The organism is Rhodococcus sp. 05-2254-5 (assembly GCF_002258575.1).
Taxonomy (GTDB): Bacteria; Actinomycetota; Actinomycetes; order Mycobacteriales; family Mycobacteriaceae; genus Rhodococcoides; species Rhodococcoides fascians.
Genome location: NZ_NOZG01000026.1, coordinates 229,635 through 344,977 on the forward strand (window position 1 = coordinate 229,635; position 115,343 = coordinate 344,977).

At 65.3% G+C, this 115,343-nt stretch carries 111 protein-coding genes and 1 riboswitch (2 of these 112 cut by a window edge); of the genes, 81 read left to right on the forward strand and 30 right to left on the reverse strand.

Features of this window, described 5'->3' with window-relative positions; translation table 11 throughout:
* Positions 1 to 549, forward strand: partial view of a uracil-DNA glycosylase gene (locus CH278_RS16915; RefSeq protein ID WP_032387217.1) — the 3' portion only. The gene continues 144 nt to the left of window position 1, outside the view; 549 of the gene's 693 nt are visible here — the last part of the coding sequence; its start codon lies beyond the left edge, outside the window; it ends in the stop codon at positions 547 to 549.
* Between the two features lie 5 nt (positions 550 to 554).
* Here the strand turns inward: CH278_RS16915 and CH278_RS16920 are convergent, their stop codons facing one another.
* Positions 555 to 1,349, reverse strand: a complete 795-nt coding sequence (locus CH278_RS16920; protein ID WP_032366585.1) for an enoyl-CoA hydratase/isomerase family protein — start codon at positions 1,347 to 1,349, stop codon at positions 555 to 557.
* Positions 1,350 to 1,494: 145 nt separating this feature from the next.
* Positions 1,495 to 1,686, reverse strand: coding sequence for a 50S ribosomal protein L28 (rpmB, locus tag CH278_RS16925; RefSeq protein WP_008717389.1), 192 nt, complete (start codon positions 1,684 to 1,686; stop codon positions 1,495 to 1,497).
* A 283-nt stretch (positions 1,687 to 1,969) separates the two neighbouring features.
* Here rpmB and CH278_RS16930 point away from each other — a divergent pair, with 283 nt between their 5' ends.
* From CH278_RS16930 to smc, 14 genes are all read left to right on the forward strand, one after another.
* A complete protein-coding gene (locus tag CH278_RS16930; RefSeq protein ID WP_094622418.1) occupies positions 1,970 to 3,637 on the forward strand; it encodes a DAK2 domain-containing protein in 1,668 nt (555 codons plus the stop codon).
* 14 nt (positions 3,638 to 3,651) lie between these two features.
* Positions 3,652 to 5,931: an ATP-dependent DNA helicase RecG gene (gene recG / locus CH278_RS16935; protein ID WP_027496667.1), complete on the forward strand. Its 2,280-nt coding sequence runs from the start codon at positions 3,652 to 3,654 to the stop codon at positions 5,929 to 5,931.
* 110 nt (positions 5,932 to 6,041) lie between these two features.
* Positions 6,042 to 9,458 carry a pyruvate carboxylase gene (locus CH278_RS16940; protein ID WP_032383422.1) on the forward strand — a complete coding sequence of 1,139 codons (3,417 nt, stop codon included), beginning with the start codon at positions 6,042 to 6,044 and terminating at the stop codon, positions 9,456 to 9,458.
* Positions 9,455 to 10,027, forward strand: a complete 573-nt coding sequence (gene rsmD, locus CH278_RS16945) for a 16S rRNA (guanine(966)-N(2))-methyltransferase RsmD (protein ID WP_094622419.1) — start codon at positions 9,455 to 9,457, stop codon at positions 10,025 to 10,027. The genes CH278_RS16940 and rsmD overlap by 4 nt, the downstream gene beginning before the upstream one ends.
* A gap of 128 nt (positions 10,028 to 10,155) precedes the next feature.
* Entirely contained in the window at positions 10,156 to 10,644 is a 489-nt protein-coding gene (gene coaD, locus CH278_RS16950; protein WP_027496670.1) for a pantetheine-phosphate adenylyltransferase, read from the forward strand.
* A 199-nt stretch (positions 10,645 to 10,843) separates the two neighbouring features.
* Positions 10,844 to 11,635, forward strand: coding sequence for a DivIVA domain-containing protein (locus CH278_RS16955; RefSeq protein ID WP_045841865.1), 792 nt, complete (start codon positions 10,844 to 10,846; stop codon positions 11,633 to 11,635).
* Positions 11,636 to 11,726: 91 nt separating this feature from the next.
* Positions 11,727 to 12,335 (forward strand): YceD family protein, encoded by a 609-nt coding sequence (locus CH278_RS16960; RefSeq protein WP_027496671.1) that lies wholly within the window; start codon positions 11,727 to 11,729, stop codon positions 12,333 to 12,335.
* On the forward strand, positions 12,336 to 12,518 hold the full coding sequence (rpmF, locus tag CH278_RS16965) for a 50S ribosomal protein L32 (protein WP_032397784.1): 183 nt from the start codon (positions 12,336 to 12,338) through the stop codon (positions 12,516 to 12,518).
* Positions 12,519 to 12,544: 26 nt separating this feature from the next.
* Positions 12,545 to 13,327: a ribonuclease III gene (rnc, locus tag CH278_RS16970; RefSeq protein WP_027496672.1), complete on the forward strand. Its 783-nt coding sequence runs from the start codon at positions 12,545 to 12,547 to the stop codon at positions 13,325 to 13,327.
* Positions 13,327 to 14,193: a bifunctional DNA-formamidopyrimidine glycosylase/DNA-(apurinic or apyrimidinic site) lyase gene (gene mutM, locus CH278_RS16975; protein WP_094622420.1), complete on the forward strand. Its 867-nt coding sequence runs from the start codon at positions 13,327 to 13,329 to the stop codon at positions 14,191 to 14,193. The genes rnc and mutM overlap by 1 nt, the downstream gene beginning before the upstream one ends.
* Positions 14,194 to 14,242: 49 nt before the next feature.
* Entirely contained in the window at positions 14,243 to 14,671 is a 429-nt protein-coding gene (locus tag CH278_RS16980; protein ID WP_027496674.1) for an OsmC family protein, read from the forward strand.
* Positions 14,671 to 15,567, forward strand: coding sequence for an SMP-30/gluconolactonase/LRE family protein (locus CH278_RS16985; protein ID WP_057474107.1), 897 nt, complete (start codon positions 14,671 to 14,673; stop codon positions 15,565 to 15,567). The genes CH278_RS16980 and CH278_RS16985 overlap by 1 nt, the downstream gene beginning before the upstream one ends.
* Positions 15,564 to 15,839: an acylphosphatase gene (locus CH278_RS16990; RefSeq protein WP_027496676.1), complete on the forward strand. Its 276-nt coding sequence runs from the start codon at positions 15,564 to 15,566 to the stop codon at positions 15,837 to 15,839. Before CH278_RS16985 ends, CH278_RS16990 begins: the two co-directional genes overlap by 4 nt.
* Positions 15,840 to 15,898: 59 nt before the next feature.
* Positions 15,899 to 19,573, forward strand: coding sequence for a chromosome segregation protein SMC (gene smc, locus CH278_RS16995; RefSeq protein ID WP_032400564.1), 3,675 nt, complete (start codon positions 15,899 to 15,901; stop codon positions 19,571 to 19,573).
* Between the two features lie 7 nt (positions 19,574 to 19,580).
* Here the strand turns inward: smc and CH278_RS17000 are convergent, their stop codons facing one another.
* Positions 19,581 to 20,213, reverse strand: coding sequence for an MSMEG_1061 family FMN-dependent PPOX-type flavoprotein (locus CH278_RS17000; protein ID WP_032383417.1), 633 nt, complete (start codon positions 20,211 to 20,213; stop codon positions 19,581 to 19,583).
* A 97-nt stretch (positions 20,214 to 20,310) separates the two neighbouring features.
* Between CH278_RS17000 and ftsY the strand changes: the two genes are divergently transcribed.
* From ftsY to trmD, 12 genes are all read left to right on the forward strand, one after another.
* The gene (gene ftsY / locus CH278_RS17005) at positions 20,311 to 21,687 is read left to right on the forward strand and encodes a signal recognition particle-docking protein FtsY (protein ID WP_032400565.1); all 1,377 of its coding nucleotides are present in this window, start codon (positions 20,311 to 20,313) and stop codon (positions 21,685 to 21,687) included.
* A gap of 186 nt (positions 21,688 to 21,873) precedes the next feature.
* Positions 21,874 to 23,178, forward strand: a complete 1,305-nt coding sequence (locus CH278_RS17010; protein ID WP_370878683.1) for an ammonium transporter — start codon at positions 21,874 to 21,876, stop codon at positions 23,176 to 23,178.
* Positions 23,179 to 23,250: 72 nt separating this feature from the next.
* On the forward strand, positions 23,251 to 23,589 hold the full coding sequence (locus tag CH278_RS17015) for a P-II family nitrogen regulator (RefSeq protein ID WP_019664269.1): 339 nt from the start codon (positions 23,251 to 23,253) through the stop codon (positions 23,587 to 23,589).
* Complete coding sequence (locus CH278_RS17020; RefSeq protein WP_094622514.1) at positions 23,579 to 26,110, forward strand: [protein-PII] uridylyltransferase; 2,532 nt, start codon at positions 23,579 to 23,581, stop codon at positions 26,108 to 26,110. The genes CH278_RS17015 and CH278_RS17020 overlap by 11 nt, the downstream gene beginning before the upstream one ends.
* Positions 26,111 to 26,336: 226 nt before the next feature.
* Positions 26,337 to 27,272: a M23 family metallopeptidase gene (locus CH278_RS17025; RefSeq protein ID WP_441344193.1), complete on the forward strand. Its 936-nt coding sequence runs from the start codon at positions 26,337 to 26,339 to the stop codon at positions 27,270 to 27,272.
* Between the two features lie 153 nt (positions 27,273 to 27,425).
* Positions 27,426 to 28,985, forward strand: coding sequence for a signal recognition particle protein (gene ffh, locus CH278_RS17030; RefSeq protein ID WP_032366589.1), 1,560 nt, complete (start codon positions 27,426 to 27,428; stop codon positions 28,983 to 28,985).
* Between the two features lie 11 nt (positions 28,986 to 28,996).
* Positions 28,997 to 30,115 carry an amidohydrolase family protein gene (locus CH278_RS17035; protein WP_094622421.1) on the forward strand — a complete coding sequence of 373 codons (1,119 nt, stop codon included), beginning with the start codon at positions 28,997 to 28,999 and terminating at the stop codon, positions 30,113 to 30,115.
* On the forward strand, positions 30,108 to 30,983 hold the full coding sequence (locus tag CH278_RS17040; RefSeq protein ID WP_080731228.1) for a CPBP family intramembrane glutamic endopeptidase: 876 nt from the start codon (positions 30,108 to 30,110) through the stop codon (positions 30,981 to 30,983). The genes CH278_RS17035 and CH278_RS17040 overlap by 8 nt, the downstream gene beginning before the upstream one ends.
* A 171-nt stretch (positions 30,984 to 31,154) precedes the next feature.
* A complete protein-coding gene (gene rpsP, locus CH278_RS17045) occupies positions 31,155 to 31,634 on the forward strand; it encodes a 30S ribosomal protein S16 (protein WP_027496686.1) in 480 nt (159 codons plus the stop codon).
* On the forward strand, positions 31,631 to 31,873 hold the full coding sequence (locus CH278_RS17050) for an RNA-binding protein (protein ID WP_027496687.1): 243 nt from the start codon (positions 31,631 to 31,633) through the stop codon (positions 31,871 to 31,873). The genes rpsP and CH278_RS17050 overlap by 4 nt, the downstream gene beginning before the upstream one ends.
* A gap of 15 nt (positions 31,874 to 31,888) precedes the next feature.
* Complete coding sequence (gene rimM, locus CH278_RS17055; protein WP_027496688.1) at positions 31,889 to 32,428, forward strand: ribosome maturation factor RimM; 540 nt, start codon at positions 31,889 to 31,891, stop codon at positions 32,426 to 32,428.
* Between the two features lie 3 nt (positions 32,429 to 32,431).
* A complete protein-coding gene (trmD, locus tag CH278_RS17060) occupies positions 32,432 to 33,112 on the forward strand; it encodes a tRNA (guanosine(37)-N1)-methyltransferase TrmD (protein WP_027496689.1) in 681 nt (226 codons plus the stop codon).
* 5 nt (positions 33,113 to 33,117) lie between these two features.
* Here trmD and CH278_RS17065 read toward each other — a convergent pair whose 3' ends face one another.
* Positions 33,118 to 34,074 (reverse strand): serine hydrolase, encoded by a 957-nt coding sequence (locus tag CH278_RS17065; RefSeq protein ID WP_051365124.1) that lies wholly within the window; start codon positions 34,072 to 34,074, stop codon positions 33,118 to 33,120.
* A 68-nt stretch (positions 34,075 to 34,142) separates the two neighbouring features.
* Between CH278_RS17065 and CH278_RS17070 the strand changes: the two genes are divergently transcribed.
* The 13 genes from CH278_RS17070 (at position 34,143) to CH278_RS17130 (ending at position 47,380) form a co-directional block, all read left to right on the forward strand.
* On the forward strand, positions 34,143 to 36,491 hold the full coding sequence (locus CH278_RS17070) for a Tex family protein (RefSeq protein WP_179274442.1): 2,349 nt from the start codon (positions 34,143 to 34,145) through the stop codon (positions 36,489 to 36,491).
* Between the two features lie 107 nt (positions 36,492 to 36,598).
* A complete protein-coding gene (locus CH278_RS17075) occupies positions 36,599 to 37,462 on the forward strand; it encodes a hypothetical protein (RefSeq protein ID WP_370878684.1) in 864 nt (287 codons plus the stop codon).
* Between the two features lie 133 nt (positions 37,463 to 37,595).
* On the forward strand, positions 37,596 to 37,937 hold the full coding sequence (rplS, locus tag CH278_RS17080; RefSeq protein WP_027496692.1) for a 50S ribosomal protein L19: 342 nt from the start codon (positions 37,596 to 37,598) through the stop codon (positions 37,935 to 37,937).
* Between the two features lie 184 nt (positions 37,938 to 38,121).
* Entirely contained in the window at positions 38,122 to 38,913 is a 792-nt protein-coding gene (gene lepB / locus CH278_RS17085) for a signal peptidase I (protein ID WP_027496693.1), read from the forward strand.
* Positions 38,910 to 39,671: a ribonuclease HII gene (locus CH278_RS17090; protein WP_094622422.1), complete on the forward strand. Its 762-nt coding sequence runs from the start codon at positions 38,910 to 38,912 to the stop codon at positions 39,669 to 39,671. The genes lepB and CH278_RS17090 overlap by 4 nt, the downstream gene beginning before the upstream one ends.
* 37 nt (positions 39,672 to 39,708) lie before the next feature.
* Positions 39,709 to 40,014 carry a DUF2469 domain-containing protein gene (locus tag CH278_RS17095; RefSeq protein ID WP_008717288.1) on the forward strand — a complete coding sequence of 102 codons (306 nt, stop codon included), beginning with the start codon at positions 39,709 to 39,711 and terminating at the stop codon, positions 40,012 to 40,014.
* 397 nt (positions 40,015 to 40,411) lie between these two features.
* A complete protein-coding gene (locus tag CH278_RS17100; RefSeq protein ID WP_027496695.1) occupies positions 40,412 to 40,756 on the forward strand; it encodes a histone-like nucleoid-structuring protein Lsr2 in 345 nt (114 codons plus the stop codon).
* A gap of 351 nt (positions 40,757 to 41,107) precedes the next feature.
* Positions 41,108 to 41,464: a YraN family protein gene (locus tag CH278_RS17105; RefSeq protein WP_027496696.1), complete on the forward strand. Its 357-nt coding sequence runs from the start codon at positions 41,108 to 41,110 to the stop codon at positions 41,462 to 41,464.
* Entirely contained in the window at positions 41,464 to 42,969 is a 1,506-nt protein-coding gene (locus tag CH278_RS17110; protein WP_032366404.1) for a YifB family Mg chelatase-like AAA ATPase, read from the forward strand. Before CH278_RS17105 ends, CH278_RS17110 begins: the two co-directional genes overlap by 1 nt.
* Positions 42,966 to 44,087, forward strand: a complete 1,122-nt coding sequence (gene dprA, locus CH278_RS17115) for a DNA-processing protein DprA (RefSeq protein ID WP_027496698.1) — start codon at positions 42,966 to 42,968, stop codon at positions 44,085 to 44,087. Before CH278_RS17110 ends, dprA begins: the two co-directional genes overlap by 4 nt.
* A 98-nt stretch (positions 44,088 to 44,185) precedes the next feature.
* Positions 44,186 to 44,968, forward strand: coding sequence for a siderophore-interacting protein (locus tag CH278_RS17120; RefSeq protein WP_027496699.1), 783 nt, complete (start codon positions 44,186 to 44,188; stop codon positions 44,966 to 44,968).
* 69 nt (positions 44,969 to 45,037) lie between these two features.
* Entirely contained in the window at positions 45,038 to 45,964 is a 927-nt protein-coding gene (locus tag CH278_RS17125; protein ID WP_094622423.1) for a tyrosine recombinase XerC, read from the forward strand.
* A gap of 69 nt (positions 45,965 to 46,033) precedes the next feature.
* Entirely contained in the window at positions 46,034 to 47,380 is a 1,347-nt protein-coding gene (locus tag CH278_RS17130) for a MinD/ParA family ATP-binding protein (RefSeq protein WP_373557335.1), read from the forward strand.
* Positions 47,381 to 47,383: 3 nt separating this feature from the next.
* Here the strand turns inward: CH278_RS17130 and CH278_RS17135 are convergent, their stop codons facing one another.
* Positions 47,384 to 47,836, reverse strand: coding sequence for a M23 family metallopeptidase (locus CH278_RS17135; protein WP_094622516.1), 453 nt, complete (start codon positions 47,834 to 47,836; stop codon positions 47,384 to 47,386).
* A gap of 390 nt (positions 47,837 to 48,226) precedes the next feature.
* Between CH278_RS17135 and rpsB the strand changes: the two genes are divergently transcribed.
* The 6 genes from rpsB to CH278_RS17165 all read left to right on the forward strand — a co-directional run bounded on the left by rpsB (position 48,227) and on the right by CH278_RS17165 (position 53,294).
* Positions 48,227 to 49,117 carry a 30S ribosomal protein S2 gene (rpsB, locus tag CH278_RS17140; RefSeq protein ID WP_032387229.1) on the forward strand — a complete coding sequence of 297 codons (891 nt, stop codon included), beginning with the start codon at positions 48,227 to 48,229 and terminating at the stop codon, positions 49,115 to 49,117.
* Positions 49,118 to 49,276: 159 nt separating this feature from the next.
* Complete coding sequence (gene tsf / locus CH278_RS17145) at positions 49,277 to 50,101, forward strand: translation elongation factor Ts (protein ID WP_027496703.1); 825 nt, start codon at positions 49,277 to 49,279, stop codon at positions 50,099 to 50,101.
* Between the two features lie 164 nt (positions 50,102 to 50,265).
* Entirely contained in the window at positions 50,266 to 50,994 is a 729-nt protein-coding gene (pyrH, locus tag CH278_RS17150; RefSeq protein WP_027496704.1) for a UMP kinase, read from the forward strand.
* 55 nt (positions 50,995 to 51,049) lie between these two features.
* Entirely contained in the window at positions 51,050 to 51,607 is a 558-nt protein-coding gene (frr, locus tag CH278_RS17155) for a ribosome recycling factor (protein ID WP_027496705.1), read from the forward strand.
* A gap of 36 nt (positions 51,608 to 51,643) precedes the next feature.
* Positions 51,644 to 52,558, forward strand: a complete 915-nt coding sequence (locus CH278_RS17160) for a phosphatidate cytidylyltransferase (protein ID WP_027496706.1) — start codon at positions 51,644 to 51,646, stop codon at positions 52,556 to 52,558.
* Positions 52,559 to 52,574: 16 nt separating this feature from the next.
* On the forward strand, positions 52,575 to 53,294 hold the full coding sequence (locus CH278_RS17165) for a class I SAM-dependent methyltransferase (RefSeq protein ID WP_176456708.1): 720 nt from the start codon (positions 52,575 to 52,577) through the stop codon (positions 53,292 to 53,294).
* 21 nt (positions 53,295 to 53,315) lie between these two features.
* Here the strand turns inward: CH278_RS17165 and CH278_RS17170 are convergent, their stop codons facing one another.
* Both CH278_RS17170 and CH278_RS17175 read right to left on the reverse strand, forming a co-directional pair.
* A complete protein-coding gene (locus tag CH278_RS17170) occupies positions 53,316 to 54,158 on the reverse strand; it encodes an HpcH/HpaI aldolase/citrate lyase family protein (protein WP_094622424.1) in 843 nt (280 codons plus the stop codon).
* 90 nt (positions 54,159 to 54,248) lie between these two features.
* The gene (locus tag CH278_RS17175; protein ID WP_080732081.1) at positions 54,249 to 54,689 is read right to left on the reverse strand and encodes a LapA family protein; all 441 of its coding nucleotides are present in this window, start codon (positions 54,687 to 54,689) and stop codon (positions 54,249 to 54,251) included.
* 166 nt (positions 54,690 to 54,855) lie between these two features.
* On the opposite strand from CH278_RS17175, the gene rlmN reads away from it, so the two are divergent.
* A complete protein-coding gene (gene rlmN / locus CH278_RS17180) occupies positions 54,856 to 56,007 on the forward strand; it encodes a 23S rRNA (adenine(2503)-C(2))-methyltransferase RlmN (protein WP_094622425.1) in 1,152 nt (383 codons plus the stop codon).
* A 4-nt stretch (positions 56,008 to 56,011) separates the two neighbouring features.
* Here the strand turns inward: rlmN and CH278_RS17185 are convergent, their stop codons facing one another.
* Positions 56,012 to 56,281, reverse strand: a complete 270-nt coding sequence (locus tag CH278_RS17185; RefSeq protein WP_027496710.1) for a DUF2631 domain-containing protein — start codon at positions 56,279 to 56,281, stop codon at positions 56,012 to 56,014.
* 217 nt (positions 56,282 to 56,498) lie between these two features.
* Between CH278_RS17185 and puuE the strand changes: the two genes are divergently transcribed.
* Positions 56,499 to 57,398: an allantoinase PuuE gene (gene puuE / locus CH278_RS17190; RefSeq protein WP_032366410.1), complete on the forward strand. Its 900-nt coding sequence runs from the start codon at positions 56,499 to 56,501 to the stop codon at positions 57,396 to 57,398.
* Position 57,399: 1 nt separating this feature from the next.
* Here puuE and CH278_RS17195 read toward each other — a convergent pair whose 3' ends face one another.
* Positions 57,400 to 57,921, reverse strand: coding sequence for a DUF1990 family protein (locus CH278_RS17195; RefSeq protein ID WP_032366411.1), 522 nt, complete (start codon positions 57,919 to 57,921; stop codon positions 57,400 to 57,402).
* A 122-nt stretch (positions 57,922 to 58,043) separates the two neighbouring features.
* Here CH278_RS17195 and dxr point away from each other — a divergent pair, with 122 nt between their 5' ends.
* From dxr to CH278_RS17220, 5 genes are all read left to right on the forward strand, one after another.
* Positions 58,044 to 59,183, forward strand: a complete 1,140-nt coding sequence (dxr, locus tag CH278_RS17200) for a 1-deoxy-D-xylulose-5-phosphate reductoisomerase (RefSeq protein ID WP_032407111.1) — start codon at positions 58,044 to 58,046, stop codon at positions 59,181 to 59,183.
* A 3-nt stretch (positions 59,184 to 59,186) separates the two neighbouring features.
* Positions 59,187 to 60,398, forward strand: coding sequence for a M50 family metallopeptidase (locus CH278_RS17205; protein WP_094622426.1), 1,212 nt, complete (start codon positions 59,187 to 59,189; stop codon positions 60,396 to 60,398).
* 61 nt (positions 60,399 to 60,459) lie between these two features.
* On the forward strand, positions 60,460 to 61,599 hold the full coding sequence (gene ispG, locus CH278_RS17210) for a flavodoxin-dependent (E)-4-hydroxy-3-methylbut-2-enyl-diphosphate synthase (RefSeq protein ID WP_032370959.1): 1,140 nt from the start codon (positions 60,460 to 60,462) through the stop codon (positions 61,597 to 61,599).
* Positions 61,600 to 61,715: 116 nt separating this feature from the next.
* Positions 61,716 to 62,552, forward strand: a complete 837-nt coding sequence (locus CH278_RS17215) for a GNAT family N-acetyltransferase (RefSeq protein WP_032370794.1) — start codon at positions 61,716 to 61,718, stop codon at positions 62,550 to 62,552.
* A gap of 104 nt (positions 62,553 to 62,656) precedes the next feature.
* Positions 62,657 to 64,447 (forward strand): penicillin-binding transpeptidase domain-containing protein, encoded by a 1,791-nt coding sequence (locus tag CH278_RS17220; RefSeq protein WP_094622427.1) that lies wholly within the window; start codon positions 62,657 to 62,659, stop codon positions 64,445 to 64,447.
* Positions 64,448 to 64,469: 22 nt separating this feature from the next.
* On the opposite strand, the gene CH278_RS17225 is transcribed toward CH278_RS17220, so the two are convergent.
* A complete protein-coding gene (locus tag CH278_RS17225; RefSeq protein WP_256991865.1) occupies positions 64,470 to 65,339 on the reverse strand; it encodes a helix-turn-helix transcriptional regulator in 870 nt (289 codons plus the stop codon).
* 139 nt (positions 65,340 to 65,478) lie between these two features.
* Between CH278_RS17225 and map the strand changes: the two genes are divergently transcribed.
* Together map and CH278_RS17235 are read left to right on the forward strand one after the other, a co-directional pair.
* Entirely contained in the window at positions 65,479 to 66,354 is an 876-nt protein-coding gene (map, locus tag CH278_RS17230; protein WP_094622429.1) for a type I methionyl aminopeptidase, read from the forward strand.
* A gap of 37 nt (positions 66,355 to 66,391) precedes the next feature.
* Positions 66,392 to 67,921 carry a cobyric acid synthase gene (locus CH278_RS17235; RefSeq protein WP_094622430.1) on the forward strand — a complete coding sequence of 510 codons (1,530 nt, stop codon included), beginning with the start codon at positions 66,392 to 66,394 and terminating at the stop codon, positions 67,919 to 67,921.
* Here the strand turns inward: CH278_RS17235 and CH278_RS17240 are convergent.
* The 3 genes from CH278_RS17240 to CH278_RS17250 are packed head-to-tail and all read right to left on the reverse strand — an operon-like array spanning position 67,905 to position 69,906.
* Positions 67,905 to 68,600, reverse strand: a complete 696-nt coding sequence (locus CH278_RS17240; RefSeq protein WP_094622431.1) for an ABC transporter permease — start codon at positions 68,598 to 68,600, stop codon at positions 67,905 to 67,907. The genes CH278_RS17235 and CH278_RS17240 overlap by 17 nt on opposite strands.
* Positions 68,597 to 69,547, reverse strand: a complete 951-nt coding sequence (locus CH278_RS17245; protein ID WP_094622432.1) for an ABC transporter ATP-binding protein — start codon at positions 69,545 to 69,547, stop codon at positions 68,597 to 68,599. Before CH278_RS17245 ends, CH278_RS17240 begins: the two co-directional genes overlap by 4 nt.
* Entirely contained in the window at positions 69,544 to 69,906 is a 363-nt protein-coding gene (locus tag CH278_RS17250; protein ID WP_027496722.1) for a GntR family transcriptional regulator, read from the reverse strand. The genes CH278_RS17245 and CH278_RS17250 overlap by 4 nt, the downstream gene beginning before the upstream one ends.
* Before the next feature lie 106 nt (positions 69,907 to 70,012).
* Between CH278_RS17250 and CH278_RS17255 the strand changes: the two genes are divergently transcribed.
* Entirely contained in the window at positions 70,013 to 70,579 is a 567-nt protein-coding gene (locus CH278_RS17255) for an alpha/beta fold hydrolase (RefSeq protein WP_094622518.1), read from the forward strand.
* 7 nt (positions 70,580 to 70,586) lie between these two features.
* Here CH278_RS17255 and mtr read toward each other — a convergent pair whose 3' ends face one another.
* Both mtr and CH278_RS17265 read right to left on the reverse strand, forming a co-directional pair.
* Positions 70,587 to 71,972, reverse strand: a complete 1,386-nt coding sequence (gene mtr / locus CH278_RS17260) for a mycothione reductase (protein ID WP_094622434.1) — start codon at positions 71,970 to 71,972, stop codon at positions 70,587 to 70,589.
* Positions 71,969 to 73,009 carry an alpha/beta hydrolase gene (locus tag CH278_RS17265; RefSeq protein ID WP_027496725.1) on the reverse strand — a complete coding sequence of 347 codons (1,041 nt, stop codon included), beginning with the start codon at positions 73,007 to 73,009 and terminating at the stop codon, positions 71,969 to 71,971. Before CH278_RS17265 ends, mtr begins: the two co-directional genes overlap by 4 nt.
* Before the next feature lie 191 nt (positions 73,010 to 73,200).
* On the opposite strand from CH278_RS17265, the gene mqo reads away from it, so the two are divergent.
* The 10 genes from mqo to CH278_RS17315 all read left to right on the forward strand — a co-directional run bounded on the left by mqo (position 73,201) and on the right by CH278_RS17315 (position 85,980).
* The gene (gene mqo, locus CH278_RS17270) at positions 73,201 to 74,721 is read left to right on the forward strand and encodes a malate dehydrogenase (quinone) (RefSeq protein WP_027496726.1); all 1,521 of its coding nucleotides are present in this window, start codon (positions 73,201 to 73,203) and stop codon (positions 74,719 to 74,721) included.
* Positions 74,722 to 74,732: 11 nt separating this feature from the next.
* The gene (locus CH278_RS17275) at positions 74,733 to 75,209 is read left to right on the forward strand and encodes a GNAT family N-acetyltransferase (RefSeq protein WP_027496727.1); all 477 of its coding nucleotides are present in this window, start codon (positions 74,733 to 74,735) and stop codon (positions 75,207 to 75,209) included.
* Positions 75,210 to 75,294: 85 nt separating this feature from the next.
* Positions 75,295 to 75,387: riboswitch (adenosylcobalamin-variant (AdoCbl-variant) riboswitch) on the forward strand.
* A gap of 54 nt (positions 75,388 to 75,441) precedes the next feature.
* Positions 75,442 to 77,379, forward strand: a complete 1,938-nt coding sequence (locus CH278_RS17280; protein WP_027496728.1) for a magnesium chelatase subunit D family protein — start codon at positions 75,442 to 75,444, stop codon at positions 77,377 to 77,379.
* 11 nt (positions 77,380 to 77,390) lie between these two features.
* Positions 77,391 to 78,011, forward strand: a complete 621-nt coding sequence (gene cobO, locus CH278_RS17285; protein WP_027496729.1) for a cob(I)yrinic acid a,c-diamide adenosyltransferase — start codon at positions 77,391 to 77,393, stop codon at positions 78,009 to 78,011.
* Positions 78,005 to 79,399, forward strand: coding sequence for a cobyrinate a,c-diamide synthase (locus CH278_RS17290; RefSeq protein WP_179274444.1), 1,395 nt, complete (start codon positions 78,005 to 78,007; stop codon positions 79,397 to 79,399). The genes cobO and CH278_RS17290 overlap by 7 nt, the downstream gene beginning before the upstream one ends.
* Entirely contained in the window at positions 79,390 to 79,779 is a 390-nt protein-coding gene (locus CH278_RS17295) for a cobalamin biosynthesis protein (RefSeq protein WP_052073793.1), read from the forward strand. The genes CH278_RS17290 and CH278_RS17295 overlap by 10 nt, the downstream gene beginning before the upstream one ends.
* Positions 79,780 to 79,816: 37 nt before the next feature.
* On the forward strand, positions 79,817 to 81,484 hold the full coding sequence (locus CH278_RS17300) for a DUF7800 domain-containing protein (protein ID WP_032366425.1): 1,668 nt from the start codon (positions 79,817 to 79,819) through the stop codon (positions 81,482 to 81,484).
* Between the two features lie 71 nt (positions 81,485 to 81,555).
* Complete coding sequence (locus CH278_RS17305; protein WP_032366426.1) at positions 81,556 to 83,238, forward strand: ATP-binding cassette domain-containing protein; 1,683 nt, start codon at positions 81,556 to 81,558, stop codon at positions 83,236 to 83,238.
* Positions 83,205 to 84,485, forward strand: a complete 1,281-nt coding sequence (cobA, locus tag CH278_RS17310; RefSeq protein WP_048318323.1) for a uroporphyrinogen-III C-methyltransferase — start codon at positions 83,205 to 83,207, stop codon at positions 84,483 to 84,485. The genes CH278_RS17305 and cobA overlap by 34 nt, the downstream gene beginning before the upstream one ends.
* A 7-nt stretch (positions 84,486 to 84,492) precedes the next feature.
* Positions 84,493 to 85,980 (forward strand): MFS transporter, encoded by a 1,488-nt coding sequence (locus tag CH278_RS17315; protein ID WP_032366427.1) that lies wholly within the window; start codon positions 84,493 to 84,495, stop codon positions 85,978 to 85,980.
* 13 nt (positions 85,981 to 85,993) lie between these two features.
* Here the strand turns inward: CH278_RS17315 and mgtE are convergent, their stop codons facing one another.
* From mgtE to yaaA, 4 genes are all read right to left on the reverse strand, one after another.
* Entirely contained in the window at positions 85,994 to 87,340 is a 1,347-nt protein-coding gene (gene mgtE / locus CH278_RS17320) for a magnesium transporter (RefSeq protein ID WP_094622438.1), read from the reverse strand.
* A 44-nt stretch (positions 87,341 to 87,384) separates the two neighbouring features.
* The gene (locus tag CH278_RS17325) at positions 87,385 to 88,284 is read right to left on the reverse strand and encodes a nuclear transport factor 2 family protein (protein ID WP_094622439.1); all 900 of its coding nucleotides are present in this window, start codon (positions 88,282 to 88,284) and stop codon (positions 87,385 to 87,387) included.
* Positions 88,285 to 88,348: 64 nt separating this feature from the next.
* Complete coding sequence (locus CH278_RS17330; protein WP_094622440.1) at positions 88,349 to 89,560, reverse strand: DUF2786 domain-containing protein; 1,212 nt, start codon at positions 89,558 to 89,560, stop codon at positions 88,349 to 88,351.
* Positions 89,557 to 90,300, reverse strand: coding sequence for a peroxide stress protein YaaA (yaaA, locus tag CH278_RS17335; RefSeq protein ID WP_032370807.1), 744 nt, complete (start codon positions 90,298 to 90,300; stop codon positions 89,557 to 89,559). The genes CH278_RS17330 and yaaA overlap by 4 nt, the downstream gene beginning before the upstream one ends.
* 70 nt (positions 90,301 to 90,370) lie before the next feature.
* On the opposite strand from yaaA, the gene CH278_RS17340 reads away from it, so the two are divergent.
* Together CH278_RS17340 and CH278_RS17345 are read left to right on the forward strand one after the other, a co-directional pair.
* Positions 90,371 to 92,122 (forward strand): proline--tRNA ligase, encoded by a 1,752-nt coding sequence (locus CH278_RS17340; protein ID WP_094622441.1) that lies wholly within the window; start codon positions 90,371 to 90,373, stop codon positions 92,120 to 92,122.
* 91 nt (positions 92,123 to 92,213) lie between these two features.
* A complete protein-coding gene (locus CH278_RS17345; RefSeq protein ID WP_094622442.1) occupies positions 92,214 to 93,935 on the forward strand; it encodes an acyl-CoA dehydrogenase family protein in 1,722 nt (573 codons plus the stop codon).
* A 3-nt stretch (positions 93,936 to 93,938) separates the two neighbouring features.
* Here the strand turns inward: CH278_RS17345 and CH278_RS17350 are convergent, their stop codons facing one another.
* Positions 93,939 to 94,553 (reverse strand): TetR/AcrR family transcriptional regulator, encoded by a 615-nt coding sequence (locus CH278_RS17350; protein ID WP_256991866.1) that lies wholly within the window; start codon positions 94,551 to 94,553, stop codon positions 93,939 to 93,941.
* An 83-nt stretch (positions 94,554 to 94,636) separates the two neighbouring features.
* Between CH278_RS17350 and CH278_RS17355 the strand changes: the two genes are divergently transcribed.
* Entirely contained in the window at positions 94,637 to 96,094 is a 1,458-nt protein-coding gene (locus CH278_RS17355; protein WP_094622443.1) for an MFS transporter, read from the forward strand.
* On the opposite strand, the gene CH278_RS17360 is transcribed toward CH278_RS17355, so the two are convergent.
* Together CH278_RS17360 and CH278_RS17365 are read right to left on the reverse strand one after the other, a co-directional pair.
* Entirely contained in the window at positions 96,057 to 96,497 is a 441-nt protein-coding gene (locus CH278_RS17360; RefSeq protein WP_094622444.1) for a ferritin-like domain-containing protein, read from the reverse strand. The two genes, CH278_RS17355 and CH278_RS17360, sit on opposite strands and share 38 nt — an antisense overlap.
* Entirely contained in the window at positions 96,494 to 97,003 is a 510-nt protein-coding gene (locus CH278_RS17365) for a hypothetical protein (protein WP_094622445.1), read from the reverse strand. The genes CH278_RS17360 and CH278_RS17365 overlap by 4 nt, the downstream gene beginning before the upstream one ends.
* A gap of 185 nt (positions 97,004 to 97,188) precedes the next feature.
* On the opposite strand from CH278_RS17365, the gene rimP reads away from it, so the two are divergent.
* From rimP to CH278_RS17405, 8 genes are all read left to right on the forward strand, one after another.
* Positions 97,189 to 97,764 carry a ribosome maturation factor RimP gene (gene rimP, locus CH278_RS17370; protein WP_094622520.1) on the forward strand — a complete coding sequence of 192 codons (576 nt, stop codon included), beginning with the start codon at positions 97,189 to 97,191 and terminating at the stop codon, positions 97,762 to 97,764.
* Positions 97,761 to 98,768, forward strand: a complete 1,008-nt coding sequence (gene nusA, locus CH278_RS17375) for a transcription termination factor NusA (RefSeq protein WP_027496745.1) — start codon at positions 97,761 to 97,763, stop codon at positions 98,766 to 98,768. The genes rimP and nusA overlap by 4 nt, the downstream gene beginning before the upstream one ends.
* 96 nt (positions 98,769 to 98,864) lie before the next feature.
* The gene (locus CH278_RS17380) at positions 98,865 to 99,197 is read left to right on the forward strand and encodes a YlxR family protein (protein ID WP_052053323.1); all 333 of its coding nucleotides are present in this window, start codon (positions 98,865 to 98,867) and stop codon (positions 99,195 to 99,197) included.
* A gap of 97 nt (positions 99,198 to 99,294) precedes the next feature.
* Complete coding sequence (gene infB / locus CH278_RS17385; RefSeq protein ID WP_094622447.1) at positions 99,295 to 102,219, forward strand: translation initiation factor IF-2; 2,925 nt, start codon at positions 99,295 to 99,297, stop codon at positions 102,217 to 102,219.
* Between the two features lie 157 nt (positions 102,220 to 102,376).
* Positions 102,377 to 102,667 (forward strand): DUF503 domain-containing protein, encoded by a 291-nt coding sequence (locus tag CH278_RS17390; RefSeq protein ID WP_027496748.1) that lies wholly within the window; start codon positions 102,377 to 102,379, stop codon positions 102,665 to 102,667.
* Positions 102,668 to 102,767: 100 nt separating this feature from the next.
* A complete protein-coding gene (gene rbfA / locus CH278_RS17395; protein ID WP_094622521.1) occupies positions 102,768 to 103,256 on the forward strand; it encodes a 30S ribosome-binding factor RbfA in 489 nt (162 codons plus the stop codon).
* Position 103,257: 1 nt separating this feature from the next.
* A complete protein-coding gene (locus tag CH278_RS17400; RefSeq protein WP_094622448.1) occupies positions 103,258 to 104,256 on the forward strand; it encodes a DHH family phosphoesterase in 999 nt (332 codons plus the stop codon).
* Positions 104,253 to 105,581 carry an MATE family efflux transporter gene (locus CH278_RS17405; RefSeq protein ID WP_094622449.1) on the forward strand — a complete coding sequence of 443 codons (1,329 nt, stop codon included), beginning with the start codon at positions 104,253 to 104,255 and terminating at the stop codon, positions 105,579 to 105,581. Before CH278_RS17400 ends, CH278_RS17405 begins: the two co-directional genes overlap by 4 nt.
* Positions 105,582 to 105,596: 15 nt before the next feature.
* Here the strand turns inward: CH278_RS17405 and CH278_RS17410 are convergent, their stop codons facing one another.
* Genes CH278_RS17410 through CH278_RS17425 form a run of 4 tightly spaced genes read right to left on the reverse strand, consistent with a single transcriptional unit; the run spans position 105,597 to position 108,690 of the window.
* A complete protein-coding gene (locus CH278_RS17410) occupies positions 105,597 to 106,691 on the reverse strand; it encodes a sulfate/molybdate ABC transporter ATP-binding protein (protein WP_032366437.1) in 1,095 nt (364 codons plus the stop codon).
* A complete protein-coding gene (locus tag CH278_RS17415; RefSeq protein ID WP_032407066.1) occupies positions 106,688 to 107,497 on the reverse strand; it encodes an ABC transporter permease in 810 nt (269 codons plus the stop codon). Before CH278_RS17415 ends, CH278_RS17410 begins: the two co-directional genes overlap by 4 nt.
* A complete protein-coding gene (gene modA / locus CH278_RS17420) occupies positions 107,494 to 108,279 on the reverse strand; it encodes a molybdate ABC transporter substrate-binding protein (RefSeq protein WP_032366439.1) in 786 nt (261 codons plus the stop codon). Before modA ends, CH278_RS17415 begins: the two co-directional genes overlap by 4 nt.
* A 12-nt stretch (positions 108,280 to 108,291) precedes the next feature.
* Entirely contained in the window at positions 108,292 to 108,690 is a 399-nt protein-coding gene (locus tag CH278_RS17425) for a TOBE domain-containing protein (RefSeq protein ID WP_027496755.1), read from the reverse strand.
* 233 nt (positions 108,691 to 108,923) lie between these two features.
* On the opposite strand from CH278_RS17425, the gene CH278_RS17430 reads away from it, so the two are divergent.
* From CH278_RS17430 to truB, 3 genes are read left to right on the forward strand one after another with little or no spacing between them, the layout of a single operon-like run.
* Complete coding sequence (locus tag CH278_RS17430) at positions 108,924 to 109,847, forward strand: metallophosphoesterase family protein (RefSeq protein ID WP_032366440.1); 924 nt, start codon at positions 108,924 to 108,926, stop codon at positions 109,845 to 109,847.
* Positions 109,844 to 110,509, forward strand: coding sequence for a 4'-phosphopantetheinyl transferase Npt (gene npt / locus CH278_RS17435; protein WP_032366441.1), 666 nt, complete (start codon positions 109,844 to 109,846; stop codon positions 110,507 to 110,509). The genes CH278_RS17430 and npt overlap by 4 nt, the downstream gene beginning before the upstream one ends.
* 35 nt (positions 110,510 to 110,544) lie before the next feature.
* Complete coding sequence (truB, locus tag CH278_RS17440; RefSeq protein ID WP_027496758.1) at positions 110,545 to 111,477, forward strand: tRNA pseudouridine(55) synthase TruB; 933 nt, start codon at positions 110,545 to 110,547, stop codon at positions 111,475 to 111,477.
* A gap of 42 nt (positions 111,478 to 111,519) precedes the next feature.
* On the opposite strand, the gene CH278_RS17445 is transcribed toward truB, so the two are convergent.
* The 4 genes from CH278_RS17445 to CH278_RS17460 are packed head-to-tail and all read right to left on the reverse strand — an operon-like array spanning position 111,520 to position 114,906.
* Entirely contained in the window at positions 111,520 to 112,272 is a 753-nt protein-coding gene (locus tag CH278_RS17445; protein WP_370878688.1) for a metal-dependent transcriptional regulator, read from the reverse strand.
* Position 112,273: 1 nt separating this feature from the next.
* Positions 112,274 to 113,101 (reverse strand): metal ABC transporter permease, encoded by an 828-nt coding sequence (locus CH278_RS17450; RefSeq protein WP_052053360.1) that lies wholly within the window; start codon positions 113,099 to 113,101, stop codon positions 112,274 to 112,276.
* A 48-nt stretch (positions 113,102 to 113,149) separates the two neighbouring features.
* Entirely contained in the window at positions 113,150 to 113,947 is a 798-nt protein-coding gene (locus tag CH278_RS17455) for a metal ABC transporter ATP-binding protein (RefSeq protein ID WP_052053322.1), read from the reverse strand.
* Positions 113,944 to 114,906: a metal ABC transporter substrate-binding protein gene (locus tag CH278_RS17460; RefSeq protein WP_373557336.1), complete on the reverse strand. Its 963-nt coding sequence runs from the start codon at positions 114,904 to 114,906 to the stop codon at positions 113,944 to 113,946. The genes CH278_RS17455 and CH278_RS17460 overlap by 4 nt, the downstream gene beginning before the upstream one ends.
* A gap of 103 nt (positions 114,907 to 115,009) precedes the next feature.
* On the opposite strand from CH278_RS17460, the gene CH278_RS17465 reads away from it, so the two are divergent.
* Positions 115,010 to 115,343: the 5' end (the start) of a bifunctional riboflavin kinase/FAD synthetase gene (locus tag CH278_RS17465; protein WP_027496763.1), read on the forward strand. It continues 635 nt past the right edge of the window; only the first 334 of its 969 coding nucleotides appear in the window; it begins with the start codon at positions 115,010 to 115,012; the stop codon falls past the right edge of the window.

A 115,343-nucleotide genomic window follows, 5' to 3' on the forward strand; every position in this document is an offset into this window, starting at 1 on the left:
GTTCTGCGTGCTTTTCGGTACCCGTTCGACCGGGTTCGGGTGCTGATCGTCGGCCAGGACCCGTACCCGACGCCGGGACACGCAGTGGGGCTGAGCTTTTCGGTCGCCCCCGACGTGCGTCCCGTTCCACGCAGTCTGGCCAACATCTTCAAGGAATATTCGGACGATCTCGGTCTGCCGACACCCAGCAACGGTGATCTCACGCCGTGGGCGGAGCAGGGTGTGATGCTGCTCAACCGAGTGCTCACGGTCGAGCCGTCCGCAGCGGCGTCGCATCGCAAGAAGGGCTGGGAGGCGGTGACGGAGCAGGCAATTCGTGCTCTTGTTGCCAGAGCCGAGGATCCCCGGGCTCCTGGCCTGGTGGCGATTCTCTGGGGCCGTGACGCGGCGACGCTCAAACCCATGCTGGGATCGGTGCCGTACATCGAGTCGGCCCATCCGTCACCGCTGTCCGCATCACGGGGATTCTTCGGATCCAAGCCCTTCAGTCGCGCCAACGAATTGTTGGTCGAGGGCGGAGACGAACCGATCGACTGGACGTTGCCGTGACCGGCTCAGGAAAAATCGGGACGACGCTTCTCGACGAATGCGTCGACGCCTTCCACTCCTGCAGGTGAGACTGCGGCCGCCGAGATCGAGGCGGCCTCGGCATCCAATTGCTCTGCCAGAGTAGCGGTGTCGGACGCCGCGAGCAGCTTCTTGATTCCCTGATACGCCGAGGTGGGTCCGACGGCGAGGGTTCGGGCCAGTCGTTCGGCCTCGCTGTCGACGAAGTCGTCGCCCACGAGGCGGCTGAGGATTCCGAGACGCACCGCATCCTCACCGTTGAGAATCGAATCGTTCAGCAGGATGTCCATCGCGTGGCCGGATCCGACGATGCGGGGCAAGGTCCAGGACATGCCACCGTCCGGTGTGAACCCGATGGCGGGGTAGGCCGGTCGAAGCTTGGTCGACGGTCCGCCGATGGCGATATCGGTGAGACACACCAGGCTCATGCCTGCACCGGCCGCCCAGCCGTGTACACCAGCGACGATGGGAACCGTCACTGCTGCCAGTTCGCGAACGAAGGCGTGGAACGCATCGGCAACCGAGCCGACGAAGGCACCGCGATCGTCGGCACCGGCGAAGTCCCGTACGTTGCCGCCGGCGCAGAAGTTCGGCCCGCGGCCGATGAGCAGGACGCTTCCTACAGATGTGGCACCGGTGTTCACCTCGTGCAGTGCCTGCGTTCCCGAGGTGATGCCGTCCAGGTCGAGAGAGGAACCGCCCGCCTCGGTGGCGACGACGATGTGCAGCACTCCGTCTTCGATGCTGACCTTGCTCGAGCTTTCGCTGTCCGAATGAGTCACGTTCGGCACTCTATCGGACGTCCAACTGTTTGCCCGAATGCGCAGGAACATCGACAGACAACTGTGCCCCGCATCCGATTGGATGCGGGGCACAGTTCTCGCACGCGGTCGAGGCCGTGGAGGAAATCGAAGAGCGGGGCCGAAATCAGCCCCGAACCACCTTGCCTGCCTTCAAGCAGGAGGTGCACACGTTCATGCGCTTGGAGTTGCCAGGCGCAACCTGAGCGTGAACGGTCTGAATGTTCGGGTTCCAACGACGGTTGGTCCGTCGGTGCGAGTGCGAGACCGACTTACCGAAGCCGGGCCCCTTGGCGCATACGTCGCAGACGGCAGCCATAGTCGCGAACTCCTTGTTAGATGTTGAGCGTTACATGTGGTCGAAGACATCGAAACGAACTACGAGCAGATGCAAGGATTGCAATGCGTGAAGATCGCCTCGAGGCAACCCTGCAAGAATAGCGGCGTCCCACCCAATCACCAAACCGCCACCGCAGACGAGGTGTACCGGCTCACGCGCGCCGCGCTGACGATTCTGCCCGACTAAGCTTCGGGCACTGTCCGCGGCCGACATCGTCGGGCCCGGGCGCAGGTACGGACGGAACGCAGGGGAGGCGCTCGAGGTGGTCAACGTACTCGAATCCATCGATGCCTCGGACCTGCGCCGGTGGGCCTATCGCTGTGTGGATTCCCTCACTGCTCGGTGCGACGAGATCGACGCACTGAACGTCTTCCCGATTCCGGACTCCGATACCGGCACCAACCTGATGTTCACGTTCCGGGCTGCGGTCGAGTCCATGCGCAGTGCCGGGCCGGCCGCAGGCGCGGGTGCGATCGGACGGGCTCTGGCGGTGGGAGCCGTATCGGGCGCGCGAGGAAATTCCGGGGTCATCGTCTCGCAACTCCTGCGCGCCGTGGGTGAGGCCGCAGCCGACGGTCCGCTGGACACCGTGTCGATCCAGGCCATGTTGCGGCGTGCACGAGTTCTGGTGGCGGGCGCGGTCAGTGTCCCCGCCGAGGGCACCATGCTCACGGTGCTCGAAGCCGCTGCCCACGAGGCCGCTGCCCACGACGCGAACGTCGATCTGGCCACGCTGGTGGTCGATATCGCGGAGGCCACCGCTCGCGCTCTCGATCGCACGACGGACCAACTCGCACCGTTGCGAGAGGCGGGCGTCGTGGATGCGGGGGCGCTGGGGTTGTCGGTGATCTTCGACGCGTTGGTCGAGGTCGTGACCGGCCGCACCCCGCCGAGGCGACGCTATCGCCGTCCTCAGGACCACGAACGGGTGATCGAAGTCGGTGTTTCGAACGCACCCGGAGCCTCCGACGGGGCGGCGGCTCGTTCGCAGTCCCGGCCGCTCGGCTACGAGGTTCTCTACGTCATCCCCGGCATCGACGACACCCGCGCGGCAGCGCTGCGTGCAGCGCTGTCGGACCTCGGCGATTCGGTCGTGGTTGCCGGAGACGGCTCCGGGGCGTACTCCGCTCATGTGCACACCACCGACCCGGGCGGTGCCGTCGAGTGCGGGATCGCGGCGGGAAGTATTCGAGGAGTGCGCATCTCGTGTTTCGGACTGGCCGAGTACGCCGTCGACGCGAACGTCGGTGAGCACGAGCCCGAGGCTATGTCGGTGGGTCGCGATATTTTGGCCCTGGTCGCCGGTGACGGTGCCGCGGCTCTCTACGTACAGGAAGGTGCGACGGTGGTGCGATGCGACGAGCCCATCGATTCGTCGGTGTTGCATCGCGCCATCGTGGGCATGAAGCACCGCGAGGTTCTGGTGCTGCCGAACGGGGCGCTGTCCGCTCAGGAGCTCGTTGCCGTCGGTGCTGCGGCCAGGGCCGACGGTAAGGACGTGTCGATGTTGCCGTGCTCGGCGATGGTGCAGGGGTTGGCTGCGCTTGCAGTGCACGACGCGGCCAGAGCAGCCGTCGACGATGCGTTCGCGATGTCCGATGCTGCAGCGGGGACGAGGTGGGGTTCGTTGCGCATCGCCGAGCAACGCTCGCTGACCTGGGTCGGCATGTGCGAGCCGGGTGACTGTCTCGGTCTGGCCGGGCAGGAAGTGGTGATCGTTGCCGAGCATCCGCTCGATGCCGGATGCAGACTGCTGGACCAGCTGTTGGCCACCGGCGGTGAGATGGTGACGATGTTGCTCGGGGCACTGGCTCCCGTGGATCTCGGAGGTCGGCTCGCCGACTATGTGGCGGGTGCTCATCCCGGCGTCGACGTGGTGGTCTACCCGGGCGGGCAGCCCGGGGATCTCGTGCAATTCGGAGTGGAATAGGGAATTTCGGAACAATGGCAACGCTGGTGGATCGGCTCGACGATGTCCTCGGAGCGGCGGCTGCGGCACCGCTGGCCGAGGTGTTCGGCATCCATACCGTCGAAGACCTGCTGCGGCACTACCCGCATCGCTACATGACGCACGGTTCCGAGCTCGGCGAGAAGGAACCCCCCGAGGGGGAACACATCACCATCGTCGCCACCGTGGAATCGGCCACCTTGCGTTCGATGAAGAACCGCAACGGTCAGTTCCTTGCCGTCACCCTTGCGGCCGACGGGCAGCGGATCGAAGCCACGTTCTTCAGCCCGCACAAGCTCAAACACGTGGTCGTGCCCGGGCGGCGGGGCATGTTCTCGGGCAAGGTCAAGTATTTCGGTCGGCGGTGGAACCTCACCCACCCCAGTTACGTGATCCTCGGGGGCGACGACAACGACGGGGCCATCGTCCCCGCGGGTCGCATCGTCGGCGGTGGCACGCTGGCCGGCCTGGCGCGTGGCTCGGTCGATTCGTCCGGAGCCGTCGACATGTCGGTGTTCGACCGCGCCTTCGTACCTATCTATCCTGCGGCGAAAGATGTCGAGAGCTGGACATTCATGCGCTGCGTTCGGCAGGTACTCGATCAGCTGGACGACGTGGTCGATCCGCTGCCGGAATCGGTGCGCCGCGAGCGTGGCCTCATCGACATCGACGCCGCGCTGCGTTCGGTCCACTTTCCCGATACTGCGGCGGACAAGGACGCCGCCCGGGAACGATTGAAGTTCGACGAGGCATTGGCTGTTCAATTGGTACTCGCGGACCGACGACGCGACGCGTCCGACCGGGTAGCTGCGCGGTGCCCACCGATCACCGACGGCATCGCGGCGGAGTTCGACCGCCGGTTGCCGTTCGAGTTGACGGTCGGTCAGCACCAGGTTGCTGCGGAGATCGCCAACGACCTGTCGGGTCCGCATCCGATGTCGCGTCTGTTGCAGGGCGAGGTCGGCTCGGGTAAGACCATCGTCGCGTTGCGTGCCATGCTGCAGGTGATCGACGCCGGACACCAGTGCGCACTGTTGGCACCGACGGAAGTGCTTGCCTCCCAACATGCGCGATCGATCCGATCGATGCTCGGCACGCTGGCCGCCGGTGGCGAGCTGGGATCGCACGAGCTGGCCACCAAGGTGGCTCTGCTGACGGGGTCGATGTCCACTGCGGCAAAGCGATCGGCCCTGCTCGATGCCGTGACAGGTGATGCCGGGATCGTCATCGGCACCCACGCTCTCATCGAGGATCGGGTCGAGTTTCTCGACCTCGCGATGGTCGTCGTGGACGAGCAGCACAGATTCGGTGTGGAGCAGCGAGATGCCTTGCGCGCGAAGGCTCGTGGAAACACCAGCCCGCATCTCCTCGTGATGACGGCGACACCGATTCCGCGCACGATCGCGATGTCGACACTGGGGGACCTGGAGACGTCGGTACTGACGGAGCTTCCGCGCGGCAGGTCGCCGATCGTCAGCAACGTCGTCCCGGCCAGATCCAAACCCGGATGGGTGGATCGAGCCTGGCAACGGATTCACGAGGAGGTCGCGGCCGGCCGACAGGCCTACGTGGTCTGTTCTCGTATCGGTGACGGCGATGATGCGGACACGGGCAAGAAGAGCGGAGCGGCGAAGAAGGCTGCGCCGAAAGTGGAGGACGGGCCGGAGACGACGGCTGCCGTGGATCTCTACGAGACGCTCTCCGCCGGGCCGATGGCCGATCTGCGTGTGGGGCTGCTGCACGGTCGACTGTCCGGTGACGACAAGGACATCACCATGTCGGAATTCAACGCGGGTGAGATCGACGTGCTCGTCTGCACGACGGTGGTCGAGGTGGGCGTGGATGTACCCAATGCCACGGTCATGGTGATCATGGATGCCGACCGCTTCGGCGTCAGCCAGCTCCACCAGCTGCGTGGGCGAATCGGCCGCGGCGGGCATCAGGGGCTGTGCATCATGATCAGCTGGCTCAGCCCGGGCGGTGGGTCGTTCGCTCGGCTCGAGGCTGTGGCCGCCACCAACGACGGGTTCGAGCTCGCCAAACTGGACCTGGCGACCCGCCGAGAAGGTGACGTGTTGGGAGCCGCGCAGTCGGGCACGGTGACCGGACTTCGGTTGCTCTCGTTCATCGACGACGAGGACATCATTTCCGACGCCCAGGATTGTGCCCGGTCGTTGTTCGCGCGGGACCCGTCTCTGGCCGACAATCCCGGCATCGCGTCGATGATGCGTTCGGCGTGGCGATCCGACAGAATCGACTACCTCGACAAGTCCTGACCCCGTCGCAGTCCGCACTGCACCGTTTCAGTAGCCGAAATTGAACAAAAGTTCCCGCATCGTGGGATCAGTACGCCTCCGGGGCTCTGTCTGCCGGGTAAGTTGAGCCAATGTTCTCCAAAGTTTTGGTTGCCAACCGCGGCGAGATCGCTATCCGCGCCTTCCGTGCGTCCTACGAACTCGGTGCCTCGACGGTGGCGGTGTTCCCGTTCGAGGATCGAAACTCGGTGCACCGAACGAAGGCCGACGAGGCGTATCAGATCGGGGAGAAGGGCCATCCCGTTCGGGCGTATCTCTCGGTCGACGAGATCGTCGCCGCCGCCAAGCGTAGCGGTGCCGATGCTGTGTACCCCGGCTACGGATTCCTTTCCGAGAACCCGGATCTCGCCGCAGCCTGTGTGGAGGCGGGCATCACGTTCGTCGGGCCCTCCGCCGATGTCCTCGAGCTGACCGGTAACAAGGCGCGTGCGATCGCCGCTGCGAAGGCCGCGGGACTACCGGTGTTGGCGTCGTCGGAACCGTCGTCCGATATCGACGAATTGGTCGCGGCATCGGAGTCGATGACTTTCCCGCTGTTCGTCAAGGCCGTGGCAGGTGGCGGTGGTCGCGGAATGCGCCGCGTGGCCGAGCCCGAGCAGCTACGCGAGTCCATCGAAGCTGCTGCGCGCGAAGCGGAGTCGGCGTTCGGCGATGCGACCGTGTTCCTCGAGCAGGCAGTGATCGACCCCCGTCATATCGAGGTACAGATTCTTGCCGACGGCCAAGGAAACGTCGTCCATCTCTTCGAGCGCGATTGCAGTGTGCAGCGTCGACACCAAAAGGTGATCGAGTTGGCACCGGCACCCAACCTTCCTCAGGAACTACGCGAGAAGATCTGCGCCGACGCCGTGGCGTTCGCCAAGCAGATCGGCTATTCCTGCGCCGGTACCGTCGAGTTCCTTCTCGATACCCGCGGCAATCACGTCTTCATCGAGATGAATCCGCGAATTCAGGTGGAGCACACAGTCACCGAAGAAGTGACCGATGTAGACCTGGTGCAGTCGCAGCTGCGTATCGCCTCCGGTGAGACGTTGGCGGACCTGGGATTGCAGCAGGAGAACATCGTGTTGCGCGGTGCAGCGTTGCAATGCCGCATCACCACCGAGGATCCCGCCAACGGATTCCGGCCCGACGTCGGCCGCATCACTGCCTACCGCACCCCGGGCGGTGCCGGCGTGCGCCTCGACGGTGGCACGACGTTGGGTGCCGAGGTCGGTGCCTACTTCGACTCGATGCTCGTCAAGCTCACCTGTCGTGGCCGCGACTTCGACACTGCCGTGGCGCGCGCTCGACGTGCGGTGGCGGAGTTCAGAATTCGCGGTGTCGCGACGAACATCCCGTTCCTGCAGGCGGTTCTGGTCGACCCCGATTTCACCGCAGGACGCGTCACCACCTCCTTCATCGAGGAACGTCCGGAACTGCTGACGTCGCGTTCCTCGGGTGACCGTGGCACCAAGATCCTCACCTACCTGGCCGACGTGACGGTCAACAAGCCGCACGGGGAACGTCCCTCGCCGGTGTACCCGCACGACAAGCTGCCCGAGGTCGACTTCTCGGCTCCCATTCCCGACGGCTCCCGGCAACGGCTGCTGGCGCTCGGGCCGGAGGGGTTCGCCCGCGATCTGCGCAATCAGAAGGCGCTCGGTGTCACCGACACCACGTTCCGTGATGCCCATCAGTCGTTGTTGGCAACGCGTGTGCGCACCAGTGGTCTGCTCGGCGTAGCGCCGTACGTGGCGCGAACGACGCCGCAGTTACTCTCGATCGAGGCCTGGGGAGGGGCGACGTACGACGTGGCGTTGCGCTTCCTGCACGAGGATCCGTGGGAGCGGTTGGCGAGCTTGCGAGAAGCCGTGCCCAACATAGCGATTCAGATGTTGCTGCGCGGCAGGAACACCGTCGGATACACCCCGTACCCGGAGAAGGTCACCCGTAGCTTCGTCGCCGAGGCCACCGACACCGGAATCGACATCTTCCGTATCTTCGATGCGCTCAACAACGTCGATCAGATGCGTCCGGCGATCGATGCAGTGCGCGAAACCGGTACGGCCATCGCAGAAGTGGCACTGAGTTACACCGGCGACCTGTCCAATCCGAACGAGAACCTGTACACGCTCGACTACTACCTGAAGTTGGCCGAGCAGATCGTCGATGCCGGCGCGCACGTGCTGGCCATCAAGGACATGGCGGGTCTGTTGCGTGCCCCCGCGGCCAAGACGCTGGTGACGGCGTTGCGGTCCAACTTCGATCTGCCGGTGCACGTGCACACCCACGACACTCCCGGCGGACAGCTCGCTACCTATCTCGCTGCCTGGGAAGCCGGAGCCGACGCGGTCGACGGTGCCTGTGCTGCGATGGCAGGAACCACCAGTCAGCCCGCGCTGTCGGCGATCGTCGCCGCGGCCGCGCACACCGAGCGCGACACCGGTCTCGACCTGCAGGCCGTCTGCGATCTCGAGCCGTACTGGGAGGCCGTGCGAAAGGTGTACGCGCCCTTCGAGTCCGGGCTGCCGGCACCGACCGGTCGCGTGTACACCCACGAGATTCCGGGCGGCCAGCTGTCGAACCTACGCCAACAGGCTATTTCGCTCGGTCTCGGTGATCGCTTCGAGACGGTCGAAGCCAATTACGCTGCGGCCGACCGCATGTTGGGTCGATTGACCAAGGTGACGCCGAGCTCGAAGGTCGTCGGCGATCTGGCTCTTGCGCTCGTGGGTGCGAATGCGTCCGCCGAGGAATTCGCCGAGGACCCCAGCCGGTACGACATTCCCGATTCCGTTGTCGGGTTCCTACGCGGCGATCTCGGAACACCCGCCGGTGGCTGGCCCGAGCCGCTGCGCACCAAGGCGCTCGAAGGCCGAGGTGCGGGCAAGCCGGTGACGCCGCTGACCGACGAGGACGAAAAGAACCTCGACGGGACGTCGGCGCAACGCCGTACCACTCTGAATCGGTTGCTCTTCCCCGGCCCCACAGCGGAACTCGAAGCTCATCGAGAGAAGTACGGCGACACGACCCGATTGTCGGCCAACCAGTTCTTCTACGGTCTGCGTCAGGGCGAGGAGCATCGAGTCACGCTCGAGAAGGGCGTCGAACTGCTCATCGGACTCGAAGCGATCTCCGACCCGGACGAACGCGGTATGCGCACCGTCATGTGCATCCTCAATGGGCAGCTACGTCCGGTGTCGGTGCGCGATCGGTCCATCGCGAGCGAAGCACCCACCGTCGAGAAGGCAGACCGCTCCAATTCCGGACACATTCCGGCTCCGTTCGCCGGGGTGGTCACCCTGGCAGTCGAGGAGGGCCAGAAGATTTCGGCCGGCGACACCATTGCCACGATCGAGGCGATGAAGATGGAGGCAGCGATCACCGCACCGCGGGGCGGCTCGGTCACTCGTCTGGCGATCTCGGGCGTACAGCAGGTGGAGGGCGGCGATCTGCTCGTCGTCATCGGTGGGGGGTCGACGGGCGAAGAGGCCGGGAGCGAATGACCCGGATCGTCGCGGGCGTTGCCGGGGGTCGTCGATTGGCGGTCCCCGGCCAAGGCACCCGGCCCACGTCGGAGCGGGTTAGAGAGGCACTGTTCAGTGCGCTCGAAAGTCGGATGGAGCTCGACGGGGCCGCGGTGTTGGATCTGTTCGCAGGGTCGGGTGCGCTCGGACTCGAAGCACTCTCACGTGGGGCCGCGTCGGCGGTGCTGGTCGAATCCGACGCACGGGCGGCCGCGGTAGTGCACAAGAACATCGAATCGGTCGGCCTGACCGGAGCTTCGGTCAAATGCGCGCCGGTGGCCTCGGTCCTGGCCGGCACCGCCGACGCGGCCTACGACCTGGTGTTGGCAGATCCGCCGTACGCCGTCACGGATACCGCCGTGGCCGGCCTCCTCGAGCGGCTCGTGAGCGGGGGATGGCTCTCGGTCGACGCGGTGGTCGTGCTCGAACGGTCGTCGCGTTCGCCGGAGACCGTATGGCCGACCGGGCTCGTGCCGGAGAAGTCGAAGAAGTACGGCGAGAGCCGAATCGAGATCGCAATCCGGTCAGGAGTGGAGCCTGCGGAATGACCGGGTTGGGTCAGGAGTGGAGCCGGCGGAATGACCGGGTTGGGTCAGGAGTGGAGCCTGCGGAATGACCGAAGTGGTCAGGAGTGGAGCCGGCGGAATGAGCTGTCTCAGCTGATAGGTTCGCGGGCATGACTGGCGCACTGTGTCCTGGATCCTTCGACCCGGTGACCATCGGTCACCTGGATATCTTCGAGCGCGCGGCGGCCGCCTTCGACGAGGTGGTGGTGACGGTGATGGTGAACAAGAGCAAGAAGGGCATGTTCAGCGTCGAGGAGCGGATCGAGATGCTCGAGGTCGCGACCGAGCATCTGCCTAACGTTCGGGTCGGTTCGTGGTACGGCCTGCTGGTCGATTACGCACGGCAAGAGGGCTTTTCGGCGATCGTGAAGGGTCTTCGGAGTGCTGTCGACTTCGATTACGAGTTGCAGATGGCGCAGATGAACCGGACGCTGACCGGAGTGGACACGGTGTTCCTCCCTGCGAATCCGGCGCACAGTTTTCTGTCGAGCTCGTTGGTCAAGGAGGTGGCCACGTTCGGGGGAGACGTCACCGGTATGTTGCCGCCGTTCGTGCAGGACCGGTTGATGTCGCGTATCGCCGAGCGTGCCGCCCAGTAGTTCGATGGCGCAGTAGTTCGATGGCGCAGTAGTTCGATGGCGCAGTAGTTCGATGGCCCAGTAGTTCGAAAGGGCGACACACCGGGTGGGTATAGCGCAGACCGGCGTATCGGCGGGCAGACTGAGAAGCGAAGAACTGTGGGTGTCGTCTGCGGAGCAGATGCGTTCACGGTGGCAGATTCGACGATTGGGGTAACCGGTGTACCGCGTATTCGAGGCGCTCGACGAGCTCGTCGCCATTGTCGAGGAGGCGCGCGGCGTTCCGATGACTGCCGGGTGCGTCGTCCCTCGCGGCGATGTCCTGGAACTGCTCGACGACGTCCGTGACGCAATCCCCGGCGAGCTCGACGACGCGCAGGACGTGTTGGATCATCGCGACAAGCTGGTGGGTGACGCGCGGGCGACGGCGGAGAAGACCGTCACCAGTGCGAACGCCGAAGCTCAGGACACGGTGGAGAACGCACGCGACTCGGCGGACCGCATTCTCGCCGACGCCAAAGCCCAGGCCGATCGCATGGTGTCCGAAGCGTCGGCGCATGCCGATCAGCTCGTGGCCGATGCCGAAGCCGAGGCCGAGCGAACGGTTCTCGAAGGCCAGCGTGAGTACGAGGCGCTGACCGTTCGCGCTCGCACCGAGGCCGATCGGATGATCGAGTCCGGTACGGCGTCGTACGAGCGGTCGGTCGCAGACGGCACCGCCGAACAGAACCGGCTCGTCTCGGAGACGGAGGTCGTTCAGGCGGCCCACGCCGAGTCGGCTCGGGTGATCGACAGCGCACACGCCGAATCCGATCGGATGCGCAGCGAGTGCGACGTCTACGTCGACACCAAGCTTGCAGAGTTCGAGGAGTTCCTCAGCGGCACCATTCGGTCGGTGGGTCGCGGTCGGCAGCAGCTGCGCACCGGCTCGGGCGTCCCGGACTACGGCAACGAACCGTACGGTGACACCTCCTACGGAAGTGCAGACCAGGGACGTCGTAGTCGGCACTGACCCGTCACGATTTGCTCACGTATGCGCAGATGCGTATCGTTGTGTGGTTGCTTACCGACAGTAGGCACACCGACAGTAAGGAAGATCAGCCGTGCCCCCGCCCAAGAGAACGACGCGTCCCGAACTGGACGCAGGATTCGTTCTGGACATTCTCAACCTCGGTCGTCGACCCGGGTCGACGAAAACCATCGAGCGGACGGTTCCGGCTCCTTCCCGAATCGGCCTCGATGCCATCGCCATCGAAGCCGGTGTACCGGTTTCGCTCGATCTGCAGTTGCAGGCGGTATCCGAGGGCGTTCTCGTCACCGGTTCCGTACGAGCTGCCACGGCCGGTGAGTGCACGCGCTGCCTCGACCCGGTCACTGGCAATGTCGACGTCTACCTCACCGAGCTGTTCGCTTACCCGAACAGCATCACCGAGGAGACGACGGATGCGGACGAAATTCACCGCATCGTCGACGACCTGATAGACCTCGAACCCGTCATCGTCGACGCGGTCGGTCTGGAGCTTCCACTCCACCCCGTCTGCAGTGACGAGTGCGAGGGATTGTGCCCAGAATGCGGCGTTCGCCTGGCGATTGCTGAATCCGGCCACAGTCACGATACAATTGATCCTCGCTGGGCTGGACTTGCAGCCAAATTTGGCGTGGATCCAGAACCGAGCACAGAACTTGTGAACAACGAAGCCGAGGAGAAGTAAGTGGCTGTCCCGAAGCGCAAAATGTCGCGTTCCAACACGAGGTCGCGTCGTGCACAGTGGAAAACCACTGCGCCCACCCTCGTGACGTGCCCCAACCGTGGTTGCGGCGAGAAGACGCTGCCCCACATCGCGTGCCCTTCGTGCGGTACCTACAAGGGCCGCCAGGTCGTCGCAGCGGTCTGATTCCCGCTCAGGTGACAAACGAAGTAGTGGACCGACACAACGGCGGGCCACAGAACAATAGCTCCACTGCCGTCAGCGGCGGGGACGACCGAGAGTCGCTCCTCGCCGCTATCGGTGTTTCTCTATCCGAACCCTTGTTGACGCTTGCTCTGACGCACCGGTCGTTCGCCTACGAGCACGGTGGTCTGCCGACCAACGAACGGCTCGAGTTCTTGGGCGATTCCGTGCTCGGCTTGGCGGTCACCGAGCACCTGTACGCGGTGCACCCCACCAAGTCCGAAGGTCAGCTGGCCAAGATCAGAGCCAGTGTGGTCAACATGCATGCGCTCGCCGAGGTGGCTCGTGATCTCGGTGACGGCGGCCTCGGTCGTCATCTGTTGTTGGGGAAGGGCGAAGAGCAGACCGGCGGGCGCGACAAGCCCAGCATCTTGGCCGACGGTATGGAGTCCTTGCTGGGTGCCATCCACTTGCAACACGGAATCGATGTTGCCCGCACCGTGGTTCTGACACTGTTCGCCGGCTTGCTCGATCGGGCTCCCAAGCTCGGTGCGGGTCTGGATTGGAAGACCAGCCTGCAGGAGTTGACTGCGGAACGTGCACTGGGTGTCCCCGCGTACGAGATCTCGTCCACCGGACCCGACCACGACAAGGAATTCACGGCCACCGTGCTCGTCGGCGGATTCCCGCGCGGCGTCGGGGTGGGCCGGTCGAAGAAGGAAGCCGAGCAGAAGGCTGCCAGCACGGCGTGGAACTCGTTGTCGGACAACGAGACTCCTGTCGTTGCCGACTCCGCATCCGACTCTTCCTGATGCCCGAACTGCCTGAGGTCGAGGTGGTCCGGCTCGGCCTGGAATCTCACGTGGTCGGCAAGACGGTGCGCTCGGTGGAGGTACTGCACCCTCGCGCCGTTCGGCGACACGACCTCGGCGGCCTCGATCTTATCGGCCAGTTGCGTGGCCAGCGCATCGCCTCGGCTCAGCGGCGTGGCAAGTATCTGTGGCTGGTGATGGAACCCGGCGCTTTCGCGACCGTCGTCCACCTGGGTATGAGCGGGCAGATGCTCGTGCAGCCTCCCACTGCCCCGGACGAGAAGCACCTGAGAATTCGAGCTCGCCTGGACGACGGTAGCGACCTCCGCTTCGTCGACCAACGGACCTTCGGCGGTTGGGCACTCGCTCCGATCGTGACGGTGAACGGAACCCAGGTACCCGAACCGGTCGCGCACATCGCCCGCGATCCTATCGACCCACTGTTCGATGCCGAATCGGTGGTGAACGTGTTGCGCGGCAAGCACACCGAGATCAAGCGGGCACTGCTCGACCAGACAGTGCTGTCCGGTGTCGGCAACATATACGCAGACGAAGCGTTGTGGCGCGCGAAGATTCACGGCAATCGAATCGCAGAAACACTGACGCGTCCCGCGCTTCGGCGTCTGCTGACCGGGGTCCACGCGGTGATGGGGGAGGCCCTCGCTCAAGGCGGAACCTCCTTCGATGCGCTGTACGTCAACGTCAACGGGCAGTCCGGCTACTTCGACAGGTCGCTCGATGCCTACGGGCAGGAAGGACTGCCCTGTTCGAGGTGTGGCGCACCGATCCGGCGCGAAAAATTCATGAACCGCTCCTCGTTCAGCTGCCCCACCTGCCAGCCGCGGCCGCGACACCTCCGGACCTGACCTCATTCCGCAGGCTCCACTCCTGAACCGCCCGCCTAGTATTTCGGTCATGGCAGAACAGAGCACGCCGACCAACCTCTGGGTCGAGCGCACAGGCACACGTCGATACACCGGTCGCAGTTCGCGGGGAGCCGAGGTGCTCATCGGGTCCGAATCTGTCGAGGGTGTTTTCACTCCGGGGGAGCTGCTCAAGATCGCCCTCGCGGCGTGCACGGGCATGAGCTCCGACGTCCCGCTCTCTCGTCGACTCGGTGACGACTACTCCGCCACCGTCGAGGTGTCCGGGGCCGCCGACCGCGAGAACGAGCTCTATCCCGAGTTGAACGAGATCCTTCGAGTCGACCTCAGCGCGATGGACCCCGAGGCGCAGCAACGCCTGCTGACCGTCGTCGAGCGTGCCATCGACAAGGTGTGCACGGTCGGGCGGACCTTGAAGGCCGGAACGACGATCAACCTGGACATCGACGTGGACGCCTGATGAAGTCTCGGGCGATCCTCACCGCGGCGTTGCTCTGCGGCGCGTCGATCGCCGCGGCCCCGGCCGCACAGGCGTCGAGTGCGTGTACTCCGTGGTCGGTGAGCACAGTGGCGTCGGGATTCGGGATGCTCGAGAATCTGGAGTTCGACGGCCGCGGCTCGATGATCGTTTCCGAGACGTCGCCGATCGGACCGGGTGCTCTACGTAGCGTCGCGCCGAACGGAGACCGGGGCACTCTGGTGTCGGGCGTCGAGTCACCCGGCGGCTTGGTGCGGGACGGAGACACCCTGTACTTCACCACCGGAAACAGTGCGGCCGCAGGACTTTTCGATTCCTCGACCGGAACGATCGACGCGCTCGATCTCGATACCGGTGGTCGCTCGACGTACGCGTCGGGCCTGGCGATGCCCAACGGACTGGCGAGATCGGAGACGGGTGATCTCTTCACCACCCGTAATCTGGGTGTCGCTGCAGGCCTGAGCCGGATCGCGACCGATCGCACCGTGTCGACGGTACGTACGGATCTGGGGTCTGCCAACGGGATTGCGATTGCGCGCGGAAAGATCTACGTGGGCAACACGTTCGATGTCGAGCCCGTCGTGTACGTCCTCGACGAGCAGGATCCGTCCGGTTCGGTCTCGCGTGTTCGCGTCGACGGATTCGGACCACTCACCATGTCGGACGACCTGACCGTGGGTGTCGACGGAATGATCTATCTCGCACAGAATCTCGCGGGACGAGTTATTCGCATCGACCCGACGTCGGGGTCGTCGTGTGCCGTGGCGACAGGTGTGCCGCTGACATCCGCGGTCGCGTTCGGCGGGGTGGGATTCGACCCGACGTCGTTGTACGCAACGAGTTTCGACGGATCCGTCCGAGAGTTGAGCCCGGCATGAACGACGAGCGTCTGACGGCGTGGGTGCACGGCCTGGTGCAGGGCGTCGGGTTTCGGTGGTGGACTCGATCGCGTGCTCTCGAACTCGGTCTCGTCGGTCATGCGACCAACCACGCCGACGGACGGGTGCTGGTGATCGCCGAGGGACCGCGCGATCGTCTCGACGCGCTTCTCGAACTGCTACGCGGCGGTGGAACCCCCGGCACGGTGACGCTCGTCGTCGAGAGTTGGGGGTCGGCCCGCGGTGATCTGAGCGGTTTCGTCGAGCGCTGACCTGCACTACCGGAGGCTGGGCGCGCGGGTGGGCACCTGGCCGGTAAAGTACGGACGCTATGTATCTGAAGAGTCTGACGCTCAAGGGCTTCAAGTCCTTCGCTTCGGCGACGACTCTTCGATTCGAGCCCGGTATCACCTGCGTGGTCGGACCGAACGGCTCCGGTAAATCGAATGTCGTGGACGCTCTGACCTGGGTGATGGGCGAGCAGGGTGCCAAAGCCCTGCGCGGCGGCAAGATGGAAGACGTCATCTTCGCGGGAACCTCGGGTCGAGCGCCGCTGGGTCGGGCCGAGGTGACGCTGACGATCGACAACTCCGACGGAGCGCTGCCGATCGACTACTCCGAGGTATCGATCACCCGCCGCATGTTTCGCGATGGTGCGGGCGAGTACGAAATCAACGGAAGCTCCTGCCGTTTGATGGACGTCCAGGAGCTGCTGAGCGACTCCGGTATCGGGCGCGAGATGCACGTGATCGTCGGGCAGGGCCGGCTGGCGGCGATTCTCGAATCCCGCCCAGAGGACCGGCGAGCATTCATCGAGGAAGCTGCCGGCGTTCTCAAGCACCGCAAACGCAAGGAAAAGGCGGTCCGCAAACTCGACGCGATGCAGGCCAATCTCGCGCGACTGACCGATCTGACGACCGAACTGCGTCGGCAACTCAAGCCGTTGGGTCGGCAGGCCGAGGTCGCACGTCGAGCGCAGACGGTGCAGGCAGACCTGCGCGACGCCCGCCTCCGGCTGGCGGCAGACGATTTGGTGGCCAGGCGAGAAGAATTCGCCAACCAGACGCAGGACGAGGAAGCGGCTCGCGAGCAGTATGCGATGGTGCAGGACGCCCTCGAGGCGGGGACCGTAGCCCTCGCCGAACACGAGCAAGCCGTGGCTCGCCTGACGCCCAGCGCCGAAGCCGCCGGGCAGACGTGGTTTCGACTTTCCGCGCTGGCCGAACGAGTCAACGCGACTGTTCGCATCGCGCACGAGCGGGCCCGGCACCTCGACTCCGTGCAGAGCGCCGGTCGAGGGCAGGACCCAGACGAGCTGGAGGCACAAGCCGAGCGGGTTGCCGAAGAAGAGATGGAACTCGTCGAAGCCGTGGAGATGGCGCGGGAAACCCTCGAAGCGGCCCGCGAACAGTTGGCCGAACGAGAGTCGGCGGCTGCGGCTGCGGAACGGGCGCACCTGGCGGCCGTGCGTGCGGTGGCCGATCGCAGGGAGGGCTTTGCACGCTTGTCCGGGCGGGTCGATACTTTCCGGACCAAGGTCGAATCGATCGACGCCGAGGTGGCACGCCTGTCGGTGGCCATCGACGAGGCCCGTGAACGGGGCGAGGCGGCCCAGCGCGAGTTCGAGAGCGTGCAGGACCAGGTCGGTACCCTCGACGCCAGCGAACTGAGCTTGGACACCCACTACGAGCGCGCAGTGGCTGCGCTACGTCATGCCGATGCGCGTGTCTCGGAATTGCAGGCAGAGGAACGCACCGCGGGTAAGCGGGTGGCGTCCTTCGAAGCGAGGATCGAGGCGCTGACGATGGGCCTCGAACGAAAAGACGGTGCCGGCTGGTTGGTGGAGAACGAACAGGACGGACTGTCGGGACTGCTGGCCGGGCACCTGACGGTCGAGCCGGGATACGAGATCGCGGTCGCAGTCGCGATGGGACCGGCGGCCGACGCTGCCCATGCAGAGTCCTTCGCCGCTGCCCGCGATGCAGTCCTGGCGCTCCGCGCCGCGGACGGTGGTCGCGCAGCCATAGTGCACAGCAGTTCCGTTGCAGTGCAACCACTCTCACGTCCCGAACTTCCTGATGGCGCGCGGTGGGTGCTCGATCTCATCGACTACCCGGACCGCCTGGCCGGTGCCATGACGGCATTGCTCGACGGCGTGGTTGCCGTCGACTCGCTCGACACCGCGCACCGACTCGTCTCCGACAACGGCCGACTGCGCGCGGTGACCAAGGACGGCGACGTCGTAGAACCCGGGTGGGTGACCGGAGGATCGGACCGACGGCCCAGCACGCTCGAAGTGCAATCCGCCATCGACACCTCGACCGTCGAGCTGGCTGCGGCCGTGCGCCGGGCCGAGGAACTCGATGCTGCGCTCTCCGGTGCACTCGCGGAACAGCGCGACCGACGTGAATCGGCGGAGCAGGCTCTGGCTGCCCTCAACGAATCCGATGCCGCTATGGCAGCTGTGTACGAGCAGCTGGGCAGGCTCGGTCAATTGGCGCGGTCTGCTCATGCCGAGTCGGCACGGTTGACGACGCAGCGTGATTCGGCAGAGACGAGTCGCGAGGAAGCGGTCGCTCGGCTGGCCGAGCTCGAAGACAGCCTGCGATCCGCCGAGGACGAACAATCCGGGTTCGTGGGAGACGGTGAGAGCGGCGACGCGGCCACCACGATGGAGCGTGAAATGGCGGCGGCCGCGCTCACCGAGGTTCGCGCCGTGGAAGTCGAAGCTCGGCTGAACGTGCGCACCGCGGAGGAGCGTGCGCAGTCGGTCCGGGGACGGGCAGATTCGCTACGCCGGGCGGCGCGAGCCGAGCGGGAGGCCAGAGCCAGGGCCGAGAGGGAGAGCGCGGCTCGGCGTCATGCTGCCGCGGTCGCTGCCGCAGTGGCGGAGTCGGGTGAAGAGCTCGCGACTCGTCTCGGGGCGGTCGTCGCTGCTGCCGCACGACGGCGCGACGAGCTCTCGGCCGAACGGACAACGCGCACAGCCGAACTCGACACGGTGAAGGAGCAGGTTCGGGCACTGCAGGGACAGTTGGCCTCGATCACCGACGCGGTGCACCGCGACGAGGTGGCGCGTGCCCAGGCCGCTCTGCGCATCGAGCAACTCGAGACGACCATTCTCGAACAGCACGGGATCGGGCTCGACGATCTGGTGGCGGAATACGGCCCCGACGTCCCGCTGCCTCCGACCGAACTCGAAATGGCCGAGTACGAGGCGGCCAAGGAACGCGGTGAGCAGGTGGTGGCACCCGCCCCGATGCCGTTCGACCGCGCCACTCAGCAGGCGCGTGTCAAACGCGCCGAACGGGATCTGGCCACGCTCGGCAAGGTGAACCCGCTGGCTCTGGAAGAGTTCGCGGCACTGGAAGAGCGATACAACTTTCTGTCCACCCAGCTCGAGGACGTCAAGTCCGCGCGCAAGGACCTGCTCGGGGTCGTCGCCGACGTGGACGACCGCATCCTGCAGGTGTTCACCGAGGCCTGGCTGGACGTCGAGCGTGAATTCACCGGTGTCTTCGCCAAACTGTTCCCCGGGGGCGAGGGACGGCTGATTCTGACCGACCCGTCGGACATGCTCACCACCGGAATCGAAGTGGAAGCACGGCCGCCCGGCAAGAAGGTCAAGCGGCTGTCGCTGCTGTCCGGCGGCGAGAAGTCGCTGACGGCCGTTGCGATGCTCGTGGCGATCTTCCGTGCTCGACCGTCGCCGTTCTACGTGATGGACGAGGTCGAAGCAGCGCTGGACGACACCAACCTGCGGCGACTCATCGGTTTGTTCGAGCAACTCCGCGAGAAGTCGCAACTGATCGTCATCACGCACCAGAAGCCGACGATGGAAGTGGCCGACGCCCTCTACGGCGTCAGTATGCGCGGTGACGGCATCACCACCGTCATCTCGCAGCGGCTCAATCGCGAGCGCGTCGCCGTCGATGCAGTCGAACCTGCCGTCGAGGCCGCCGAACCGGACGTGTCGGTGCCCAGCGACACCGATTCCGCGACGTGAGGCTGCGCTACTTCTCGGGGTAGAGCTGCTCGGCGTAGGAGGGCCCGTAGTACTCGCGGAGTTCTTCCACCGTTTCGGGTGCCTGCGGAATCAACGCTTTCGTCAAGGACGCGACATCGGGAATGGAGTCCGCATCCCACGTGTCCGGCTGCCACAACTTGGACCGCATGAATGCCTTGGCGCAGTGGTGGAACACCTGCTCGATGTCGACGACGAGGCACATGATGGGTCGGTGGCCCTTGACCTGCAGTTCGTCGAAGAACGGTGCGTCGGTCACCAGCGACGCGCGACCGTTGATGCGCAGGGTGTCGCCGCGCCCCGGCACGAAGAAGTTCAGGCCGACGAACGGATTCTCGAGAATGTTGCGGTAGCCGTCCATTCGACGATTACCGGGCCGTTCGGCCAGTGCGATCGTGGCCTCGTCGACGACGTGGACCAGGCTGCCGGGCGGATCACCCTTGGGGGAGACGTCGCACCGCCCGCTCGCGTCCGAGGTTCCCATCAGGCAGAAAGGCGAGGCCGCGAGCCAGTGCACGTCGAGTGGATGCAGGGTCCGGCGATCCTTGTTGGCCGCCCGGAAGCTGGGTTCGCCGAACATGGCGGTCAGTTGGTCGGCGTCGCGCACCGCGGTCCACGTCATGGCGACGATGCTATCGACACGACCCGGACGGCGGACAGTCCATTTCGGCGATGCACCACCGATGCGCTCGGTCGTGACCACCTGAGAGGATGGTCACGTGAGTAATCAAGCGTGGATCATCGTCGCGGCGATCGCTGCCGTCCTGCTCGTCGTCCTCGTCGCCGGGTTCGTTCTGTCCCGTCGCCGGAGAGTGTCCCTCAAGTCGGACGAGGCCGCCCGAATCGAGGACGCGGCCACCAAGGACAGATCCGGTGGCTACACCGCCGGCAGCGGTTTCTCGTTCAGTCAGGGCACTGCGACCGCCGAGCCCGTCCCGCCTGCCCCGAAGCCCGTCCCGCCTGCCCCGAAGCCTGTCGAGACCTTCCCGGTCGAGCCGACGCCGGTGCCACCCACCCACACTCGGGACGAGCCGGAGGTCCTCGACCCCGAGGTTCCGGTCGTCGAGCCTCAGGTGCCGGTTGTCGAGCCCGCCGAGCCGGCCGAGCCCACCGCGCCTGCGGTGCCGGAACCCGCCCCGGACGCCGAGGCACCTGCTCCTCGACTGGACACCATCGATCCGACCGAAGGTCGGTTGGACCGTCTTCGTGGACGTCTGGCTCGTTCCCAGTCCGCGGTGGGCAAGTCCCTGCTCGGATTGCTCGGCGGCGGAGACCTGGACGAGGACTCCTGGGAAGAAGTCGAGGACACGCTGCTGATCGCCGACATCGGCTCGGCCACGACGACGGAGATCATGCGCACGCTGCGCGAGCAGATGGCAGCTCGCAGTATTCGTACCGAAGCCGATGCGCGAGCCCTGCTGCGGGAAATTCTGGTGGCGCAACTGCATCCGGAGTTCGATCGTTCGATTCGCGCGCTTCCGCACGACGGCGCGCCTGCGGTGTTGTTGGTCGTCGGAGTCAACGGCACCGGCAAGACCACGACCACCGGCAAGCTCGCCCGTGTCCTGGTCGCGGACGGCCGGCGAGTGCTCCTCGGTGCGGCCGACACGTTCCGCGCTGCTGCCGCGGATCAGCTGCAGACCTGGGCCGAGCGAGTCGGTGCCGAAGTGGTGCGCGGTAAGGAAGCCGCCGACCCGGCCGCCGTTGCCTTCGACGCGGTGAGCAAGGGAATCGAGAACGGAGTCGACGTGGTGCTGGTCGACACCGCAGGTCGCCTGCATACGAAGTCCGGTCTGATGGACGAGCTGAGCAAGGTCAAGCGCGTCATCGAGAAGCGGGCCCACGTCGACGACGTGCTGCTCGTTCTGGATGCGACGGTCGGCCAGAACGGACTGACTCAGGCGCGCGTCTTCGCCGAGATCGTGGACATCACCGGTGTCGTGCTGACCAAGCTCGACGGAACCGCGAAGGGCGGCATCGTTTTTCAGGTACAGCGGGAACTCGGGGTACCCGTCAAGCTCGTCGGTCTCGGCGAAGGTGCCGACGATCTGGCTCCGTTCGAGCCAGGGGCGTTCGTCGACGCACTGCTCGGTTGATCGACCTCGCCGGGCTCCGGCGAACCGGGTAAAAAGCACAAACGCCAGCACGAAACCTTTTAGCAACAGAATTCGGTCATGCGTTCACATGCCCGAAACACCCGAGTGTCACGGATGAAACTTCGTGAAACCACTCTTCTTGCGTAACGGCGCGCCAACCGGTGTGCAGGAGAATGGAGGGTGTACGTGAGTCCCGAGGATATGTTGGCCAACTCCGGCAACGCCGCGTGGATGCTGATGGCAGCATCGCTGGTACTGCTGATGACGCCGGGCTTGGCGTTCTTCTACGGCGGTATGTCGCAGTCGAAGTCCGTGTTGAACATGATGATGATGTCGTTCGGAGCTATGGCCGTCGTCTCGATCATCTACTTCCTGTGGGGATGGTCGATGTCCTACGGCACCCAGGACATCGGCGGTGTCTTCGCCAACCCGTTCGAGTTCTTCGGACTCAAGGATTCGATCACCGACGCGGACGGCAACTACATCGCCGGCGCATGGGGTTACGCCAACGTCATCGACGTAGCGTTCCAGGTCACGTTCGCCATCATCACGGTCGCCCTGATCAGCGGCTCGATCGCCGGTCGAGTCAAGTACGGCACCTGGCTCGCCTTCGCAGGAATCTGGGTCACCCTCGCGTACTTCCCGCTGGCACACATGGTCTGGGGCGGTGGACTGCTGTCGGGCTCCGAGAAGGGCTTGGCTGCAAAGATTTTCGGAACGATGGTCAACGACGACGGTGACACCGTCGCCAACGTCGCACCGATCGACTTCGCCGGTGGAACCGTCGTGCACATCAACGCCGGTATCGCAGGCCTGATCCTGGCGATCATCATCGGCAAGCGAGCCGGATTCGGCAAGGTCGCCTACCGTCCGCACAACCTCCCGTTCGTCATGCTCGGCGCAGCGCTGCTGTGGTTCGGCTGGTTCGGATTCAACGCCGGTTCGGCATTCGCCGCCGACGGCATCGCAGGCGTGGCCTGGGTCAACACCACCGCGGCCACCGCAGCGGCCATCGCAGGCTGGCTCATCACCGAGCGCATCCGCGACGGACACGCAACCAGCCTCGGTGCCGCATCGGGCATCGTCGCAGGTCTGGTCGCCATCACCCCGGCCGCCGGTGCGCTCACCCCGGTCGGAGCCATGATCCTCGGCGTCATCGCCGGCGTGCTGTCGGCTCTCGCCGTCGGACTGAAGTTCAAGTTCGGTTACGACGACTCGCTCGACGTCGTCGGCGTCCACCTGGTCGCAGGCCTGTGGGGCACCATCGGAATCGGCTTCCTCGGATCCGAGACCGGCCTGTTCTACGGTGGTGACTACAAGCAGCTCGTCGTGCAGATCGTCATCGCGTTGTTCGCATTGGTCTTCACCGCAATCGTGACCGCGGTCATCGCCTTCGCTCTGAAGCCGCTGGGCTGGCGCGTGACGGACGAGGAAGAGGCGAACGGCATCGACGAGGCCGAGCACGCCGAGACTGCATATGATTTCGCCTGACAAGGTAGAGATAGAGATGAACGCTGCACCGTACGACAACGGGCACTCGAGGTCTTGTGAAGGGAAGCAAAAATGAAGCTGATCACGGCAATCGTCAAACCGTTCACCCTGGAGGACGTCAAGACGGGGCTGGAACAGGCCGGCGTGCTCGGAATGACCGTCAGTGAGGTTCAGGGCTACGGCCGCCAGAAGGGCCACACCGAGGTCTACCGAGGTGCGGAGTACTCGGTCGATTTCGTTCCGAAGGTGCGTGTCGAGGTAGTCGTCGACGACGCCGCAGTGGAGAAGGTCGTCGAGGTCATCGTCGAAGCAGCCCGCACCGGCAAGATCGGTGACGGCAAAGTGTGGGTTTCCCCGGTGGATTCGGTCATCCGAGTCCGTACCGGAGAACGTGGCGCCGATGCGCTCTGACCCCACAGGGTCTCGGTCCGGGGGCCCCGGTTCTGGCGCACGCGCGCCAGAACCGGGGCCTTCGGTCTCTACGGGCTCCGCATCGAAGGGCACGAGCGATGCAGCTGCGGATCTCGCTCGGGCCAGAAAGCAACTGCTCGACGGCGGCACCCGCAACCGCCGCCTCGATGCGCCCTCGCTCAGGCAGGCGCTCGTCGATCTTCACGAGTTCTGGCTGACCACCAAGGGCGCAGAACTGGGCGTGAAGCCGGATTCCGGTTTCGCGATAGTCGCAGTAGGAGGTCTGGCGCGTCGCGAACTGCTGCCGTACTCCGACCTGGACTTGATTCTGTTGCACGACGATCTCGACCCCCGCATCGTGGCCGACGTCGCCGACAAGCTCTGGTATCCGTTGTGGGACGCCCACATCAAGCTCGATCACAGTGTGCGTACCGTGCCGCAGGCCCTGCAGGTTGCCGCGGCGGACATGACCGCAGCACTCGGCATGCTCGAAGCACGCCACATCGCCGGTGACGTGGAATTGAGCAACCTGTTGATCGGTGGCATACGTCGGCAGTGGCGCACCGGAATTCGCGGTCGTTTCGACGAGCTGATCGGCCAGACTCAGGGGCGCTGGGCACGGAGCGGCGAGATCGCACACCGTGCCGAACCCGACCTCAAGAGCGGCCGCGGCGGGCTGCGCGACGTGCAACTGCTCGACGCCCTCTCGATTGCTCAGTTGACCGATGGCATGCCCGGGTTGGGACCCGAATCACCCGGCGGCGGTTTGGCATTCGCGCACGGGCGACTTCTCGACGTGCGAACCGAACTGCACCGGGTGGCCGGTCGTGCGCGAGATCAGCTACGTGCGCAGGACGCCGACGAGATCGGTGCTGCGCTTCGCATCGGCGATCGGTTCGATCTCGCTCGTGTGCTCAGCGATTCGGCACGCACCATCAGCTACTCCGTCGATGTGGGTTTGCGTACCGCCGGCAATTCGCTTCCACGACGCGGTCTTTCGCGTCTACGTCGCGTACCCGTTCGCCGTCCGCTGGACGAGGGAGTCGTCGAGCACGCGGGTGAGGTGGTGCTGGCACGCGACGCACGACCGAACAAGGATCCGGGTCTGATCATGCGGGTTGCGGCAGCGTCGGCTCAGACCGGCATGCCGATGTCTGCCTCCACGCTCAACCGCCTGTCCGACAGCGCCCCCGAACTCCGTGAGCCGTGGCCCAAGGAAGCACTCAACGATCTGTTGGTGCTGCTGGGATCCGGCCGCAAGGCCATCGCGGCCATCGAGGCGCTCGATCGAACCGGATTGTGGGGCAGGCTGATTCCGGAATGGGGTGCGGTTCGAGATCTGCCGCCTCGAGATGCGGTGCACACCTGGACGGTGGATCGACACCTGGTCGAAACTGCCGCGTACGCAAGTGCATTGACCACACGTGTCGCTCGTCCCGATCTGCTGGTGCTCGGCGCGCTCGTCCACGACATCGGAAAGGGACGCGGCGGCGACCACAGCGTCGTCGGTGCCGATCTCGCCGTTCAGATCGGTAACCGGCTCGGCTTGTGGCCCTCCGACGTGGCCCTGCTGACGGCAATGGTCCGCTATCACCTCCTGCTGCCGGAGACTGCCACCCGGCGCGATCTGGACGACCCGGCAACCGTGCAGACCGTCGTGGATGCGCTCGGTGCGGACACCGTTCTGCTGGAGCTTCTGCATGCGCTCGCCGAGGCGGACTCTCTCGCGACCGGACCCGGCGTGTGGGGGGACTGGAAGGCGTCGCTGATCCGTGAACTCGTTCGTCGTTGTCGGCTGGTGATGGCGGGAGAGACTCTGCCGTCGCCGGATCCGCTCGACCCGGCGCACATCGAGTTGGCCTCGCGCGGGGGAGTGCACGTCGACATCACGCCCACCGACGGTCTGCACACCTTCGTCATGACCGTGGTTGCACCCGACACTCCAGGACTGCTCTCCGACGCGGCCGGAGTGCTGGCACTGCATTCCTTGCGGGTGCTGTCGGCCTCGCTCGGCAGTCACGACGGTTCGGCGATCAACTCGTTCGATGTCGCACCGTTGTTCGGTGCCCCGCCGCAGGCGGGGTTGATCCGGCAGGAGATCATCCGTGCGCAGGCGGGCGAGCTCGACCTGGTCGCCGTACTCGACGCGAAGGAACGAGACGCCCGCGTCGAGACCTCGGACGAGGACGGCGAGGATTCGGCTGTGCCGGTCCTGTACGCCCAGGCTCCGCCTCGGGTGCTGTGGTTCGACGACAACGAACCGGGTCAGGTCGTGCTCGAACTGCGAGCCGAGGACCGCCTCGGCCTGCTGTGTCGATTGGCGAGCGCAATCGAGCAGCAGGGATTCGATATTCGCTGGGCGCGGGTATCGACGCTGGGTAGTTCTGTGGTCGATTCCTTCTGCATCGACTTGGCCGCCGCGGACAGTCGGGCTGTGCGCGAGGATCTCGAACGCGCGCTCCTCGCCGTCGTGCCATCGCCGGAACCGCCCAAACCCCCGGAAAAGCCCGAGGGCACTTGACCGTTGGTCGGAAGTTCGTCGGAAACCGACATGCCGTGGTGACATTTCACGAACTTCCGGCCGATGGGTTTACCCCCGAGACCGATTTGTTATGTTCGTCACCTGACGCAGCAGGCCCTTCGGGCCGAACTGCCGGCTCCGCTGCTCGAACGTCTCGTCGTTCCTGCAGGCTCCAATTCTGACATTTCGAGAGGCGCGCACTGTGGGATCACACCGACGGTCGAACATCTACGTACCGGCCGAGACGGCATCGGGTACGCCCGGTGGCAAGCATCGCGCCGCGGAGGAAGTTCAGGACACCGGCAGGCGTGCGGCCACCATCGTCGCCGCAACCGGCGCCATCGTCGTCGGCGCGACCACCATGGGCGCGGGCACCGCAGGCGCGGCACCCGTCCCGGAACCGCCCGCGGCCGGATTCCCCTTCGCCGTCCCGGAGGGTTTGCTGCCTGCCGGATTCGAGCTGCCCCAGTTCGTGCCACCGCAGTTCGTGCCACCACAGTTCGAGTTGCCGCAATTCGCGCCGCCTTTCGGTGCGCCGCCGCAGGCCGCACCGGACTTGGCTCCGGCCCCACAGACCGATCCTTCGGCAGTCCCGTCGGACGCCTCGACACAGGCACCGACTCCGGGACCGCTCGCCGCTCTCGGCCCCGAGGTGGACGCCGCGGCCCAGCAGTGGCTCGACGACGTCGGACTCGGTGGAACGGGTGCCGGGCCGGCGTCGCCGCTCGAGAGTTTGCGTTCGTTGAAGAAGGCGACGGTCCAGCCCGTCGCCGGAGTGTTGACGTCGAACTTCGGTTCGCGGTGGGGCACTCAGCACAGCGGGCTGGACATCGCCGCCCCGATCGGCACGCCCATCTACGCTGCAGCCGACGGCACGGTGTCCGATGCGGGACCGGCGTCCGGTTTCGGGCTCTGGGTCAAGGTTCTGCACGACGACGGCACCGAGACCATCTACGGACACGTCAACGACTTCTCGGTGCAGCCCGGTCAGCGGGTCACAGCCGGAGAACAGATCGCAACTGTGGGCAATCGCGGTCAGTCGACCGGCCCGCACCTGCATTTCGAGGTGCACGATCCCGCCGGCGTCAAAGTCGATCCCGCACAGTGGCTCTCCACCCGCGGCGTCGCTGTGACGTGGAGCGATTCGGCAAGCAAGGCCTGACCGGTCGCACCGCACCGAACGGACTCACTGCCCGACGCCCTGAGCGAGGATAAGGTGGGCTGGCGTTAGTCTGGTGACAACGCCGGACTCGGTCTGGTGACAGTGCCGGACTCGGCTCGTTTTCGGTGATCGGCTAGCTCAGGAGTGCAATCGGTGTTCGAATCCCTTTCCGACAGGTTGACCGGGACTCTCAAGGACCTGCGTGGCAAAGGTCGACTGTCCGGTGCGGATATCGACGCCACAGCCCGCGAGATCCGACTGGCCCTGCTCGAGGCGGACGTGGCGTTGCCCGTCGTGCGGGAGTTCATCAACCGCATCAAGGTCCGCGCCAAGGGTGCCGAAGTATCGGGCGCACTCAACCCGGCTCAGCAGGTCGTCAAGATCGTCAACGAGGAACTGGTCGGCATCCTCGGCGGCGAAACACGCAGACTGGTGTTCGCCAAGAACCCGCCCACCGTCATCATGCTGGCCGGCCTGCAGGGTTCCGGTAAGACGACCTTGGCGGGCAAGCTCGCCAAGTGGCTGAAGGGTCAGGGTCACACCCCGCTTCTCGTCGCCTGTGACCTGCAACGTCCCGGTGCCGTCAGCCAGCTCCAGATCGTCGGCGAACGGGCAGGCGCGGCAGTCTTCGCCCCGCACCCGGGCACGTCCATCGGCGGTGGCGAGAACGCGCTCGGCGTGTCGGCCGCGGACCCGGTCGAGGTGGCCCGCGCCGGAGTGGCCGAGGCTCGCAGCAAGCAGTACGACGTGGTCATCGTCGACACCGCAGGCCGTCTCGGTATCGACACCGAGCTGATGAGCCAGGCCGCCGGGATTCGCGACGCGGTCGAGCCGGACGAAACCTTGTTCGTTCTCGACGCCATGGTCGGCCAGGACGCCGTCAGCACCGCCGAGGCGTTCCGCGACGGAGTCGGCTTCACCGGTGTCGTGCTGACCAAGCTCGACGGCGATGCCCGCGGCGGCGCAGCACTGAGCGTGCGCGAGGTGACCGGGCAGCCCATCATGTTCGCGTCGACCGGCGAGAAGCTCGAAGATTTCGACGTCTTCCACCCCGACCGCATGGCCAGTCGCATCCTCGGCATGGGCGACGTGCTCAGCCTCATCGAGCAGGCCGAGCAGCACTTCGACGCCGAGCAGGCCGAGGCCACCGCCAACAAGATCGGCTCCGGCCAGCTCACGCTCGACGACTTCCTCGAGCAGATGATGGCCGTCCGCAAGATGGGGCCCATCGGAAATCTGTTGGGAATGTTGCCCGGCGCGGGCCAGATGAAAGAACTGGCCAATGTCGACGAGAAGCAGCTCGACCGGGTGCAGGCGATCATTCGCGGCATGACGCCGCAGGAGCGCACCGACCCGAAGATCATCAATGCCTCCCGACGACTGCGGATCGCGAACGGCTCGGGCGTGAAGGTCTCCGACGTCAACCAATTGGTCGATCGGTTCTTCGAGGCACGCAAGATGATGTCGGCGATGGCCGGTCGGATGGGCATGCCGGGTGCGCGAAAGCAGGTGCGCAACAACAAGAAGGGCAAGAAAGGCAAGAAGGGTGCTCGCGGGCCCACACAGCCGAAGATCCGCGGCGGGTTCCCCGGAATGCCGGGTGGAATGCCTGCCGGAATGCCCGACCTGTCGTCGATGCCCAAGGGCCTCGATCAATTGCCGCCGGGACTCGAGGGAATCGATCTCTCGCAGCTGAAGCTGCCGAAGAAGTAAGCGGGCCTGCGGTGTCGGCATTGCGGGTGCGGGGACGCGGGCTGCCGGACGAGTCCCCGATCGACCTGTGGATCGACGGCGGCGTCCTGTCCACGGAGCCCATCGCCGATGCCGACTTCATCCACGACGGCGGGTGGATACTGCCCGGGCTCGTCGACGCGCACTGTCATGTCGGCATCGAGTACGGCGGAGGACACACCGACCTGGCCGGGTCGATCGCGCAGGCCGAGACCGAACGAGGCGTCGGGGCTCTGCTGCTGCGTGACGCGGGATCTCCGGTCGACACGCGGGCGTTGGACGACCACGACGATCTGCCACGCATCATCAGGGCGGGGCGGCACATCGCCTCCCCGAAGCGATACATCCCTGGCCTGGCGATCGACATCGAGGACGAATCACAACTTCCCGAGGCGGTGGCGCAACAAGCGCGATTCGGCGACGGGTGGGTCAAGCTCGTCGGTGACTGGATCGACCGCTCGGTGGGAGACCTCCGGCCCCTCTGGAACGACGCGATCCTCGTCGACGCCATTGCCGCGGCCCATGCGGAAGGGGCACGCGTCACCGCGCACGTCTTCGGGGAAGACGCGCTCCCCGGACTGATCGCGGCAGGCATCGACTGCATCGAACACGGCACCGGCCTGACCGACGAGACCATCGAGATGATGGTCGAGCACGGGACAGCGTTGGTGCCGACGTTGGTCAACATCGAGACCTTTCCCGGCATCGCGGACTCGGCCACCCGCTACCCGGTCTACGCCCGGCACATGCGCGCGTTGCATGCGCGAGTCGGCGATACCGTCGGCCGTGCCCACGACGCAGGTATCCCGATCTTCGCCGGAACCGACGCCGGCGGATCCATCGCGCACGGCCGCATCGCCGACGAGGTGGACGCTCTGGGACGCGTCGGATTGTCACCGACCGACGCGCTCGGTGCTGCTTGCTGGGACGCCCGGTCGTGGCTGGGGCGAGGCGGGCTCGAGCACGGTGCGCCCGCCGATCTCGTCGTGTACTCCGACGACCCGCGCGGGGGAGCGGACGTGTTGTCCAACCCCGAGCTGGTGATTCTGCGCGGCCGCGTGACCGATCGTCGTGGACGCGCCGCGAGTGGATCGGGATACGTCGATGGTTGATCCGCGGCAAGGCCCGGACCGATTCGATGCCGACCAGTTCGGCCGCACACCAGGAGGCGCGGGGGAATTCGACGTGAACCGGCCCAGCTGGGCGGGAATGGCACCGATGAATCACGTGCAACAGCAGGGCTCGGGACTGTCCGAGACCTACTGGCGTGCCGAAGCAGCGGCCGAGGAGCGCAGACCCGGCCAACGGTGGGGACTGCCGGCGGCCGCCCTCGTGCTCGGCCTCAATCTTGCCGGGTTCCTGCTCCTCGGCCTGGTCGTGTCCTCGGAGTCCTCGCCGCTGTTCGTCGTGGGGATCATGATCCCGAGCCTGCTCGCCGCAGGACTGGCGGTTGCGGTCACGATGTCGAGGGGCAACGGCCCCGTCGTCGACTTCGGGCTACCGAGATCCGTTCACGAACTCGTCGGTCATATCCGATCGGGTCTGGCCTGGGGCGGAGTCGCCCTCGTCGGTGGAGTGCTGCTCGCACTCGTGCTGCTCTCGCGTATCGATTTTCAGGATCAGGCACCGCTGGGCGGTATGGCAGACATCGCCGTGGGGTGGAAAGTCGTTTTCGCCGTGTGGATTTGGATCGGCGCACCGATCTGCGAAGAAACGATGTTCCGCGGCATGTTGTGGGGAGCTCTCGAAAAGCGCACTCGACCCATGCCGATGGCGTGGCTGGGCAACCGCTGGGTGGTCCTGGTGATCACGGCGGTGATGTTCGCGATCTGGCACCGAGAATGGTGGCGCTTCGTCGTCCTGCTGTGGGGAGGACTCGCCATCGGCATCGCGAGAATGAGAAGTGGCTCGATCGTCGCGTCGACCACGGCTCACTCCGTCAACAACACCTTTCCGGCTTTGGTGATTCTGCTGGCCTGACCGGGCGATTGAGGGTATCGGGTGGTCGTCTGGCAGAATGGACCGCTGTTCGCCCGTCTCCGGTTACGTACCGCGCGGCGGTCACGACAACTCCAACGCAAAACCGGGTTCGCATGCCGTGCGAACCGCTGAATTGCGCAGTGACCACTCCTCGAAAGGCTTCACCAGAACATGGCCGTCAAGATCAAGCTCATGCGTATCGGCAAGATCCGCACCCCGCATTACCGCGTCGTCATTTCCGACGCCCGCACCCGCCGTAACGGCCGTGCAATCGAGACCATCGGGACGTACGAGCCCAAGCAGGACCCCAGCGTCATCGAGATCAACTCCGAGCGTGCGCAGTACTGGCTGGGCGTCGGCGCGCAGCCGACCGAGCCCGTCGAGGCACTGCTGAAGATCACCGGCGACTGGCAGAAGTTCAAGGGCCTACCCGGCACCGAGGGCACCCTCCGCGTCGCCGAGCCCAAGCCGTCCAAGCTCGACCTCTTCAACGCTGCGCTGGCGCAGGCGGATTCCGAGCCCCAGGGCGAGGCCACCACCGCCAAGAAGAAGAAGGCACCGAAGTCGGACGATTCCGCTGCCGCGGACACCACCGACGCTGCAGCAACCGAGACGGCAGACGCGCCGGCCGCCGAGGCTGCTGAGAAGTGAGTGCCGTTGTCGCCGATGCCGTCGAACATCTCGTTCGCGGCATCGTCGCCAATCCCGATGACGTTCGCGTCGAGATGATCACCGGCCGTCGTGGACGCACCGTGGAAGTTCACGTGCACCCCGACGACCTGGGCAAGGTCATCGGACGCGGTGGTCGCACCGCTACGGCGCTGCGCACTCTCGTCTCCGGAATCGGTGGTCGCGGCATCCGAGTCGACGTCGTCGACACGGACCAATAGGTCACGTAACCCATCATGGAGCTGGTCATCGGTCGTGTCGCCAAGTCGCACGGCATCAAAGGTGAAGTGGTTGTCGAGGTTCGCACCGACGACCCCGACGACAGATTCGCCGTCGGCACTGTTCTGCGTGGCCGCAAGCCACGATCGAATGCACAGCCCGTGACACACACGGTGGACGCCGTCCGGGAACACTCCGGGCGGCTTCTGCTGCGTCTGAACGGCATCGACGACAAGACCGCAGCGGACGAACTGCGCGGGATTCTCTTCGTCGTCGAATCCACCGATCTCCCGCCGTCCGACGATCCGGACGAGTTCTACGATCACGAACTCGAAGGCCTCACCGTGGTACTCACCGACGGTTCGGTCGTCGGTACCGTCCGCGAGGTCCTGCACTCGGCAGCAGGCGAACTGCTGTCCATCACGCCGAGTGCTGACGAGGAATCCGGTCGTTCCGAGATACTCGTACCCTTCGTCTCGGCCATCGTGACCTCTGTGTCGTTGGCAGACAAGACAATCGAGATCGATCCGCCCGAGGGCTTGCTGGATCCGGAGTAGTTCGTGCGCCTCGACGTCGTCACCATCTTCCCGGAATACCTCACCCCACTGCGTACTGCTCTGCTCGGTAAGGCGATCGATCGCGGGCTGGTATCGGTGGACGTTCACGACCTGCGCTCCTGGACCCACGACGTGCACAAGGCCGTCGACGATTCCCCGTACGGCGGCGGGCCGGGAATGGTCATGAAGCCGACCGTCTGGGGTGACGCACTCGACCACGTGCTGACCGACGAGTCGCTCCTCGTCGTCCCCACTCCCGCAGGGGTGCCGTTCACGCAACGTACGGCCGAAAGATGGTCCACCGAACAGCATCTCGTGTTCGCGTGCGGTCGCTACGAAGGCATCGATCAACGCGTGTTCGACGACGCTGCACGCCGCGTTCGGGTCGAGGAAGTCAGCATCGGAGACTACGTTCTCATCGGCGGCGAGGCGGCAGTACTGGTCATGGCCGAGGCCGTCGTCAGATTGATGCCGGGCGTACTCGGAAATCAGCAGTCGCACCAAGAGGATTCGTTCTCCGATGGGCTGCTGGAAGGTCCGAGTTACACCCGGCCGGCCCGATGGCGAGAACTCGACGTCCCCGAGATTCTGTTGTCCGGCGACCACGCGAAGATCGCCGCCTGGCGTCGAGAACAATCTCTGCGCAGAACAGCGGACCGACGCCCGGATCTACTGGCGGACTGACGTTTTCAGCTGATTCTGCCGTCGGGGAACAACATCGACACGAAGCCGGTGAGAGTGTCTCGCGCGTGCAGTGCGCTGGCGTCGTCGCTCACGTCGACGACGGCCGTGTCCGGGTAACTTTCCATGTCGTCGGCGTAGAAGATGTCTTCACGGGACGACAGGGCCAGTACGTAGCGATTGTCCGCGCCGATGGTTCCCGTCGACAGATGGACCCACCGATCGGACACGCAGCACATCCAGCCCTGCTTGACTGCATGCACGGTCTCGCCAGGTAAGCCGTCGACGATCCCGAAGTGTTGCTTGTAGCCGTCGGCAGCTACGGGGGCCGAGCGTCGCAGCATTCCGATGATGATGTCGGTCGACGCGGTGGTCAGACCGCCGCTGCCGTTCAGCAGCCCGGCGTAGTAGCCGACCAGGTCGCTGGGAGTCGTTTCCGTGTTGTACCACTGGTCGTCGCCGGGAGCGTCGGTGTTTCTCAGGGCATATCGCGCCGCGACTGCGCGGACGATCTCGGACGAACCGTATCGATACCAGAGCGTGTATGCGGCATTGTCGTCGGAGAACTCGAGCATGCTGGTCATCGTGGCCAGCTCGTCGGCGGAGACGGGGCGGTTCTGCGACTGCGCCTCGAACATCACCTCGTCGGCAATGAAGAGCTTGGAGACCGACGCCGTTTCGATCGGCTCGTCGGCATCGCTGCTGTAGTAGGAGCCGGTCTCTCGATCCAGCAACGCGAAATTCACATCGGCACCGCGGGCTCGCGCCGATTCCACCGCCATCGGAATACGCGCTTCCAAGGCCACGCCGTCGACCTTCTGGATATCAGGGAACGGTGATGCCGATGTCTCGGCCGAATCCCTGCCACCGGGATCGCCGGCTTGATCATCGGGCGGTACGGAGCACGCGCTCAGGACCAACAGTGCGGCGCAGGTGGCGGTCAGTAACCGAGCCCCCCTGACCATCTACAGAACTCTCCCGCACATAGAACCGCTGACCGACCTGTCCCACACTAGCGGTAGGGTCCATCGCCGTGACCACTGCTCTGAAATCTGTGAACAAGCGCATAGCCGAAGAACTCGATGTTCGCGAAGAACAGGTTCGTGCCGCTGTAGAACTCCTCGACGGCGGGTCCACGGTCCCGTTCATCGCGCGCTACCGCAAGGAGGTCACCGGCACACTCGACGACGCGCAATTGCGCCAACTCGACGAGCGACTTCGATACCTTCGAGAACTCGACGAGCGGCGAGATGCCGTCATCGAATCGATTCGTTCGCAGGGCAAACTCGACGACGCGCTCGAACAGTCGCTGATGCTGGCCGAGACCAAGGCCCGCGTCGAAGACATCTACCTGCCGTTCAAGCCCAAGCGTCGGACGAAGGCACAGATTGCGCGCGAGGCCGGCCACGAACCCGTCGCAGACGCGCTGTTCACCGATCCGTCCACCGACCCGGCGCAGTTCGATCAGGAGCAGCTCGACGGGGCACGAGCGATTCTCGTCGAGCGTTTCGCCGAGGATGCCGACCTGGTGGGTGAGCTGCGTGAACTGATGTGGACCTCCGGCAAGCTGGTCGCCACCGTGCGCAAGGGAAAAGAGGAGGAAGGCGCGAAATTCTCGGACTACTTCGAGTTCTCCGAACCGTTCACGAGCCTGCCCTCGCATCGCATCCTCGCGACGCTACGCGGTGAGAAGGAAGAGATTCTGTCCCTCGGGTTCGAACCCGAGCGGGACGAGCCGACTCCCGGTGTGCCCAGTGTCTACGAGGGGCGTATCGCAACCAAGTTCGGAATCGCAGATCGCGGTCGCCCGGCCGACAAGTGGCTGCTCGATACCGTTCGCTGGGCATGGCGCACCAAAATGCTGGTCACAGTCTCACTCGATACGCGCATGAGACTGCGCCAGTCGGCCGAGAAGGACGCCGTGGACGTGTTCGCGAGCAACCTCAAAGACCTCTTGTTGGCCGCACCCGCCGGAAACCGCACCACGATGGGACTCGACCCGGGCTTTCGTACCGGAACCAAGGTGGCGATCGTCGACGACACCGGCAAGGTCGTCGACTACGACACGATCTATCCCCACAAGCCGCAGGGCAAGTGGGACCAGGCCGTGGCCACACTCGCCGGGCTCGCGGCCAAGCACAAGGTGGAGCTCATCGCCATCGGAAACGGTACGGCGTCTCGCGAAACCGATTCTTTGGCAGCAGAATTGATAGCAAAATTCCCGGCGGCGAATTTGACCAAGGTGGTGGTGTCCGAGGCGGGTGCCTCGGTCTACTCGGCGTCGGCGTACGCCTCGAGTGAGCTGCCCGAACTCGACGTCTCCATCCGCGGCGCGGTCTCGATCGCTCGCAGGCTGCAGGATCCGTTGGCCGAGCTGGTCAAGATCGACCCCAAGTCCATCGGTGTCGGCCAGTACCAGCACGACATCTCCGAAACTCTGCTCGCCCGTTCTCTCGGGGCCGTGGTCGAGGATGCGGTGAACGCGGTGGGTGTCGACGTCAACACAGCGTCGGTGCCCTTGCTGTCGAGGGTCTCCGGTATCGCCGGTTCGCTCGCCGAGAGCATCGTGGCGTACCGCGACCAGAACGGTCCGTTCTCCAGCCGTAGCACCCTCAAGGACGTACCGCGCTTGGGTCCCAAGGCTTTCGAGCAGTGCGCCGGGTTCCTGCGCATCTCCGGGGGAGAGGATCCACTCGACCGCTCCAGCGTGCACCCGGAGGCCTATCCCGTCGTGCGCCGCATCGTCGGCAAGGCGGGCGTGGGCGTGCGCGAGGTGGTGGGCAACACCGCACTCCTGCGCCGCCTCGACCCCGCGGAATTCGTCGACGAACGATTCGGGCTGCCCACTGTCACCGACATCATCTCCGAGCTGGAGAAGCCTGGACGCGATCCGCGTCCGGAGTTCAAGACCGCTACTTTCGCAGCCGGTATCGAGAAGGTCGCCGACCTGAAGCCGGGGATGACGCTCGAAGGTGTCGTGACCAACGTGGCGGCGTTCGGTGCTTTCGTCGACGTCGGCGTGCATCAGGACGGACTCGTTCACGTCTCTGCGATGTCGCACAACTTCGTCAAGGACCCGCGTGAGGTCGTCAAATCCGGCGATGTGGTGCGGGTCAAGGTGATGGAGGTCGACATCCCACGTCAGCGCATCGGCCTGAGTCTGCGGTTGGACGACGAGCCCGGTGCGAGCGGTGGCAAGGACGCACCTCGTGGGCAGCAGGGTGACCGCTCCCGCGGTACGTCCTCGAGCAAGGGCAACGGCCGTCAGAGCAATGGCGGCCAGGGCAACCGCCCGCAACGCGACCGACGCGGCGGCCAAGCAGCAACGCCTGCGGCAGGTTCCATGGCCGACGCGTTGCGCAAAGCGGGCTTCGGGAAGTAGCGCTCGGACTTTCCCGGTCGATGCCGACCCCGGCGGCGAAGAACGAGAATAGGCTGATTCGGCGATAGCCGTTGTTTCGGGCGTGCGGCGGGAAGGACGTGGAGCGCGTGAGGTGGTTGGAGCACGGTGTCGTCGAGCACGGCCGCCTTCCGTTGCTCTGCTTCCTGCTCGGCCTACTCGTGGGATTTCTGCTGATTCGCCTGAGCGTCAGAATGATTCGCGCGGATGTGAAGTGGTGGCCTGGCAACATCACCCCTGGCGGCCAGCACATTCACCATGTCGTGTTCGGAATCGTGCTGATGCTGTTGGCGGGGATCGGGCTCATCGCGGTGTACGTGGACGGGTCGCAGACCATCGGTGCCGTGCTGGCGGCGATCTTCGGCAGCGGTGCTGCCCTCGTGCTCGACGAATTTGCACTCATCTTCTATCTCCGCGACGTCTACTGGTCCGAGCAGGGCCGAACATCCGTCGATGCGGTATTCGCAGCCGTCGCCTTCACCGGGTTCCTGCTACTGGGACTTCACCCGTTGGAGCTGCTCAGCCCCGCCGATTTCCGGGCCGATCCCGATCCCTGGGTTCGCGGAACACTCGGTGTGCTGGCACTGCTCAACCTGAGTCTGTGCGTCGTCGTGCTGCTCAAGGGCAAGATCTGGACCGGGCTGATCGGGCTGTTCGTTCTGCCCATCCTCATTCTGGCCGCGGTCCGACTCAGCAGGCCGAGTGCACCCTGGGCGAGGTGGCGCTACACGAGCAGACCGAAGAAGATGGAGCGTGCGCTGCGGCGAGAGAAGAAGTGGCGCAGGCCGTTGATACGGGCCAAGATCTACCTGCAGGATGCGATCGCGGGCAAGCCCAGCATTGTTCACGCGGTCGAGGCCACCGAGGACGAGCTCGCGCGGACCGTCGTGCCTGCACCCCAGGCCGGAACCGTGGCCCAGTCCTCGGTCGGGGCGATTTCCTCGAACGCCTGACGGTCTGGCACAATAGGCGGGTTGCCTCTCGCGAGGCACACACCTCACTCGGAGTACGAACCAGTTGTGCCGCCCCGGTGGCGAGCCGCTCGGTTCCTCTGCTCAAGCGCAGAACGCAAGGATGGCACAACCGATGAACACCCTGGACTTTCTCGACAATCAGTCGCTGCGTAGCGACATCCCCGATTTCCGCCCCGGCGACACGCTGAACGTGCACGTCAAGGTTATCGAAGGCTCGAAAGAGCGTATTCAGATCTTCAAGGGCGTCGTGATTCGACGTCAGGGCGGTGGCGTCCGCGAGACGTTCACCGTTCGTAAGGTGTCGTTCGGCGTCGGCGTGGAGCGCACTTTCCCGGTGCACAGCCCCAACATCGCGCAGTTCGAGGTCCTCACTCGCGGCGACGTTCGTCGCGCGAAGCTGTACTACCTCCGCGATCTGCGTGGCAAGGCCGCCAAGATCAAAGAAAAGCGCTGACCCGGTCGTATCGACCGCTTCGAGCAGCAACCATGCCGCGTCACCGAACATCGGTGACGCGGCATGGTGCGTTGGAGCCACCGCCCTGACATTTCGGACGTACCGGTACGAGCGATGCTCGGTGAAAACGCCGCAGGCGCGGACCGACCGGCCCGCGGGCGACGGTTCCGGCTAACCTGTCCAGGTGACGCAGTCCCCACAGGATCCGACCCCACAGGGTTCGACGAACGAGCCCGACGACGAGTCTCCCCGGAACAAGCGTGCGGATCGCAAGCAGCGGTCCTTCTGGCGTGAACTTCCCATCCTCATTCTGGTAGCTCTCGTGCTGAGTTTTCTGCTTCAGACGTTCGTCGCCCGGGTCTATCTCATCCCATCCGAATCGATGGAACCGACACTGCACGGCTGCGCCGGCTGCACCGGGGACCGCATCGTCGTGGAGAAGATCGGCTATCGATTCGGCGATCCGAAGCCCGGCGATATCGTCGTGTTCCGCGGCCCCGATTCCTGGAACGACGAATTCGTCTCGCAGCGCTCCGACAATTCGGTCATCCGCGGGGCCCAGGAAGTGGGCTCTTTGATCGGAGTCGTCGCTCCGGACGAGAACGATCTGGTCAAACGCGTCATTGCCACCGGCGGTCAGACGGTCGAGTGCTGTGACGCTCAGGGACGGGTGCTCGTGGACGGAAAGCCGTTGGACGAGCCGTACATACAGATGGATTTCCCGTTCGTTCCGGACACGATGACGTGCGAGACCGAATTGAAGTCGGGCCGGTGCTTCGACCCTGTAACGGTGCCCGAGGGCAACATCTGGGTCATGGGCGACAATCGCAGCAATTCGCGAGACTCGCGGTATCACGTCACCGACGAGTTCACCGGCACCGTTCCGCTGGACAACGTGATAGGTAAGGCCGTGGCCACCGCGTTGCCGCCATCGCGAACCGGCCTCCTGGACTCGCCGGACATTCAGGGTCGATGACGGCCCGTCCTCGTCCCGCGCCTCGTGCGCGCGCATCTCTGAGCCGCTCGTCGTGGCCGCCTCGTCCCATCATCAGGAGGGCGGCGGGGCTGCGGACCATGGAATCGGCACTCGAACGCAACGGGCTCGGTCCGGTTGCGGGTGTCGACGAAGCAGGCAGGGGAGCCTGCGCGGGGCCGTTGACGGTCGCGGCGTGCATCCTGGGCTCTCGGTCGCACACTGCCCTCGCGGACCTCGACGATTCCAAGAAGCTGACCGAGCGTCGCCGGGAGGAGCTCTTTCCCCGGATCAAGAAATTGGCACTTGCGTGGAGTGTGGTGTTCGTCGACGCGGCCGAGGTCGACCGCATCGGGGTACACGTGGCGAACATCGAGGGAATGCGCCGCGCGGTGGCGGGCCTGAGCCTCACTCCCGGGTATGTCCTCACCGACGGCTTTCGGGTTCCCGGACTTCCGGTGCCGTCTCTACCCGTCATCGGAGGGGACGCCACAGCTGCCTGCATCGCTGCGGCCAGTGTCCTGGCCAAGGTGTCCAGAGACCGGTTGATGGTGCAGATGGACACCGACATTCCCGGTTACGGATTCGCCGTGCACAAGGGGTACAGCACACGTGCGCATTCGACCGCGATGACCACGCTCGGCCCGAGCCGAGAGCATCGAATGTCCTATGCCAACGTGGCTGCCGCGGCAGCCGGTCGCTCGCGTAGCGAGGTCGACGCACTGGGGCGAATGGACTGCACCGACGACGGTGCGCAATGATTGAATTTCACGCCCGACTGGAGGATGAAAGAGACCGATGAGTGCCGAAGATCTCGAAAAGTACGAAACCGAGATGGAGCTCTCGCTGTACCGCGAGTATCGGGACATCGTCGGACAGTTCAACTATGTCGTCGAAACCGAGCGTCGTTTCTATCTCGCGAACTCCGTCGAACTCATTCCGCACAATGCCGACGGTGAGATCTACTTCGAATTGCGGATGTCCGACTCGTGGGTATGGGACATGTACAGACCGGCTCGTTTCGTCAAGCACGTGCGGGTGATCACGTTCAAGGACGTCAACATCGAAGAGCTGGACAAACCGGATCTGCGTCTCCCCGAATAGTCCTACCCGGGTCGGATCGGCAGGTGTGCCCGGTGCCTGACGGGCGCACCTGGACGGATCCGCTCGGCAGATTTCCCGTGTGGAGTGTTCCGAAGCGCACCGATCAGCGAAAAGCTGGACAACCGACCGAATAATTCCGCGTGTTCTGTTTCGAGCAGAGGCCCGTTGCCGGGTTACGTCGAGCGCGGGAGAATCGTCGAAATGTGAACGCCGAATTCTGTTGTCTCACATAGTATTTCGATTTAATGATGCAAATAGCTTCCGGTATTCACACGTTTTCGTACCGAATGTTTTCGACCCTACGCCGATGTGAACATCGTTGGGTCTTTGCCTCGGTCCGATAATCGGTGGTAGAACTTGAATTACCACATTCTCCCAGACGCGTAAGAGGTACGAGATGGCACGCAAGACGCTTGTCCAGATGATCGACGATGTCGACGGCTCGGTAATCAAAGAAGGCCAGGGGGAGTCGATCGAATTCGGTATCGGTGGAAACCAGTACCGCATCGACTTGAATCTCAAGCATGCGAACGAACTGCACGAGCAGCTGGCTTTCTGGATCGAGCACGCCGAGAAGATTTCCGGTCGCCGCCCCCGCAAGACCGGTGCCGCGCCTGCACCGGCTCGAGGAAAGGTCGATCTGCAGGACATCAGAGCGTGGGCTCGCGAAAACGGCCACGAGGTCAGCGCCCGAGGTCGAATCAGCCAGGAAGTTCAGGCCGCCTACGAGGCTGCGCACTGACCGCCTCCCAGCCTTGATATGCCCGCTGTCTTCGGTCAGCGGTAGTTCGGTCATCGAATTCGATTACCGATTCCGTGCTTCAGCTCCGTCCGTGCAGTAATCCGGACGGAGCTTTTGCATGTTCGAACCATTTGTCGGGCGATCGACAGGGCATGAACGCCGGTAAGCACACAGGTACGACAAAACAGGTGTGTCGGCCCTGCGATTCGACGGTTCTCTCCACAGGATTGCGCGTGTCCACAGGGCAATGCGGCACCTGCACTTTCTCGGAATCACCTCCTTTCGGTCGTGTCACCGTCATGGCGACCGGATCCGGCCGTGCTGTGCGGCCGCAGAGTGGAGGAATTCGACATGCCGACCAATCAAGAACTCGGGGCCCGCGGTGAGGACCTTGCTGCACGCCATCTCGAGCACATCGGCCTGGAGGTGATCGAGCGGAATTGGCGGCATCGTTCGGGGGAGCTCGACATCATTGCGCGCGAGGGCGAGACGATGGTGTTCGTCGAAGTCAAAACGCGTTCGGGAATCGGTTACGGAACGCCGGCGGAAGCGGTGACGTACACCAAGCAGACTCGGATCAGAGGATTGGCGTTGCAGTGGCTTTCGCTTCGCGGAGGGCCGTGGGTCCACATCCGATTCGACGTGATCGCCATCGTGATCGGTCGCGGTGACGACCCTGTTCTCACTCACGTCAGGGCGGCGTTCTGATGCCCCTGGGACGAGCCCATTCGGTGGCGGTCAACGGCGTCGACGGAGTGTTGGTGGAGATCGAAGCCGATATCGGTCAGGGTCTTCCGGGGACCCATCTGGTGGGACTGCCCGATACCGCGCTGAACGAATCGCGTGATCGGGTCAAGGCCGCGGTGAAGAATTCGGGTGGTACCTGGCCGGACAGTCGAGTGATTCTCGCGTTGTCTCCGGCGACGTTGCCCAAGGGTGGCTCGGTGTACGACCTCGCGCTGGCATTGTCGGTCCTCGACGCCGCCAAGGCCATTCCGCGGGGAAGCCTGTCGGAGACGGTGTTTCTGGGGGAGTTGGCTCTGGACGGCAGGTTGCGAGCGGTCCGCGGGGTACTGCCCGGAGTGCTCGCGGTGAAGGCGGCGGGGTGGCAGCGGGTGGTGGTGCCGAGTCGGTGTCTGCCCGAAGCGGGTCTGGTGGACGGTATCGAGGTGTTGGGTGCCGATTGCCTGGCAGATGTCGTTGCGTGGCTTCGTGGTGAGCAGGCGCTGGAATCGCCCACCCCCACCGACTGGCATCAGGAGAGTTACCCGGATCTCAGTGACGTTGCCGGTCAGGCAGATGCCCGATGGGCGTTGGAGGTCGCTGCGGCCGGTGCGCATCACATCATGTTGACCGGGCCACCGGGCATCGGGAAAACAATGCTCGCGCAACGTCTTCCGGGAATACTCCCGCCGCTCACCGAGTCCGAGGCGCTGGAGGTGACCGCGATCCATTCGGTGGCGGGGCTGCTGACGAGCGCGCGACCGCTGATCACGTCACCGCCGTTCATCGCGCCACACCATTCGACGTCGGTGAGCGCGTTGGTCGGCGGAGGTACCGGTATGGCCAAGCCCGGCGCAGTCAGTCGCGCGCATCGCGGAGTTCTGTTCCTCGACGAATGCGCCGAGATGAGCATCCGGGTACTCGAAGCGTTGCGAACCCCACTCGAAGACGGTGAAATTCGGATTGCGCGTCGCGACGGGGTGGCCCGGTACCCGGCGAGGTTCCAACTCGTCCTGGCGGCCAATCCGTGTCCGTGCGCACCGGCGCGGCAGGCCGACTGCGTGTGCGCGCCCACTGCTCGCCGCAAGTACTTGGGAAAACTGTCCGGACCGCTCCTCGACCGGGTCGATCTCCGAATTCAGATGATGGGAGTCGCGACCGGGGCGCTGGTCGACGACATCGGAGAAGGAACGGCCGATATTCGCGCCCGCGTGACGGGAGCGAGGGATGCTGCCGCTCATCGTTGGTCGGAGTTCGGGTGGAGGACCAATGCGGAAGTGCCCGGACCCGCACTGCGTCAACGGTTTCGGCTCGCTCGGTCGACGCTGGCACCGATCGAGCGGGCATTGCGCAATGGATCGCTGACCGCGCGCGGCGCGGATCGTGCGATTCGGGTGGCGTGGACTCTGAACGATCTCGCCGGCGGCACCGTGCCCGGTGCAGACGAGGTCGGTGCCGCACTGGATTTTCGAGACAGGGGAGTGGCATGACCTATGACGCACGTCGGCTGGCGTGGGCGTATCTGTCCCGGGTGGCACAGGGTCCGCATCGCACGGTGACGGACCACGCCGCTGCCCACGGCCCCGAGGTCACCGCCGCAGCCGTACGCGCCGGACACTTGGGTGAGCGACTGGCAGCACGGGCTCATGTCGACACTGCAGCAGCAGATCTGGACCACATGGCCGCTCTCGGTGGACGGCTGATCACCCCTGACGACGACGAGTGGCCTGCGTGGCGTTTTCTCGGCTTCGATGGGTCCGGCCTCACCGCGGGTGTCGACACATCGCCGCCGATCGCACTGTGGGCGTTGGGAAACCGGTCTGTCGGAGCAGACACCGAACGATCGGTGTCGATAGTCGGAACCCGAGCGTCGAGTCCGTACGGCGACCACGTCACTGCCGAGATCTCCGCCGATCTGGCGCTGGACGGCTGGACCGTCGTGTCGGGTGCTGCCTTCGGTATCGATGCGGCAGCGCATCGCGCGGCACTCGGAGTCGAGGGGACGACGATGGCGGTGCTCGCCTGCGGCGTCGACCGGGCATACCCGGCGGGCCACTCCCGCCTGTTGCGTCAGATCGCCTCGAGCGGTGTCGTTCTCAGTGAATACGCGCCCGGAACCACTCCGGCCAAGCACCGGTTCCTGGCGCGCAACCGACTGGTGGCGGCTCTCGGTTCGGCGGTGGTGGTCGTCGAGGCGGGATGGCGGAGCGGGGCGCGCAACACCGCGGCGTGGGCGGCGAAACTGGGGCGCCCCGTTCTTGCGGTGCCGGGGCCGGTCACTTCTCCGACGTCGAAGGGATGCCATCGCATGATTCGTGAGGGTGAGGCCGTTCTGGTGTCGAGCTCGCACGATGTGGTGGCCGAGGCCGGGGCGCTCGGCTCGCCGGAGGAACCCCGTCCCGATCTGTTCCGGGAAATCGATGCGCTGTCCGAGACCGCACTGTTGATCTACGACGCGCTGCCGGCCACGGGAGCGTTGTCCACCCGTGAACTGTCGGAGAGTTCCGGAGTTCCGTTGTCGAAGGTCCGCGCCGCGCTACCGGTGATGGAGATGGACGGCTTCGTGAGCAACGACGAGACCGGGTGGGCCCGGGTGGTGCGCGGCTGAGGTGACGGCCCTACCGAGGCCCGGTGAAGGTAGGGTGTTAGGTAATGCTTAGTCGGTGCAGTGAGCATCGGCGTCGTTCGCTCGAAGAGGGGTCTGTAGTGCCGCGTAAGAAAACCACGTTGACCGTAGTGCGCACGGAAGCGCTGACCCCGCACATGCACCGGGTGTATCTGGGTGGTCCAGGCTTCGAGGAGTTCGACGCCATCGATAAGACCGATGCGTACGTCAAGCTGTTCTTCGGAACCGAGGACGAACCGATCATGCGGACCTACACCGTTCGATCCGTCGACACCGACGCGCGGGAAATCGCCATCGACTTCGTGGTGCACGGCGACGAGGGCGTCGCCGGACCGTGGGCCACACGCGCGAAGCCGGGCGACGAGATGTCGTTCTTCGGGCCGTCGGGGGCATACGCGCCTCGCCCCGACGCCGATTGGCACCTGTTCGCAGGCGACGAATCGGCTATCCCGGCCATCTCGGCTGCGGTCGAGGCCCTCCCGGAAGACGCCATCGCCAAGGTGTTCATCGAGGTCGGCGATCGTCACGACGAGATCTACATGGAGACTCTCGCAGTCGTCGACGTCACCTGGGTGCACCGGGGCGCGTCGTCGAACGAGATCGGCGACGACCGGGCCGGAGACAACGCACCGCTGATCGAGGCCGTCAAGAACACCGAATGGTTACCCGGGCAAGCGCAGGTGTTCGTCCACGGTGAGGCGCAGGCCGTCATGCACAACCTCCGTCCGTACATTCGCAAGGAACGTGGGGTCGGGGCCGAGTGGGCGTCGATCTCGGGTTACTGGCGTCGGGGGCGGACCGAGGAAACCTTCCGAGCCTGGAAGCGTGAGCTGGCACAGGCGGAGGCGGGAGTCGACGCCTGATCGCGCACCGACGTCCACCCGACGGCGTGTCCGGTTGTCGAGCGAGACGTCAGCGCCCAAGCTGAGCCGATGACCGATTCGCTGCCGCCGCACCTGGAGGTGCACGTCGAGGAGTTCGCCGAACACCTGCGCCTCGGACGGGAACGGTCGGAGCACACCATCCGGGCCTACGTTGCCGACGCGCGTTCGTTACTGGCGCACCTGGCCGCGTCCTCACCGGGCGCGACGATCGCCGATCTGGATCTGCGTGTCGTGCGCTCGTGGTTGGCGGGGTACTCGGCGGCCGGCGCGGCCCGGACATCGATGGCCAGGCGCACCTCGTCGGTGCGAACGTTCGGGGCGTGGCTCGAACGGGTCGGGGCTGTGAAGGTCGGTCCCGCGCAGCGTCTCGCGTCCCCGTCGGGTCACCGCACCCTGCCCGGAGTGCTGCGTCACGATCAAGCGACGCGAGCGCTGGACGCTGCCGAGTCGGGTGCCTCCGAACTCGATCCCATAGCGCTGCGCGATCGACTCGTCGTCGAACTGTTGTATGCGACCGGGGTCCGCGTGGGGGAGCTGTGCGGTCTCGATGTCGACGACGTGGACACCGATCGACGAGTCGTTCGGGTGGTGGGCAAGGGCAACAAGGAACGGTCGGCACCGTACGGTCTGCCGGCCGCGCAGGCACTCGACGCCTGGCTCACCGACGGCAGGCCTGCCCTGGCCGTCGATCGATCCGGACCGGCCCTGTTGCTCGGGCGTCGGGGTGGACGACTCGACCAGCGACAGGCCAGGTCGGCGGTGCATGCTGTGCTGGAGACAGTCCCCGGCGGCCCCAGCCTGGGACCGCACGGCCTGCGCCATACAGCAGCCACGCATCTGCTGGAAGGAGGTGCCGATCTCCGGGTGGTGCAAGAACTGCTCGGACATGCATCTCTTGCCACGACGCAGATCTACACTCACGTATCCGTCGAACGGTTGCGGGCGGTGCACGATCAGGCGCATCCCAGAGCATGAGCGTCGAGCTGGGCGGCGCATCGTTTGGTAGCGTCTGCCCAGGATCGACTACACCGAATACGGGGGACCGTGGACCGCGACCGACCGCAAGGTAAATCGGAGCCGTGGTTGACGCATGGCCACAGTGCGCCGGTGAACGGGGCACGACCCGGCAGTGCAGTCGACGGCAGTGCAGTCGACGGCCGGGGTGACGATGCCGCCGGATCCGCACCGTCGGAACCGATGTCCACTCCGCGCTCTACGCCCCGGCAGCCCCCGCCGTGGCAGACGCCCGATTCTGCGCAGCGACCTCCCGTGCCCCCGCGGTACAACCCGCCCGTGCCGCTTCGACCGGGCCCGCCGGCCGCCTATCCCGAGGCACAGATGCCGCCCGTTCCGCCCGTCGGGGACGATCGGTCGCAGGCCCAGCCGGCCCAGCAGGCACCCTGGTCCGCGCAGCCGTGGGCAGGTGCCCCGAATCCGTATCGTCCGAGCAGTCAGGACCTGGGTGCCGAATCGCTGCTGAAACGACCCAAGCGCACCTCGTCGTCGGGGTGGCGTCGCGGTGTGCACCGGTTGACCGGTGGCGTCATCAACCCCGGCGAGTCGACGGCCGAGGAGCGCTACCGCAACCAGGTCGATCGCATACGCCAGCCGGTGCTGGGGGACTACCGCATCGCGTTCCTGTCGCTCAAGGGCGGGGTCGGCAAGACGACGACCACTCTGGGTCTGGGGTCGACGTTCGCGTCGCTGCGCGGAGATTGCGTCATCGCCGTCGACGCGAACCCGGATTTCGGGACACTCGGAGAGCGGGTACCGCGTCAGACCGCGTCGACTGTTCGCGACTTGTTGGCCGCAGCCCCGAACATTCGCCGGTATTCCGACATTCGCGCTCATACCTCGCAGGCACCGAGCCGACTGGAAGTGTTGGCCGGTGAGCGGGATCCCTCGGCGTCGGAGATGTTCGGCGAAGAGGACTATCGCGCGGTCATCGACATGCTGCAGGTCTATTACAACCTGATCCTCACCGACTGCGGAACCGGCATCATGCACTCGGCGATGAACGGGGTGCTGCAGCTGGCCAATGCGCTGGTTCTGGTCAGTTCGCCGGCCGTCGACGGGGCACGCAGTGCAGCCGCGACTCTGGACTGGCTGGAACTGCACGGATACGGCCATCTGGTCGAGCGCACGGTCGTGGTGATCAGTTCGGTCCGACCTGGTTCGTCCGCGGTCGACATGAACTTGTTGCAGCAGCACTTCCTGGAACGCTGCCGCGCGGTGCTGGTGGTTCCGTTCGACGAGCACCTCGCCGAGGGGGCCGTGGTCGATCTCGAGAAGCTGCGTCCCCAGACCAGGAGCGCTTTCGTCGAGCTTGCCGCCATGGTCGCGGACGACTTTCCTGCCGCGTCCGGTCGTCACTCCGGCCCTGCGCGCTGACCGTCACCGAACCGGCTCCGGCACGGGTTTCAATCTGATCGGACGGGCACGCACCAGGGCAGTCGGATCGAGGTATTCGCGGCCCCGCTTGATGCCCCAATGCAGGCATGTCGCCGTGCAGCCGTCGTGTCCCGACGTCAGCGAACCCAGGACTTGGCCGCGTCGTACTCGTGCTCCGGCCCCGACCGCCGCCGTCACGGGTTCGTACGTCGATCGAAGTCCGCCCGGATGGTCCACCGACACCACCGGCTTACCGGCCACGACGCCCGCGAACACGACCGTGCCGTCGGCGACGGCCAGAACCGAGGTGCCGTCCGCCGCGGCGAGGTCGACCCCGCGATGGCCGGGGAGCCAATCGTGTTCCGGGCGGTCGAACGGTGTCACGACGCGAGGGTGCGGCCGAATCGGCCACGCGAACGAGTCCGATTCGGCTGCCGCGGCCGGCGTGGTCAGCATGATCGCGGCAAGAACGCAGGCGATGCAGCCGGTACGAAGAGTGTTCACTCGTCGACGATGGCCTGTGAATGTGCTGGAAAACGAGGCCCGGCACGAATTGTGGACAACCGAAAGATTCGTCCACAGGCACCGGAATCTCTTGACAGTCGGGCCTGGTTATGACGGGGGCCGCCGCAGGTCTACACTCCTTGTTGCGGCCTGTGCGTGCACGGGTCGACTTCGCGCGTCCGCGTCATCGTATCGACTGCCTCGGCAGAGTTCACGATACGAGAACCGGTTGTCGGCGGTCCTGATCCCCCTGTGGTTCAGGTCCGACAACTTCGGCGGTCGCCAGGGCAGAGGTCACCGACACTCTGCGTCAACCGAACCATGAAAGAGAGTTATTCAGCCATGGCTGTAGTAACAATGAAGCAGCTGCTCGACAGCGGCACACACTTCGGACACCAGACCCGTCGCTGGAACCCGAAGATGAAGCGATTCATCTTCACCGACCGCAACGGCATCTACATCATCGACTTGCAGCAGACTCTGACCTTCATCGACAAGGCCTACGAGTTCGTCAAGGAGACGGTCGCCCACGGCGGCACCGTTCTGTTCGTCGGCACCAAGAAGCAGGCACAGGAGTCCATCGCCGCTGAGGCAACTCGCGTGGGCATGCCCTACGTGAACCAGCGCTGGCTCGGTGGCATGCTCACCAACTTCCAGACCGTGCACAAGCGCCTGGTCCGCCTCAAGGAGCTCGAGGCAATGGAGCAGACCGGTGGCTTCGAGGGACGCACCAAGAAGGAAATCCTCATGCTCACGCGTGAGATGACCAAGCTCGATCGCACCCTCGGCGGCATCCGCGACATGGCCAAGGTTCCGTCGGCCATCTGGATCGTCGACACCAACAAGGAGCACATCGCCGTCGGCGAAGCGCGCAAGCTGAAGATCCCGGTCATCGCGATCCTGGACACCAACTGCGATCCCGACGTGGTCGACTACCCGATCCCGGGTAATGACGACGCGATCCGTTCCGCTGCGCTGCTGACCAAGGTCGTCGCATCCGCAGTGGCCGAAGGTGTGCAGGCCCGTGCAGGCCAGAACACCGCAACCGACGCCAAGCCCGAGGTCGGCGCAGGCGAGCCGCTCGCAGAGTGGGAGCTCGAGCAGCTCGCACAGACGTCCCCGGCCGCTGACGCTCCGGCAGCAGAGGCTCCCGCTGCCGATGCGCCGGTCGCCGACGCCCCGGCAGCAGAAGAAGCACCGGCAGCAGAAGAAGCACCGGCCGCTCAGGCTTGATCGAATTCGGTCCCGGTTCACCCTCAAGGGTGGGCCGGGGCCGCTTCGGTATGTCAGGGTTGTGATCGGTCCGGCTCCACAGCGAGCCCGTCGATCACGCTTCGAGAACAGCACTTTCGTCAACGCCCGTATTCAGACTTTTGAGGAGGCTCGCCCACGATGGCGAACTACACTGCCGCCGACGTCAAGCGGCTCCGCGAGCTCACCGGCTCCGGAATGATGGACTGCAAGAACGCACTCGCCGAGAACGACGGCGACTACGACAAGGCCGTCGAGTACCTGCGTATCAAGGGTGCCAAGGACGTCGGCAAGCGCGCCGAGCGCAACACCGCCGAAGGCCTCGTCGTCGCCGAGGGTGGAGTGCTCGTGGAGATCAACTCCGAGACCGACTTCGTGGCCAAGAACGACGAGTTCCAGACGTTCGCCGCGTCCGTCGCGGCGACGGCTGCAGCAGGCGAGCCTGCTGATGTCGACGCTCTCAAGGCACTCGACCTGAACGGCAAGACCGTCGAGACGGCTCTGAACGAGTTGTCGGCCAAGATCGGCGAGAAGCTCGAAATTCGCCGCGTCGTGTCCTACGACGGCAACACCGCGACCTACCTGCACAAGCGCAGCGCGGACCTGCCGCCTGCCGTCGGCGTGCTGGTCGAGTACACCGGTGACGGCGACGCCGCCGGCGATGCTGCGCGCGCTGCCGCGATGCAGATCGCAGCGCTCAAGGCCAAGTACGTCACCCGTGACGAGGTTCCCGAGGATCTGGTCGCCGCCGAGCGTCGGATCGCAGAAGAAACCGCGCGCGAAGAGGGCAAGCCGGAGCAGGCTCTGCCGAAGATCGTCGAAGGTCGCGTCAACGGATTCTTCAAGGACGTCGTTCTCACCGAGCAGAAGTCGGTTCAGGACGGCAACAAGACCGTCAAGGCCATCCTCGACGAGGCCGGCGTGACCATCACCCGTTTCTCCCGATTCGAGGTCGGCGCCAGCTAGTCTGCGCTCGATCCGATCGAGGCGATGCCGTTCATTCGATTTCATCGAGTGGACGGCATCGTTCGTGCGCGAGGCAGGTCGGAGCCGTGTCCACCGATCGGGTGCCGATAGGGCAGGATGATCGGTGAGTAAACCGTAGTGTTCGACGAGTACCGAGGAGAGCTATGACCGATCCGGCCCCTGACCGTCCCGGGTTCCGACGCGTGATGCTCAAACTGGGTGGGGAGATGTTCGGTGGTGGCCAGGTGGGGCTCGATCCGGATGTCGTGAACAACGTTGCCGAGCAGATCGCCGAGGTGGTGGCCACCGGAGTTCAGGTTGCCGTGGTGATCGGTGGCGGAAACTTCTTCCGCGGTGCCGAATTGCAGCAGCGGGGGATGGACCGATCTCGCTCGGACTACATGGGCATGCTCGGCACGGTCATGAATTGTCTTGCGCTGCAGGATTTTCTGGAAAAGCAGGGTGTTGCCACCAGAGTCCAGACCGCTATCACGATGGGCCAGGTGGCCGAGCCGTACCTCCCGCTGCGCGCGCGACGGCATCTCGAGAAGGGGCGTGTCGTCATCTTCGGCGCAGGTATGGGCATGCCGTACTTCTCGACGGACACCACGGCGGCGCAGCGGGCGCTCGAGATCGGTGCCGAGGTGCTGTTGATGGCCAAGGCCGTCGACGGTGTCTACTCGGCCGATCCACGGCTCGATCCCGACGCGACGATGTTCGACACGATCACCCACCGAGAAGCCCTCGAGCGAGGCCTCAAAGTTGCCGACGCGACTGCCTTCAGCCTCTGCATGGACAATCAGATGCCGATGTTGGTGTTCAATTTGCTGATTCAGGGAAACATTGCTCGCGCCGTGTCGGGCGAGAACATCGGCACGCTGGTCACGTCGTGAATGCCGCCGACGCGACCGCGAACGAACCGAGAACGAAGACGATGGAGGACAGATCGTGATTGACGAAGCTCTCTTCGACGCCGAAGAGAAGATGGAAAAGGCCGTATCGGTTGCCCGTGACGATCTGTCCTCGATCCGCACCGGGCGGGCCAACCCGGGAATGTTCTCGCGCATCGTCATCGAGTACTACGGTGCCCCGACGCCGATCACCCAGCTGGCCAGCATCAGCGTGCCGGAGGCGCGATTGGTGGTGATCAAGCCGTACGAGTCGAATCAGCTCGGGCCGATCGAAACCGCTATCCGCAATTCCGATCTCGGCGTCAACCCCACCAACGACGGCAACCTGATTCGTATCGGCGTGCCGCAGCTGACCGAGGAACGACGCCGTGAGTTCGTCAAGCAGGCCAAGGGCAAGGGCGAGGACGCCAAGGTGTCCATTCGCAACGTGCGCCGCAAGACGATGGAAGAGCTCAAGCGCATCCAGAAGGACGGCGAGGCGGGCGAGGACGACGTCGTACGTGCCGAGAACGAGCTCGACAAGACCACCGCGAAGTACACCGCCTCGGTCGACGAACTGGTCAAGCGCAAAGAGGGTGAATTGATGGAGGTCTGACCTCCTTCGATAGTTGCGCAACACGGTGGAACGACGATGAATATCGAGGAGTTGACGACAGTGGTGGGACCGGATCGGCAGGAGGGCAGCGGCACGCCCGCTGGCTCGTCCGGGGTCGCCGCCACGAAGTCCGCCGGCAAGGCGGGTCGAAATCTGCCTGCCGCGATCGGCGTCGGCGGCAGTTTGGGTATCGGGTTGATCCTCGTGCTCGTGTTCGTGCCGCTGGTATGGATCGGTGTCGTAGCCGTGGCGTTGGCCGTCGCGACGTACGAGGTGTCCAAGCGGCTCCGCGAGGGCGGTGTTCTCGTTCCGCGCATCCCGCTGATCCTCGGTGGTCAGGCCATGATCTGGCTGGGCTGGCCGTTCGGTGCCGTCGGAGTGCTCAGTGCGGCTGTGGGCACCGTCGTGGTCTGCATGGTGTGGCTTTTGCTGAGACAAGGCTTCGGTACTGCTCCCAAGAACTATCTCGAAGAACTCTCCGTCACCGTTCTGGTGGCGTGTTGGCTACCGCTGTTGGCCTCGTTCGCCGTTCTGATGGTCCTGCAGGACAACGGTGCCGGTCGCATCCTGGTCTTCGTCATCGGCGTCGTGTGCTCGGATGTCGGTGGTTACATCGCCGGTGTGCTGTTCGGCAAACACCCGATGGCGCCGGCCATCAGCCCGAAGAAGTCCTGGGAAGGGCTGGTCGGATCGCTCATCTTCTGCGTCATCGGTTGCCTGCTGACGGTGACCCTGATTCTCGAGGCCAACTCGATGATCGGTGTCCTGCTGGGAGTCGTGCTTGTCGTGACGGGAACTCTGGGCGACCTCATCGAATCGCAGGTCAAGCGCGACCTTCGAATCAAGGACATGGGCTCGTTGTTGCCCGGCCACGGCGGCATCATGGACAGACTCGACTCGTTGCTGCCCTCTGCATTCGTTGCGTGGCTCGTCTTCACCGTGTTGCTCTGACCGACTCCGCCGGACGATGAGCGGTGATCGCGGCGGGGTGATTCCCAGTCCCAACATCTGGCACTGGCCGCATCTGTACGAGGCGGAGAACAGGGCTCAGGACGTCGACGGCGCTGTGTTCGCGACCATTCGATCGACCGTCGATTGGACGGCCGAGAACGTCGTGGACGTGGGCTGCGGCAGCGGTTTCCATCTTCCGATGTTCGCTGCGGACGCCCGGTACGTCATCGGTGTGGAACCGCACGCCCCATTGGTGGCCGCAGCCCGCACGCGCGTCGAGTCACTTGCGAACGTCGACGTGCGTGCGGGTAGAGCGGACGCGCTGCCCGTCGACACAGGTTCGGTCGATCTCGTCCACGCGCGAACCGCGTATTTCTTCGGCCCCGGCTGCGGCCCGGGTATCAGCGAAGCGATGCGAGTTCTGCGGCCCGGAGGGGCGTTGGTGGTCGTGGACCTCGACGCGACGGCGTCTCCGTACGGGGACTGGATGCGTGCGGATCTCCCGCACTACGATCCGGCGGCCGTCGAGGCGTTCTTCGATGCCCAGGGATTCGAGATGCGACGCGTCGACACGAGGTGGGCGTTTCCCGACCGCCGGGTTTTGCGGGATGTGCTGGGAATCGAGTTCTCACCGCGGGTAGCGCGCGCTGCGGCACGGCAGGTCGACGGCCTCACCCTGAATGTGCGCTATCGCATCCACGTTCGATACAAGCCGACCGGCGTCGAGTCGATCTGAGCCTGGCTCGGCAGCGAGCGATCAGGACGCGGCAGAGATTCCGAAGATTCGAGCCAGTTCGTTGATCTTGAGAGCCTTTGCCAGACGCGGCAGATCGCTGCCGTCCTTGACGTGAGCACCGTCGGCACCGAGAGCGTCGATGACATCGTGAGCCCAGGACACGTCGGTCGGGGAGGGGGCCAGTTCGCGGTTGACGATGGCCACCTGATCGGTGTGCATACAGAGTTTGCCTGCCATGCCCATCGAGAGCGTCAGGGCTGCATCGCGCCCGAGGATGCTGTCGTTCGCGGTCAGTGTCGGACCGTCGATGGGTCCGGGCAGTCGTGCGACGCGCGAGGAGACGACCAGTCGCGAGCGCGGGTAGGCCATGGCGAGCGGGTCGTCGCTCATGCCCGTGTCGCGTCGGAAGTCGCCGCTGCCGAAGGCGAGACGGAATGTCGAGTCCGCGCGCGCGATTTCGGTGGCGGCCTCGAGTCCTGCTGCTGATTCGACCAGCGCGAGGATCGGGGTGCCGTCGGCGAGGCGGGCGGCTGTCGCCTCGACCTGACCGCCGCCCTCGGTCTTCGCGAGCATGACCCCCACCAGGCCGGGCAGCCCGGACAACGCGGCGAGATCGTCGGCCCAGTACGGGGTCGTCGCGTCGTTGACGCGCACCCAGGCCGAGTTGCCCTCGCTGAGCCAGCGCACGACGGTCTCGCGAGCGGCAGGCTTCTTCGCTGGAGCGACTGCGTCCTCGATGTCGAGGATGACGGCGTCGACACCGGACGCGACAGCAGCGTCGAAGGTATCGGGCTTGGTGGCCGGAACCAACAGCCACGATCGTGCGCGGTCGGGTGCAACGCCGGATGCCACCGGTGTCTCCATGAAAGTAGTCACGTCATGCTCCTCGAGTGAAGTCGGGCACCGCCAACCTTATCGATTCAGAGCATCGGTGCCAGCTTCTGTACATAGTGTTCACGAACCGTGACGCTGGTTCTTCTTCGCTGCGCGCCGGACCTGCAGGATTCGGGCGCCGCCGGCCATGGCCATCACCAGCGCACCCGCGATCGCGGCCAGCAGCATGCTGATTCCGAGGGGTAGGTCGAGCTGCCAGGCGAAGATCTGCACGGTGACCGAGTCGAGGTTCTGCACGATGAACACCAGGAGGATTACGAGGACGACGGCCCCGACCACCAATCCGGTCCAGAGAGCGGCCGTGCGAGTGTGGGCTACGTCTTTGGGCGTGTGCTGCGGTTCCGGAACGTACTCCGGGTCCGGTGCGGAATGGCCGTCCGAATCCGGGGTCGTGATCGGGGCGAGTTCGCCCGACGGGGCCACCGATTCGTCGAACCCCGGCTTGGTCGACGCCGATGTGTCGAACGGTGCCTCGTTGTTGTCGTCTGCTCTGGTGGCCATGTCGATGATCCTTTCGCACGCGTGGTCCGAATGCACGCGCAATCGGTCCCGGCGTCGATACCCGTCAGGGCACCGTCGAAAACCGTCGCGAATAGGACTGTGAGCAGAACGGGTGGACAATGGTGGGTATGGAGTTGAGCCAGCAGGAACGACGCGGGGGTCGAGCATGAGTGATTCCGCAGCCGCAACGGACAGCACGACCGAGCAGAAGAGACCGAATCTTCCGCTGGTCTTCACAGCTCCGCGTCGGGGAATGCCGTCGCGTCACCTCGCCGACCTGGACAAAGAGGGCCTGCGTGAGGCAGTGAAGGCACTCGGTCTACCGGCATTCCGGGCCGACCAACTTGCGCGGCACTACTACGCGCGGCTCGAGGCCGACACCACCAAGATGACCGATCTTCCGGCCGAGGCTCGGGAGAAGGTCGGTGCCGATCTCTTTCCCACCTTGCTGACGCCGATCAAGCACTTGGCGTGTGACGACGGTGACACTCGAAAGACGCTGTGGAAGGCCAACGACGGGACTCTTCTCGAGAGTGTTCTGATGCGGTATCCGGATCGCGCGACGCTGTGCATCTCGAGTCAGGCCGGTTGCGGAATGGCATGTCCGTTCTGCGCGACCGGTCAGGCCGGCCTGACGCGGAACCTGTCGACGGCGGAGATCGTCGATCAGGTCCGTTCGGCGGCCGCAGACATGCGCGACGGCGTCGTCCCCGGCGGTCAGGGTCGTCTGTCGAACGTCGTGTTCATGGGCATGGGCGAGCCGCTGGCCAACTACAAGCGCGTCGTCGCGGCAGTGCGCAAGATCGTCTCACCAGCCCCCGACGGGCTGGGACTGTCACAGCGTTCGGTCACCGTGTCGACGGTCGGCCTTGCTCCGGCCATTCGAAAGCTGGCCGACGAGGGTCTGTCGGTGACCTTGGCCGTGTCTCTGCACACGCCGGACGATGAGCTCCGAGACACGTTGGTCCCGGTCAACAATCGTTGGTCGGTGGCGGAGGTTCTCTCCGCAGCCCGGTACTACGCCGATCAGACCGGCCGACGCGTCTCGATCGAGTACGCGATGATCCGGGACGTCAACGATCAGCCGTGGCGAGCGGACATGCTGGGCAAGAAGCTCCACAAGGCGCTCGGATCCCGGGTACACGTCAACCTGATTCCCCTCAACCCGACTCCGGGTAGCGAGTGGGATGCCAGCCCGAAGCCGGTGGAGCGGGAATTCGTTCGCCGGGTCATCGCGCAGGGCGTCTCGTGCACCGTCCGCGATACCCGAGGGCAGGAGATCGCGGCGGCGTGCGGTCAGCTCGCCGCCGAGAACTGAACCGCTAGCGGGGCTTGCGGCGGACGATGACGTCGCGCACGACGAGTCCGACCAGCGCCACGGCGAAGCCGACCAACCACAGGTCCTCGACCTTGCCGGTGTGATTTCCGATGATCATGAACAGCAGGAACGCGGCAACGACGATGGCTGCGACGCGCATCGCCTTGTTCGACTCGCCGCTCCAACCCCATGCGGCGGACGGCACCTCGGGCACCTCGTTGCGGGTATCGACGACCGGGTCGTACGAAGCGGATTCCAGTTCGGTATTTGCCACCGGTCGATCCTCTCGGGTGATGCGTTCACGTGGGTCCCGGCACGAACGGTGCCAGACGCGTTGTCGGAACAATATTGGCATACGACCGCCCGTCGTAGTGATCAGGGTTGCATCGCTCACCCAGCGCGTGTGTGGGCTCGAATGAGAGACTGCGGCAGTGACCTCCGAGCGCCTTCCCCATCGTCCGAGTCGGTCCCCGCTGAGCTATCCCCGCGACATGGTCGGTTACGGCCGCACGCCGCCGCTCGCCCAGTGGCCGGATGAGGCGAACATCGCCGTCCAGTTCGTCCTCAATTACGAGGAGGGTGCCGAGAACAACGTGCTCGACGGCGACACGAAGTCCGAGACGTTTCTGTCGGAAATGATCGGCGCACAGGCGTTTCCGAATCGACACATGAGCATGGAATCGCTGTACGAGTACGGATCCAGAGCCGGAGTGTGGCGCGTGCTGCGCGCATTCGAGAAGCGTGGGTTACCGCTGACCGTGTTCGCGGTCGCCAAGGCCATGGAGCGGAACCCGGAAGTGGTTGCGGCACTGCTGGAGTTGGACCACGAGATCGCATGTCACGGCTTGCGGTGGTTGTCGTATCAGCAGATCGACGCGAACGTCGAGCGCGAGCACATGGCGGAGGCCGTGACCATCCTGCGCGAGCTGACGGGGTCTGCGCCACTGGGGTGGTACACCGGGCGCGACTCTCCGAACACCCGATCGCTCGTGGTGGAGCACGGCGGATTCGTGTACGACTCCGACTCCTATGCAGACGATCTGCCGTACTGGGAGAAGGTGCCCCGAGACGGCGGGGTCGTCGATCACCTGGTGGTGCCGTACACCCTGGACACCAACGACATGCGTTTCGCATCGCCGGGAGGATTCTCGACGGGCGACGAGTTCTACGCGCATCTACGTGACGCCTTCGACGTTCTCTATGCCGAGGGCGCGAGTGGGAGTCCCAAGATGCTCTCGGTCGGACTTCACTGCCGGCTGGTGGGCAGGCCGGCCCGCATGGCTGCACTGGAACGTTTCCTCGATCACGTGCAGTCGCACGACAAGGTCTGGGTCGCGAAGAGAATCGACATCGCCGAACACTGGCGAGCTGTGCACCCGCCAGAGGCCTGAGTCAGTCGGCCTGTCGGCACGCGGATGCCAGCGCGCTCAGATAGCGGTCGGTGAATGCTGCCTGGACGCGTCTGCCCACCGGGCCGCCGAGCTTGGTGTACCAGCGACCGGGACGCGAGAACGCCGATATGTGGGCGGTGACGGCACCGTCCGCGGGGGAGTAGTCGACGTAGAAGAGTTCTTCGCCGGACTCGGGATGCCCGTCGAGTGTTCCGTAGGCGAAACCCTGACGGTTCGCCTCGTCGATGACGTAGACCACACGACACGGAATGCGCACCGGTCCGAGTGTGAGAACGACCACCGAGTCGGGCACAGCGGTCTCGGCCTCGGAACGGACCTTCAGTCCTGCTCCTCGGTGCATGTCCCATCGCATCAACGCATCGGCCGCCGCCACGAAGTCGTCCAGCCCCGATCCCACGACCCTCGACATCGTGACGTGGTGGTATCCGGTGGGCAGTGGGCCGGCGGTGGCCCCCGCATCGTCGTAATTGAACGGTGCCGAGCGGTACTTCGAGAAGTCCATGCACCCCAGCGTGCCAGCCTGCGTCGGCACATAGGGGTTTCTCAGCCTCGGTAGGCAACAATGGACCGGTGCCAGACCATCGTGAGCGAACGACCAACTCGGATCGCCCCGAGCCGATACGTGTGCTGTTGCTGGGAAGTACCGGGTCGATCGGAACCCAAGCGCTCGACGTCATCGCCGCCAACCCGGACCGCTTCGTCGTGGTCGGGCTGGCTGCGGGCGGTGGAAACATCGAACTGCTCCGTCGCCAGATTGCGGAGACCGGTGTCCGACGGGTAGCCGTCGCCCAGCCCGAGGCCGCCGCCGAGCTCGACTTCCCCGGAGTGCTGAGTGGTCCGCGAGCAGTGACCGAGCTGGTCGAGTCGACCCCGGCGGACGTCGTGCTCAATGCCCTCGTGGGTTCTCTCGGCCTCGAACCGACCCTGGCCGCGCTGAACAGCGGTGCGCGCCTGGCGTTGGCCAACAAGGAATCCCTGGTCGCCGGAGGCGAGCTGGTTCTCGCCGCCGCAGCCCCCGGTCAGATCGTGCCAGTCGACTCCGAGCACTCCGCGCTTGCCCAGTGCCTGCGCAGCGGTTCGCGCGGCGAAGTGGATCGACTGGTTCTCACTGCATCGGGAGGTCCGTTTCGAGGGTGGAGCGAGACCGAACTGAAGTCGGTCACGCCGGAGCAGGCCGCCGCACATCCCACCTGGTCGATGGGACCGATGAACACGCTGAACTCGGCGACACTGGTCAACAAGGGTCTGGAACTGATCGAGGCGCACCTGCTGTTCGGTGTGCCCTACGAGAAGATCGACGTCACCGTGCACCGGCAGTCCATCGTGCACTCGATGGTGACGTTCGTCGACGGTTCGACCATCGCTCAGGCCAGTCCACCGGACATGAAGTTGCCGATCGGGCTGGCCCTCGGCTGGCCCGATCGAGTGCCGGACGTCGCCCGTGCACTCGACTTCACGACCGCATTCTCCTGGGACTTCGAGCCACTCGACGACCGAGTGTTTCCGGCGGTGCAGCTGGCGCGTGAGGCCGGGATCATGGGTGGGTGCATGACTGCGGTGTACAACGCGTCCAACGAAATCGCTGCAGAAGCGTTCCTGAATGACAGGATCGAATTTCCGCAGATCGTCGAGACGGTGCGCGCGGTACTGGGCGACGGCGGGCAGGACTGGTCGACGGCTCCCAGGGACGTCGACGACGTACTCGCGGCGGACTCCTGGGCCCGGGCCCACGCCCGTGAACTACTGAAACCGAAAGGCCTCTGACACATGGTGTTCGCTCTGGGTGTCGTGCTGTTCGCCGTCGGAATCGGGGTGTCGATCGCGCTGCACGAAGCGGGACACATGTGGACCGCGAAAGCGCTCGGCATGAAGGTTCGCCGCTACTACATCGGGTTCGGCCCGAAGATCTTCTCCTTCCGACGCGGCGAGACCGAATACGGCCTCAAAGCCATTCCGGCAGGCGGGTTCTGCGACATCGCCGGCATGACCGCCATCGACGAACTCGCGCCCGACGAGGTCGAGCGTGCGATGTACCGCCAGAAGACATGGAAGCGCATCGTCGTCATGGTCGGCGGCATCGCGATGAACTTCGTGCTGGGAATCGTTCTGATCTACACCCTGGTTCTCGGGTGGGGAACGCCCGACAGAGACACCCCTACGACGACTGTTCAAGGGGTCGTGTGTGTCGCGCCGACGCAGACCGAGGGTGGCGACCTGGCCGAATGTGCTGGTAGTGGGCCCGCCGCCGCCGCAGGTTTGCAACGAGGCGATGTGATCACCGCGGTGAACGGTTCGCCTGCGGAAGTCTGGTCCGACGTAGTTCTCGCTGTCCAGGCCGCAACCGGTCCCGTGGACTTGACCGTGGATCGAGACGGCATCACGCAGACGATCACGGTTCCCGTGGAGCAAGTTCAGCGTTTCGTGGTCGATCCCGAAACCGGCACGAAGACATCGACCACGGTCGGGGCAATCGGCGTCACCGGTGGCCCTCCGCCGAACATTCGGTACAACCCGATCGAAGCGGTGCCCGAGACCTTTGTTTTCACCGGGGACATCTTCGTACAGACCGGGAAAGCGTTGGTGCAGTTGCCGAGCAAGGTGGAGGCGCTGTGGGATTCGATCTTCGGTGGTGAACGAGGGCTGGACACGCCGATGAGTGTCGTCGGAGCCAGTGTCATCGGTGGCCAGGCGATCGAGAACGACAACTGGGCCACGTTCATCGGCTTGCTGGCGTCGCTCAACTTCTTCCTCGGTGTGTTCAACATCGTGCCGCTGTTGCCGCTCGATGGCGGCCATATCGCCGTGACGATCTACGAGCGCATCCGCAACATTTTCCGCAATCGTCGCGGCCTGCCCGACGGCGCGCCGGTGGACTACATGAAACTGATGCCTGTCACCTATGTGGTCATCATCGTTTTCATCGGGTTCTCTCTCTTGACGCTCACGGCGGACATCGTCAACCCGATTCAATTGTTCTAAGTAGACTCGACAGTCGTAGCTAGGAAAGAAGGCCACTGTGTCCGTGTCAGTCGGATTGGGAATGCCCGCACCGCCGGTGCCCGTACTCGCGCCACGTCGAAAGACCAGGCAGCTCCAGGTCGGGTCGGTGGGTGTCGGAAGCGAGAGCCCCATCTCGGTGCAATCGATGTGCACCACCAAGACCCACGACATCAACGCCACCCTGCAGCAGATTGCAGAGCTGACTGCGTCGGGTTGTGACATCGTTCGTGTTGCGTGCCCCACACAGGACGACGCCGACGCGTTGTCGATCATCGCCAAGAAGAGCCAGATTCCGGTGATCGCCGACATCCACTTCCAACCGAAGTACATCTTCGCGGCCATCGACGCCGGGTGTGCAGCGGTGCGCGTCAACCCGGGCAACATCAAGGAGTTCGACGGCCGCGTCAAGGAGGTCGCCAAGGCGGCCGGTGACGCGAACATCCCCATCCGTATCGGTGTCAACGCCGGCTCTCTCGACCCGCGTCTGATGAAGAAGTACGGCAAGGCGACACCCGAGGCGCTCGTCGAATCCGCGCTGTGGGAAGCAGGCCTGTTCGAGGAGCACGGTTTCGGCAACATCAAGATCTCGGTCAAGCACAACGACCCCGTCATCATGGTCGCTGCGTACGAGCAGTTGGCGGCACAGTGCGACTACCCACTGCACCTCGGTGTCACCGAAGCGGGACCGGCTTTCCAGGGGACCATCAAGTCCGCTGTTGCCTTCGGGGCCCTGCTGTCCAAGGGCATCGGCGACACCATCCGAGTTTCCCTGTCGGCACCGCCGGCGGAGGAGATCAAGGTGGGCAACCAGATCTTGCAGTCCTTCAATCTGCGCCCGCGCAAACTCGAGATCGTGTCCTGCCCCTCGTGTGGGCGCGCACAGGTCGACGTCTACACCCTCGCCGACGAGGTGACTGCGGGACTCGAAGGCATGGAGATCCCGCTACGCGTCGCGGTCATGGGCTGCGTCGTGAACGGGCCGGGCGAGGCCCGCGACGCTGACCTCGGTGTCGCGTCGGGCAACGGAAAGGGCCAGATCTTCGTCAAGGGCAAGGTCATCAAGACGGTCCCCGAAGCGCAGATCGTGGAGACGTTGATCGAGGAAGCGATGCGCATCGCCGAGGAGTTCGAGAAGGACGAGATCGCCAGCGGTGGCGCGCCGGTGGTCACCGTCAGCTGAGCGGGTACACCTGTTCGGCGTCCGGTTTGCCGCTCTGCCACCGGAGGAACACATTGTCTGGAATGATTCGCTTCAGAATCGGTGCGTACGCGGTAGGTGGGTCAGGAGGTCGGTAGGTGCTCAAGCTCCTCGGCGCGAAGCCTCTCGGTAATCGGGACGTCGCGCACGTGCTCCGGGTGCTCGACGCCGACCCCGTTGCAACCTGCATGGTTGCCGCGCGCGTGCAGGAATCGGGCCTCGATCCGAGGTCGTTCCACGGCGAGATGTGGAGCAGAGGCGGTCCGGACGAGTCGCTGTGCTTCTACGGTGCGAATCTGGTTCCGTTGCTCGGTTCCAGCGACGATCTTCGTTCTTTCGCGGACCGCGCGTGCCGCGGGCCGCGTCTGTGCTCGTCGTTGGTCGGCAGAGCGGAGTTGACGCTTCCGTTGTGGGAAATGCTCGAGACGGATTGGGGTCCGGCGCGAGAGGTACGCGGTGAGCAACCGTTGTTGGCCACGTCGGTACCGTCGTCCATCTCTCCTGATCCTCTCGTTCGGCTTGTCCGACCCGACGAGTTGGACGTCTATCTGACCGCGGCCGTTGCCATGTTCATCGAAGAGGTCGGCGTCGACCCGCGACTGAACGACGGCGGTAGGGGATACCGGCGTCGGATCGCCAGTCTCATTGCAGCGCAACGTGCCTGGGCCAGATTCGAGGACGGCCGCGTGGTGTTCAAAGCCGAGATCGGCTCGCAGTCCGGGACGGTCGGGCAAATCCAGGGAGTATGGGTGCACCCGGACCGACGCGGGCACGGCCTGGGTGCAGCCGGAACGGCGACCGTGGTGAACTCGGTCGTCCGCCAGGGGCGAACTGCGAGCCTGTACGTCAACAGCTTCAACTACGTCGCGCGCCGGGCCTACGCGAAGATCGGTCTGACGCAGGTGGCGACGTTCACCACGGTGCTGCTGGACTGAGAACGGTCGCTCGATCAGCTTGTCCCGAAACGCGATTCGTTGCCGTGGTCGACGCACCGGCCGTATTACGATGGGGCGCAATGAGATCACGTGACGCGACCTGGATGCGCGGACGGCTGGGCGTGGTGACCGTGATCGGTGCCGTCGTCGGTGCCTGCCTCACCGGGTGTACACCCAAGCCCGACGGTCCGGAGCCCGCAGCTCAGGCATTCCTCGCGGCCTTCGAGGCCAACGACATCCCCGCGGCCGCCGCCGACACCGACAAGCCGGACGCCGCGGCCACTGGGCTGAGCGAGGCGTGGACCAATCTGCAAGCGGAGGCCCTCGACGCCGAGACGACGTCGGTTCGAGTCGACGGCGACACCGCCACGGTCGGCTACACCTACCGTTGGCAGCTGCCCAAGGATCGGGTGTGGACGTACGACGGCCAACTGAACATGGGTCGGAGTGCGGGAGAGTGGGTGGTGCGGTGGACCGCCTCGGACATCCACCCGAAGCTCGGCGACACGCAGACCATGGCCTTGCGCTCGACGGCTGCACCACGCGCTCGCGTCAACGAGCGCTCCGGCACCGACGTCCTGGTGCCCGGGGTCGTACATCGAATCAAGTTCGACGCCTCGGCCGCGAACAACGTCGTGGCCTCGGCGACGGCGTTGTCGACACTGCTGACACCGTTCGACGCGTCGATCACGGCCCAATCGATCGTCGAGTCGGCGACTTCGATCGACGGCGACTACCCGGTGGCGCTGCTGAGGGACAGCGACTTCGAACCCATCTCGGCGGCGCTCACCGAGATCCCAGGAGTCACGGCGTCCGACGAATCGGATCTCGTATCCACCGACCCCACCTTCGCGCCGGACCTGGTGGGCCAGGTCAAGAAGGCCGTCATCGACGACGTCGACGGTAAGGCCGGCTGGAGCGTGGTGACCAGCAACCGCAACGGCGTCGACATCGACGTCCTCACCGACACCCCGCCCGAGCCTGCACCGTCCTTCTCGATCAGCCTCGATCGAAATATTCAGGTCGCGGCCCAACGAGCAGTGAACGCCAGGGCCGAGCAGGCCATGACGGTGGTCATTCAGCCGTCCACCGGGGCCATCCTCGCTGTGGCGCAGAATCCGGCCGCCGATCGGGACGGACCGGTCGCGTCGGCTGGCCTCTACCCACCGGGTTCGACGTTCAAGATCATCACCGCCGGGGCGGCGATCTCCAGCGGACTCGCGACCCCGGGGAGCACCGTTCCGTGCCCCGGTCGTATCGAGATCGGCGAACGAAGCGTCCCCAACTACAACGAGTTCGCCCTCGGTGACGTGACCATGAGCACCGCGTTCACCCGATCGTGCAACACCTCCTTCGCGAAGCTGGCGAGCGAGATGTCGCCCGACGCGTTGACCGTGGCCGCGTCCCAGTTCGGCGTCGGTCCGGACTACGACGTCGTGGGATTGCCGACGGACTCGGGTTCGGTCCCACCCGCCGACGAACTCGTCCAGCGCACCGAGGACGGATTCGGCCAGGGCAAGGTGGTCGTCTCGACCTTCGGGATGGCACTGGCCGCCGCCACGGTTGCCCACGGCTCCACACCGGTTCCCAATCTTCTGGTCGGACGGGAAACCGCCATCACCGGCGATCATCCACCGATAGAACCTGCCATGGTCGACGGGTTACGCGGCATGATGCGCTCGGTGGTCACCAGCGGAACTGCAGAACGGATCGCCGACCAGGGCGAGGTGTACGGCAAGACCGGGGAAGCCGAGGTCGAGGGCGGATCTCACTCGTGGTTCGTCGGGTACCGAGGCGACATCGCCTTCGCGACCCTGGTGGTACGCGGCGGCAGCTCGGACAATGCAGTCGCCGTCACCCGGGAGATGTTCGAGCAGCTTCCGCCGGGGTACTGAGCGCTACGCCGAAGGGACGGGTTCAGCCCGGCAGCAGCCCGAGTCGACGACACGCGAGTACCGCTTCGTATCGAGTATGCGAGTCGGTCTTCCGCATGACGCTGCGGAGATAGGACTTGACCGTCTCGGCGCCGATCGACAGCCGTGCTGCGACTTCGACGTTGGTGCAACCGAGCGCGACCTGCGAGATGACGTCGATCTCGCGTGGCGTCAGTGCCTGCGAGTTGCCTGTGTCGCTGTCCTGGTGCGCCGTCCGACCGAGCGTTGCTGCCAGTCGGGAGGTCACCGCGTCCAGTCTGTGCTTGACCGCCGCGTCTCCGATCGACCGAGCGAGCTCGGCCAGCTCCTCGTGCACACTGCGCAACTCTGCCGTGCGCGAGAGGTGCCCGTCCGAATTCGCCCGCGCACTGTCCATGAGGCGCACTCGGCGATCGACCTCGTCGCGGATGGCGATCTCTTGACCGAGGCGCCGGGCTGCGGCGGTCATGATGTCGCCGACTCGATCGCCGAGGGGACCGCGTTCTCGCACCGCCGCGTACATCACCATGCGCGCTGCTCCGGCGACGACAACCGGCACCGCCAGGATCGACTTGAGGCCCTCGCCGAGGACCGGCCGGTCGAAGTGATGGGTGATCGACATCGACGCGCCGTAATCACTGACGGCCGCGGGCCGACGTTGCTCCATGACCCGGCCACCGAGACCGGACCGGGGCGGGATGGCGAGCCCGTCCAGACCACGCGTGCGGGTGCCGTGAAATTCGCTAAGGTGCAGCGTCTCCGAGGACACTTCCCCGCCGAACACGACGGGCACGGCGGACATCGCGACGACCTGGCGTAGTTCGGCGCGAAGGGCGTCGCCGTCCCGGGGGCGCAACAGGCTGGAATGGACCACGACGCTTCCTTCCTCGGTTCGGGTACGTCGACGGCAATCGTGACCCAGATCATATCCGGTCGCGCGGGCGCAGATTCGGTGGCCTCGACCAGCAGCGCTGGTTCTTCTGGACAAGATTGCGGCGACTAGTCTGGACGGCATGTCTGTCACCGCCGAGAGCAAGCCCCGTCAGCCACTCGTGCCAGGCGTCGTCTCGCCCGTCCTCTCCGTGCCGAAGTCGATCGAGCGACCCGAATACGCGTGGAAGTCGACCGTGAACGAAGGCAGCGAGCCGTGGGTGCAGACCCCCGAGGTCATCGAGAAGATGCGCGTGGCGTCGAAGATCGCGGCTCGCGCTCTGCAGGAAGCGGGCCGGGCCGTGGCACCGGGAGTGACCACCGATGAGCTCGACCGTATTGCACACGAGTACATGGTCGACCACGGCGCGTACCCGTCCACGTTGGGCTACAAGGGTTTTCCGAAATCGTGCTGCACCTCGCTGAACGAGGTCATCTGCCACGGCATCCCCGATTCGACGGTGATCGAGGACGGTGACATCGTCAACATCGACGTCACCGCATACATCGACGGTGTGCACGGCGACACCAACGCGACGTTCCTGGCGGGTGACGTGTCCGAGGAGGCGCGCCTGCTCGTCGAGCGGACACACGAAGCGACGATGCGTGCCATCAAAGCGGTCAAGCCGGGGCGCGCCCTGAACGTGATCGGGCGAGTGATCGAGTCCTATGCGCACCGGTTCGGCTACGGCGTGGTGGAGGACTTCACCGGCCACGGCATCGGCACGACGTTCCACAACGGCCTCGTCGTGCTGCATTACGACCAGCCGTCGGTGGAGACCATCATCGAGCCGGGCATGACGTTCACCATCGAACCGATGATCAACCTGGGCACGATCAACGCCGAGATGTGGGACGACGGCTGGACGGTGGTCACGCACGACAAGAAGTGGACCGCGCAGTTCGAGCACACGCTCGTGGTGACCGAGACGGGCAGCGAGATCTTGACACTGCCGTGAGCGGAGCCTGCGGAGTGAACAAGAATCCGATACTGCCGTGAAAGGCGCTCTGCTGGTTGCCGGGACGACGTCGGATGCAGGCAAGAGTGTGTTGGTCGCCGGCCTGTGCCGGATGTTGGCAAGACGGGGCGTGCGGGTGGCTCCGTTCAAGGCGCAGAACATGTCCAACAATTCGGTGGTCACGCTCGACGGCGGTGAGATCGGCCGAGCGCAGGCGATGCAGGCATCGGCCTGCGGTCTCGAGCCGAGTGTCCGCTTCAATCCGGTATTGCTCAAACCTGGAAGCGACCGGACCTCGCAGTTGGTGGTGCGCGGGCGGGCGGTAGCGCAGGTGAGTGCGAGCAACTACATCGAGCATCGGCAGTCGTTGCGCGCCGTGGTGGCAGACGAATTGGCCTCTCTGCGTGAGGAATTCGATGTGGTGATCTGCGAGGGGGCGGGCTCGCCCGCCGAGATCAATTTGCGCGCCACGGACTTGGCCAACATGGGGTTGGCGACGGCGGCGTCTCTTCCGGTGATCGTGGTGGGGGATATCGATCGAGGGGGAGTGCTGGCTCACTTGTTCGGCACCGTGGCGGTGCTGTCTCCGGAGGATCAGGCGCTCGTCGCCGGGTTCGTGATCAACAAGTTCCGCGGTGATCCTGCTCTGCTGGCACCCGGTCTCGATCAGTTGCGCGCGTTGACGGGACGCCCGACGTACGGTGTCGTTCCGTTCGCCGACGGATTGTGGATGGACGCCGAGGATTCACTCGGAACCGTTCCCGATGCTCCGGTGGGGAGGCCGCGTGCACCGCACGGCTCGCAGTGGTTGCGCGTCGCGGCCGTGCGTTTGCCGAGAATCTCCAACACCACCGACGTCGAGGCGTTGGCTTGCGAGCCCGGGGTGTCGGTTCACTGGGTCACCGAGCCGTCCCGGCTCGAGGATGTGGATCTGGTGGTCGTTCCGGGCAGTAAGTCCACCGTGTCGGATCTGGAGTGGTTGCGGCGCACCGGACTTGCCGATGCGATCGCGGCACGCGGGGCTGCGGGACTTCCGGTTCTGGGGATCTGCGGTGGCTATCAGATGTTGGGCCGAACGATCCACGACACCGTCGAATCCGGAGCCGGCGCAGTCAGTGGTCTCGGTCTGCTCGATCTGTCGGTCGAGTTCGCGGCCGACAAAGTGCTTGCGCAGGTGGCGGGGCTGTCGCTGCAGTTCGGCCCGAATTCCGTGTCGGGCTACGAGATTCACCACGGCCGGGTCGCACGGAACGGCGACGACGCCTTGTTGGCCTCCGCGTCGGGTAGTTCCGAAGGCAGCCTACGCGGCAGCGTTCTGGGTACCCATTGGCATGGACTGCTCGAGTCCGATGATTTTCGTCGATCCTTTCTCGCCTGGGTGGCGGAGAAGGCGGGGCGCGCAGGATTCGAAGTTGCGTCCGACACGTCGGTCGCGGCCCTACGAGAACAGCAGTTGGATCTGCTGGCCGATCTGGTGGAAAGCAACATCGACGTCGACGCCGTTCTCGATCTGATGGAGAACGGCGTCGACGTCTCGACCAAGAAGATCGTCACGCAGATGCTTTGAGCAAGCCCATCCAACTCACGGTCGAGAAGATCCCGGTGATCACGAGCGGAACGACCACCAGCAGAAGCACGCGTGGCGTGTCGGTAAAGAACGTCCCGACGTCGGGCCACCAATTCTGCCACGTGATCACGATCGCGCCGCCTCCGAAGACGACGAGGCCGGCGAGTCCGAGCGTGAACAGACCGTTCGTGCGGAAGCGTCGATAGACGACTCCGACGAACGCCCCGACGGATCCGATCAGTAGTAGTCCGATCACCAGAGTCAGCCACTGCAGGAGCGGATTGTCGGTGGCGTAGCGGGCCAGACCGAACATGCGGATCTTCAGGCCGAAGCCGCCGGTCGCGGCTTCGACGACCGACAACAGGTAGACGATCGTGCCGAGGGCGACCGATTGTGCTACCCCCACCAATGCTGTCGCAGTGAGAAATTCGCGACGTGTGATGCTCAGGCTCAGCGCGTACGGGAAGCACTGGGTGATAGCCGTGACGTAGAAGGCAATAGCGAAGCCATAGACCGAGAACACTCCGCCGCTGAAGCTGAAATCCGAATCGCTATCCGGAACGACCGAGAAGATGCCGTAGGTGATCACGAAGACTGCGACGAGGATTCCCAGGGGCCACGCGAATGTGGTTGCCCAAGAGGTGTTGTGGACCCGAGCTACGTTCAATATGCGCTTCATGACAAGGCCTCCTCGGCGGTGGTCGACTCGTGGGTAGAGCCGGAGTGGGCAGTGGTTCGATCGATGATCAACTGCTGCAACGGAATCGGTTCGATACTGAGACCGGACGCCACGCCGAGGGATTGCTGGTGATCGTTCAGTCGTCCGTCGATCGTCGCTCGGACTGTCGAGCCGAGAGCAGTTCTGTGCAGAACTCGATGCTCTGCAGCGAACCGGTCGACAGCCTCGGTCGGGCCGGTGATCTCGAATGCTCTCTCCCGCAGATCGTCCGACTCGGCGTCGAGCAGAATTCTTCCCTTGTCGATGAGAATCACGTGCTCGATCAGATTGCTGACCTCGTCGATGAGGTGCGTCGACAGAACGACCGTTCGGGGGCTCTCCGCGTAGTCGGCCAGCAGTCGGTCGTAGAACATGTGTCGTGATACTGCGTCCAGCCCCAGATAGGGCTCGTCGAAGAACGTCAGTGGCGCTCGGGACGCGAGACCGATGACGATTCCGAGTGCCGACGTCATTCCGCGAGAGAGCTTCTTGATCTTGCGACCCAACGGGAGGTCGAAATCGCGCAGCAATTCGGCGGCGAAGTCGTTGTCCCAGTGCGGAAGAATGTGGGACGCCTGCGCGATGGCGTTCTTGACTTTCAGATCGTCGGGATACTTCTGGCTTTCCTTGACGAAGCACACGTGACTCAGAGCGCGTGGGTTTTCCCACGGGCGCTCGCCGAACACCGAGATCTCACCATCACTTTCGCGCATCTGGGCGGTCATCATCTGCATGACGGTGGTCTTGCCTGCTCCGTTGCGGCCGAGGAAGCCGTAGATCTTGTTGCGTTCGATCTCGAAACTCACGTCGTCGACTGCAGTGAACGAGCCGAACTTCTTGGTCAGGTGTGTGGCCGACGCAACGATGCGACGGGGTTCGTCGGTCGTACGGACATCGTGAATGCTCATCGCGCTGCCTCCCAGTTGTCGAGCATGGTCTTGAGTTCGTCGACGGTCATTCCGAGCTTGCGTGCCTCGGTGACGAGCGGGTCGATGTACTGACGGGCGAACAGATCGCGTCGACGGAACCGAAGTGCGTCCCGTGCGCCTGTGGTGACGAACATCCCGATTCCTCGTTTCTTGTAGACGACGCCGTCGGCGACGAGCTTGGCCAGGCCTTTGCCCGCTGTGGCCGGATTGATGCGGTGGAACGCGGCGAGCTCGTTGGTGGAGGGAACCTGTTCCTCCTCGGCGAGCGAGCCGTCGATGATCGAGTTCTCGACGAGCTCGGCGATCTGCAGGAAGATCGGCCTGCCCTCGTCCATCAGAGCCACCACCGTTGCGGTGAGGTCCGATGCCTCACTGGTTCATTACTCATGTAACTAACCATAGAACCGATGCGTGGTTCTGGCAACAGGCAGTACCGTCGTCCCCATGGAGTTCACGCATGTGAGTGCTGCGGGCGGGTCTGTTTCGATACGAGTAGCAGGACCGGACAGTCGGCACGCCGTGCTCCTGTTGCCCGGGATCGGCGATTCGGTCGATGTCTACGACTCGGTCAGCGAGCGGTTGCACAACTCGGATCTCAAAACCGTTGCGGTGGAAGACATCGATGGAGTGGGGGACGACGCTGTTCTCGCCCTACTGGACGAGCTGAAGCTGTCGTGGGTCCACCTCGTCGGGAGCGGGGCCGGTGCAGAAACGGCCTGGAGGCTCGCGGCCAAGACCTTCGGGAGGTTTGCCAGCCTCATCGCCGTGGATCGTTGCCATCCGGCAATCGCCGACGATCGGGGAGTCGTGCGCGACGCCGAATGCCCGGCAGTCGAGTTGCCGACGACGCTTGTCATCGGCAACTCCGCGATGCGTCCGGCCGCCGACAACAGCGGCCGCTTCGTCTACTCGGACTTCCGGGTCGTAGCGCTCGACGGTGTCGAACATGTCGCGGCCGACGCCCCGGCTGCGCTGGCCACGGAGATAGTGCTCCGCACCAGCCCCTGGTGACCGAAAACTACAGTTCGAGGCCCAGGAGCGCGTTCTCGACCACCTCGGGCAGTCCCGGATGAATCCAGTACTGACCGCGGGCCATGTCCTGGGCGGATAACCCGAAGCTCATCGCCTGGATGAGCGGCTGGATAAGCGTGGGGGCCTGAGCTCCGATGATGTGGGCCCCGAGTATCTTGCCGGTGCCCTTCTCGGCGATGATCTTGCACAGCCCCTCGCTGTCCTCCATCGCCCAGCCGAAGGCGACGTCGCCGTAGTTCTGGACCTTCACCGTGATGTCGAGCCCTGCGTCTCGGGCCTGTTCCTCGGTCATCCCCACCTCCGCGATCTGCGGGTCGGTGAACACGGCAGCGGGAACGAATCGGTGATCGTAGGTACGCAACGCCGACGTGTCGCCGTGCCAGGCGTCCTGCAACAGGTTGTACTGGACCACGCGCGCTTCCTGATTCGCCACATGCTTGAGCTGATACGGCGAGGAGACGTCGCCCAGTGCGAACACGCCCTCGGCGGTGGTGCGGCCGAACTCGTCGACCGTGATGCGGCCCTCGTCGTCCAGCTCGATCCCAGCAGCACCGAGATTCAGTCGGTCGCCGTTGGGCTGCCGGCCGACGGCCACGAGGAACGCGTCTCCGAGGACCTTGGTGCCGTCCGCAAGTTCGACGCCGTGCAGTCCGCCCTCGGAAATCCCGCGCGTGTCACCGGAATCGAGGTGAACGTCCCACTTGGCCCGGGCGAGCTCGGTGAATCGTTTCGCGATATCGGCATCCAACGCGCGCAGCAGTGAATCCTTACGGGCGACGATCGATACCCTCGATCCGAGTGCGGAGAACACGTGCGCGAATTCGGCTGCGATGTAACCGGATCCGAGGATCACGAGGTGTTCGGGCAGTGCCGGTAGGCGCATGACGTCGTTGTTGGTGTGGTAGGTGACACCGGAATCTTCGATCGATTGCGGCACGGTGGGACGTGAGCCGGCCGCGATGACGATCTGGTCCGCCGTGATGGTCGTACCGGTTCCGGTGTCGATGGTGCGCGGGGCGACGAAGCGTGCGTGACCCTCGAACAGCGTGACGTTGGGGCTGCCCTCGGCGCGGTATCGCTTGCCGCCCTCGGAGATGGGGTCGATACGTCCGAAGACCCGCTCGACGATGTCCGGCCAGCGGACCGTGTCGACGTGCGCATCGATGCCGTACTTGGAGGAATCTCGCACCGTACGAGCCACCTCGGCCGCGTACACGTACATCTTGGTGGGGATGCAGCCGACGTTGAGGCACGTACCGCCGAACGTCGCATTCTCCTCGATCAGGGCGACCTTCTTGTCGTCGAACCTCTGATCGACGATCGAGTTTCCCGAGCCCGAGCCGATGATGACGACGTCGAAATGTTCTGTCATGAAATGTGTCCGATCTCGGTGTGGTCCTTGCCCGACGCGTGGTCGGTCTTCTCTCCCCGGTGCAACCACTCGAGCCATTCGTCCATTTCCTCGAAGGCCCGTGAGCGAGGGCCCTCGGTGGACAGGAAGACGTCGTGGCGTGCGCCCTCGATGGGGACGATCGAGGTTCGATCACCCAGGCAGCCGGCCCAACGGGCGATTTGCCGGACATCGAGAACGGCATCGGCCGCGTCGACGGCCGAGCTGTAGCGGCGGGAGAAATGCGTCACCTTCGAGCGAAGGATCAACGACGGAATTCCGATATCGAGGCCGCGGTGCAGCTCGGCATGCCCGTGCCGGACCGCACGGATCCAGCCGAAGGTGATGGGGAAGCCGGCGAGGGGTTTCCAGTCCAGGTCGTAATCCCACTCGCCCTGCTCCGATGCCGCGAGGGAAAGGCCGTAGGTATCCAAGCCGCCCCCGGGGACCGGCGTCTTTGCCCGAAATCTGCCGATCACGTCGATCGCCGCGGTACCGACGCTACGTATCGCCGGCGGGCCCTGCAGGTCGAACCAGGGGCTGTTGAGGACGACGCCTGCCAGGCCCAACCCGGACGAGCCGCCCTCCTGACGGTTGAGACGGTTGAGCCACAGCGGCAACACGAGGCCACCGGTGGAGTGCGCCATCAGCAGCACCGGCGCGTCCGCGCGCTCGGCGCGGACCAGGCTCAGCGCCTCGTTCAGCTCGGCGTCGTACATCGCCAGATCGGTCACAAAGTGTGCGGTCTGGCCCTCACGGCGCGATCGTCCGCACTTGCGCAGGTCGAGCGCGTAGAACGCGTATCCCTTCTCGGCGAAATGCTCGGCGATGTGTCGCTGGAAGAAGTAGTCGGTGAATCCGTGGACATAGATCACCGCGCGGTCGAAGTTGGCGACACCCGGCGGTTGATACCGCACCAGAGTGGCCTCGACCTGGCCCTCGCCGTCCGGATCGTCTCCGAGTGGGATGGTCGTCTGTTCGTAGCCGTCGCCGAGGACATCGGGAACCCAGGTAGTCACAGATCACAACTGTAGTGGGCGCCGCCGACAGCGTCCGAGGAGCACAATCGAGAGCAGGTTGACGTGGTGTCCGATGGGGTAGGCCCAGCTAGTAACCTGACCGCATCGGGTGAGTAACCCTCTACAGAAGAGTTCTCGGACCGATACCGCCACCGGCCGAGACCTTTACAGACAAGGAAGTCGATTCTCCAGTGTCCACAGATGAGCAGGGTAAGCGGATCAAGACCGACGTCGTTCTGGTCGGTGCCGGAATCATGAGCGCCACCCTCGGTGCGCTGCTCCGTCAGCTCGAGCCGAACTGGTCGATCGACGTCTACGAACGTCTCGACGCCGCAGCGGCCGAGAGCAGCGACGCGTGGAACAACGCGGGCACCGGGCATTCGGCGCTCTGCGAGCTCAATTACACGCCGCAGAACAAGGACGGCAGCGTCGATATCGCCAAGGCGCTCAACGTCAACGAGCAGTTCCAGGTCTCGCGGCAGTTCTGGGCCCACGGCATCGAAACCGGCGTCCTCTCCGACGCCAAGAACTTCATCAACCCGATCCCGCACGTGAGCTTCGTGCACGGCGAGGACAACGTGAAGTACCTGCGGGCGCGCTACGAGGCGCTCGTCGGCAACCCCCTGTTCGCCGGCATGGAGTACATCGATTCCAAGGACGAGTTCACCGCGCGACTGCCGCTGATGGCTCGTGGCCGTGACTTCTCCGATCCGGTTGCGCTCAACTGGAGTCAGGAAGGCACCGACGTCGACTTCGGTGCACTCACCAAGCAGCTGCTTAACTACCTGTCCGCGGCGGGTGGCACCGTGCACTTCGGGCACGATGTGCGCAACATCACCAAGCAGTCCGACGGCACGTGGGACGTCAAGGTGGCGAACCAGCGCACCGGTGCCAAGAAGACCGTCAACGCCAAGTTTGTGTTCGTCGGGGCGGGCGGCGGCGCGCTGCACCTGCTGCAGAAGTCGGGCATCGCCGAGATCAAGGGCTTCGGCGGGTTCCCCGTCAGCGGCGAATGGCTGCGGTGCACCAACCCCGAGCTGATCGAGCAACACTCGGCCAAGGTGTACGGAAAGGCCTCGGTGGGAGCACCGCCGATGTCGGTGCCGCACCTCGACACGCGCGTCATCAACGGCCAGCAGGGATTGTTGTTCGGACCGTACGCGGGATGGTCACCGAAGTTCCTCAAGCAGGGCAAGATCACCGATCTGCCCGGCTCGGTCAAGCCGGGCAACCTGATGTCGATGCTCGGCGTCGGCGTCACCGAGCTCGGGCTCGTGAAGTACCTGGTGAGCGAGTTGGCTCAGTCGCAGGCCGATCGGGTCGAGACTCTGCGGGAGTTCGCGCCGACCGTCGTCGCCAAGGACTGGGAGCTGGTCACGGCCGGTCAGCGTGTGCAGGTGATCCGGAAGAAGGGACGCGGTGGCGTTCTCGAGTTCGGCACCGCTGTGGTCAACGCTGCCGACGGCAGCATTGCGGGCCTGCTCGGTGCCTCTCCCGGCGCATCGACAGCCGTACCGGCCATGCTGGACGTGCTGCAGCGGTGCTTCGGAGACAAGTACGACGCGTGGCAGCCCAAGCTCAAGGAAATGGTCCCGTCCCTGGGGGTCAAACTGGCTCAGAACAGCTCGCTGTTCGACGAGGTCTGGGCCTGGACCTCGAAGACGCTGGAGCTGGAAAGTTCGCGTGAGCTCGCACAGCACACGGGTGTGTGATAGCAAAAGGTATGAATACGCAAGCAGCAGCTCTCAAACGATCGTGGGCACTAGACCTGTCCAACAGCACGTTGTACGACCTGTTGAAGCTGCGTGTCGAGGTGTTCGTGGTCGAGCAGGCATGCGCCTATCCGGAGTTGGACGGACGCGACCTGCTGACCGAGACGCGGCACTTCTGGCTCGAACGAGATGGTGAAGTGGTGTGCACTCTGCGTCTGCTCGAAGAGCACGACGACGGCGAGAAGGCGTTCCGTATCGGCCGCCTGTGCACCCAGCGTTCGGCCAGGGGACAGGGACACACCACACGAATTCTGCGGGCCGCCCTGGCCGAGGTCGGTTCGGCACCGTGCCGGATCAACGCGCAGAGCTACCTCGTCGACATGTACGCCAAGCACGGCTTCCTGCCCGACGGCGAGGAAGTACTCGAGGACGGTATTCCGCACACTCCGATGCGTCGCGGTGGCGGCACCGCCTGGAGCGAGGCGTAACAGCCCGTTCGGATCCGAAGCTACGAATGCCACACACGTCCAGGCGTGTGTGGCATTCGTTCGTTCGGCGGTAGTGTTCCGTTCGAAGTCGAGTGCGGAGAAGTCCTGTGAGAATCAGGCGCGGTCCCGCCACTGTGATCAGGAGTGTTCTCCTGTCAGCCAGATCGCCGCCCGGCTTCGTGTAGTCCACCGAACGCTCGGCGCGGAACTCCGAGCACGAAGGGAATTGGTTGTGCAGCGAGAGAGCAGTGTCCCCGAACCGGGGTATCCGTTCAGTGCGATCGTCGGTCAGGATCAGCTGCGGTTGTCGTTGATCCTGTGCGCGGTGCACCCCGGTATCGGCGGTGTGCTGGTGCGCGGCGAGAAGGGGACCGCGAAATCGACGGTGGTTCGGGCGCTCGCAACTCTGCTGCCTGCCGTCGAGGACGAGGACGGTGCCCGCCCGGCCAAGCTGGTCGAGCTTCCGGTGGGAGCGACCGAGGACCGCGTGGTGGGGTCCATCGACCTCGAGAAGGTACTGCGCGACGGGGAACGAGCATTCCAACCCGGCCTGCTCGCAGCGGCACACCGCGGCGTGCTCTACGTCGACGAAGTGAACCTGTTGCACGACCATCTCGTGGACGTCCTGCTCGACGCGGCGGCGATGGGTCGCGTACACGTCGAACGAGACGGCGTATCGCATTCTCACCCAGCACAATTCGTCCTCGTGGGCACGATGAATCCCGAGGAGGGTGAGCTCCGGCCACAGTTGCTCGACCGATTCGGTCTGGCGGTCGAGGTCACCGCGTCGCGTGATGTGGACGTGCGCATGAATGTCGTGCGCAGGCGTATGAACTACGAGCGTGATCCCCACGCGTTCGCGGCAGCGTACGTCGACGAGGACGCCGCCGTTGCAGCGCAGATCGTGGCTGCACGCACGATCCTCGATGATGTGGTGTTGAGCGACAAGGAACTTCGGCGCATCGCCGCGCTGTGCGCATCGTTCGACGTCGACGGTATGCGCGCAGACCTGGTGGTCGCGCGTACGGCCTCGGCCCACGCCGCGTGGCGAGGCGCGAGCGAGGTGACCGAGGAGGACGTGCGCGTCGCGGCCGAATTGGCGCTACCGCACAGGCGTCGACGCGACCCCTTCGACGAGCCGGGTATAGACGACAAGCAGCTCGACGACGCCATGCGCGACGCCGCCGAACAGGCCGAGCAGCAACCCGATCCCGAGCCGGAGCCGGATCCCGACGGTGATGGAGGAGCACCGAAGCCCGACGCGGCCGAAACTCCCGACGCGCCGTCGAGTACGGAATCCGACACGCCGCAGGAACCGGCCGACAGCCAGGAAAAGGCCCCGACCGGTGCGGGCAGCGATCGGCAGGCGGGAACACCGGGCGCGCAGTTCAAGGCGCGGCTCATCGAGCTTCCCGGGGTCGGTGAAGGTGCTCCGGGTAGGCGCTCGCGGTCGAGGTCCTCGTACGGACGGTCGGTTCGTCCCACCGTCGAACCGGGCCGGGGTCTGCATCTGATCGGTACGTTGTTCGCGGCAGCCGAGCAGCAGGTGGTGCGTGGGCGCACGTCCGGGCGGCTGCGACTGGCGCCCGAGGACCTGCGCGGAGCCGTCAAGGAGGGGCGCGAGGGCAACCTCATCGTCTTCGTCGTCGACGCGTCGGGATCCATGGCTGCGCGAGACCGACTGTCGGCGGTGACGGGTGCGGTGCTCTCACTGCTCCGTGACGCCTATCAACGGCGCGACAAGGTCGCGGTCATCACCGTGCGCGGCACCGAGGCCGAGACAGTACTGCCGCCGACGTCCTCGGTCGATGTCGCTGTGACGCGGCTGCGAAAGATGAAGACCGGGGGCAAGTCTCCGTTGGCGCAGGGATTCCTGACCGCGCGAGAGTTGGTGCTGCGCGAGAAGGTTCGAGACCCGCTGCGGCGCGCGTTGGTGGTCGCTCTGACGGATGGGCGTGCCACGGGCGGCACCGATCCCGTCGGTCGGGCGCGAATCGCCGCCGGCCGCATCGCGGCGGACAAGATCGCGTCGGTCGTCGTCGACTGCGAGTCGGGCATGGTGCGCCTGGGATTGGCCGCGGACTTCGCCGGCTGTCTCGGAGGCGGATACGTGGCGCTCGCGGACCTGTCGGCCGAGCAGGTCACCGCCGTCGTTCGCGCAGCGGCGTAGGGGGACACGCGATGCCACAGGGAGTACCTGCTCCGGGAACCGTTCCGGAGGACGGCCTCACGACTCGTCAGCGCCGCAATCTGCCGGTGCTCGCCGTCCACACCGGTCCCGGTAAAGGGAAATCGACCGCTGCGTTCGGAATGGCGTTGCGGGCCTGGAACCAGGGTTTCGACGTCGGCGTGTTCCAGTTCGTCAAGAGTGCGAAGTGGAAGGTGGGCGAGGAAGCGGCGTTTCGTGCTCTGGGCGACGCGCACGAGAGCACCGGAATCGGAGGCGCTGTCGAATGGCACAAGATGGGGGAGGGGTGGTCGTGGACTCGCAAGAAGGGCAGCGAGGTCGACCACGCCGACGCCGCGGCCGAAGGCTGGCGTGAGATCGCACGGCGCATCGAGCAGCAATCCCATCGCTTCTACGTGTTGGACGAATTCACCTATCCACTCAAGTGGGGCTGGGTCGACGTCGCGGAGGTGGTCGAGGTGCTGACACATCGGCCGGGCAACCAACATGTCGTCATCACCGGCCGCGACGCTCCGCCGGAGTTGATCGCGGCCGCCGACCTCGTCACCGAGATGACCAAGGTCAAGCACCCGATGGATGCGGGTCGCAAAGGGCAGCGGGGCATCGAATGGTGAACCGGTCGTGTCCGGCCGTGGTGATCGCGGCACCCGCGTCGGGCAGCGGAAAGACGACGGTCGCCACCGGACTGATGGGTGCCCTGCGCGGTGCCGGCCGTCGGGTCGCTCCGTTCAAGGTCGGCCCGGACTACATCGATCCCGGTTACCACTCGCTCGCCGCGGGCCTGCCCGGTCGAAATCTCGACGCGGTCATGGTCGGTGCCGACCGCATCGGCCCACTGTTTCTGCACGGCAGCAGCGGCTGCGACATCGCGGTGGTCGAAGGCGTCATGGGCCTGTTCGACGGCAAGATCGACATGACCGGTCCGGGGGAGGCGTCCGCCGAGGGCTCGACCGCGCGAGTGGCGGCCATGCTCGGCGCGCCGGTGGTGCTCGTGGTCGACGCACGCGGGCACAGTCAATCCCTCGCCGCCGTGCTGCACGGATTCTCCACCTACGACTCGAGTGTGCGGATCGGCGGTGTGATTCTCAACCGCGTCGGCAGTGATCGGCACGAACAGGTGCTCCGTCAGGCCTGCGAACGAGTGGGTGTTCCGGTTCTGGGCTCCCTGCCGAGGATGAGTGAATTGGTCGTTCCGTCACGGCATCTGGGGCTGATCACCGCGGTGGAGCACGGCGGTGCCGCTACCGATGCGGTCGACGCGATGAGTGCATTGGTCGCACAGTTCGTGGACATCGAGGCGGTCGAGGCTCTGGCGCGTTCGTCGGTGACCGTCCCGGCCTGGAACCCTGCGCTCGAGGTCAGACCGTCCGGCGGCGCACCGGTGATCGCTGTCGCCGGCGGCCCGGCGTTCACCTTCGGCTACACCGAGCACGTCGAACTGCTTCGGGCCGCCGGCGCAGATGTTGCGGTCTTCGATCCGCTGCGCGACGGATTACCCTCGGGCACAGCAGGAGTGGTACTTCCCGGCGGGTTCCCGGAAGAACATGCCGCCGCCCTCGCGGCGAACGAAGTGCTGCTCGCCGATATCAAGACAGCGGCGGCCCGCGGATTGCCGATACATGCCGAATGCGCCGGGTTGCTCTATCTCGCACGGAGATTGGACGGCCACGCCATGGCCGGGGTAGTCGACGTCGACGCGGAATTCGGGAACACGCTCACCCTCGGATACCGCGATGCCGTCGCCCTCGAATCGTCGACGCTGTTCGACGCGGGTAGTCGCGTCACCGGCCACGAATTCCACCGAACGAAACTGGTGGACGTCCGAGAGAGCGCACCGGCGGCGTGGGGTTGGCACAAGCACGGGGTCGACGGCAGAACCGCCGCACGCGAGGGTTTCGTGCAGGGTGGTGTCCACGCGTCGTATCTGCACACGCACGCGGCGGGAAACCCCGAGTCGATCACTCGATTCGTCTCTGCCGCACACGATTACGCGTGCGTGTGAGGCGCGGCGTCGTCATCGGAATCGGCACCAGAGCAGGGGTCGGACCCGACGAGGTACTGCAGGCGATCACCGAGGTGATCGAGGAGAACTGGTCGGTGGTGAGCATCGCATCGATCGACCGAAAAGCAGAACTGGTGGCAGCGATCGCGTCCAGAATGGGTGTTCGAGGATCGACGTTCTCGGCGTCGGACCTGTCCGCAGTCGTCACCGAATCCGGGTCGGACCGGGTGCGAGACGCAGTCGGTACTGCCAGCGTCGCGGAAGCGTCGGCTCTGTTGGCCGGCTCGTCGCGGCGGCTGCTGGTTCCGAAGGCAGTCGGTGCCACCGTGGTCGTCGCGGTGGCCGCGACGGACGAAGAACCGGCGGATCTGCCGCACTGACTGGCGAAAGCGAGCCGACGAGGGCACTGTGGGTCGAATGAGTTCCGACAGTCTGGTTCTACTCGGCCCGATCGTTCGTTATGTCGGCACCGAGACCGCGACCTTGTGGTTCGAGATGGCGCACCCGTGCACCGTCACCGTCGTCACCGAAGTCGGCGTCCGAGCATCGGAACGAACGTGGGGAGTGCACGGCCACCACTTCGCGCTCGTTCCACTCGAGGGCCTGCCCGCCAACGCGCCGGTGAGCTACGAGGTGTTCGTCGACGAGCACAGGGTGTGGCCGGAGGACGGCAAGCGAGCCAGCATCCACACCGTGGACGCAGCGGGGCCGGTCACGCTCGCGTTCGGGTCGTGTCGGCGCGGTGACGATTACAGCGCGAAGTCTCTGAAGACGATCGGTGCCGATGCACTCGCCGGTCTCGGATCTGCCCTCATCGAGCAGGATCCGGGCCAGTGGCCCCAGGCCCTCTTGCTTCTGGGTGACCAGGTGTACGCCGACGACCCGTCGCCCGAGATAGTCGAACGACTGCAGGCGCGGCGGGAGTCGGGAGAGGGACCGACCAGTGCCATCGGCACCGACGCGGAGAACGAGATCTGCGACTTCGAGGAGTACTCGTGGCTCTATCGGGAATCGTGGGGACTCGAGCCGGTGCGGACGCTGTTGGCGAGCATCCCGTCGTGCATGATTCTCGACGATCACGATCTGCGCGACGACTGGAATTCGTCGGCCTCCTGGCGTCGTGACATCGAGACCCGGCCGTGGTGGAACGACCGCGTGATCGGGGCGTACTCGTCGTACTGGGTGTATCAACATCTGGGCAATCTCTCGCCGAAAGAACTGGCGGGGGACGAGATGTACGCCGCCGTTCGCTCCGCCGAGACCGACGCGGATCGCGAGAAACTGTTGGCCGACTTCGCGTTACGTGTCGATCGAGCCCCCGAGACCGGCCGGTGGAGCTTCTATCGAGATTTCGGCGACACCCGTCTGATCATGATCGACTCACGCTGCTCACGAAATCTCGACCCCGACAACCGCGAAATGGTCGACGAGAAGGAATGGGCGTGGGTCCGCGAGCGCGCACTCGAGACGACGCCCCGACACCTGCTGTTCGGATCGTCACTGCCGTACCTGATGCTGCCGGCACTGCACCATCTCGAACAGTGGAACGAGGCTGTGGCACAGGGGAGTTGGGGGACGAGGTCGGCCAAGGTGGCCGAAAAGATGCGGATCGGACTCGACCTCGAGCACTGGGCCGCATTCACCAACTCGTTCAACGACATGGCAGCCCTGACGCGTGAGCTCTCGCGCGGTGACGACAAGCCCGCGTCGATCATGTGGCTCTCGGGAGACGTGCACTGCTCGTACGTCGCGAACGCCGACTTCGGTGTCGGCGGGCGCGACGTGCCTGCGACGTATCAGCTGACGATGTCTCCGTTCCGCAATCCGCTGAATCTCCCGATCCGCGCGGTTAACAAACTTGCCGTCAAACGCCCGGCGGCGAGGATCCTGTCGAAGCTCGCGCGGGCCGCCCACGTGGGCCCGTCGGGTGTCGAGTGGCAAGCCGAGGCGGGCCCGTGGTTCGACAACGGGGTCATGCTGCTGACCCTGCACGGCGACTCGGCGCGACTGCAGGTCCACCATGCCCACGTCGACGACGCCGGGAAGCAGGTTCTGACACGAACGTCCAGCCTGGCGCTCGCCTAGAGCAGGCACCCCGCCATGCTCGGGTGAAAACGATTGGCCATCGAGGGGCTTATGGGGTTGGCTGGTTCGTTGTGGCCCATCTCGAACTCAACGACATCGTGTACTTCCTGCCCGACGGACGGCAGCTGCTCAACGGCGTCGGCTTCCGGGTGGGCGACGGTGCCAAGACCGCACTGATCGGGCCCAACGGAACCGGTAAGACGACGTTGACGCGCATCGTTGCGGGCGACGAGGCTCCCGACGAGGGCGCGGTGTCGAGCTCCGGTTCGCTCGGGGTGATGCGGCAGTTCGTCGGGCAACTGCGAGACGACTCGACCGTGCGTGATCTGTTGCTGTCGGTCGCGTCCCCAGCCGTGCGGTCCGCAGCTGCTGCGCTCGACGCCGCCGAGAACACGATGATCGAGGTCGACGACGAGAAGACCCAGATGAAGTACGCGCAGGCCCTGTCCGATTGGGGCGATGTGGGCGGCTACGACCTGGAACCGTTCTGGGACAAGGTGACCACGGCTGCACTCGGTATGCCGTTCGATCGGGCGAAGTGGCGCGCGGCTTCGACGCTCAGTGGCGGTGAGCAGAAGCGGCTCGTGCTCGAGTCGTTGTTCGCCGGCACCGACGATCTGCTGCTGCTCGACGAGCCGGACAACTACCTCGACGTGCCCGGCAAACGTTGGCTCGAAGCGACCATTCGCGACTCCGACAAATCCGTCCTGTTCATCAGCCACGACCGGGAGCTCATCGCCAACGCTGCCAACCGGATCGTGACCCTGGAGCCGGGGGTGAGCGGGGCCACCGCGTGGGTGCACGGCGGTGGGTTCGCGACGTATCACGCAGCGCGGGAAGACCGGAACGCGCGACTCGACGAACTGCGCAGGCGGTGGGACGAGGAATTGGTCAAACTGCGCGCGCTGGTGTTGCGTCTGCGCGAGAAGGCGAAGTTCAACGACGGCGTCGCCGCCCGCTACCACGCATCGCAGACGCGACTGGCCAAATTCGAGGAGGCCGGACCGCCCGAGGCCGTACCGCTCAAGCAGCACGTCACCGTCCGGTTGCGCGGTGGTCGAACGGCCAAGCGTGCGCTCGTGTGCACGGCCCTGGAACTGACCGGCCTGATGAAACCGTTCGACACCGAGATCTGGTACGGCGATCGCGTGGCGGTATTGGGTTCCAACGGCTCGGGCAAATCGCACTTCCTGCGTCTGCTCGCCAACGGCGGCACCGATCCCGAGAAGGAGCACGAGCCAGTCCAGGAACTCGCACTCGCGCCCGTTCCGCACACCGGGACAGCGGTACTCGGGGCCCGGGTACGGCCCGGTCTGTTCGCGCAGACGCACACGCGTCCGGATCTTGCCGGCAACACGCTGCTCGAGATCCTTCACATGGGCAACGAGCACCGGGACGGCATGGGCCGTGAGGCCGCCGGCCGAGCGTTGGACCGATACGGTCTGGCCCGCGCGGCCGAACAGTCCTACGACAATCTGTCGGGCGGGCAGCAGGCACGTGTGCAAATTCTTCTGCTCGAGCTCTCCGGTGCCACGCTGCTGCTGCTCGACGAGCCGACCGACAACCTCGACCTGATGTCGGCCGATGCGCTCGAAGACGCCATCGCGGCATTCGAGGGCACCGTGATCGCGGTGACACACGACCGGTGGTTCGCCCGCAGTTTCGATCGATTCCTGGTGTTCGGTGCCACCGGGCAGGTTTACGAAGCAGCCGAGCCCGTATGGGACGAGAAGCGAGTCCAGCGCGCGCGGTAGCGTTTCCTCTCGTGAACGCGACTGACTCTCCCTATCTGGTCGGCCTGAATCTCGAAGGGCGGCGCGTCGTCGTGGTCGGTGGCGGCACCGTCGCACAGCGTCGACTACCGCTGTTGATCTCGTCCGGAGCAGTGGTCCACGTGGTCACCCGCGAGGCCACTCCGGCCGTGGAGGCAATGGCGACAGCAGGGCAGGTGACGCTCGAACTGCGCGATTACCGCCACGGCGATCTGGCCGACGCCTGGTACGCCATCGCCTGCACCGACGAGGCCGAGACCAATATCGCCATTGTCGCGGAAGCGACCGCGTCCAAGATTTTCTGTGTCCGTGCCGACATCGCCAAGGACGGCACAGCCGTCACTCCGGCGTCGGCCGAATGGGACGGCCTCACGCTGGGAGTGTTGGCAGGCGGCGAACATCGCCGATCGGCCGCCGTGCGCAATGCCGTCGTCGAAGCGCTGCAGTCCGGCGTCGTGGCCGACTCGGCGCACGCGCCGCTGACCGGTGTCGCGCTCGTGGGCGGCGGTCCGGGCGACCCGGACCTGATCACCGTCCGGGGCCGCAGACTGCTGGCATACGCGGACGTCGTGGTGGCCGATCGGCTGGCTCCACCCGAGTTGCTCGCCGAACTCGGACCACACGTCGAGGTCATCGACGCCTCGAAGATCCCGTACGGCCGGGCTATGGCGCAGGAAGCCATCAACCAGGCGCTGATCGACGGTGCCAAGGCCGGCAAGTTCGTGGTTCGGCTCAAGGGCGGTGACCCGTACGTCTTCGGTCGCGGTTACGAGGAGCTCGAAGCGCTGGCCGCCGAGGGCATTCCGGTCACGGTGGTACCGGGCATCACCAGCGCGATCTCGGTTCCGTCCTCGGCCGGAATCCCGGTGACGCATCGCGCCGTCACCCACGAATTCGTCGTCGTGAGCGGTCACGTGGCCCCCGATCACCCCGATTCTCTGGTCGACTGGGACGCGTTGGCCAAGCTCAAGGGCACAATCGTGTTGCTGATGGCCGTCGAGCGCATCGGGCTGTTCGCCGATGTACTCGTGGCGGGCGGCCGCCCGTCGGACACCCCCGTCATCGTCGTTCAGGAGGGCACCATGCGCACCCAACGTGAAGTTCGGGCCACGTTGAGCACCGTCGCCGACGCGGTCCGCGAGGCCGAGATCAGGCCGCCGGCGATCGTCGTCATCGGCACTGTGGCCGGGTTCTCTGTACACGCCGGTAACGTGAACGCTCGTGCCTGAGTCATCGATGTCCAACACCTCCGCCACCGAGATCAAGTACCCGGTGACGACTCGAGCGTTCGGGATGGCGATCATCGTCCTGAGCGGGCTGCAACTGATGGTGGTTCTCGACGGCACCGTCGCCAACCTCGCCTTGGCTCCGCTGCAGGCCGATCTGGGTCTGTCCGACGCCGGGCGCAACTGGGTGTTGACCTCCTACGCGTTGGCCTTCGGTGGGTTGATGTTGCTCGGCGGCAGGCTCGGCGACGCCTTCGGGCGAAAGAAGATGTTCCTCGCCGGCGTCGTCCTGTTCACGATCGCCTCGTTGCTGTGCGGACTGGCAGTCAACGAAGCCACGCTCGTTGCGGCGAGGGCACTGCAGGGGGTCGGTGCCGCGGTGGCGTCGCCCACGGCATTCGCGCTGGTGGCCACGACATTCGCTCCGGGCCCGGTGCGTAATCAGGCCATCGCCATCTACGCCGCCATGACCGGTGTCGGGTCCATTGCCGGGCTCATCATCGGCGGCGCTCTGACCGAGGTGTCGTGGCGTTGGATCTTCCTGATCAACGTACCGATCGGCATCGTCATCGTCGTGCTCGCCGTCGTGTCGCTGCAGGAGACCGTCGGGGCGAAGCTCGCCCTGGACGTGCCGGGTGCGATCCTGGCGACCCTGGGCTGCACGGGTGTGGTCCTCGCGCTGAGCGAGGGTACCGAGCTGGGCTGGTCTAGCCCGATCGTCATCGTGTCGTTGATCGCCGGACTGCTGTTCCTCGGATTGTTCCTGTTGGTCGAGCGACGGGCCGAGAACCCGCTGCTGCCGTTCTCGTTGTTCGTCAGTCGCGATCGAGTGGCGACTTTCGTCGCAATCTTCTTCGCCGGCGGGGTCATGTTCTGTCTCGCGGCATATGTGGCGTTGTTCGTGCAGGACATTCTGGGCTACAGCCCGCTGCATGCCGGCCTGGCGTTCGTGCCGTTCGCCTTCGGTCTCGGTGCCGCGGCGTTCCTCGCGTCGCAACTGGTGACTCGGATCGCTCCGCGCTGGCTCATTCTCTGTGGTGCGGTCATCATGGTCGGCTGGCTGCTGGTGTCCGTGACGACGATGGACGCGGATTCGGCGTACTTCCCAGGGTTGTTCTTCCCGGTGATCGGGATCGGCTTCGGCGTCGGTCTGACGGTCGTTCCGCTGCCTCTGTGCGCCATCGCGGGCGTGAGCCCCACCGAAATCGGTCCGCTGACGGCAATCTCGCTGGTCGCCCAGACCCTCGGCGGTCCTCTGGCGCTGGCCGTCATCGGGGCACTGGTCACGTCGCGAACACTGTCCCTCGGCGGCATATCCGGGCCGGCGACTCTGATGAACGACAGTCAGCTCGACGCACTGAGCTCCGGGTACATGTTCGCGCTGTTCTGTTGCGCGGTCTGCGCCGTGATCGCCGGCATCGCCGCACTGTTCATCCGATTCACCCCGCAGCAGGTGGCCCAGGCGCAGGCCGCGCAGGAAGACGCCCAGAAGGGCTGACGAGCGGGGCCGATCAGACTCCCAGTACGGCCTTGGCGATGAGGAAGTAGACGATCAGGCCGGTCGCATCGCAGAAGGTCGAGATGAAGGGCGTCGAGAACACCGCGGGGTCGACGCCGATCTTCTTGGCGATCAGCGGCATCGCACCGCCGACCGTCGCGGCGAGCGTGCATATCGACAGCAGCGTCGTGCCGATGACCAGGCCCAGGTGCCAGTCGTAGACGAGTCCGGCGATGATGAACCCCAACGTTCCGAGCATCGCTCCCATCGTCGCGCCGACGCGGACCTCGCGAAACAGCACAGCGGCAATGTCGCGCGGGCGGACGTCACCCAGGGCGAGCGCGCGGGTCACCGTGGTCGCGGCCTGCGAACCGGTGTTCCCGCCCGTGCCGGTGAGCAGGGGAATGAACAGCGCGAGGGTCACCACCGCGGCCAGTGCATGCTCAAAGATCTCGAGCACCTGCACGGTGAGGATGGCCGACAACGCCAACACGAGCAGCCAGACCACGCGCGAACGAACGATGGACAGGACCGGCGTCGACAGGTACGGCCGACGCAGCGGTTCTGCACCGCCCGCCCTGGCGGCGTCCTCGTCCTCGGCCTCCTCGAGGATGCGAGAGGACTGCTCGAGGGTGAGGATTCCGATCAGGCGCTGTTCGGAATCGACCACCACCACCGCCGGACTGCGATGCTCGAAACACAGACGTGCCGCGACCTCCGCCGACGAGTCCGCCCGCACCACCGGATGCGACGAATGGAGCTCTCCGACCGGCGTGGTCGATTCCGCAGTCGCGAGATCGGCGAGCGTCACCACACCGAGCAACGTGCGACGGTCGTCGGTGATGGGCAGCAGGTACACCGATTCTGCGTCGGGACCGGTCCGTCGCACCGCGTCGAGAGCCTCGGCTGCCGTGGTGTCGTTGCGTAGGCGCACGTACTCCGGACTCATTCGACGGCCTACCGAACCCCGGTCGTAGCCCAGCATCGGTGCAGTGAGCGCCCGTTGGGCCGGCGACAGGCCGAGCATCATGCGATGCGCGATGTTGGAGGGCAGCTCGTCGAGCAGTTCCACTCGGTCGTCGGGGTCGAGGTTCTCGAACAGGGCGATGACGTCGTCGCTACGCAAACTCTCGAACAGCTCGCTGCGAATGGTCGCGTCGAAGCGCTCGAACACGACGACGGCCTCGTCCTTGGGTAACAGCCGAAACAGAACCGCCCGCTGCGCCGAGTCGACCCGTTCGAGCATTCTGACCGCGTTCGTCGTGGACAGACCCGCCATCAGGGTCGACAACGCGGCCACGTCGCGCTCGGCCAGTAGTTCCGATGTCCTGGTCACGATGTCGTCGAGAGTCTCGGGCACCGGTCCATTTTGCCTTGCCGGCGGTCATCGACCGACAGCGGTCGCTACTCCGGAACGACGTCCCAGTGCTCGACGATGGCGCCGTCGAACCGGAAGATGTCTCCCGCGACGAAGGGGTCGGATTCTGCTGCGTTCGGCGCTTTCGCGAACGTCCACACCAGATCGCCGTCGGCCAGCGAGACGACCGATTCCGAGGCAGGGAACTGCGCGCCGCCGGCGAAGAACTGTTGCAGTGCCGCGGTGCCGTTGCCCGCAATCGGATTGTGTTGCAGGTAGGACGGGGCGAAGTCGGTCCCGAGCACGGACGCGTCGTGTTCGCGGAAGAGCGCGTCGTAGGTAGCCGTCACCGACATGCGTCGGCGCTCTTCCTCGTCCTCGGTCGGCTCGGTGGGCGCGGTCGGGTAGCGGTAGAGGTCACTGAACATGGTGTTGCCGCTCATCGACGTGGCCGGCACGGATTGCGTCATGGCCCAGTGCTCGGTGACCTTGCCGCCGTCGAAGGCGAAGAGGTCGATGTTCGCCTCACCGGTGGTCTCGGATGCCGGATCAGCGGTGGCCTGCCAGTGCACTGCCACCCATCTGCCATCGGCCGCGACATGCTTGACGACGGCTCGTGCACCGGGAATCCGTGTCCGGGTGGCCTCGAATCGGGCGACGATCGCGTCGGGCCCCACCGCTGGTCCAGGTCGATCGACGGCGTTCTCCGCCACGACCGACGCAGCGGCGGCAGGTTCTTCGGCCGTGAACGCAGATTCGAAGAGCGTCAGCGCTGCTTCTTCGTTGCGTGATTCGGTGATGCTGTCGGAGCGGTCGTCGGGCGACTGCGCGGCGACGGAGACGTCGTTCGGCTCCGGGGTGGAGGGCGACGTACCGCACGCCGTGATGGCGGACAGTGCGACCAGAACGGGCACGGTGAGTCGAGCAGCTGCGCGTGTTCGGTTCATGTCTGCTCAACTGACTTGAAGCTACAACAGTTCCCGAATCGGACGACGAACCTCGTGGAATGTTTCAGCGGGACAGATCGGCTCGGTCGGCCGCGGCTCGTCCCGAGTCCCATCCTTCGGCATCGAGGCGCGGGCCTCGCATCGGCTTGGCGGTGGGAAAGAGGCGGTCGAACTCCGCTTCCACGGCAACGGTCTGTGCCGCGAGAATCGGCAGCAGGTCGCCCGATTCCTGTCTCGCCTCGTCGAGGGCATGCGCGTCGGCATCGGTGAGACGATCTCCGATGCGGATGGCGTAGGCGTAGAGGAACGCCTTGCCGAATGCGGCCGAGCCGGCCTTCTTTCGCTTCTTGGCTTCCGGGGAGTGGCCGAGAGCTCGGGTTGCCTGCACCAGCAACGAGGTGAAGACGAGCTCGGCCTGTTCCACGTCTACCGGCGCGCCCACCAGCGTCGCAACGGCGTACTCCGCGTCCCAGATCGTCTTGACCCGGTTGGCAGTACCGGCGACGTGCAAGAGCTGGGCTTTGGCGGGTGCGTGCGGACCGTCGATGTGCACCCGTCGACCGCGAACGTCGAGATGACCCTCGGCCAACAGCAGCGTGTCGATCGAGTATCGCGTCATCAACTCCTGCGCCTTGGCGGTCAGCGTCTCGGCTTCCTCCGCGAAATCGGTGGCATCGGCCTTGGCCAGCAGACCGCGAATCTTGGCCAGCATCTTGCTGTTCGGTGAATCCGAGCCGGTGGTCGTCGGCACCGACGAGCGTGTGCGGGGCCACTGCGAAGGCTTGGCACCCAGTTGCGGCCAACGGGGGAGGGTTTGCCACTGGCCGAGCAGCGTGAGCACGTCGAGCCACTGATCGCTGGCGGCGATGTAGTCGGACTTGCCGGACGCCACGAGGTACGCCGTGAGGAAGTCGGGAGTGGCGTCCACTCGGGCTGCGACCGTCGGGAACTGTTCGCAGATCGCCGACATCTGATCGACCCAATCGTGCGGGGCGCGGGAGTCCGCTTCGATGAGATCGGCATGGTGCAGCAGCGCCGCAGCAGCGAGATTCGTCACGGCCACCGTGTGCTGACGCCGGACCACATGCATCAGATCCAGTGGTTGCCAACCGTTCTCGTACAGCGTGCCGATCATGTTGGTCAGTGCCAGCGTGCCGAGTTCGTTCGCGTGCATCGAGACCAGACGGTCGGCGATGTCGTCGGCGATGCGTTGACTCTTGTTCTTGCCGACGGATGCGTCGGCTCCTTGTCGCAGCAGTTCCGGAACGGCGCTCATTCGGTGAGCACGATCAGTTCGGTGTCCGACGCCACTTCGACTCGAAGACCCGCCTTCGACGCCACGCGCGCAACAGCTTTCACATCTTTGGGCTCGGCCGTGGTCAGGGTCAGCGCGCGGGCGAGCAATCCCTTGTGATGCTTGTTGAAGTGGCTCACCACCGACCGACTGCCGTCGGGCTTCTCGGTGAGCACCGTTGCCGTGATCGCCCCGGGGATGGGCCCGAGCTGTTGATAGGTGCCGGACCGGAGGTCGACGACGATTCCCTCGGCCTCGGTGAGAAGGGCCTCGGACAGTCGAGGCTTCCAGTGCGCTCGCAACGTCCCGAAGTTCGGAATGGACGACCCGCCGGAGAGTCGATAGGACGGAATCGGGTCGGACGCGCGAACGGCCCCGAACAGTGCCGACCCGATCCACAGCCTGGCATCCGCACGCGCGCGTCCGGCACGGGTGAAGGTCGACGCCCCGAGAGCGTCGTACAGCACTCCTGTGTACCGGCGCAGGGCGGGAGTGGTGGGCGAGGCGAACAGGCGGACGTTTCGTTCGATCTCGTCCACCTGGGTCGGACCGAGACCGAGAGCGGTGATGGACGCGTCGACGTCGCCGGAGAGCCGGACCAGGGCGTCGGCAAGCGTTCGTCGGAGCGGAAGCAGGGACGGCAACGACAACCGGTCCAGATCGAGAGGTGCTCCGGAACCGCCGTCGGACTTCGTCTCGGAGGGAGGCAGCAGAATCAGCACGGGGGTCAAGGCTACTCACTTCGCGGCCGCCTATCCGCAGGCGCTGCACCACCGACTAGTCTGACAACCCGTGATCACCCGTCTTTCGCAGCTGTTCCTTCGTACCCTTCGCGACGACCCGGCCGACGCCGAGGTCGACAGTCACAAGCTGTTGGTTCGCGCCGGCTACGTTCGTCGTATCGCGCCGGGCGTCTATTCGTGGCTGCCGCTGGGTCTCCGGGTGCTGCGACAGGTCGAACGCGTCGTCCGCGAGGAAATGAACGCCATCGGGGCGCAGGAAATTTCGCTGCCCGCCCTGCTGCCGCGTGAGCCGTACGAGACGACGAACCGGTGGACCGAATACGGGGACGCACTGTTCCGGTTGCAGGATCGCAAGGGCAACGACATGCTTCTCGGTCCGACCCACGAAGAGCTGTTCGCGTTGACGGTCAAGGCCGAATACAACTCCTACAAGGACCTGCCGGTCACGCTGTACCAAATTCAGACCAAGTATCGCGACGAAGAGCGTCCTCGCGCCGGCATTCTGCGCGGACGCGAATTCGTCATGAAGGATTCCTACTCCTTCGACATGGACGAGGACGGACTGAAGCGGTCCTACGCCGCACACCGCGACGCTTACCAGCGCATCTTCGCCAGGCTCGGGGTCAGCTACGTCATCGTCGCCGCGACGTCCGGCGCGATGGGCGGAAGTGCGTCCGAGGAATTCCTGGCCGAGAGCGACATCGGCGAGGACACCTACGTTCGGTGCATCGAATCGGGATACGCGGCCAACGTCGAGGCCGTCACGACCCCGGCACCGGACCCCATCGCCATCGAGGGGCAGCCTGCCGCGGTCGCCTACGAGACGGGCAACACTCCCACCATCGCGACGCTGGTCGAGTGGGCGAACGGCGCAGATCTGGGTCGTACCGTCACCGGTGCCGACACGCTCAAGAACATCCTGCTCAAGGTGCGGTCCGCCGGTGGCGAGTGGGAGCTGCTGGCCATCGGCCTGCCCGGTGACCGTGAGGTGGACGAGAAGCGCCTCGAAGCATCGCTAGAGCCTGCCGAATTCGCATTGCTGACCGACGCGGACTTTGCTGCTCACCCGTTTCTGATCAAGGGATACATCGGGCCGCGTGCGCTGCAGGCCAACGGAGTTCGCTACCTCGTCGACCCCCGGGTGGTGAACGGAACATCGTGGATCACCGGTGCCGATGTGCAGGGCAAGCACGTGGTGAACCTCGTGGCCGGCCGTGACTTCGTTCCCGACGGCACCATCGAGGCCGCCGAGGTGCGTGACGGGGACATGTCACCCGACGGACAGGGGCCGCTGGTCAGCGCTCGCGGAATCGAGATCGGGCACATCTTCCAGTTGGGCTACAAGTACACCGATGCATTCTCGGTCGACGTACTCGGCGAGACCGGCAAGCCCGTGCGACTCGTACAGGGTTCCTACGGCGTCGGTGTCTCCCGTCTGGTGGCCGTCATCGCCGAGCAGATGCACGACGACAAGGGCCTTCGGTGGCCGTCGGAGGTAGCACCCGCCGACGTACATCTGGTGATCGCGAACAAGGACGAGGCCGCGCGCGCCGGCGCAGAATCCATTGCGACGCAACTCGATTCGCAGGGTATCGAGGTTCTCTTCGACGACCGCAAGGCCTCGCCCGGCGTGAAGTTCAAGGACTCCGAACTGATCGGTGTTCCGCTCGTCGTCGTCCTCGGCCGCGGTTGGGCCGATGGCAAGGTCGAAATCCGGGATCGATTCTCGGGTGAGAGCCGTGAACTCGACATCGATTCCGCGGTCGACGAGATCGTCGCCGCGGTGCGCGCCACCACGTAACAGCCCGTCCCGATTTCTCCACGCTCGATCTCCCCACGCACCGGTCTACTCGCTGGTAGCTTCGGGTCACACGACTAGGAGAGGTCACACCGTGGCTCAGTTTGCGCTGTTCGATCCGACAACGTTCGATCCCGCCGAGCTCGACGAGGAGTCTCGTCGTCAGCTCCGCGCGCTGATCGATTGGTTCGAGGATCGCGGTAAAGCCAGGCTGCTCGCCGACGATCTCGAGGGAGTCTGGCCCGCCGACTTCCTCGAGTTCGTCGCAGCCCAGAAACTGTTCGCCACGTTCTCGACGCCGGCCGAGTATGCGAACGGGTTGCCCAACGCTCGTTGGGACGCTGCCCGCAACGCTGCTCTGAGCGAAATTCTCGGGTTCTACGGCTTGGCCTACTGGTACACCTGGCAGGTCACGGTGCTCGGCCTCGGCCCGATCTGGATGAGCGACAACGACGACGCCAAGCGCCGCGCAGCGCGTGAGCTCGACCGCGGCGGCGTCATGGCATTCGGATTGTCCGAGCGCGCACACGGTGCCGACGTCTACTCCACCGACATGCTGTTGACGTCCGCCGTCGACGACGACCTCGAGTTCACCGCGTCGGGGGAGAAGTACTACATCGGTAACGGCAACGTGGCGGGCATGGTGTCGGTGTTCGGTAGACGCACCGACATCGACGGGCCGGAGTCGTACGTCTTCTTCGTCGCCGACAGCTCGCATCCCGCGTATCGGTTGCGCGAGAGCGTCGTTCACGGCCAGATGTACGTCAGTACCTTCTCGCTCGAGAATTATCCCGTTCGCCGCGAGGACATTCTGCATACCGGACCCGACGCGTTCTCGGCTGCACTGAACACCGTCAACGTCGGCAAGTTCAACCTCTGCACCGGCTCGATCGGCATCTGCGAGCACGCGTTCTACGAGGCGATCACACACGCCAACAATCGGATTCTGTACGGCAACCGTGTCACCGAATTCCCCCACGTGCGCAGTGCGTTTGTCGATGCCTACTCGCGGCTGACCGCCATGAAGCTGTTCAGCGCGCGTGCTCTGGACTACTTCCGCGCTGCGGGTCCCGGCGACCGCCGCTACCTGTTGTTCAACCCCATGACCAAGGCCAAGGTGACGTCCGAGGGCGAGTCGGTGGTTCGCTTGCTGCACGACGTCATCGCCGCCAAGGGGTACGAGAAGAACACCTACTTCCGTGAAGCCGCGCAACTCATCGGTACATTGCCGAAACTCGAGGGAACGGTGCATGTCAACGTCGCCCTGATGCTCAAGTTCATGCCGGCATACATGTTCTCGCCCACCGATCAGGCGGAGGTGGCCACGTTCACCGACGCCGTCGACGACGGATTCTTCTTCGCCCAAGGCCCCGCTCGCGGCGCGAGTTCGGTTCGGTTCCACGATTGGAACCCGGTGTATCGCAAGCATTCCGGTGTTCCCAACGTGGGTCGTTTCTACGAGCAGGCCCAGGCGTTCGCGTCGTTCCTCGCCGAGTGTGCCCCCGACGAGTCGCAGCAACAGGACCTCGACTTCCTGCTCGTGGTGGGGCATCTGTTCTCACTCGTCGTCTACGGCCACCTGATCCTCGAACAGGCCGACGAGATCTCCACCGACATGCTGGATCAGATCTTCGACTTCCAGATCAGGGACTTCTCCGGCTACGCCGTCGCGCTGTACGGAAAGCCGTCGTCGACCGATGCGCAGCAGAAATGGGCGCTGGACGCCGTACGCAAGCCGGTGGTGGACGCAGCAAGATTCGAGACGGTCTGGAACGACGTCGTCACGTACGACGGTCGGTACGAGATGCGCCCCTAGGCGTCACAGCTGTCCGGAATCGGCTGGGACGAGCTTGGTTCCGAACGCGCACATCGTCATCTCGTGCAGTCCCTCGCTGTCCTCCGGATGCTCCGGTGCCTGCATCGACAACAAGACGTTGAGCAGCATTCCGTGTGCGATGAACTGCCGAGCCTGATCTTCCGAACACCCGGTACCGCTGCGGATCTGGTTGTAGATCGCGCCCATTCCTTCTCGTGCCTGGCGGCTGATCTCGGGTACCGACCCTGCACCGAACCCGTGCATCATGACCATCAAAAGGTCGCGATCGGCCACCAGATCGGCGTAGGCACCGCCCAGGTCGGCCCAGGTCTCGTCGTCCGTCGGGTCCAGAGGCCCCGAAGCCAGCACTGCGTCGAATGCCGTCATGATGCCGTCGATGGAGCGTTGGAAGACCAGCCGAAACAATTCGACTTTGGTTCCGAACATCCGAACCACATACGGCTGCGAGACGCCCGCTTCCTTGGCCACCGCATCGGTGCTCGTCCCGGCGAAGCCCCCGCGTGCGAACGCTCGTGTCGCGGCGTCGAGGACGAGTTCTCGACGGTCGGCCGCGTCCATTCGGGTTGCTCGGGGCTTGGGCGTGGGAGTGTCGGACATATTGACAGGTTATCAGTCGATAACTTACGGTCGCATCATAAGTAATCATTCGATGCTTACATACTCGAGACGGGACGTTCGCCATGACCGCTACAGCCGCTCCGCCTGCAGTGCACCCCGCCGCTCGGTCGATTCCCGTGTGGCTGGGAATCGTCGCCGCATCCCTGCCCATGTTCATGGCAACCCTCGACAATCTGGTGATGACCAGCGCGCTGCCGGTGGTTCAGCAGGATCTGAATGCGTCGGTCGGACAGCTGCAGTGGTTCCTCAACGCCTACACGCTGAGCTTCGCGACATTCATGCTCACTGCAGCGACCTTGGGCGATCGCTGGGGCAGGCGCGCGGTCTTCCTCGGCGGGATAGCGCTGTTCACCGCGGCCTCCGTGGCCAGCGCGCTCGCCACGAGTCCGGCAATGCTCATCGCCGCACGGGCGATACAGGGCCTCGGTGCCGCGGCGATCATGCCGCTGTCACTGACTCTGCTCGCAGCTGTCGTTCCGATTGCCAAGCGCGCCATGGCAATCGGAATCTGGGGCGGTGTCTCGGGCCTCGGTGTCGCACTCGGGCCTGTCGTCGGTGGTGCGGTCGTCGACGGTATTTCCTGGCAAGCGATCTTCTGGATCAACGTCCCGGTGGCGCTCGTCGCGGTACCGCTGGCGTACATCGCCCTGACCGAGTCGACCGGGCGCAGGCAACCTCTCGATCTGCTGGGTGTGGTGCTCGCGGGAGGCGGGGTGTTCTTGCTCGTGTGGGCGGTGGTCCACGGCAACGACGACGGATGGGCATCGACCACCGTGCTCGCGAGCTTCGTCGGCTCTGCGGTGCTTCTCCTCGCGTTCGTCTCCCGAGCATGGCGAACCCCGTTCTCGGTACTGCCGTTGACGCTCTTCCGATCACGCAGTTTCACGCTGGCGAACATCATCGGAATCACGTTCTCGCTCGGCATGTTCGGGGCCGTGTTCCTGCTTGCTCAGTACCTGCAGATAGTGATGCACTACAGCCCGTTCGAGGCGGGCCTGCGCACATTGCCCTGGACCGCCGCGCCTATGGTGGTCGCACCCATTGCGGGTCTCGTGGCCGATCGAGTCGGCCTGCGCGGCTTGTTGGTGTCCGGACTGGCGTTGCAGTCGCTGTCACTGGTGTGGATGGCACTGATCCTCGGACCCGACACCGCCTACCTGTCGATGGTGCCCGCGCTGCTGATGGCCGGAGTCGGCATGGGGTTGACCTTCGCGCCCTCGGCGACCGCAGTGTTGCGAGACATGGACGACGACGATCACGCCACGGCGAGTAGTGCGAACTCCACTGTGCGGGAAGTGGGAATTGCGCTCGGAATCGCCGTCCTGACGGCGGTGTTCATCGGAAACGGAGGATCACTCACCCCCGCTGGATACACCGACGCGTTGGCACCCGCTCTACTCGTAGGCGCAGGGGCGGTGGCGATCGGATTGGTTGCGGCACTGTTCATGCCGGGTCGTTCCGCCGGTCCGGCGGACGACGTGGTCACGGCTGACCGGGAAAAGCCGTCGACGACGGGATGACACCCAGGATCTGCTGCCATCTGGCCAGTCTGATCGCGGCCTCGGTCAGTGCCTGGACGCCCATCTCGCGAGTGCCGCCGGATCGACTGCGCTCGACGGCCGAGCGCCACGCCACACTCGTGTCGATCTCTGCCTGAACAGCGAGCTGCACAGCCGAGATCGCATTGGTCACCGGAAACGGCGACGCGTATGCCGGATCGGGCAGGGGCGCTGTGACGCTGGCCGCGCGGAGTGCGTCGATGGTCGAGTCTCGACGCGCTCGGTGTGCCGCGGTGCACGCGGCCACCATGTCTGCTCGGGTCGGGTTGGAGAACGCCGCGACGATCCCGTACGCGAAGACGGCTGCGTACTCGGCGACGAGTGCATCGACGAGCCCCTGTTGTTCGGGTCCGAGATCGCTCATGCGAGTACCACCTGAGCGAACACCGTGCACGAGGCACTGATCGACCCGAGAAGGCCGGCGCGATAACCGCTTTCGTCGCGGGCGGCGGTCGCCGCACTGCGTGCCGAGGCGGTCAGCGCATCGCGCACCGCGGCGAGATCGGGTGGCGGCGCGGACTGGGCCGCGGTCGTGGTCGTCGTGGCAGTCGTCGACGAGGTGTCGGTGGTCGCTCCGGTAGCCCGGGCGATCTCGGTCTCGAGTGCATCCGCATGTTCGGTCCGCTGGGCCGCGACCACGCCGAGAGCTCCTGCGTAATCGGGAGCGACCGCTGCCGCCGAAGACGCAGCCGCGGCGTCGGAGCGAGCGGAGCGCAACTGTGCCGTCAGAGAATCGAGTGCGGGACCGGAAATTTCCTCCGCGCCGCAAGCCGTGACGGTCGACGCCGTGGCCGCAGTGAGTACGGCGGCACCGGCGAGCCGGAACAACCCACGTCTGTTCAACGAGAGAGGGGCGGTCGGCGTGGGCACCCCGATATCGTGCCAGACCCTCGACCGTGTCGGACCCTCGAGGCGACACGCGCCGTGCCCGTGTGTCGCCTCGGCCGTGCGTGGTCGCGAGCACCACCTGCGGGGCGGTAGTCTGTTGGTTCACCAAACGCGGTCCGGCGCACCTGTGCCGCATTGCCGACAACTACACACGAGGAGTTCGCGACATGCCTGTTCCGTCCCAGGAAAGGGTTGTCGAACTGCTCGGCGACCTGGTTCGAGATCGGGGCTACGACCTCGAGGACGTGAACGTGGTCGCTGCCGGTAAGCACAGTGCCGTGCGCATCATGGTCGACCGTGAAGACGGCGTCGACCTCGACGCGCTGCCGGAGTTGAGCCGGGTGATCTCCGATGTGTTCGACGGCGTGACCGATTTCGGCGAAGCGCCGTACACCCTCGAGGTCACCACTCCCGGAATCGATCGCCCGTTGACACAACCACGGCATTGGCGTCGCGCGCGTGGTCGCAAGGTGCGGATCGAACTCGCCGACGGCAAGGTCGAGGGCCGCGTCGGACTTCTCGACGGTGACTCGGTTGCCCTCGTGATCAAGGACAAGGGAGTTCTCTCGACACGATCGATCGCGCTGGTCGATGTTGTGAAAGCTGTTGTGCAGGTAGAATTTTCGCGGCCGACCGCAGAAGAGATGGATCTTGCGGGCGGCGTGGTGGGCGGTAGGCCGTCACCCGCGAACACCGACGAAATCGTGAATGTGGAAGCACCGGAAGAAGGGTCGGACAAGTGAATATCGATATTGCAGCTCTGCGCGCCATCGAGGCGGACAAGGGCGTTCCGATCGAGATGGTGATCTCGACGATCCAGACCGCGCTGTTGACCGCCTACCGGCACACCGAGGGGCACCAGTCCAACGCGCGAATCGACGTCGATCGCAAGACCGGTTCCGTCCGGGTGATGGCCAAGGAGTTCGACGCCGAGGGCAATCTGATCTCCGAGTGGGACGACACTCCGGAAGGCTTCGGCCGGATCGCTGCCACCACCGCTCGTCAGGTGATTCTGCAGCGTTTGCGCGATGCGGAGCACGAGCGCTCCTTCGGGGAGTACTCGACCCACGAGGGTGAGATCGTCAACGGCGTCATCCAGCGCGATACGCGCGCCAACGCCAAGGGCACCGTCATCGTCCGGATCGGCAGCGAGGCGAATGGGGCCGACGGCCTGCTTCCGCCCGCCGAGCAGGTTCCGGGGGAGACGTACGAGCACGGTGAGCGCATCAAGTGCTACGTCGTCGGAGTCGCGCGGGGCAACCGCGGCCCGCAGATCACGCTCTCGCGCACACACCCCAATCTGGTGCGCAAGTTGTTCGCGCTCGAGGTGCCCGAGATCGCCGACGGTTCGGTCGACATCGTGGCGGTAGCGCGTGAATCAGGGCACCGCTCGAAGATCGCGGTCGCGTCGACGGTCTCGGGCCTGAACGCCAAGGGTGCATGTATCGGGCCGATGGGGCAGCGCGTGCGGAATGTGATGAGCGAACTGGCCGGCGAGAAGATCGACATCATCGACTTCGACGAGGACCCGGCGACGTTCGTCGGGAATGCACTGTCGCCGTCGAAGGTTGTGTCTGTGACCGTGGTGGACGCAGCCGCTCGCGCGGCGCGAGTGGTGGTCCCGGAGTACCAGTTGTCGCTGGCGATCGGCAAGGAAGGGCAGAACGCTCGACTTGCCGCTCGATTGACCGGTTGGCGTATCGACATCCGCAGTGACGCGGCGGCACCCGAGACGACCAGCGCCTAGGGCCGGAATGCGGAGATCGAGGCAATACAGCGGTAGAGTGGTCGATGGTTCGGTAACGACCTCTCCGCTCGGAGACGTGAACGCGAGAATCCGGTTGTGACAAGCCGGCCGATTCGTACATGTGTCGGGTGCAGGGAGCGAGTGCCGGCCGCCGATCTGTTGAGGATCGTGGTTCGAGAAGCTGGTTCGTACGAATTCGCTCTCGTCCCCGACATCCGGCATTCGATGTCCGGTCGTGGTGCTTGGTTGCACTACAACCGAGAATGCCTGCACAATGCGGAACGTCGCCGAGTCTTCGGCCGCGCGTTTCGGATATCGGGAAATGTGGAATCGTCCGCAGTATCGGACGTGCTCGACGAGCACGAACGGCTGCACGGCGAGAACACGACAAGAGCAACACCCGTCGACAAGAACAGGCAACAGCACTGATGAGCACACCGTGAAGCACCAACGATGAACGTCCATCGGAGATAACCCGAGGTCGTGCGGGCACCAAGCCTCGCTCGGCCTCTCAGTGAGGAGAGCAGTGGCAGGCAAGGCCCGCGTGCACGAGTTGGCAAAAGAACTCGGTGTCACCAGTAAGGAACTACTCGCACGGCTCAAAGAGCAAGGCGAGTTCGTCAAGTCCGCATCATCCACAGTCGAAGCCCCCGTGGCTCGTCGACTTCGTGAATCCTTCCCGTCCGCAAACGCGGACGCGCCGGCGTCCGGTGCAGCAGCACCCAACGGTCGCGCAGCAGCAGATCGTGCGTCGGATTCCGCCGCGAAGCCCGGCGCAGCAAAGCCGAGTGGACCTCGTCCCGGACCCAAGCCGGCATCCCGCCCGGCCGAGCCCGAGGCCCCCGCTGCACAGGCACCCGCAGCGCAAGCTCCGGCAGCACAGTCGCCCGTTGAGGTAGCTCCCGCTGCCCCGTCGGCACCGGCCGCTGCGCCCACGCCGGCACCGGCTGCGCCCACCCCTCGTCCGGCAGCACCCGCTGCTCCGGTCGAGCAGGCACCTGCCGCGTCGGCCGAGGCAACAGCGTCGGCTCCGGCCGCCCCCAAGCCCGCTGGTCCTGGCCCCAAGCCCGGCCCGAAGGCCCCGCGCGTCGGAAACAATCCGTACTCGTCGGCTCCGGTGGAACGACCGGCTCCGCGACCCGCTCCCGGTGCCGGTGCTCCCCGCCCCGGCGGCGGACGACCGGCTCCCGGACAGGGTGGACCCCGTCCGGCCGCACCGGCAGGCGGCGCTCGTCCGGCTCCCGGACAGGGCGGCCCCCGTCCCGCACCGGGTCAGGCCGGACCTCGGCCCAGCCCGGGCTCCATGCCTCCTCGCCCCAATCCGGGTGCGATGCCGACTCGTTCGGCACGTCCCGGCCCCGCAGCAGGACGTCCCGGTCGCCCCGGCGGCGCACCGGGTGGACGTCCGGGCGGCGGCGGTGGCGGTGGCTACCGCGGCGGTGGCGCGCCCGGTGGTGCACCGGCAGGCGGCGCTCCCGCAGGTGGCTTCCGTGGCCGTCCCGGCGGCGGTGGCCGTCCCGGTCAGCGTGGCGCAGCCGCAGGTGCGTTCGGTCGGCCCGGCGGAGCAGTCCGCCGCGGTCGCAAGTCGAAGCGGGCGAAACGCGCCGAGTACGAGAGCATGCAGGCTCCCGCGGTCGGCGGCGTCAGGCTGCCCCGCGGCAACGGCGAGACCATTCGTCTCGCCCGCGGAGCATCGCTGTCGGACTTCGCAGACAAGATCGACGCCAACCCCGCTGCACTCGTGCAGGCACTGTTCAACCTCGGTGAGATGGTCACCGCGACGCAGTCGGTCAACGACGAGACGCTGGAGCTTCTCGGCGGCGAGATGAACTACGTCGTGCAGGTCGTCAGTCCCGAGGACGAGGATCGCGAACTGCTCGATTCGTTCGACCTCACCTACGGCGAAGATGCCGGCGGCGAGGAAGATCTCGAGCAGCGTCCCCCGGTGGTCACCGTCATGGGCCACGTCGATCACGGTAAGACTCGACTGCTCGACTCGATTCGTAACACCACGGTGCGCGAAGGCGAGGCCGGCGGCATCACGCAGCACATCGGTGCGTACCAGGTGTTGACCGAGCTCGAAGGCAACGAGCGTCTCGTGACCTTCATCGACACCCCCGGTCACGAGGCCTTCACGGCCATGCGTGCTCGTGGTGCCAAGGCCACCGACCTTGCGATCCTCGTGGTCGCGGCCGACGACGGTGTCATGCCGCAGACGGTCGAAGCCATCAACCACGCCCAGGCGGCCGACGTGCCGATCGTGGTCGCGGTCAACAAGATCGACAAGGAAGGCGCGAACCCGGACAAGATCCGGCAGCAGCTGACCGAATACGGTCTGGTCGCCGAGGAATACGGCGGCGAGACGATGTTCGTCGACATCTCCGCCAAGCAGGGCACCAACATCGATGCCCTCCTCGAAGCGGTGCTGCTGACGGCCGATGCGTCACTCGATCTGCGTGCCAACCCGGACATGGATGCCCAGGGTGTCGCCATCGAGGCACACCTCGACCGCGGTCGCGGTCCGGTGGCCACCGTGCTCATCGCCCGCGGAACGCTGCGCGTCGGTGACTCGATCGTCGCCGGCGATGCCTACGGCCGCGTGCGTCGCATGGTCGACGAGCACGGCGAGGACGTCACCGAAGCGATGCCGTCCCGGCCCGTTCAGGTCATCGGCTTCACGTCGGTGCCCGGTGCAGGCGACAACCTTCTGGTCGTCGACGAGGACCGGATCGCCCGTCAGATCGCCGATCGCCGTAATGCCCGTAAGCGCAATGCTCTGGCGGCCAAGAGTCGCAAGCGCATCAGCCTCGACGATCTCGATGCAGCTCTGAAGGAGACTTCGCAGCTCAACCTGATCCTCAAGGGTGACAACTCGGGAACCGTCGAGGCGCTCGAAGAGGCCTTGCTCGGTATCCAGATCGACGACGAAGTCGAGTTGCGCGTCATCGACCGCGGTGTCGGTGGCGTCACGGAGACCAACGTCAACCTGGCGTCGGCATCCAACGCGATCATCATCGGCTTCAACGTGCGGGCCGAGGGCAAGGCAACCGAACTCGCCAACCGCGAGGGCGTCGACATTCGGTACTACTCGGTGATCTACCAGGCAATCGACGAGATCGAGAAGGCCCTCAAGGGCATGCTCAAGCCGATCTACGAAGAGGTCGCTCTGGGCCAGGCCGAGATCCGCGCGCTGTTCCGTTCCTCGAAGGTCGGAAACATCGCCGGTTGCCTCGTCACCTCCGGTACGATCCGTCGCAACGCCAAGGCGCGCCTGCTCCGTGACAATGCGGTCGTGGCCGAGACCGTGACGATCTCCTCGCTTCGCCGCGAGAAGGACGACGCAGTCGAGGTTCGTGAGGGATACGAGTGTGGTTTGACGGTGACGTACTCCGACATCAAGGTGGGCGATGTCATCGAGGCGTACGAGCTCCGTGAAAAGCCGCGCGACTAGAACAGGTCCGGAGCTGAACAGCTCCGTTCCCGGTCGCGTCGGCTCGGTGGTGAAGCCAGGGGAGTGACACTGCACTCCGGGGACGAGCCGGTGGTGGTACGACATATGTACCGCCACCGGCTTTGTCGTCGGAGCTGATCGAAGGGGCGACGTCAGCGTGTATCTGGGTGCTTTGGAGTTGGACGTGTTGTTGGGGGACGTGCGTTCGCTCGCTGAGAAACGGTCGATGGTGGAACCGGTTCTCGGCGATCTGCAGAGGCTGGGAGTGTCTGCCGCCGAAACCGGTGAGCGAGAACGTATTCGGCGTTCGATGTTGGGCGTGGCAGCGGCGGGCACGAACGTCGACCTGTTGCACGACAAGCTCGACGAGTGCGAGCGGCACGTCGCCGAGCGTCAGGATCTGGAACTGTTGGCAGTACGCCGAAGAATTTTCGGCCCCGAGGATTAGATCGGGGAGTTCGTCGAACGTGTTCGGCGAATGTTGGAGCGTAATCGCCGAGACGTCGCACTGCAGTGACGTCCGGCCATGAAAGAGGAGTGTGATTGTCGTGGTGGATCAGGCCAGGGCTCGTAAGTTGTCCAAGCGAATCGCCGCTATCGTTGCGACGGCGATCGACCACGAGATCAAAGATCCACGGTTGGCGTTCGTGACCATCACCGACACGAAGGTGACGGCTGACCTGCACGACGCCACGGTGTACTACACCGTGATGGGCGAGGATCTCGATACCCCGCCCGATCTGCAGGGAGCTGCGGCGGGTCTGGAGAAGGCCAAGGGCGTTCTCCGCTCGAAGGTCGGAGCCGGTACCGGTGTGCGGTTCACTCCGACGCTGACGTTCATGACGGATACCGTCCCCGACACCGCCCGGCACATGGAAGAGCTGCTCGAACGCGCTCGCGCAGCCGACGAGGAGCTGGCTCGCGCCCGGGCGAACGCGAAGCCTGCCGGAGACCCGGACCCGTACAAGGCTCCCCGCGAGGAGTCCCCCGCGGATCGCGGCGATGCAGAAGCCGTCGAGCCAGCCGAAGCCGACTGAGATGTCCGATGGTTCTGGTTCGGAGTTCCAGCTGGACGAGGATCTGGCGCGTGCGATCGAGATGCTCGAGCGCGCTTCCTCGGTGACCGTGCTCTGCCATGTCCAGCCGGATGCCGACACGATCGGCAGCGGATTGGCAATCGGTTCGGTACTCGAACGTCGCGGCGCGCAGGTGCAGGTGGCGTTCGCCGCGCCCGCGTTTCTGCCTCAATCGATGGAAGAGCTACCGAACCGGCATCTGCTGGTGGAGCCGGAGAAGGTGGCCGAATCGGTCGATCTGGTGGTCACCGTGGACGCCGGAAGCCGAGGTCGACTCGGTTCGCTCGGCGAGCGGCTCGACTCCGCATCGGAGTCCCTGGTCATCGACCATCACCGGAGCAACACGCGGTTCGGAACACTGAACGTCGTCCACGCGTCCGCCGAGTCCACCACGGCCGTGATCGTCCGCCTGCTGGATCGGTGGGGTGTCGACATCGATGCGGACCTGGCGCATCTGCTGTTCGCGGGTCTGGTCACCGATACCGGGTCGTTCCGGTGGGTGCGGCCGGGTTCGCATCTGCTCGCCGAGAGATTGCTCGCGACCGGCATCGACGGTGCACGTATCGCCCGTCGCCTCCTCGATACGCACCCCTTCGACTGGCTGCCGATGCTTGGGGCGGTACTGGGTTCGGCCGAGCTGCTGCCCGACGCGGCGGGCGGACGGGGGCTCGTGTACGCCGTCATCCGGAGCGAGGATTCGGCCGGTCTGAGGTCGGAGGAGATCGAGAGTGTCATCGACATCGTGCGGACCACCTCCGAGGCGGAGGTGGCCGCGGTGTTGAAGCAGCAGGATTTCGGGTCGGTCTGGGTGGTGTCGCTCAGATCCAAGACGCAGGTGGACGTATCTGCAGTGGCGACCGGGCTCGGCGGCGGTGGACATCACAACGCCGCGGGCTACACCGCGACCGGTGAGCTCCCCGACGTGATCGATGCGCTCCGTGAGGCCTTGTCGGCGTCGTGAGTTCCACCCCTGTCACGGCTCGCAGAATTCTCGGGCTGTCGCTTCCATCGCTCGGAGTTCTGGCCGCCGAACCCCTCTACCTCCTCTTCGACGCGGCGGTCGTCGGCCGGCTCGGCGCGTTGGCTCTGGCCGGCCTGGCGATCGGGGGGCTCGTCCTCGCTCAGGTCAGCACGCAGCTGACCTTCCTGTCCTACGGAACCACTGCGCGTGCGGCGCGCATGCACGGTGCCGGTCGTGAGCGCGACGCCGTCGGGGAAGGGGTGCAGGCGACGTGGCTGGCGGTGGCGATCGGTCTCGCGATCGTCCTCGTGGTCCAGTTGTTCGCCGCCCCCGTCGTGTCGCTACTGGCCGGTGGCGGTGACATTGCCGCGGAGGCACTGCTGTGGCTGCGCGTGGCGCTGGTGGGGGTGCCGTTCATTCTGATATCGCTGGCCGGGAACGGCTGGATGCGCGGCGTGCAGAACACGACGACACCATTGCGGTTCGTCGTGCTCGGTTTCGGCGTGTCGGCGGTGCTGTGTCCACTCCTCGTCCACGGCCTGCTCGGATTTCCCCGGCTCGAATTGGTGGGCTCGGCCGTTGCGAACGTCATCGGCCAAGGCGTCGCAGGCGCTCTGTTCGTCGGTGCCCTCGGGCGGTCGGGTGTGCCGTTGCGCCCGCGCTGGTCGGTCATGCGGGCGCAGCTGGTACTCGGCCGCGATCTGATCGTGCGCAGTCTCGCGTTCCAGGCGTGCTTCCTGTCTGCCGCAGCGGTCGCGTCGCGATTCGGTGCCGCGTCGGTGGCGGCAAATCAGGTGGTGCTGCATCTGTGGAACCTGGTGTCGTTGATGCTCGACTCGTTGGCCATCGCCGCGCAGACACTCGTGGGAGCGGCTCTGGGCGCGGGCAGGACCGAGGACGCGCGTGCGCTCGCTCGCCGGTTGACGGCATGGTCGACGGTCTTCGCGGTGGTCCTGGCGGCGGTGTTCGCCGCCGGGCAGCCGGTCGTCCCGGGATTGTTCACCACCGACGTCTCGGTGATCGATCAGATGCAGGCGATCTGGTGGATCTTCGTGGCGATCATTCCGGTCGCCGGTGTGGTGTTCGCGTTGGACGGGGTGCTGTTGGGCAGCGGCGATGCCGCGTTCTTGCGTAACGCCACGATGGCGTGTGCGGTCGTCGGGTTCCTGCCGTTCATTTGGTCTGCCCTGGTGTTCGACTGGGGTGTCGTGGGCATCTGGCTGGGTCTGGGTGTTTTCGTCTGCCTGCGCATGGTCGCGGTCGCCGGTCGAGTGCTATCGGGTAAATGGCTCGTGACCGGTAGCGATCGGCAAGTGCGAGACTGATCGCGTTCGCATGCATCACCGCCGTGACACCAGGGCCGGATGCAGCACCACCTCGCGGCTCTTGACGACGAAGAACACCCGTCGGCCGGGTTCGAGGCCCAGCTCCGATACTGCGGCGGCGGTGATGTCAGCCGCGATACCCGGTGTGCCGTCGGGGTGCGGACGAGCTCGGACGCGGATGCCCGAGCCCTGCACTTCCATCTCCTCTATGACTACTTCGAAGACGTTGCGCGGGCTGGCGTGCGGCGCGGTGAGGTGTACCGAAACCGCAGCGGGGGAGAAGACTGCGACCACCGGCGTCCCGGAACCGTGTTGCCCCGAGCCGTGCACGACGGTGTCCCACGGCGTGCGCAGCGCGGTGGTGTCGCCGACGGTGAGTGCGTGGCCCGAGATCAGATTGACCCCGGCCATGCGAGCACCGAACTCGCTTCGCGGGGCGGTGAGAACGTCGGCGACCGAACCGCGTTCGACGACGCGTCCACCGTCGACGACGGCAACGGTGTCTGCGAGTGCGACGACGTCGAGCAGATCGTGGGTGACGATCAGTGCCGTACGACCGTTCTCTCGGAGTACGGTGCGCAGCAGTCTTCGGATGGCCGGGGCCGTGTCGACGTCGAGCGCGGCGAGCGGTTCGTCGAGCAGGAGGAGTCGGGGATCGGCGGCGAGTGCGCGGGCGATGGCAACCCGCTGAGCTTGGCCCCCGGACAGCTGTGCCGGGCGGCGCTCGGCCAGGTGAGAGGCTCCGACTGCGTCGAGCCATCGATCGGCCACTGCCCCGGCCGTCCTCCGGTCGGCGCCGGAACTACGTGGTGCGAATGCGACGTTCGTCCGTGCGGTCATGTGGGGAAACAGCAGTGTCTCCTGTGCCAGAGTCGCGATGCCGCGGGCGTGCACCGGAACGGCCGTCCTTGCGGTCGTGTCGGTCAGAACGTCCTCGCCCAGGCGGACGATGCCGTCGTCGGGTGGCACCAGGCCCGCGACGAGCTGCAGCAGTGTGGATTTACCTGCGCCGTTCGGTCCCAGGATCGCCGTTGTTTCACCCTCGGCGACATCCAGCTCGAGATCGACGCCCCGGGCCGCGACGGTGGCGCGCAGGTGTAGCGAACTCATGGTGTTCCCGTCGTTCGAGTACCGCGAGCGGCCAGGACCACCACTGCCGCGACGACGACGAGGACGAGCGACAGGGCTATCGCTGCGTCGGGGTCGGACTCGCGTTGCAGATAGATTTCGAGGGGCAGGGTTCTGGTCACTCCCTCGAGAGAACCGGCGAACGTCAGGGTCGCGCCGAACTCTCCCAGTGCGCGCGCGAACGCGAGAACGATTCCGGACGTCAACCCGGGCAGGATCAAGGGGAGGGTGACGCGGCGCAGGACCGTCGTAGGGGGAGCGCCCAAGGTTGCGGCCACCACTTCGTATCGGTCACCGGCAGTGCGCAGCGCGCCCTCGACGCTGACCACCAGGAAGGGCAACGACACGAAGGCCTGGGCGAGCACCACGGCCGTCGAGGTGAACGCGATCCGGATTCCGAAGGCATCGAGATGTTCGCCCAGTAGCCCCTGGCGACCGAACGTGTAGAGCAAGGCGATACCGCCGACCACCGGGGGGAGCACCAGTGGGAGGACGACGAGGGAACGCATCGTCGACAGACCGCGAAACGAACTGCGGGCGAGGACCGTTGCCATCGGCACACCCAGGAGCACACACAACACCGTGCTCGCCGAGGCCGTCTTCAGACTCAACAGCAGTGCGGCTACTGCGGACTCGGACGTGATGAGCCCGAAGAAGTTCGTCCAGTCGATTCGGGTGAACATCGCGGCCAACGGCGCGACGACGAGAAGCGCTCCGGCAGCGGCAGGGACGAATATCCATCCGGGTACACCGACGGTCGGACCTGTGCCCGCGGCGTGCCCGGTCACGGTGCCGCGAAACCGGCCTGCGTCAGCACTTCACGGCCGACCGGTCCGGCGACGAAGTCGGTGAAGGCGCGGGCCGTGTCCACGTTGTCGGATCCGCTCAATGCTGCGATCGGATAGGTGTTGACCGCCCCGCTCGATTCCGGGAAAGGCACGGCGGTGACGGCGTCTGCGGCCCCCGTTGCATCGGTGACGTACACCAGTCCGGCGTCGGCCTGACCGGAGGTGACCTTGCCCAGAACGTCGGTGACGGACGACTCCTCGCTGACGGCCGGGATGTCGGTTCCGGTGGCGTTCTCGACGGCTGCCGTGGCCGCGCCGCACGGCACCTGCGGCGCGCAGATCACCGTCAGCACATCGGGTTTCGCCAGATCGGCGAACGACCGGACGGCCTTGGGGTTACCCGGGGCAGTGACGATGGTGAGGGTGTTGGAGGCGAAATCGACCGGGTCGCCGGCGACGAGGCCGGCATCGACGATCGTGCTCATGTTCTTGGTATCGGCAGAGGCGAACACGTCGGCAGGTGCACCGTTGACCAGTTGCGCGGCCAGATCGGAGGAGCCCGCAAAGCTGAAATCGACGGTGGTACCGGGATGTTCCTGCTCGAAGCGGGTGCCGAGCGGGGTGAACGTCGAGCGCAGTGATGCCGCCGCGAACACGGTCAGCGTGCTCGAACCCCCGTCCTGCGGAGCGTCCTCGGCAGCGGGGTCGGCCGCGCACCCTGCAAGCATCAGGGCGACCGCGACCAGAGCACCGTGAACCGCTCGAATGTTCTTCACTGACATCGTCCTTCGGTCCTAGGGGGTTTCGACAATGACGGTCGTGGCCTTGACGACCGCGACGGTGATGGAGCCCGGTTCGAGCCCCAATTCCTGGACCGACCGGGTACTCATCAGGGACACGATGGTGAACGGCCCACACTGCATGCGGACCTCGCTCATGACCGCGTCGGAGACCACCTCGGTCACCAGCCCCACGAGTCGGTTCCGGGCCGAGCTACCGCCCGATGCCACCTCGGGCGGGGGAGCGGCGTGCTCGCGGGCGTACTGCGCGAGAGCGCGCGCGTCGACGACCTTGCGGCCCGTCTCGTCGTCGCGGGAGGGCAGGGTCCCGCTGTCCATCCACCGGCGGACGGTGTCGTCGCTGACTCCGAGCAGTGCGGCGGCGTCGCGTACCCGTATCGGCGGTGCCGTCATCGCACGATGCCGTTTCCTGCAGCTATCCGCAAAAGCGTCATGAAAGGCACCATATACCCGAATCTGTGGTCGTTGCTGCGTGGACCCTCCTTTCGGAGCCGTCGGACGAACCGCAGCGGTTCACCCCCGCGTGCACCGCTGCGGAATCTCCGGGGAGTATTGGAGGTTGGTACGTTCTCGGGCGGTTGTGGCGATTCGACGTCGGCGGCCGAGTGCATCGGAAGGGATCATCAGTGGCAGCCAAGTTATGGGCAGTGAGCGACATTCATGTCGGACATCGAGGCAATCGACCTGTCACCGAGGACATTCATCCCGAGTCACCCGAGGATTGGCTGATCGTCGCCGGAGACGTCTCGGAGAAGACCGACGACATCAAATGGGCGCTCGAGCTGCTGCGCAGCCGCTTCGCGAAAGTGATCTGGGTTCCTGGCAATCACGAGTTGTGGACGACGGTGAAGGACCCCGTTCAGATCCACGGAGCGGCTCGGTACGAGTACCTGGTCAATCTCTGCCGCGAGATCGACGTCGTCACTCCCGAGGATCCCTACCTGCTCTGGGAAGGCGAAGGTGGACCCGCGACGATAGTGCCGATGTTCCTGCTCTACGACTACACGTTTCTCCCGCAGGGTGCGCGGGACAAGGAGCACGGGCTGGCGATCGCGCGCGAGAAGAACGTCGTCGCCACCGACGAGTTCCTGCTGTCCTCTCAGCCGTATGCGACGCGCGATGCCTGGTGCCATGCCCGCATCGACGCCACCCGCGAGCGCCTCGACGCGCTGGACACCACGGTTCCCACCGTGCTCATCAACCACTTTCCGATGGTGCGTCAGCCGACCGAGGTGTTGTTCTACCCGGAGTTCGCCCTGTGGTGCGGTTCGACGCTGACGGCGGACTGGCACATCAGGTACAACGCGATCTGCTCGGTGTACGGTCACCTGCACATCCCGCGGACCACCTACTACGACGGCGTCCGCTTCGAGGAGGTCTCGGTGGGTTACCCGCGCGAATGGCAGCGCCGTGGACTGCCGAACAACGTTCTGCGCCAAATTCTTCCGGTTCCCGAGTATCCGCCGGGCACGTTGAACAAATGGGGCGGGCACTTCACCGTGACGCCCGAGATGGAGGCAGAGGTCGAGAAGATGAGGGCAGGCCAGTGATCGAATCGCTTCTCCCCAATGGTGTTGTCTCGGCCGAATTGTTCACCGATCCACCGGGTTTGATGCCGCACCCACTCGAAGCGCCGTTGGTCGCCAAGGCGGTGGACAAGCGCAAGCGTGAGTTCACCTCGGCTCGACACTGCGCGCGTGTGGCGATGCAGAAGCTCGGTGTGGAGCCCGCGCCGATCATGCGCGGCACCTCCGGCGCACCGCAGTGGCCGAAGGGAGTGGTGGGATCGTTGACGCATTGCGACGGCTACCGCGGTGCCGTTCTGGGCTACGCCATGCAGGTTCGCTCGGTGGGAATCGATGCCGAGCCACACGGACCTCTTCCCGACGGTGTGCTCGATGCGGTCAGCCTCGAAGCCGAGCGCGAGTGGCTCTCGACCGCGGGCCGAGAAGACGTCCACTGGGATCGAGTGTTGTTCTGCGCCAAGGAGGCGACGTACAAGGCCTGGGAGCCGCTGACCGGTCGCTGGCTGGGGTTCGAGGACGCGCACATCACGTTCGAGCGCACCGGCACCGGTGACGACATCTCGGGAACGTTTCGATCCGAACTGCTGGTCCCCGGCGACACCGTGTCCGGACCTCCGCTGACGGCTTTCGACGGTCGATGGATGGTGTCCGACGGTTTGGTGATGACGGCGATCTCGGTGATGTGACGACCGGCTCGTCGCGCCTGGCACAATGCACTCTCGTGAGTGCTCGCGGAAAGATCTCGTCCGGTCTCGTCGGTGCCGGTGTGTTGGTGGTCGACAAGGGGCCGGGCGTCACCAGTCACGATGTCGTCGCGTCGTGCCGAAAGTTGTTGCAGACCAGAAAGGTCGGTCATGCGGGGACGTTGGACCCCATGGCGACCGGGGTGCTGGTTCTGGGCGTCGAGCGGGCGACCAAGATGCTCGGATTGCTGACGCTGACGACCAAGTCGTACACCGCCACCGTGCGACTGGGGCGCAGTACGACGACCGATGACGCCGAGGGTGAGGTGCTCGCCGACGTCCCGGCCACGAATGTCTCGGATTCGGATATCGCGGCCGGGGTTGCCGCACTCACCGGTGACATCGAGCAGGTTCCGGCCAGTGTCAGTGCCATCAAGGTCGACGGTCAGCGGGCACACAAGCTCTCGCGCGCCGGTGAGGAGTTCACCCTCGCCGCTCGCAAGGTCACTGTCACTCGCTTCGACGTGACGGCTCGCCGCGATGTCGTCGATTCCGATGGCCGGTTCGTCGACCTCGATGTCGAGGTGGACTGCACGTCGGGGACGTACGTGCGCGCGCTCGCACGGGATCTCGGCGCAGCACTGGGCGTCGGCGGCCACCTGACGGTTCTGCGCAGAACCAGGGTCGGGCCGTTCACGCTCGACCACGCCGTGACGCTCGAAGAATTGGCCGAGAATCCCGCTGTGGGCCTCGATATAGACGAGGCCGCGCGCACCGCATTTCCGCACCGACAGATCGATGCCGCCGAAGCGGAGTCGCTCAGCCAGGGACGCTGGCTCGATCCCGTCGGAATCGAGGGGGTCTACGCGGCTGTCGATCCCACCGGGCACACCATCGCGTTGCTCCAGGAAAAGGGCAAGCGGGCGAGCTCGGTGATGGTGGTGCGGCCGGCAACACTGCGCGGGTACTGATTCCCGTTCGGATCGGCCCTGCGACCGAGGGGACTGCACCGCTCAGGTGGCCGGAACCATCCAGATCGCTTCGGCGGCGCGGTGACCGAGATCGATGGACTCCGTGCTGCCGCGTCGGGCGAGTTCGATCGCCACCGTGCCGGCGTAGTCGCGTCGTTCGACCACGGTGATCGGTAGATCGAGCTCGATGCCGACCGAATCGAAGTACCGGAGCATTGCGGGGTCCGAATCGGAGATACGAGCCACTCGTCCCGACTGACCGTCGAGGTACTCGCTCAGTCTGGTTGCGGACGGCGTGTCGATCGATCCGTTGGCCGACGGAATCGGGTCCCCGTGTGGATCTCGTTCGGGGTGGCCGAGTTTGGCGTCTATCCGATCCATCATCAGATCGGATACCGCATGTTCGAGGATTTCTGCCTCGTCGTGGACCTCGTCCCAGCCGTACCCGAGTTCGCGAACGAGGTACGTCTCGATGAGACGGTGTCGACGGACCATGCCGATGGCCGCCAGTCGGCCCTTCTCGGTGAGTGAGATGGCACCGTACCGGGCGTGGTCCACCATGCCCTGATCGGCGAGTTTGCGAATCGCCTCGGACACCGTGGATGCGGACACGCCGATTCGTTCGGAGAGCATCTTGGTGCTGACGGAGTCTTCACTCCATTCGCTGGCCGTCCAGATGACCTTGAGGTAGTCCTGCGCAACTGCGGACAGCTGGACGCCTTCGTCGGCCGGAGCTGGATCGTCTTTTCGTTGCGCCACGTCGCCGAGCTTAGGCAATCCAATGGAAAAAGACATCTCACCCGGCCGGAGCCACCGTCACCTGTCCTCGGCGGCGTAGAGCGCGCGTGACGATGCCCTGCGCCGGGCTGAACAGGTACGCCAGCACGAACACCAGGCCTTGGGCCAGCACCACGCTGCCACCCGAGGAGACGTCGAGATAGAAACTGGCGTAGATACCGACCAGGGCGCAGCCCACCGAGATGGCGGGGGCAATCACCAGCATGCGGCCGAAGCTGTGGGTGAGTAGGTATGCGGTTGCGCCGGGTGTGATCAGCATGGCGACGACCAGGATGACGCCGACGGCCTGTAGCGCCACGACGGTCGTCAGCGCGAGCAGCGTCAACATCGCGGCCGAGATCACGCTCGGATTGATGCCGACAGCGCGAGCCTGCGTGCGGTCGAAGGCGAACAGAGTGAAATCGCGACGCTTGATCACCATCACGGCCAACGCCAGCCCGCCGAGCACGAACACCTGGATCATGTCCGACTGCGACACCCCGAGCAGGTTTCCGAACAAGATGTGGTTGAGGTCGATCTGGCTCGGAAACTTGGAGATCAGGACGACGCCGAGGGCGAACAACGTGGTGAACACGACGCCGATCGCGGCGTCCTCCTTGACGATGGTGGTGTTGCGAACCACCCCGATGGCACCGACCGCGATGAGTGCGAACAGCAGGGCACCGATGGCGAACGGCGCACCCAGCAGATAGGACAGGGCGACGCCGGGGAGTACCGCGTGCGATACGGCGTCCCCCATCAGTGACCAGCCGATGAGTACGAGCCAGCAGCTCAACACTGCGCAGACGATCGAGGCGGTGACGGTCACCAACAGCGCACGCTGCATGAAGGTGTATTCGAGAGGATTGACGACGAAGTCGATCAGGTACACGGTTCAGCTCACTTCCGACGTTGGAGAGCTCGCGCCCAGTTCGTCGATCTTCGACGGGTCCATGCCGAAGGCCAGTGCCAGGTTCTCCGGGCGCAACACCTCGGCTGGACTGCCGTGCATCAGGACCCGCTGCTGCAGCAGGATCGCCTCGTCGCACAGTTCCGGAAGGGCGTGCAGATCGTGGGTGGACACCAGGACGGACGCACCCTGAGCGGCCAGTTCTCGGAGGAGTCGCGTGATCGTCGCCTCGGTCTTCTTGTCCACTCCTGCGAACGGCTCGTCGAGCAGCAGCAGCGACGCTTCCTGAGCGATGGCGCGGGCCACGAATGCCCGTTTGCGTTGTCCGCCGGAGAGTTGCCCGATCTGTCGATCGGCGAGCTCGGTGAGATCGACTCGTCTCAGGGCCGCGTCCACCGCAGCTCTGTCTGCCGCACGAGGGGTTCGGAGAAAGTTCTGTTTGCCGTAACGACCCATCATCACCACGTCCCGGACGCTGATGGGGAAGGTCCAATCGACCGATTCGGCCTGGGGCACGTAGCTGACCGTCCCGGCTTTGCGGGCCCGGGCGGGGTCGCCGCCGAAGACCGTGATCGAACCGGCATCGGTCTTGACGACGCCCATGATGGCCTTGAACAGCGTCGACTTACCCGATCCGTTCATTCCGACCAGGCCGCAGACGCGTCCGGGTGCGAGGGTCAGGCTCGCGCCGACCAGCGCCACGACGTCTCGGTACCGAACGTCGACGGCGTCGACGGTCAGCGCGGCACCGTCCCGGTTCGCACCCGAGATGTGCCGGGTCATCGCGTGCCCACCAACGCGTCGGAGATCAGCCGCGCGTCGTAACGCAGCAGATCGAGGTAGGTGGGCACGGGTCCGTCGGCGGCGCTGAGGGAGTCGACGTACAGCTTTCCGCCGAAGCGGGCACCCGTGTCCTCGGCGACCTGGAGCTGAGCCTTGTCCGAGACGGTCGACTCGCAGAAGACGGCAGGCACGTCGTTGTCACGTACGAAATCGATGGTGCGGACCACTTGTTTGGGTGTCCCTTCCTGTTCGGCATTGACCGGCCACAGATACGCCTCCTGCAGGTCGAAGTCGCGGGCCAGATAGCCGAACGCGCCCTCACACGTCACCAGAGCACGTTGCTGCGCCGGAAGTTGGGCCAGATCGGATTCCAGTTCGTCGCCGACCGACCGCAGCTCGGTGATGTACGCGGCGGCGTTGGCGCGGTATTCCTCGGCATGGACAGCGTCGAGCGCCACGAACGCGTCGGCGATGTTGGTGATGTAGGTCTCCGCCGCGACCGGCGACATCCAGGCGTGTGGATTGGCCTTGCCCGCATATGCGTCGTCGCGGATGTAGACGGGTTCCACGTGTGCGCTGACGACCGCGTGCGGTGCGGGCACCCGCTCGACGAACTTCTCGAACCACGCCTCGAGTCCCAGACCGTTGTCCAGGATCAGATCGGCGCTTTCGGCAGTGCGTAGGTCGCCGGGTGTGGGCTCGTACCCGTGAATCTCGGCTCCGGCCTTGGTGATCGACTCCACACGGAGATGGTCGCCTGCAACGTTCGCGGCCATGTCGGCCAGCACCGTGAACGTCGTCAGCACCAACGGTCTGCCGTCGTCCATCGACGTCGGCTCGTCGTCGCCGACCGCGCGAGCGCATCCGCTCGACGTCGCTACCAGCAGTCCCGCCACGGCCCAGCTCGCAACGATTCGACCCACGCGAGATCCGCGGGATCGAAGAAATAAGTTAGGCACCCCGAAATATTTACCGTGGGGACACCCTTTTGTCCATACCTGCCGCACGCGACACGCCTGTCCGAGGATGACCGAGCGGCCGCCGGGCCGTAGGCTTCGCGGTGTGCAGAGATGGCGAGGTCTCGACGATGTACCTGCCGACTGGGGCCGATGTGTGCTCACGATCGGTGTGTTCGACGGCGTTCACCGCGGACATGCGCAGTTGATCGGTAGAGCAGTGGCCGCAGCTCGGGAACGCGGCGTACCCAGCGTGCTCATGACCTTCGATCCCCACCCGATGGAAGTGGTCCGTCCGGGTAGTCACCCCGCGCAGTTGACGACGTTGACCCGGCGTGCCGAACTGGCCGAGGAACTGGGCATCGACGTGTTCTGCGTCATGCCGTTCACGCCCGAACTGATGAAACTCACCCCCGAGCGATACGTGCACGAGATCCTCA

What these genes read in the sequence shown, in the direction of transcription:
- CH278_RS17400 (WP_094622448.1), top strand. Translation starts at nt 103,258, where the DNA reads ATGTCCGATGGTTCTGGTTCGGAGTTCCAGCTGGACGAGGATCTGGCG.
- map (WP_094622429.1), top strand. Translation starts at nt 65,479, where the DNA reads ATGTCTGTCACCGCCGAGAGCAAGCCCCGTCAGCCACTCGTGCCAGGC.
- CH278_RS17300 (WP_032366425.1), top strand. Translation starts at nt 79,817, where the DNA reads ATGAGTTCCGACAGTCTGGTTCTACTCGGCCCGATCGTTCGTTATGTC.
- CH278_RS17355 (WP_094622443.1), top strand. Translation starts at nt 94,637, where the DNA reads ATGACCGCTACAGCCGCTCCGCCTGCAGTGCACCCCGCCGCTCGGTCG.
- CH278_RS17100 (WP_027496695.1), top strand. Translation starts at nt 40,412, where the DNA reads ATGGCACGCAAGACGCTTGTCCAGATGATCGACGATGTCGACGGCTCG.
- CH278_RS17325 (WP_094622439.1), bottom strand. Translation starts at nt 88,284, where the DNA reads ATGAACCGAACACGCGCAGCTGCTCGACTCACCGTGCCCGTTCTGGTC.
- cobO (WP_027496729.1), top strand. Translation starts at nt 77,391, where the DNA reads ATGCCACAGGGAGTACCTGCTCCGGGAACCGTTCCGGAGGACGGCCTC.
- CH278_RS17000 (WP_032383417.1), bottom strand. Translation starts at nt 20,213, where the DNA reads ATGACGTGGACCGCGGTGCGCGACGCCGACCAACTGACCGCCATGTTC.
- CH278_RS17315 (WP_032366427.1), top strand. Translation starts at nt 84,493, where the DNA reads ATGTCCAACACCTCCGCCACCGAGATCAAGTACCCGGTGACGACTCGA.
- CH278_RS17135 (WP_094622516.1), bottom strand. Translation starts at nt 47,836, where the DNA reads ATGCTGACCACGCCGGCCGCGGCAGCCGAATCGGACTCGTTCGCGTGG.
- modA (WP_032366439.1), bottom strand. Translation starts at nt 108,279, where the DNA reads ATGTCAGTGAAGAACATTCGAGCGGTTCACGGTGCTCTGGTCGCGGTC.
- CH278_RS17065 (WP_051365124.1), bottom strand. Translation starts at nt 34,074, where the DNA reads ATGGTCAGGGGGGCTCGGTTACTGACCGCCACCTGCGCCGCACTGTTG.
- CH278_RS17175 (WP_080732081.1), bottom strand. Translation starts at nt 54,689, where the DNA reads ATGGCCACCAGAGCAGACGACAACAACGAGGCACCGTTCGACACATCG.
- CH278_RS17040 (WP_080731228.1), top strand. Translation starts at nt 30,108, where the DNA reads ATGGTTGATCCGCGGCAAGGCCCGGACCGATTCGATGCCGACCAGTTC.
- mutM (WP_094622420.1), top strand. Translation starts at nt 13,327, where the DNA reads ATGCCCGAACTGCCTGAGGTCGAGGTGGTCCGGCTCGGCCTGGAATCT.
- CH278_RS17020 (WP_094622514.1), top strand. Translation starts at nt 23,579, where the DNA reads ATGCGCTCTGACCCCACAGGGTCTCGGTCCGGGGGCCCCGGTTCTGGC.
- CH278_RS17220 (WP_094622427.1), top strand. Translation starts at nt 62,657, where the DNA reads ATGCGCGGACGGCTGGGCGTGGTGACCGTGATCGGTGCCGTCGTCGGT.
- CH278_RS17255 (WP_094622518.1), top strand. Translation starts at nt 70,013, where the DNA reads ATGGAGTTCACGCATGTGAGTGCTGCGGGCGGGTCTGTTTCGATACGA.
- recG (WP_027496667.1), top strand. Translation starts at nt 3,652, where the DNA reads ATGGCAACGCTGGTGGATCGGCTCGACGATGTCCTCGGAGCGGCGGCT.
- CH278_RS17105 (WP_027496696.1), top strand. Translation starts at nt 41,108, where the DNA reads ATGCCGACCAATCAAGAACTCGGGGCCCGCGGTGAGGACCTTGCTGCA.
- CH278_RS17095 (WP_008717288.1), top strand. Translation starts at nt 39,709, where the DNA reads ATGAGTGCCGAAGATCTCGAAAAGTACGAAACCGAGATGGAGCTCTCG.
- CH278_RS16980 (WP_027496674.1), top strand. Translation starts at nt 14,243, where the DNA reads ATGGCAGAACAGAGCACGCCGACCAACCTCTGGGTCGAGCGCACAGGC.
- ispG (WP_032370959.1), top strand. Translation starts at nt 60,460, where the DNA reads ATGCCCGCACCGCCGGTGCCCGTACTCGCGCCACGTCGAAAGACCAGG.
- CH278_RS16940 (WP_032383422.1), top strand. Translation starts at nt 6,042, where the DNA reads ATGTTCTCCAAAGTTTTGGTTGCCAACCGCGGCGAGATCGCTATCCGC.
- CH278_RS17240 (WP_094622431.1), bottom strand. Translation starts at nt 68,600, where the DNA reads ATGAAGCGCATATTGAACGTAGCTCGGGTCCACAACACCTCTTGGGCA.
- rpsB (WP_032387229.1), top strand. Translation starts at nt 48,227, where the DNA reads ATGGCTGTAGTAACAATGAAGCAGCTGCTCGACAGCGGCACACACTTC.
- coaD (WP_027496670.1), top strand. Translation starts at nt 10,156, where the DNA reads ATGACTGGCGCACTGTGTCCTGGATCCTTCGACCCGGTGACCATCGGT.
- rplS (WP_027496692.1), top strand. Translation starts at nt 37,596, where the DNA reads ATGAACACCCTGGACTTTCTCGACAATCAGTCGCTGCGTAGCGACATC.
- CH278_RS17205 (WP_094622426.1), top strand. Translation starts at nt 59,187, where the DNA reads ATGGTGTTCGCTCTGGGTGTCGTGCTGTTCGCCGTCGGAATCGGGGTG.
- dprA (WP_027496698.1), top strand. Translation starts at nt 42,966, where the DNA reads ATGACCTATGACGCACGTCGGCTGGCGTGGGCGTATCTGTCCCGGGTG.
- rpmB (WP_008717389.1), bottom strand. Translation starts at nt 1,686, where the DNA reads ATGGCTGCCGTCTGCGACGTATGCGCCAAGGGGCCCGGCTTCGGTAAG.
- CH278_RS17445 (WP_370878688.1), bottom strand. Translation starts at nt 112,272, where the DNA reads ATGTCTTTTTCCATTGGATTGCCTAAGCTCGGCGACGTGGCGCAACGA.
- rpsP (WP_027496686.1), top strand. Translation starts at nt 31,155, where the DNA reads ATGGCCGTCAAGATCAAGCTCATGCGTATCGGCAAGATCCGCACCCCG.
- mtr (WP_094622434.1), bottom strand. Translation starts at nt 71,972, where the DNA reads ATGACAGAACATTTCGACGTCGTCATCATCGGCTCGGGCTCGGGAAAC.
- CH278_RS17110 (WP_032366404.1), top strand. Translation starts at nt 41,464, where the DNA reads ATGCCCCTGGGACGAGCCCATTCGGTGGCGGTCAACGGCGTCGACGGA.
- CH278_RS17170 (WP_094622424.1), bottom strand. Translation starts at nt 54,158, where the DNA reads ATGGAGACACCGGTGGCATCCGGCGTTGCACCCGACCGCGCACGATCG.
- CH278_RS17160 (WP_027496706.1), top strand. Translation starts at nt 51,644, where the DNA reads ATGAATATCGAGGAGTTGACGACAGTGGTGGGACCGGATCGGCAGGAG.
- cobA (WP_048318323.1), top strand. Translation starts at nt 83,205, where the DNA reads ATGGGACGAGAAGCGAGTCCAGCGCGCGCGGTAGCGTTTCCTCTCGTG.
- CH278_RS16985 (WP_057474107.1), top strand. Translation starts at nt 14,671, where the DNA reads ATGAAGTCTCGGGCGATCCTCACCGCGGCGTTGCTCTGCGGCGCGTCG.
- CH278_RS17330 (WP_094622440.1), bottom strand. Translation starts at nt 89,560, where the DNA reads ATGAGCGCCGTTCCGGAACTGCTGCGACAAGGAGCCGACGCATCCGTC.
- CH278_RS17290 (WP_179274444.1), top strand. Translation starts at nt 78,005, where the DNA reads ATGGTGAACCGGTCGTGTCCGGCCGTGGTGATCGCGGCACCCGCGTCG.
- smc (WP_032400564.1), top strand. Translation starts at nt 15,899, where the DNA reads ATGTATCTGAAGAGTCTGACGCTCAAGGGCTTCAAGTCCTTCGCTTCG.
- CH278_RS17195 (WP_032366411.1), bottom strand. Translation starts at nt 57,921, where the DNA reads ATGGACTTCTCGAAGTACCGCTCGGCACCGTTCAATTACGACGATGCG.
- CH278_RS17125 (WP_094622423.1), top strand. Translation starts at nt 45,038, where the DNA reads ATGACCGATTCGCTGCCGCCGCACCTGGAGGTGCACGTCGAGGAGTTC.
- CH278_RS17245 (WP_094622432.1), bottom strand. Translation starts at nt 69,547, where the DNA reads ATGAGCATTCACGATGTCCGTACGACCGACGAACCCCGTCGCATCGTT.
- CH278_RS17360 (WP_094622444.1), bottom strand. Translation starts at nt 96,497, where the DNA reads ATGAGCGATCTCGGACCCGAACAACAGGGGCTCGTCGATGCACTCGTC.
- puuE (WP_032366410.1), top strand. Translation starts at nt 56,499, where the DNA reads ATGGTCGGTTACGGCCGCACGCCGCCGCTCGCCCAGTGGCCGGATGAG.
- CH278_RS17090 (WP_094622422.1), top strand. Translation starts at nt 38,910, where the DNA reads ATGACGGCCCGTCCTCGTCCCGCGCCTCGTGCGCGCGCATCTCTGAGC.
- rimM (WP_027496688.1), top strand. Translation starts at nt 31,889, where the DNA reads ATGGAGCTGGTCATCGGTCGTGTCGCCAAGTCGCACGGCATCAAAGGT.
- rlmN (WP_094622425.1), top strand. Translation starts at nt 54,856, where the DNA reads ATGAGTGATTCCGCAGCCGCAACGGACAGCACGACCGAGCAGAAGAGA.
- pyrH (WP_027496704.1), top strand. Translation starts at nt 50,266, where the DNA reads ATGACCGATCCGGCCCCTGACCGTCCCGGGTTCCGACGCGTGATGCTC.
- CH278_RS17165 (WP_176456708.1), top strand. Translation starts at nt 52,575, where the DNA reads ATGAGCGGTGATCGCGGCGGGGTGATTCCCAGTCCCAACATCTGGCAC.
- CH278_RS17455 (WP_052053322.1), bottom strand. Translation starts at nt 113,947, where the DNA reads ATGACCCGGCACATCTCGGGTGCGAACCGGGACGGTGCCGCGCTGACC.
- CH278_RS17450 (WP_052053360.1), bottom strand. Translation starts at nt 113,101, where the DNA reads ATGCAGCGTGCGCTGTTGGTGACCGTCACCGCCTCGATCGTCTGCGCA.
- CH278_RS17410 (WP_032366437.1), bottom strand. Translation starts at nt 106,691, where the DNA reads ATGAGTTCGCTACACCTGCGCGCCACCGTCGCGGCCCGGGGCGTCGAT.
- CH278_RS17015 (WP_019664269.1), top strand. Translation starts at nt 23,251, where the DNA reads ATGAAGCTGATCACGGCAATCGTCAAACCGTTCACCCTGGAGGACGTC.
- CH278_RS16990 (WP_027496676.1), top strand. Translation starts at nt 15,564, where the DNA reads ATGAACGACGAGCGTCTGACGGCGTGGGTGCACGGCCTGGTGCAGGGC.
- rsmD (WP_094622419.1), top strand. Translation starts at nt 9,455, where the DNA reads ATGACCCGGATCGTCGCGGGCGTTGCCGGGGGTCGTCGATTGGCGGTC.
- CH278_RS17275 (WP_027496727.1), top strand. Translation starts at nt 74,733, where the DNA reads ATGAATACGCAAGCAGCAGCTCTCAAACGATCGTGGGCACTAGACCTG.
- tsf (WP_027496703.1), top strand. Translation starts at nt 49,277, where the DNA reads ATGGCGAACTACACTGCCGCCGACGTCAAGCGGCTCCGCGAGCTCACC.
- CH278_RS17350 (WP_256991866.1), bottom strand. Translation starts at nt 94,553, where the DNA reads ATGTCCGACACTCCCACGCCCAAGCCCCGAGCAACCCGAATGGACGCG.
- CH278_RS17425 (WP_027496755.1), bottom strand. Translation starts at nt 108,690, where the DNA reads ATGACGGCACCGCCGATACGGGTACGCGACGCCGCCGCACTGCTCGGA.
- rimP (WP_094622520.1), top strand. Translation starts at nt 97,189, where the DNA reads ATGCCTGTTCCGTCCCAGGAAAGGGTTGTCGAACTGCTCGGCGACCTG.